The sequence below is a fragment of the Streptomyces sp. NPDC034103 genome, assembly GCF_055575395.1.
Genome location: NZ_JBVISS010000020.1, coordinates 1 through 111749 on the forward strand (window position 1 = coordinate 1; position 111749 = coordinate 111749).

Consider the following 111749-nt stretch of genomic DNA (forward strand, 5'->3'; position numbering starts at 1 on the left):
ACAGCCCGCTCTCCGACGCGGTCCGCTCGCCCGGTATCGGCGCCGACCTGTGGATCATGGGCCTGGCCTTCTCCGGCTTCGGCACCATCCTCGGCGCGGTCAACTTCATCACCACCATCATCTGCATGCGCGCCCCGGGCATGACCATGTTCCGCATGCCGATCTTCACCTGGAACGTGCTGCTGACCGGCGTCCTGGTGCTCCTGGCCTTCCCCGTGCTGGCCGCCGCGCTGTTCGCGCTGGAGGCGGACCGCAAGTTCGGGGCGCAGATCTTCGACGCGGCGAACGGCGGCGCGCTTCTGTGGCAGCACCTGTTCTGGTTCTTCGGCCATCCAGAGGTGTACATCATCGCCCTGCCGTTCTTCGGCATCATCTCCGAGGTCATCCCGGTCTTCTCCCGCAAGCCGATGTTCGGCTACATGGGCCTGATCGGCGCGACCATCGCGATCGCGGGTCTGTCCGTGACGGTGTGGGCGCACCACATGTACGTCACCGGCGGTGTACTGCTCCCCTTCTTCTCGTTCATGACGTTCCTCATCGCCGTCCCGACGGGTGTGAAGTTCTTCAACTGGATCGGCACGATGTGGAAGGGCTCGCTGTCCTTCGAGACACCGATGCTCTGGGCCACCGGCTTCCTCGTCACGTTCGTGTTCGGCGGTCTGACCGGCGTGATGCTCGCCTCGCCGCCACTCGACTTCCCGACCTCGGACACCTACTTCGTGGTCGCCCACTTCCACTACGTCATCTTCGGCACCGTCGTCTTCGCGATGTTCTCCGGCTTCCACTTCTGGTGGCCCAAGTTCACCGGCCGGATGCTCGACGAGCGCCTCGGCAAGATCACCTTCTGGACGCTGTTCATCGGCTTCCACGGCACCTTCCTGGTGCAGCACTGGCTCGGCGTGAACGGTATGCAGCGCCGGATCCCGGACTATCTCGCGGTGGAGGGCCTGACGCCGCTCAACACCCTGTCCAGCGTCTTCTCGTTCGTGCTCGGCGCCTCGATGCTGCCCTTCTTCTACAACGTCTGGCGCACGGCGAAGTACGGCAGGAAGGTCGAGACGGACGATCCCTGGGGCTACGGCCGCTCGCTGGAGTGGGCGACCTCGTGCCCGCCGCCGCGGCACAACTTCGTGGCGCTGCCGCGGATCCGCAGCGAGTCCCCGGCGTTCGACCTGCACCACCCCGCCACGCAGGAGCGGGAGTTGACGGCGCTGTGAGTGAGTTCCTCAACGACGTCGAGGGCCATCTGCTGCTCGCCGCCACCCGGGAGGAGGGACGCACGGCCGCCGAGCGTTTCACCGCGCCGCTGTCCTGGCTCACCGACACCCAACGCGCCGAGGTGGAGCGCCGGTTCGAGACGGAGTACCTCGCGCTGGCCCGCGCCTCCTGGCAGGGCACGGCGCTGCGTGCCGGCCGGCTGCGCGACGAGTACGAGTCGGCGTACCGGGAGCTGCGCCGCCGTCTGCTGGCCGGTTGGCTGCTGGGCTGCGCGGGGCTCGCCGCGGTCCTGGCGCTGTGCCTCGTGCCGCCGCACCTGCGGCCCTGACCGGAAGCGAGGTTGAGGAGCGGGGAGCACCTGCCCGAGTGGGCGCGGTGCGGGCGAGGCCGTGCCGGAGGCGACCTCGCCCGCGCGGGTGGGCTAGTTCAGGGTCCACTTCTGGTTGTTCTGCCCGTTGCACGACCACAGCACCATCTTCGTGCCGTTCGCCGTGCCCGCGCCGTTGGCGTCCAGGCAGATGCCGGCGTTGACGTTGGTGAGGGTGCCGTCGCCGTTGACGTTCCACTTCTGGTTGCTCTGGCCGTTGCAGTCCCAGATCACGACCTTGGTGCCGTTGGCGGTGCCGCGGTCGTAGGCGTCCAGGCACTTGTTGCCGTACACCACGAGTTCCTTGCGGGAGGTGTACGTCCACTGCTGGTTCTGGCCGCCGTTGCAGTCCCACAGCTCGGCCTGGGTGCCGTTGGTGAGGGTGTGGTCGAAGACGTCGAGGCAGCGGCCGGACTGGGCGCCGGTGACCAGGGCGGCGTTGGCGCCGGGCAGCGGGCGGACGGTGATGTCGGCGAGCGTCGGCGCGCCGGTGAAGGTCAGGGTGTTGGAGGAGCCCTTCGACAGGGCGACCTGGACGGAGACCGTGCCCTGGGAGGAGCCGGTGGGCGGGAAGGAGACCGCCGTCGTGCCCTGGCCGTTGACCTTGAGGGTCGCGGTGCGGGCGGTCGCGGTGGTGTTGGTGTAGGCGATGTCGACGGTCTTCACCCCGGTGCTGCCGGCGGCCACGCCGGAGAAGCTCGACGTGCCGGTGTAGGTGCTGCTCGCGGCCTCCGTGCCGCCCTTGACGGTGAGCATCACCGAGCCGCCCGCCGGGACGGAGGTGGTGTAACTCGTGCCGTACGAGCCGATGTTCTGCCGTGTCCACAGGTCACGGACGGTGGCGTTCGCGTTGGTCAGGCCGAGGTCGGACCAGCGGACGGTGATGTTCTGGGCGGTGGAGGTGCGGTTGAGCAGGACGACCGCGCGGTTGCCGGCGCCCGACAGGACCTTGCCGTACACCTGGAGTCCGGTGGTGTCCTCGGCGACCTTGACGCCCTGGAGGCCGCGCGGATCCTGGTCGACGGCGATGACCTCGGGGTTCTTGAGGATGTTCGCGGTCTCGGTGGTCATGGTGGCGAGGTTGTTGCCGGCGAGGAGCGGGGCGCCGGAGACGGCCCAGAGGTTCATGTGGGTGCGGTTCTGGGCGGCGGTGAGGCCGTCCATGCCGACCATCAGCATGTCGGGGTCGTTGTAGTAACCGGTGTGCTGCGAGGTGGGGTGCAGGTTGGTGTCGTAGTTGGTCAGCAGGCTGCTCATGGAGGGCTTGTCGCCCCAGTAGATGATGTCGGTGTTGGTCCGCCACATCGCGGCCTGCCCCGGGGCCCAGTTCCAGGGGTTCTGCTTGCCCCAGTTGCAGATCGACAGGGTGAGCGGACGGCCCGTGGTGGCCGTGGCCTTCGCGGCCGCGTCGCTGATCGCCTGGTAGGTGCTCTTCGCGTCGAGCCCCTCGACGTCGCCGCCGCACCAGTCGACCTTCACGAAGTCGAAGCCCCACCGGGAGAACTGGAGCATGTCCTGCTCGTAGTGCCCCTCGCTGCCGGAGCCGGGCGCGGCGGGGCGGCCCGTGGGGAAGTAGTAGCCGCAGCCGTCGTTGCCGGCGTCCGTGTAGATACCCGCCTTGAGTCCCTTGCTGTGGATGTAGTCGGCGATGGCGCTCATGCCGCCGGGCCACTCGGACTCGTCGACCGTGATGTTGCCGGCGGCGTCACGGGTGCCCTGCCACCAGCCCTCGTCGATGTTGATGTGGTTGTAGCCGGCCGCCGGCAGGCCGGCCGCCACGAACGCGTCGACCTGCTGCTTGATGACGTCGTGGTCGATGACGGCGGCGAAACTGTTCCAGGAGGCCCACCCCATCGGGGCGGTGGGCACCGGTATCTGACGGCTCGTCGCCGCCTGTGCCGTGGTCGGCTGGGCGAACAGCAGGGCCGCGGTGGCGGTCAGGGCGAGGACCAGGGCGCGGACGACGGCCGCTCTGGCACGTCGGACGTCTCTCGGTGGGGGGTACACGCGGCTCCTTCGTGGGGGGACAAGGGGGAACACCTGACAGCGGTGTCGGTATCTCGACACGAGAATTCGATATATCGAACACAGATCGAAGCTTCGAACGTGTCGCGCGCCGAAAGTAGAACCGCCCGAGGGGGAAGTCAACGGATGCGACAGACGTGAAGTAGCCGGATCCGCCCGGTCATTCTCCCCGCGCGGACCCGCCCCGCCATACTGGCGGGCGTGCGCGTAGCGATCATGACGGCGGGATCCCGGGGCGACGTCGCCCCCTTCACCGGTCTGGGGCACGGCCTTCTGCGGGCCGGGCACGAGGTCACCCTGGTCACGCACGGCTCCTTCGCACCGCTGGTGGCGGGGTCCGGGCTCGGCTTCCACCCCCTGCCGGTGGACCCCAGGGCCGAACTCGAGTCCCCGCGCGGTCAGGCCCTGCACCGCAGCACGACCGGCGCCGGAAAGCTGGTGCGGGTGGTCGGCATGGCGCGGACCCTGGCCCGCGAGATGGCGGACGACGTTCTGGCCGCCGCCCGCGCGAGCGACGTCCTGCTGCTGTCCGCCTCGCTGGCACCCCTCGGGCACACGGTCGCCGAGGGCCTGTCCCTGCCGAGCATGGGCGTCTACCTTCAACCCCTCGCCGGCACCAGGGAGTTCTGGCCACCCATGATGGGCGGCGGCTCCTGGGGCGCGGCCGGCAACCGGATCGCGGGGCACGGGGTGGGCCTCGCCGTCGAGCAGGTCTTCTCAGCGACCGTCCCGGCGCTGCGTCGGCGCCTGGGCCTGCCGCGGCTGGGGACCGGCGCCGCGTTCCGGGCCCGGGAGCGGCAGGGCTGGCCGGTGCACCACGGCTTCAGCCCGCACGTGGTGGCCCGGCCGCGCGACTGGCGGGCGGGCCTGGAGGTCACGGGCTACTGGTGGCCGTACGACGTGAAGCGCGAACTCCCGCCCGAGCTGCGCGCGTTCCTCGACGCCGGCCCGCCGCCGGTCTTCGTCGGTCTGGGCAGCGCGACCGTGCCGCACCCCGAACGGCTCAGTGCCGCCCTGGTGCGCGCCCTGCGCCGGGCCGGACTGCGCGGGGTGATCCAGCGGGGCTGGGGCGGGCTCGCGGCGGACGGCGACGACATGCTGACCATCGACGAGGTCGCGCACTCGGCGCTCTTCCCGCACATGGCCGCGGTCGTCCACCACGCGGGCGCCGGCACGACCGCGGCCGGACTGCGGGCGGGGGTGCCGGCCGTACCGGTGCCGGTGCAGTTCGACGCGGGCTTCTGGTCGGCCCGCCTGGTCGCCCTGGGCGTGGCACCGACCGTGGTCCCGCTGCGGCGGCTGAGCTCCGACGCGCTCGCCTCGGCGCTGGCGCGGGCCACCCGTGATCCGGGCTACCGGGAGCGCGCGCGGACCCTGGGCACCCGCATCCGCGCGGAGGACGGCGTCGCACCGGTGGTGGCCGCGGTGAACCGCCTGGCAGGCTGACGGACTCCGCTACGTGCGGCCACTCGTCGCCGCCACCGGCCCCGGCCGCCGCTCTCCGCACGGGGAGGACGCGCGACGCGAAGGGGCAGGGCCGACCGCCACGTACGGCCACTCATCGCCCCCATCCGGCCGGGCACCGCTCCCCGCACCGGTGGGCGCGAAGGGACACGGCCGACCGCTACGCACGGCCACTCATCGCGGCCATCGCCCCCGCACCGGAAAGACGCGCGGCGCGAAGGGACAGGCCTGCCGGAGCCCGGGGCGCCGTCTGGCCGCCGACCGCCGGTCCGGAAGCTGCGCTCCGCTCACCTGGGGGCCGGGCTCCATCCTGTCGGCTGGAGGATCCCCAGCAGCTGTCGGACCAGTTCCTCCACGACCTCGTCCAGCGTCGCGTCCACCCACCCCGCGCTCCAGTCGTGCAGCAGCCCGTTGACGGCGCCGATGAACGCCGCCGCCGGGAGCCGGTAGTCCCGGGGCGCCGCCTCCCCGCGCGCCACGGCCGCGTTCGCCTCGGCGCACAGCAGGTCGATCCAGCCGGCCCGGCGGGCGAGGCGCTGCTCCTCCATGCGGGGGCTGACGCCGATGATCTCGACGAAGGTGATGCGGATACGGCGCGGATCGGCGGTGACGTTGGCGGAGTACGCCCGGAAGATCGCGGCGGCGCGCTCGGCCAGTGGCAGGGCGTCCGCGTCGGCCACCGCCGCCAGGACCGCCTCCTCGGCCCAGCCGTTGACCTGGAGGTGGAGGGCGGCGAGGACGTCCTCGAGCGTGCGGAACTCCTCGTAGAACTGGCGGGTCGACAGCCCGGCGGCCTCGCTGAGCGCGGCGACCGTCGTGTTCCGGTAGCCGGGGGTGTCGCCGAACAGCTGAAGCGCCGCCTCCAGGAAACGCCGGCGCCGCAGCGCCTGGCGCTCCTCGGCGGTCTTGCCGCCGTAGCGGCCGGTCGGCGCCTTGAGCCTGCCCGCCACGGTCACCTCCGTTGATCGTCCAGTGGCTCGCCAGGTTGATCGTCCACTGGCTCGCCAATTTTGTCGTGCACGACGTCTTGTGGAGAAGGGTGCCCCTTCCTTACTTTGCAGTAAGTTGACTCTGAAAGTACCTGTGTTCAGTTTCATCCGCTCCGACTTGGCATGTCCTACTCATGAACCCCACTCAGAGGAGAGAGCCGTCATGCCTGTTCTCAGGCCCCGACATCTGGGCGCCCTGGCCGCCGCGGTCGCCCTGGCCGTCACCGCCCCGGCCACCACCGCCTCCGCCGCGGACGCCGCCGCCCTGCGCGAGGTGCTGTTCGTCGGCAACAACTGGGACGGCACCGCCGACGTCCTCAGGTCCACCGGCGATCTCGCGAAGATCGGCCGGATCAACGTCATCCCCGACAAGGACGCGCGGATGGCGGAGATCAACGCCGATCCGATCAGGTGGATCTACTTCATGGCGATCCGCAACGGTGTCGGCGAGGGCCACGACCAGTTCGTCGACGACATGTACACCACGCCGGACGGCGCGTCGGTCGTCGTCTCCCGGCCGAGCTTCGCCGACGTGGTGTCGATCAACCTGGCCACCGGGGCCCTCAACTGGCGTTTCCCCGTATCGGGTTACCGCTCCGACCACATGGCGGTCTCCCCCGACGGCACCCGGGTGGCGGTGTCCGCCTCGACCTCGAACACCGTGCACGTGCTGGACATCAACACCGGAAAGCAACTCGGCAAGTTCTCCACCGGCGACAAGCCGCACGAGAACATCTTCACCAAGGACGGCAAGTACATCTACAACATGGCGATCGGCGACGTGAACACCGCCACCGACGCCCCGTGGCTGGACTGGACGAAGGGTGACCGGCGCATCACGGTCGTCGACGCCACCACCTACCAGCAGGTCAAGGTCATCGACATGCGCCCGAAGCTGGACGCGATCGGTCTGACCGACCACTCCGACGCGGTCCGCCCGGCCGTGTTCTCCCCGGACGAGTCGAAGCTGTACTTCCAGGTGTCGTTCTTCAACGGCTTCTTCGAGTACGACCTCGCCACCGACAAGATCACCCGGACGAAGACCCTGCCGAAGAACCCGGCGACCAACGACGACCGCACCACGTACGTCAACGACTCACGCCATCACGGCATCTCGATGAGCCCCGACGGCTCCAAGCTCTGTGTCGCCGGGACCATGGACGACTACGCGACCGTCGTCAACCGCACCACCCTCCAGGAGGGCCCGCTGGTCACCGCCTCCAAGCCCTACTGGGCCACGGTCAGCGGCGACGGCAAGCTCTGCGTGGTCTCCGAGAGTGGTACCGACCAGGTCACGGCGATCAACTTCGCCACCGGCCAGAAGACGGTGTCCGTCCCCGTCGGCGACCACCCGCAGCGGGTCCGCCTCGGCCATGTCGCGGCGAACTGGACGAGCCCCGCCTCCTGAGGCTCCAGCCCGCCGACCGTTCCACGGCCTTGACCGCCTCGCCCGCCCCGTCCTCGGTGGCCAGGAGCCGCGCGGCGGCCATGGCGGCACGGCTGCAGGACTGCTGCCGTACGACACGGCCGAGCGCACCGGCGAGCGCCTCGGCCGTCAGCGACCGGAACGGGATCGGGTCCGCGGCGGCTCCGAGCGCGGCCGGCCGCCCCGCCCAGAACGGCTGGTCCGCCGTCACCGGCACCGGCACCACGGGCACCCCGGCGCGCGGTCCGGCCGCCGAGGTGCCCGCGCCGGCGTGGTGGACCTGCAGACCGGCGCGGCCGGACTCGCGGCCGACGGCGACGACGTCCTGACCGTCGGGGAGGATCCCGCGCGGGCCGGCCCACCGCAGCGCTGCCAGGGCGATGCCGCCGAGCCGCTCCCCCTGCCCGGCGGCCATGCTGCCGAACCCGACGAACACCGGCCGCGGTCCGGCCGCGAGGAAGTCCTCCAGTTCCGAGGCCAGCGGCCGAGAGCCGCCGCAACCGGGCGATCTCCTCGCCCAACTGCGACCTGCCGCACGGAGTAGCTCATTCACCTGCTCTTTCATCAGGGTCCCGCTCACCCCTGACGTAAGGAGAGGGTCAAGCGAACTTCGACGCCATCCAGGCCGCCAGCTCGGACCTGGCCGCGTTCAGCACGGTGGCCGAGGGCGCGGTGGCCCCGTTGGTGACCAGCGCGTAGTGCAGGGCGCCGCTGTCGGAGTCGGTGAGCAGCAGGCGGCGGCTGCCGGTGCCGCCGGGCTCGGCGGCCGTGCCGATCGGGGTGGACGAGGTGTACGCCGGCGGGGCGTAGGCCGTGCCGAGGTCGGAGACCACGGTGGTGGAGGCGTTCGGAAAGGAGGCCGGGAGGTGCAGTTCGGTGGGTGCCGAGCCGCTGCCCGAGCGCCAGACCAGCAGGGAGTACTGGCCGGAGCCGACCAGCGAGGACACGTTCGGCAGGCTGCTGGGGACCGGGTTCCAGGTCAGGGTCGTGGAGCCGTCGCGGGAGCGGTCCTCGTAGGTGAAGGCGCGGGTGCTGCCCGAGGTGGCGCTCGGGTAGATCCGGTCCAGGAGCCGGGCGTCCTGGCGCAGCACCGCCGTACCGGAGTCGTCGAGCCGCACGGCGGACAGGTCCTCGTCGTTCCAGGCGTCGCCGCTGGTGAGCACCTTGTCCGGGTTGCCGTTCATCAACTCGTGATGGCGGCCGTGGTAGATGTCCCACTGCCACTGGGAACCGGACAGGACCGGTCCTGAAGTGGCGGGTGCGGCCCACCAGTTGGCGCCCTTCACCCGGGAGTCCAGGGCCTGGTACATCGCTTTGAGGACGGTGGGGGCCTTGCCTGCGGTGTTGCCGTTGAGCGGGTGGCCGAACTCGCTGACGACGGCCGTGGTGCCGAGCGCCGAGGCCCGGTCGCGGACCGTGCCGAAGTCGGTCACGTACTGGCCGTCGGAGGCGTTGCCCCACATGAGGATGCCGGAGATGGCCTTCTGGTCGTAGAAGTGGGTGTTGAAGACGTATCGGGAGCCGATCGTGCCCGCGTCGAGGAGGCCGCCCTCCTCCTTGCTGACGTTGCCGTTCCAGAAGAGGTTGGGCTCGACGAGGGCGGGCTTGTCCTGCCAGCCCGCCGTGTCCATCCGGGCACGGAACTTCACGTAGAAGGGCCACAGGAGGTCGCGTTCCCACGTGCGGCTGTTCTGGCCGGAGTCGTAACTGCCCGCGTACGGCTCGTTGTAGGGGTCGAAGCCGAGGACGCCCGCGAACTGCTCCGCGGTGAGGTGCTGCCTGATGTAGGTCATGGTCTGCTGGGCCATGCCCAGGAAGGAGTCCTGGAGGCCGTGGGCGTTGTGCCAGAAGTCGTACTGGGCGGCCTTCACCGCGCCGTTCTGGGTGATGTTCTGGCCCCACAGGAAGCAGATCCCGCAGGACTCGTCGGGGTAGTTCCCGAGGTCCACGGCCCATTTGGGCGCGCCGTCGCCCGTGTACCAGCTGTCGGGGTCGAAGAGGTGGCGGGAGTAGAGGTCCTGGTGGAAGTCGGGGTAGACACGGATGCCCGCGTCCAGGAATGCGCCCATCTGCGCGGTGGCGGCGGACAGGTAGGCCGTGTCCAGCTGACCGCGCACCGGCTCCGCGTACGCCCAGGAGAGCAGGAAGCGGACGGAGTTGCCGCCGCCGAGGGCTCTCATTGCGGCGGCGGACTTCTTCGCGTCGGCCACGGAGGCGAAGGGCAGTCCGTGGTTCTCGTCCAGCTTGGTCTCGCCGGAGACGTTGTAGCCGCGCAGCACGACCTCGCGGCCCTGCCCGTCGACGAAGCGGCCGTTCGACACGGTCAGCGCCGTGCCGTCGAACCAGAGGGAGTGGGGGACTGCGGCGGTGGCGGGCTTGGCACCCGCCACCGTCAGGGATCCGAGAAGGACAACCAGAACAACCAGCAGACGAGCCCGGATATTCGGCATGTCCACTACAGTCAAGCGCTTTCCGGACATCGTCAACACTGGTGACTCATGAGTAAGTCTCAGGTTTTTTCACACGTTGTTTCTCAGCCGACTCAGGAGCCCACTCTGCGCGTCACGTTCAGCAGGTACTCCTTGCGGTTCAGCGGGTTGTGATCGGTGCGCGGCCGGCACGGCACCTCGCCGCGCAGGACCGGCGCGTAGTGGTCGAACCCGCTCTCCCACTCCCCCTCGCCACGCGTGAGCCCGGGCAGCCGCTGCTCCAGGGCGTGCACCCGGGCCGCCGGCACCGCGCCCTCCAGAACGCAGACGGCACCGCGCGTCTCGGTGGTCCGCGGCACCGCCCCCAGCGCCGCCAGCACCGGGAGCAGCGCGCCCAGCGTGTCCGCCGGGGCCTCGACCCGGAACCGGTGCATGGGCTCGTACACCTGGGTGCCCGCCCTGCGCAGCGCGTCGGTCAGCACCAGCGGGGTCAGTCCGCGGAAGTCCGCTCCCGTGCTGGACATGCTCTTGTCGAAGCCCTGATGGGAGTGGCTCTGACGGGGCCAGTAGCCGCAGTGGGTCATGGTGACCGTGCAGTCGGTGACCTGCCAGCCGTTCAGGCCTTGCCCGAGGGTCTCGCGGACGGTGTCCTCGACGGCCTTGAAGAAGGCGTACGGCATCGCCCCGAGCTCCACCTCCAGCCGGAAGGCGACGCCGGATCCGGCCGGAGCCGGGTCCACGCGCAGGCCGACCGTCGCGAGGAAGAGGTTGGCGTCCTTCTTGATGAACTCCGCGGCCGCCCCGGACCCGGCCGGTCGCTCGACGCACAGCGGCGTCGTCTCGCGGAACCCGACGGCGAGCCCGAACTCGTCCGCGAGAGTGGCTTGAATGACCTCCTTCTGGACCTCCCCGTACAGCGACACGGAGGTCTCCTGGCGCACCTCGTCGTGGCGCAGGCCGATCAGCGGGTCCTGTTCGGCGAGCCGGGTGAGCGCGAGGTGCAGCGCCCGCCGGTCCGTGTCCGGCCCGGGGACCACGACGGTCTCCAGGGTCGGCGGGGCGAAGAAGCGGTCGTGGGCCTTGCGGGGCTCACCGATCGCGTCCCCGATCCTGACCTCACCGAGCCCCCAGAGCCTCGCGATCCGTCCGGCCGGGACGGCGTCCTGGCGGATGTCCGTGCCGTGGTCGAAGACGCTGACCGCGGTGACCCGGCCCGCTTCCCGGGCGTCGCCGAAACGGGCGTCGCCGACACCGGCCTCCCCGGCACGGGTGTCGCCCATACGGGTGTCGCCGGCACGGGTGTCGCCGGTACGGGCGCCCCCGAAGGGAACCCGGTCGCGGGTGCGCAGCGTTCCGGAGAACATGCGCACGTAGGCGATCTTCTCCCCCGCCGGTCCCCGCTCCACCTTGAACACGGTCGCGGAGAGCGGCCCCTCGGGGTCGCCGTCGGCGCGCGGCAGCAGCTCCTTGATCCCGTCGATCAGTTCGGGCACACCGGCCCCGGTGACGGCGGAGCCGAAGAACACGGGGTGGACGAGGGCCTGACGGGTCTGGGCGACCAGCGCCGCGCGCGTACGCCTCGGCGCGAGCGTGCCGTCGACAAAGGCGGCGAGCAGGTCGTCGTCATGGTCGGCGAGCACATCGACGGGCACGGGCCCCGGCACGAAGGCGGCGTCACGCGTGCCGAGTTCGACGGCTCGCCCCATCGGGACGAGTGCGGGCGTCAGCCGCTCGGCGAGGGCGCGCAGGACACCCTCGTCCTGAGCCCCGCGCCGGTCGATCTTGTTGACGAAGATCAGCGTGGGGATGCGCAGCCGCTGAAGGGTCCGCATCAGGACCCGGGTCTGTGCCTGGACCCCCTCCACGGCCGAGACGACCAGCACCGCGCCGTCGAGCACGCCGAGGACGCGCTCCACCTCGGCGATGAAGTCCGGGTGGCCGGGGGTGTCGATGAGGTTGACGGTGACGTCGTCGACCGCGAAGGAGACGACGGCCGACTTGATGGTGATACCGCGCTGTCGCTCCAGCGCGAGCGTGTCGGTCCGGGTGCTGCCGGCGTCGACGCTGCCGATCTCGTCGATGACTCCGACCGAGTGCAGCAGCCGCTCGGTCAGGCTGGTCTTACCGGCGTCGACATGGGCGAGGATCCCGAGGTTGAGCAAGTGCACGAAGCGTCATGTCCTTTGAGGAGGGGGTGATGTCTTCTCGGTTGGACATGCATGCGAGTCGCACTGCTGCTCTCCTTCACGGATTGCCGATCGGTCCCCAGCAGTGCAGCAGATCCGCCCCCGGGCCGCCAACGGATTTACGCCCGGCGAGCCGCGTCCCGGCCCTTGTCGGCCGGCTGATCTCCCCCACCGCTCGACCTGGTCCGCGCGGCAGGACCGCCGGTCGCCGGGCGGGCAACCGCCGGCCGCGCGAGGGCGCGCTCCACCTCGGCGATGGTCCGCGTCAGGACCCGGGTCCGCGCCTGGACTCCCTCCACGGCCGAGACGAGCAGGACCCGGCGTGCTCGACGGATGGGTCGCCGCCCTCGCGCCGGCGCCGGCGTCAACCCCGGCGGTGGTCCGCGATCACCTGTTCCAGGTGGCCGAGGGCCCGGGTGACGCGGGCCGGGTCCTGCTGGAAGTACGGGTCGTCGGGCACCGGGAGGGACCCCGCGACGGCCCAGCCACGCGCGCGTGCCCAGGTGGCGTCGTCGGCGGCGACGGCTGCACGGAAGGCGTCCCGGGCCCGGGGAGGCAGGAAGGTGAAGGCGGGCACCAGGTCGACCGCGGGGTCGGCGACGGCCAGCGTCCCGAAGTCGATCACGGCGCTCAGTCGGCCGTTCCTGCTCAGCAGGTTGCCCGGGGCGAGGTCGCCGTGGATCCACACCGGCGGCTTCTCCCAGGCGGGCGCCGCGAGGGCCGCGTCCCACACCTCCGTCACCGCGTCGACGTCGACGAGTCCCGTCGCGCGCAACGCCTCCAGCTTGGGCCGCACCCGTGCCTCGGCGGCCAGTGAGTCGCGCGGATCGCCCAGGGGCACGCCGCGGAAGGCGTTGCTCTGCTCGGGGCCGGGTCCGCCGGTCGGGTCGATGTCCTGGAGCGCGGTGACGAACCCCGCGAGGTCGAGGGCGGCCCGGACCGGGTCGGCCAGGCCCTCGGTGGTGGCGGTCTCGCCGTCCAGCCAGCGGTACACCGACCACGGGTAGGGGTAGCCCTCGCCGGGCGCGCCGATCTCCAGGGGCTCGGACACGGCGAGTGGCAGCCGCGGGGCGAGGTACGGCAGCCAGCGGTGCTCGCGCGCGACCTGCCCCGCCCAGTGCGCGTACCGGGGCAGCCGCACGGACAGGTCCTCGCCGAGCCGGAAGGTGGCGTTGTCCATGCCGGACTGCTGAACCGGCGCCAGGGGGAGGTGGGCCCATCGCGGGAACTGGGCGGTGAGCAGGCGGCGTACGAGCGTGGTGTCGATCAGCACGCCGTCCATCTCAGCGGGCGACACCAAGGGGCGTCCAACGAATTGGACGGAACCCTGCACGCCATGACCGTCCGGCCCCGCCCCTGGTTCTCGCATTCCGCGGAGAAAGATCGAGGAATGGGGAACTCCATGTCGGCTCACAGGAGTTCCTCACGCAGTCCGACTATCGGCAGGAGTTCGTCAACGTTCACCTGATCGGTACGCGATCGCGGCGGTGGCCGAAGCGAGAAGCGTGATGCCGGCGGGTTAGCATCTGGCCACAAGCACCGCACCATGACAGAAACGACAAGCGACCCAAGGGGGACCGAGCCTCATGCCGGTCAAGGTCAGCGTCGTCGTCCCCGTGTACAACCCCGGGGTGTACATCGAGGACTGCATCGCATCTCTGCAGAGGCAGTCGCTGCCTCCGGACGAGTACGAAGTGATCTTCGTCGACGACGGTTCCACCGACGGAACACCAGCCCGGCTCGATGAGCTCGCTGCCGAGGATTCCCGCGTCCGAGTCTTCCACCAGGAGAACTCCGGATGGTCGGGCAAGCCTCGCAATGTGGGGATCGCCGAGGCCCGGGGCGAGTTCGTCATGTTCGTCGACAACGACGACTACCTCGGCGACGAAGCCCTGGAGCGGATGTACGACTACGGCGTCGCCAACGGCGCCGACGTGATCGTGGGCAAGATGGCCGGCAAGGGGCGTCCCGTCCCCGTCGAGCTGTTCCGCCGCAACCACCCGCACGCGTCCGTCGAGAACGCGCCGCTCATCGACAGCCTCACCCCGCACAAGATGTTCCGCCGGGCCTTCCTCGACGACATCGGACTGCGGTTCCCGGAGGGCCGTCGGCGCCTGGAGGACCATGTCTTCATCGCCGAGGCGTATCTGCGCGCGGGCAACGTCTCCGTGCTCAGCGACTACGTCTGCTACTACCATGTGCGCCGCGACGACGCCTCCAACGCCGGCTTCCAGCAGTTCGACCCGGCGGGGTACTTCAAGAACCTGCGCGAGGCCCTCGACGTCGTCGAGACCTACACCAAGCCGGGCGAGCTCAGGGACCGTCTCTTCCGCCGCTGGCTGCGCAACGAGATGGTCGAGCGGCTGCGCGGAAAGCGGATGCTGGCGCTGCCCGAGGACTACCGCCGCGCCCTGTTCGCGGAGATCCACGCCACCGTCGTCGAGCGCTTCGGCCCCGGTGTCGCGGCCGGGCTCCCGCCGACCCAGCGGCTCGTGGCCGCGCTGATCGCCGCGGACCGCTACGACGACGCCGTGGCCTTCGCCGAGTGGGAGGCCGGCATCGGCCTGCGGGCCGTCCCCGAGGGCGTCGAGTGGCAGGACGGCACCCTGCGGGTGACGCTGCGCACCGAGTTCACCTCAGGCGGCGAGCCGATGCTCTTCCCCGCCCAGGGCGCCCCGGCCACCGACCGTCCGCCGCTGGACGTCGCCGAGGCCATCGCCTGGGTGTCCGCCGACTGCGTCGCCCGCTTCGACACGACCACCGGCGACCTGCTGCTGCGCGAACGCGCCAGCGCCGCCCAGCACTTCCAGCCCGTCAAGGTCACCCGCGAGACGGTGCCCGAGGGCGAGCGCGTCCGCCTGGTGCTGCGGGTCACGGCCACCGTCGACCCGGCCACCGCGGCCGACGGCGTGGCGCCGGCCGGCGGGCTGTGGGACGCCTTCGTCCGGGTCCGGCTCGGCGGATGGACCAAGGAGTGCCGGCTGGGCCCGGCCCCGGTCGAAAACCGTCCCGTGCCGCAGGCGGCCCTCGCGGGCGGCCGTACGGTCCTGCCGTACTGGACCAACCCGCACGGCAACCTCGCCCTCGCCGTGGACCGCGCGCCCCAGCGGCTCGGCCTGGACCGCGTCACGCCCGGTACCGTCACCGTCTCCGGTGACCGGATCGAAGCGGCGGTACCGCTGCACGTGCCCGGGGAGACCAAGGTCGTGCTGCGGCTCGGTTCCGCGCGGATCGTGGACGTGCCCGGCACCCTCTCCCCCGCCGCGGACCGGACAGGGGCGGTGCTGGAGGCCGAGCTGCCGGTCGCCGAACTGCGGGGCACCACCTGGCGGGTCGCGCTGAACCCCGTCCCGGAGGCGCCCGAACCGCGTCACCTCGCGCTGCCCTTCGCCCTGCGTGTCACGGGCGGAACGGTCCGTGCGGTGCGCGCGCCGAGGCCCGGCGGCCTGGAGCGGCTGGCCCGCAAGGTGCGCCGCAAGCTCGGCAGGGTGCTGCGCGGTGCGGCATCCCGGATCAAGAACGGCAGGAGGTAGCGGGTGCGACCGCTGGGTATAGAGGGCGCCTGGGTGCTGGAGCCCAAGGTGTTCCCGGACGAGCGGGGCAGTTTCCACGAGTGGTACCGCGGCGAGGAGTTCCGCGAGGCCACCGGGTACGACCTGTCGCTGGCGCAGGCGAACTGCTCGGTCTCCAAGCGGGGCGTGCTGCGCGGGGTGCACTTCGCCGACGTGCCGCCCAGCCAGGCCAAGTACGTCACCTGTGTGCGCGGTGCCGTCCTTGACGTGGTGGTCGACATCCGCGTCGGCTCGCCCACGTACGGCAGCTGGGAGGCGGTGCGGCTCGACGACGACACGCGGCACGCCGTCTTCCTCGCGGAGGGGCTCGGGCACGCGTTCATGGCGCTGACCGACGACGCCACCGTGGTGTACCTGTGCTCGACGGGCTACGCGCCGGGCCGGGAGCACGGCGTGCACCCGCTGGACCCGCAGCTGGGCATCGCCTGGCCGGAGGGGATCGCGCCGGTGCTGTCGGAGAAGGACGCGCAGGCGCCCTCCCTGGCCGAGGCGGAGCGGGCTGGGCTGCTCCCGTCGTACGCGGAGTGCTCCGCCTACTACGAGCGGCTGCGCAGCGGGACGCCCGGAGACTGACAGCGTCCGAGCACACAGCAGGGGGCCCTGCCCTTCGGTCGTCCGAAGGGCAGGGCCCCCTGCTGTCGTGCCGCGATCACGACCGGCGTACTACGACGACGTCTTGGTCGCCTTGGCCTCGGTGCCGTAGCGGGCCTTGAGCGCCTGGCGCTTGTTGCTGCCCTCGGCGTTGACGCCCTTCTCGATGATCACGAGATTGTGGAAGAAGTGGATGCCCACGATGTTGCGGTCGGTGTACGTGGGCTTGTAGTCCTCGTCCACGAACTCCTCGTAGTTCAGCCCGTCCGTGAGCCGCTTGAGCAGGCCCATGCTGGTGTCCGGGGAGTCGAGGTCCTCGCTGCCCATCCACTCCGGCCAGTAGGAGCTCTGGGTGTCCTCGACCACGTAGATGCCGCCGTCGCTGAGCAGCGGGAACAGGGTCTTGAACGTGGTGATGACATGGGGGCTGCGGTGGCTGCCGTCGTCGATGATGACGTCGAGCTTGCCGATCTTCCCGGCGATGGAGAGCAGCGAGTCGGGGTCGGACTGGTCGCCGATGTAGGTGGTGATCCGGTCCTCGTCGACGAAGGACTTGTCCTGGATGTCGACCCCGTGGATCTGCGCGTTGGGGAAGAACGCCTTCCACATCCGCAGCGACGCCCCGCCCTGACCGGCCCGGGCGTAGCCGCCGATGCCGATCTCCAGCAGGTTGAACTCCTTGTTCTTCAGGTGCTGGAGGTAGCGCTGGTAGTGCTTGGCGTACTTGTGGGCGCCCCACTTGTCGGTCTTGTAGTGCGCGGCCAGCTTGCACAGGTCGTCGGAGATCGCGGCGACACCCGTGGGGGCCTGCGGCCTGGGCTTCGGCTGGGGGCCGACCGTCCGCTGCTTGACCTTGCGCAGGGTCTCCCAGCCGCGCTCACCGACGACGGGTTTGACGGCCTTCTTCACGGCCGACTTGATCGACATGCTCCCAAATCTCCCTCTGTGATGGTCACGCCAGGGACGGGAAGGCCGCGGTCAGCGCCTCCCGCCAGTCTCGGATGGGGGCGAGGCCCGCCTGCTCCCAGCGCGTGTGGCCCAGCGCGCTGTAGGCGGGGCGGGGGGCGGGCCGGGGGAAGGCCGCGCTGTCCACCGGCCGCACCCGGTCGGGGTCGGCGCCGAGGTGGCGGAACACCTCGCGGGCCAGTGCGTACCAGGTGGTCTCGCCGGAGCTGGTGGCGTGGAAGACCCCGCTGACGTCCCGGCCGAGCCGGGGGCCGAGGTCGGCGATGCGGGTCGCCACGTCGGCGCTCCAGGTGGGCTGGCCGCGCTGGTCGTCGACGACGTCGAGCGTGTCGCGGGTGCCCTCCAGCGCGATCATGGTGCTGACGAAATTGCGGCCGTGGGCGCCGTAGAGCCAGGCGGTACGCAGGACCGCGCCGGTGTCGGGCAGTTCCTCCAGCACGGCCTGCTCACCGGCCAGCTTGGTACGGCCGTAGGCGGTGCGGGGGGCCGGGGGGTGGTCCTCGGCGTACGGGGTGTCGCGGGCGTCGCCGGAGAAGACGTAGTCGGTGGAGACGTGGACCAGCCTCGCCCCCTGGGCCGCACACGCGCGCGCGAGGTTGCGCGGTCCGTCGCCGTTGATACGCAGGGCCTGCTTCTCGTCGCTCTCGGCGTCGTCGACGGCCGTGTACGCCGCGCAGTTGACCACGAGGTCGGGACGGTGACCGGCGAGGGCGGCGTCGACGGCGTCGGGGTCGGTGATGTCCAGCGCGGCGCGGTCCAGGGCGATCACCTGCTCGCCGCGGCGGGTCAGCTCCTCGACCGTGTCCCGGCCGAGCATGCCGCCGGCTCCGGTGACCAGCCACCTCATGCGCGCTCCTGAGCGACGCGTCGCTTCAGCGGCTCCCACCAGGAACGGTTCTCCCGGTACCAGGCGACGGTCTCGGCGAGACCGGTCGCGAAGTCGTGGCGCGGTTGGTAGCCGAGCTCGGTGTGGATCTTGGTCCAGTCGACGGAGTAGCGCAGGTCGTGGCCCTTGCGGTCCTCGACGTACTCGACCATGTCCCAGTCGGCGCCGCTCGCTTCGAGGAGCAGCCCGGTCAGTTCCTTGTTGCTGAGCTCGGTGCCGCCGCCGATGTTGTACACCTCGCCGGCCCGGCCCCCGGTGCGCACCAGGTCGACGCCCTGGCAGTGGTCGTCGACGTGCAGCCAGTCGCGGACGTTGCGCCCGTCGCCGTAGAGGGGGACCTTCAGGCCGTCGAGCAGGTTGGTGATGAAGAGCGGGATGACCTTCTCGGGGAACTGGTGGTGCCCGTAGTTGTTGGAGCAGCGGGTGACGCGGACGTCCAGGCCGTGGGTGCGGTGGTAGGCCAGGGCGAGCAGGTCGGAGGAGGCCTTGGAGGCGGAGTACGGCGAGTTGGGCTGGAGCGGGTGGCTCTCGGGCCAGGAGCCGTGCTCGATGGAGCCGTAGACCTCGTCGGTGGAGACGTGGACGAACGGGCCCGTGCCGTGTCGGAGAGCGGCGTCCAGCAGGGTCTGGGTGCCGACCACGTTGGTCATCACGAAGTCGGTCGCTCCCGCGATGGAGCGGTCCACATGGGACTCGGCGGCGAAGTGCACGACCTGGTCGGCGTCGGCCATGAGCTTGTCGACCAGCTCGGCGTCGCGGATGTCGCCCTGCACGAACTCCAGCCGGGGATGGTCGAGTTCGAGGTTGTCCAGGGTGCCCGCGTAGGTGAGTTTGTCCAGCACGGTGATCCGGGGCGCGTCAGGGCCCTGCTCGGCGAGGAGTCTGCGCACGTACTGGGAGCCGATGAAGCCGGCGGCGCCGGTGACGAGGAGATTCATGAGTGGATCTGCACCTTGCTGTGGTCTCCGAGCACGAGGCGGTGGGCACTGGGCGCGCCGGTCGAAGGGGTCACTTCGACGTGGCGCCCGATGAGGGAGGACTCTATACGCCTCACGCCCTGGATCGAGGAGTCCCTGAGCACGATCGAGAACTCCAACTCGCTGTCCTCGATCCGGCAGTTCTCCGCGAGAGAGGTGAAGGGGCCCACGTAGGAGTCGCTGACGACGGTCCCGGCACCGATGATCACCGGGCCGACGATCCGGGAGCGCGTGATCCGCGCGCCCTCCTCGACGACCACCCGGCCGACCAGTTCGGAGACGTCGTCGACCGTGCCGTCCATGCGGTGCTCGACGGTCTCCAGGACCGTGCGGTTGACCTCCAGCATGTCGACGACGTTGCCGGTGTCCTTCCAGTACCCCTGGATGACGGTGGAACGGACGTCGGCGCGGACGTCGATGAGCTGCTGGATGGCGTGGGTGATCTCCAACTCGCCGCGCCAGGAGGGCTCGATGGCGCGCACGGCCTCATGGATCGCGGGGGTGAACAGATACACGCCGACCAGGGCGAGGTCGCTCTTGGGGGACTCGGGCTTCTCCTCGAGCCCGATCACCTGGCCCGCGGCGTTGAGTTCGGCGACACCGAAGGAGCGCGGGTCGGGCACGTGGGTGAGCAGGATCTGGGCGTCGGGCCGGTTGCCGCGGAACTCCTCGACGAGCGCGGAGATGCCGCCGACGATGAAGTTGTCGCCGAGGTACATCACGAAGTCGTCGTCGCCGAGGAAGTCACGTGCGATGAGCACCGCGTGGGCCAGTCCGAGCGGCCGCTCCTGCGGGATGTAGGTGACCTCCAGACCGAACTTCGAGCCGTCGCCGACGGCTTCCTCGATCTCGGCGGCGGTGTCACCGACGACCACCCCGACTTCGGTGATCCCGGCGGCCGCGATGGACTCCAGGCCGTAGAACAGGACGGGTTTGTTGGCCACGGGAACGAGTTGCTTGGCCGATGTGTGGGTGATCGGTCGCAATCGCGTACCGGCGCCACCAGACAGGACAAGAGCCTTCATTTGGTTCACCTTAGTCTGGTCCGCCGGTAACGGATCGTTCGCGATATGGCTTGCATCGTACGAAAGCCCGTGGTGACACGGGGTCTATTCGATCAACTCGCGATGTGTTCGGTCAGTTCCCGGTGCACCCGTACGAGTGGTCAGTCCTCACCCCGTACGATGTTGCCCTCCGTGGACGGGCGGACGGCGGCCGAGCCGTCGGTCTCCGCGACGGCCGGGACGCAGGTCCGCATGCCGGCCCGCTCACGCAGCCGGCGGGCCCGGGCCCAGCCTGTCTCGGGTCGGCGGACGACGGACTGGTCAAGAGAGTGGGCGGTCACGGCGGCTCATCTTCCTTCTGCAGCGCGGCGGGAGTGCTCGACGCCTCCGGGTACCCCGTCGGCGTCGTTCGGCACTCACCCCTCCAGCGAGATCTCGCTCCAGACCTGCTTGCCGCCGCTGACCGGGACCGTCCCCCAGGTGTCCGACATCGCCTCGACCAGGAGGATGCCGCGCCCGCCGGTCGCCTCCCAGCCGATGCTGGTCGCCTTCGCCGGGGTGCGCGGCGAGGAGTCGGCGACTGCGATCCGCAGCCGGTGGTTGAGCAGGGTGAGGTCGAGACGGACCCGGCCGTCGGTGTGCACCAGGGCGTTGGTGACGAGTTCGGAGACGATGAGCAGCGCGGCGTCCACGGTATCGGCCGGCGCGCCCCACGTGCGCAGGGTGCGCCGGGTGAAGCGCCGGGCGTGGCCCACGGCCTGGGGGACCCGCCACACCGTCCAGCTCTCGCGCTGCGGGCGGGAGGCCATCCCGTCGTAGCGGACCAGCAGCAGGGCGACGTCGTCGCTGCGGCGGGCGTTGCCGAGCAGGGCGTCGGCGACGAGTCCGAGGTGCGCGGGGTCGGAGACGGACAGCTCGTGGGCGAAGCGGTCCATGCCCTCGTCGATGTCGGCGTCGACGGACTCCACCAGGCCGTCCGTGGTCAGGGCGATGATCGTGCCGGGCCGCAGCCGCAGCGGCGTCATGGGGAAGTCGGCCTGCGTGACCACGCCGAGCGGCGGACCGCCGTCGGCCTCGGCGATCTCGGCACGGCCGTCCGGGTGACGCAGCACGGGCGGCAGGTGCCCGGCACGCACACACCAGGCGGTGCCCTCCTCCATGTCGACGTCGACGTAGGCGCAGGTGGCGAAGAGGTCGCTCTCCATGTCCATGAGGAGCCGGTTGGCATGTGAGACGACCACGTCCGGCGGGTGCCCCTCCACGGCGTAGGCGCGCAGGGCGGTGCGCATCTGGCCCATCAGGGTGGCGGCGGCCGCGCTGTGGCCCTGGACATCGCCGATGACGAGGGCCACGTGGTTGTCGGGCAGCGGGATCACGTCGTACCAGTCGCCGCCCAGCTCCAGCCCGGCGGTGCTCGGCAGGTAGCGGGCGACGGCGACCCCGCCGGGCAGCTTGGGCAGCCGGCGCGGAAGCAGCTGGCGCTGGAGCATGCCGACGAGTTCGTGCTCGGCGTCGAAGGCGTGGGCGCGCATCAGGGCCTGGCCCGCGAGACCGGCGGAGGCCGTGAGCAGGGCACGCTCGTCGGGGCCGAAGTCGTGCGGGGTGTCCCAGCCGATGAGACAGGCGCCCGCCATCCGGCCCGCGCCTGGCAGCGGCAGCACGGCGAGGCCGCCCGGGCCGACCTCGGCGAGGGCGGGTTCCAGGGCGGTGCCGGCGGGCCAGATCTGGGCGCGTCCCTCGCTCAGCGCGGCGGCCAGGGTGGGCATCGCGCGCACCGGCGCGTCCGGCCACTCGGTGCGCCACTCCAGGCGCCACAGCTCGGGCCAGGACTCCGGTTCCGGCGGGTCGAGGACGGTGACGACGAGCCGGTCGCCCTCCAGCTCGGCGAGCGCGATGCGGTCGGCCTGGAGCGGCTTGCGCAGGGCGGCGACGACGGCCTGGCTGACGTCGCGGACGGTGCCGGCGGTGGCGAGGGCCGCGGCCAGCCGCTGGACGCGGGCCACGTCGGTGACGTCGGAGCGCAGCGTGGAGGCGTCGGCGACGGTGCCCACCAGGCGGGCGGGCTGTCCCTCGGCGCCCGGCAGAATGCGACCGCGCAGTCTGAGCCACTTGGGTGGTCCGGTGGGCTGAAGGACCCGGAACTCCAGCTCGCGGTCGCCGATGGACATGTGGTCGGCCTCGACGACCGACATCAGGGCGGGCAGGTCCTCGGGCACGGTCCGCGCCAGCAGGGTCTCGACGCGGCCGTCGAAGTCGCCCGGGGCCATACGGAACAGCTCCAGGATGTCGTCGCCGACCTCGACGCGTCCGGTGTCCATGGCGAGACTGAAGGCGTTGGCCCTCAGCTCCTCGCCCTCGGCGGCCCGGGCCGGGACGGACCAGGAGACGGCGTCGGCGAGGCGTTCGAGGCAGGCGCGGTCATCGGCGTCGAAGCCGTCCGGACGCTCGCTCACGGCGACCAGACAGCCCTCGCCGCCGTCCCCGCGGACGGGCAGGGCCGCCAGACAGAAGTCCCCCGGCGCCACGCGCCGCGACCCGGCGGACCCGGCGAGCTCCTCGGGGCCGAGCCAGGCGGCCTTGCCGGTGCGGTGGACGTCCGCGACCGGGGTGCCGCCGGCGAGGGGATAGCCGTCGCGCAGGCCGTACAGGGTGCGCGGGACCCCGACCGACTCCGTCAGGCACAGCAGCTCGCGGTCCCGGCTGGGCCGGTAGACGGCGGCGAAGGAGGCGTGGGCGAAGACGAGCACCTGTTCCAGGAGGCGGCGCAGCCGTTCGGGCGAGCCGGGATCGGCCGTCACCGCTCCGAGGGCAACCTCGGCACGCGGCGGTCCCGTTCCGCGCCCCGCAACGCCCTCACTGACCACGTCCGCCATTACAGCGCTTATCAGACACCTGCGCAGCCCCTGGGACCGTTCCGTGGGGTGGCCACGGCGGCCGCACTCGAAACCCATCGAACAAGCGTCCGCGCGGGGAGAGAGCCAGGCGGTGACGCGTGCCGAGGTGGATGGCGGGGTTCGCCCGGTGCCGGCACACGAACGGTCCGGCCCTCCCGCCGGAGGGCCGGACCGTGTCCGTGCGGCGCTGGTGGCGCGTGGGTCAGTGGGTCTCGGTCAGACCGCCGGAGCCGTCCTCGACGCCCGCGCCGGCGTCCTCGCCGCCGACGTCCTGGCCACCGGCTTCCTCGCCGCCGACCTCCTGGCCGCCGACTTCCTCGCCGCCGACTTCCTCGCCGCCGACCTCCTGGCCGCCGACCTCCTGGCCGCCGACCTCCTCACCGGCACCGGCCTCCTCGCCCGCGCCGGCCTCGTCACCGGCGCCCGCGCCGGCCTCGTCACCCGCGCCGGCCTCCTCGCCGCCGCCCGCCGCGTCGCCCGCGCCGAGTGTCGCGCCGACCGCTTCCAGCGCGGTGGTGACGGGCTGGAAGAAGGTCTCACCCCCGACCGTGCAGTCGCCGCTGCCGCCGGAGGTCAGGCCGATGGCCAGACCGTCCTGGGTGAACAGCGAGCCGCCGCTGTCGCCGGGCTCGGCGCAGACGTTGGTCTGGATGAGCCCGGTGACAGTGCCCTCCGGGTAGTTCACGGTGGCGTCGAGTCCGAGGACCTGGCCGTCGGCGAGCCCGGTGGTGCTGCCCATCCGGAACACCTGGAGCCCGACCTCGGCGTCGGCCGCCTGGGAGATCTGCACGGTCTGGTCGCCGACGTCGACCTCGCTCGGCGCGACGGTCGCCGGGTCGTCGTACTTCACGAGCGCGAAGTCCCCGGCACCGGGGAACGTGGCCTGGTCGACGGTGGCGATCGGCTGGCCCCCCTCCGCGTCCGACCACTGCTCCGCCGCGACCCCGCAGTGACCGGCGGTCAGGAAGGCGGGGGTGCCGTCGCCCGAGGTGACGTTGAAGCCGGCCGAGCAGCGCGCGCCGCCGGCGAAGATGGCGTCGCCGCCGGAGAGGAACGTCTTGAAGGTGCCGGCCGACTTCTTGATGGTCGCCATGCCGGAACCGAGCGTCTGCACGGTCGACTCCAGCTGGTCCCACTTGCCACCGGTGACCGTGCTGTCGGCGGTCACCAGGATCTTGTTGGTCCTGGGGTCCACGGCCCACGCGGTGCCGGGAATCGTCGCCTCGGTCTTGAGCGTCTGCGCGCCGGCCGCGAGCTCGTCGAGGCTGTTGTCGACCTCGCGTATCTTCGCGCCGGCCTTCTTCGCCTGGACGATCACGTTGTTGTTGTCGCCCGATACGACGTTGACGACGAGCTGCTTCTGGTTCGCGTCGTAGTACGAGCCCGCGAACGCCTCACCGAGCAGGTCCTCGAGCTGCGAGGCGAGATCCGAGGCGTCGGACGCCTTCAGTGTCTTCGGGGCGGCGGCCTGGCCGGAGGCGCCGTCCTGGGAGGCGTTCGCGTGGGGCAGGAGAATCGCGGCCGCTCCCAGCGCCACCACGCCGCCCGCTGCGATCGCGGCCTTGCGCTTCGGAATTCGCTTGTGACTCAAACTTCTCGACCTCCTGGAGGACGGGGTCAGCGCCGCCGGTCGTCGGCGGCTCGTCGGGGCGCCTGGATGGCAGTGGGTACGCAGGAGGTACGTGGGGCGTTCAATTCCGTTTGCAGGCAATCTCTTTGCACGGCCGTGAATCGGTCAGGTCCGCGTCCGGCGGGCCGGGAGCGGGAACAATCCCCCATATGACGATGACAACCGCCGAAGCCGACAAGATCCTCGCCGACAACTTCGCCCCCTGGGTCCTCGATCTCGGCCTGTCGGTCGAGGACCTGGGCGAGCATCGCGCCACCCTGCGTCTGCCCTGGTCGGACCGGCTGTCGCGGGAGGGCGGGGCGCTGTCGGGGCAGGCGTTGATGGCCGCCGCCGACACCGCCACCGTGATCGCGGTGTCGGCGGCGCGGGGCGCCTACGGGCCGATGACGACCGTGCAGCAGTCGACGTCCTTCCAGCGCGCGGTGTCCGGTTCCGATGTCCTGATCGAGGCGGTCGTCACCAAGTTGGGCCGGCGCATGGCGTTCGCGGACATCACGATGACCGACGCCCAGTCGGGCGACCTCGCGGCCCGCGCGAGCACGGTCTACGCACTCCTGGGCTGACACGCTCCGTACGCGGTCCACGACGGTCGGTCTCGAACTCTCCGCCGAATCCTGGCTTCAGGGAATCTGCACATCCCATACGCAACGAAGTCACGGCGAACGGGCCTTCTGCACAGGCCTGCGCAACTCGCGTACGCCATTGGGGCGGGAGTGTCGGATTCGCCGTCCGGGGCGCGCGGGAGAGTGCGCACGGATGACGTGGCGCGTGTGAAGAACTCGCCACCCAGACGTGCGCACTCCTGCACGGTTCGGCACGGGTGGGGCGCAAGTTGCCTGGTGGGACGGGTGGTTGATTGGAAGGGCGCGGTCGGCGCGTGCTTTGATCCATCGCACCGCAGGCCGCACAGGACTTTCGGAAACGGGCGTCCGGCGCCTGCGGTCGCGGCCGTCCCCCAGGGGGCACCGTTCCCCCCTTGCGAATATCCATATGAAGGGAAGTTCCATCATGAACTCCACCCCCCAGGTTGAGACCGTCGAGATCTCCGACGCCGAGCTCGACAACGTCTCCGGTGGCCTCCAGCTGAACGCCCTGGGCACCGTCACCGGCCTGGTGGACGGCGTTGCCCCGGCCTCCGGCCTGGTCAACACGGTCGTCGGCACGGTCGAGGGTGTCACCGGCCTGAACACGGCCCCGGTCACCAACCTGGTCGCCGGTCTCTGATCGCACCTCGTGCCCTTGGGTCCCGGAGCCGCTCCCCGGCTCCGGGACTCTCGGACGTCGTCACACAGCCGGCTCGGGTGAGCCGGTCCCCTGTCGTTTTCAGGTGAGGGAAAGTTCCGTGCAGTTCCGCCAACAGGCCCTCGCCAAGCTGCAGTCGCCCGAAGACCTCGACCTTCCGGTGCGTTTCGCCCGCCCCCAGGGCTGGCTCGCCCTCTCCGTGACGGTGGTCGTCATCGCCGCCGCGTCCGTGTGGGCGGTGACCGGCTCGGTCGCCTCCACCGTGAGCGCGCCCGCGATCCTCACCCACGGGCAGGGCAGTTACCTCCTCCAGAGCCCCGTCGCCGGGCAGGTCACCGCGGTCCTCGCCGAGGAGGGCGAGCGGCTGCCGGCCGACTCCCCCGTGCTGAAGGTCCGTACCGCCAAGGGCGACACCGTCGTCCGCTCGGTCGCCGCGGGCCGGGTGACCGCGCTGGCCGCGACCATCGGGCAGATCATCCAGACCGGGGCGAACGTCGCCGCCGTGGAGAAGGTCGCCCACGCCAAGGACCCCCTGTACGCCACCGTGTACGTCCCCGCCGAGAACGCGGCCTCCATACCCGCGCACGCCGCCGTGGACATCACCGTCTCCTCGGTGCCCACCCAGGAGTTCGGCGTGCTGCGCGGACGGGTGAAGTCGGTGGACCGCTCGGCCCAGTCGGCGCAGTCGATCGCCGCGTTCCTCGGGGACTCCCAGCTCGGCGAGCAGTTCACCGAGGACGGTAGGCCGGTCGCCGTCACCGTGCGGCTCGAGCGGTCCTCCGGCACGAAGAGCGGCTACCGGTGGTCCTCCAAGGACGGGCCGCCCTTCGCCCTCACCTCCATGACTCTTGCCAAGGGTTCGATCCGGCTGGCCGACCAGCGCCCCGTCGATTGGCTGCTGCCGTGAGCACCGCACAGGACACCCGCGGCAGACGCCGCGCCGCCCCGCCCAAGCGCCCGGTCCCCAAGGGGCGGGCGAAGACCGTCCGCACGCCCACCGTCCTTCAGATGGAGGCCGTGGAGTGCGGTGCCGCCTCGCTCGCGATGGTGCTGGGCCACTTCGGCAAGCACGTCCCGCTGGAGGAGCTGCGCATCGCCTGCGGCGTCTCCCGGGACGGCTCGCGGGCGAGCAACCTGCTGAAGGCGGCGCGCAGTTACGGGCTGACCGCCAAGGGCATGCAGATGGACACGGCCGCCCTCGCCGAGGTGCGGACGCCGGCCGTGCTGTTCTGGGAGTTCAACCACTACGTCGTCTACGACGGCATGGGCCGCCGCTTCGGCCGCCGCGGGGTCCACATCAACGACCCCGGCAAGGGCCGCCGGTTCGTGCCGATGGAGGACTTCGACTCCAGCTTCACCGGCGTGGTGCTGATCATGGAGCCGGGGGACGGCTTCACCAGGGGCGGGCGCAAACCGGGCGTGCTCGGCGCGATGCCGGCCCGGCTGCGCGGTACCGCGGGCACGCTGCCCGCCGCGGTGCTGGCGAGCCTGCTCCTCGTCCTGGTCGGCGCGGCGGTGCCCGCGCTCAGCCGTACCTATATCGACATGTTCCTGATCGGCGGGCAGACCTCCCTGCTCGGCGTGCTGTTCGCGTCGATGGGCGCCTGCGTCCTGCTGACCCTGGTGCTGACCTGGCTCCAGCAGGCGAACCTGCTGCGCGGCCGCGTCATCTCCTCCACCCTCTCCAGCGCCCGCTTCCTGCGCCATCTGCTGCGGCTGCCGGTGACGTTCTTCTCCCAGCGCAGCCCCGCGGACCTGGTCCAGCGCCTCCAGTCGAACGACGCGGTGGCCGAGACGCTGGCCCGCGACCTCGCCGCGGCGGGTGTCGACGCGGTGGTCGTGGTCCTCTACGCGGTGCTGCTCTACACCTACGACCCGCAGCTCACGTTCGTCGGCATCGGTGTCGCCCTGCTCAACATCGTCGCCATGCGGGTCGTCATCCGGCTGCGCGCCACGCGTACCGCCAAGCTGCGCGCCGACAGTGCCCGGCTCACCAACACCGCCTACACGGGCCTTCAGTTGATCGAGACGATGAAGGCGACCGGCGGCGAGGACGGTTACTTCCGCAAGTGGGCGGGCCAGCACGCCACCACCCTTGAGGAGCAGCAGCGGCTCGGGGTGCCGAGCGCCTGGCTGGGGGTGGTCGCGCCGACGCTGGCCTCCCTCAACAGCGCGCTGATCCTGTGGATCGGCGGCATGCGCGCGGTGGAAGGCGGCATCTCGGTCGGCCTGCTGGTCGCCTTCCAGGCGCTGGTCACCCGCTTCACCGCTCCGATCACCCGCCTCAACGGCGTCGCCGGCCGCATCCAGGACTTCGCCGCGGACGTGGCCCGGCTGAAGGACGTGGAGAACTTCCGGGCCGACCCGCTCTACGACCGCCCCGGCGCCGGCGACTCCACCCGCCGACTGCACGGCCATGTCGAGCTCCAGAACATCACCTTCGGCTACAACCCCCTCGACAAGCCCCTGTTGACCGGCTTCGACCTCACCGTCGGCCCCGGGCAGCAGGTCGCCCTGGTCGGCGGCTCGGGCAGCGGCAAGTCCACCGTCTCCCGGCTGATCTCGGGCCTGTACGCGCCCTGGGAGGGGGTCATCCGGATCGACGGACAGCGTCTGGAGGACATCCCGCGCGGCGCGCTCGCCTCGTCGGTCTCCTTCGTCGACCAGGACGTCTTCCTCTTCGAGGGCTCGGTGCGCGACAACGTGGCGTTGTGGGACCCCTCCGTCCCGGACGACGCGGTCGAGGACGCGCTCAGGGACGCGGCCCTCTACGACGTCGTGATGCGCCGCCCGGGCGGCATCCGCAGCCGGGTCGAGCAGGACGGCCGGAACTTCTCCGGCGGCCAGCGTCAACGGCTGGAGATCGCGCGGGCGTTGGTGCGCCGGCCCAGCATCCTCGTCCTCGACGAGGTGACCAGTGCGCTGGACGCGGAGACCGAGCTGACGGTGATGGACAACCTGCGCCGGCGCGGCTGTGCCTGTGTGGTGATCGCGCACCGGCTGAGCACCGTGCGCGACAGTGACGAGATCGTCGTGCTCCAGCACGGCACGATCGTGGAACGCGGGCGGCACGAGGAGTTGGTGGCGCACGGCGGTGCGTACGCGGCTCTGGTCAGGGAGCGTTGAGATGACGACCGCACACGAGGGGGACGTCGTCCTCGGCGCCCTCGGGACCCTGGGCACCGTCGTCGACTGCTCCGGCGTCACCCGCCTGGACCTCGAAGGACCGCAGGTGCTGTGGCTGGTGGCCGCCGGCGCGGTGGACCTGTTCGCGGTCGACGCCGAACAGCAGGGCCACTGGCACCACTTGGGCCGCCTGGAGGCGGGCTCCCTGATCCTCGGCCCCGTCCCCGGACCCCAGCACACCCTGGTCGCCCGCCCGCTCAGGGACTGCGTCGTCCACCGCATCGGGCTGCGCGAGCTGTACCAGCCGGCCCCCACCCAGACCTGGTCCTACGACGCGTACGGCAACCCCCAGTACGTCCCGCCGACGACCAGCCCGCTGGAGTACGCCCTCGCCCTCGGTGTCGGCCGCAGCCTGTCCATCCTCTTCCAGGCGCCGATGGCCACCGAGGGGGCCGCCGCCGTGACCGACGACGACGTGTTCTGGATGCAGGTGCCGCCGGGCAGCGTGCAGTACGGCTCGCTGTACGGCGCCGAGGCCGCCGCCGACCTGCTGATGGACCCGGCGGTCTGGCAGTCCATGGTCGACCAGCAGTACCGGCTGCTGACCACGCTGGACCGCTGGATCGAGCAGCTGGAACGCAACCACGAGACACGTACCGCCGAGGGCATCAAGGCCGGCGAGGCGGTCCGCGCCCAGGCCGACCGGACGCTGCTGGCGTCGATCGGCACGTCCTCGGGCAAGCGCGCGACGGCCGCCGACGCGGACGCCTCGTACGCGGCGTGCAAGCTGGTCGCCCAGGCGGCCGGGATCAGGCTCGCCGACCCGGCGCAGAGCGGCACCGGCAGCGACCGGCTGGACCCCGTCGAGCAGATCGCGCTCGCCTCCCGCGTCCGGGCCCGGGCCGTGCGGCTGGACGGTGCCTGGTGGCGCGACGACGTCGGTCCGCTGGTGGGCCATCGGGCCCTGTCCGGTACACCGGTGGCGCTGCTGTGGCGGCGCGGCGGCTATGTGGCGGTGCATCCGGCGACGGGCCGTGAGACCCCGATCGAGAAGGCGAACGCGGAGGAGTTCGAGCCGCGAGCCGTCATGTTCTACCGGCCGCTGCCCGAGCGTCCGCTCGGTCCGCTCGGGCTGCTGCGGTTCAGCATGCGGGGCATGAGCGGGGATATGACGAACCTGCTGCTGAGCGGGCTGGTGACCGTCGCGATCGGCGCGATCGTGCCGATCGCGACCGGCAAGGTGCTTGGCGAGTTCGTGCCGAAGGCGCAGACGGACCTGATCGTGCAGGTCTGTCTCGCGGTGATGGTCAGCAGCCTCGTGGCGGCGGCCTTCATGCTGCTGCAGAACCTGACCATCCTGCGCCTGGAGGGCCGCATCGAGGCCACGCTCCAACCGGCGGTGTGGGACCGCTTGTTGAGGCTGCCGACGAAGTTCTTCACGGAGCGGTCGACCGGCGAGCTGGCGAGCGCGGCGATGGGCATCAGCTCGATCCGCCGGCTGCTGGCGGGCGTCGGACCGGTCGTCGCCCAGTCGGTGACCGTGGGCGCGATGAACCTGGGGCTGCTGTTCTGGTACAGCGTGCCGATGGCGCTCGCGGCGATCGGCATGCTCGTGGTCATCGCGGGGATGTTCCTGGGGCTCGGCCTGTGGCAGGTGCGCTGGCAGCGGCGTCTGGTGGTGCTCGGCAACAAGCTCAACAACCAGGCGTTCCAGACCCTGCGCGGACTGCCGAAGCTCAGGGTCGCGGCGGCCGAGAACTACGCGTACGCGGCCTGGGCGGGGCAGTTCGCGCGCAGCCGTGAACTCCAGCAGAAGGTGGGGCGGATCAAGAACCTCACCACCGTGATGGGCGCCGTCTACCTGCCGATCTGCACGCTGCTGATGTTCATGCTGCTGGCGGGCCCGGCGCGCGGGTCGATGTCGGCGGCGGAATTCCTCACCTTCAACACCTCGGTGACGATGGTGCTGACCGCCGTGGCCCAGTTGACCGGTTCCTTCGTCTCGGCGGTGGGTGCGCTGCCGCTCTTCGAGGAGATCAAGCCGGTCCTGGACGCCGCTCCCGAGGTGCGCACCGCCAACACCCGCCCCGGCCCGCTGTCCGGTGCCATCGAGGCGCGCAGGCTCTCCTTCCGGTACGCCGACGACGGTCCCCTCGTCCTGGACGACGTGTCCTTCGAGGTGCGGCCGGGTGAGTTCGTGGCGATCGTCGGTCCGAGCGGCTGCGGCAAGTCGACCCTGCTCAGGCTGCTGATCGGCTTCGACCCGCCGGTCTCGGGCAGTGTGCTGTACGACGGTCAGGACCTCGCGGCGCTCGACCAGTCGGCGGTGCGCCGGCAGTGCGGGGTGGTGCTCCAGCACGCGCAGCCGTTCAACGGCTCGATCATGGACGTCATCTGCGGCACCGAGCCGTTCACGCCGGAGGAGGTGATGGCGGCGGCGCAGATGGCGGGGCTCGCCGAGGACATCCAGCGGATGCCGATGGGCCTGCACACGATCGTCTCGGGCAGTGGCGCGGTCTCCGGTGGTCAGCGGCAGCGGCTCATGATCGCGCAGGCGTTGATCCGCCGCCCCCGGATCCTGTTCTTCGACGAGGCGACCAGCGCCCTCGACAACGAGACCCAGCGCCGGGTGATCGAGTCCACCAAGGCCCTCAACGCCACCCGGATCGTCATCGCGCACCGCCTGTCGACGGTGCTGGACGCCGACCGCGTGATCGTCATGGAGGACGGCAGGATCGCCCAGCAGGGCCCGCCCGCGCAGTTGCTCGCGGACACCGGCGGGCGGCTGCACGAGCTGGTGCGGCGCCAGCTGGCCTGATCGGTCCGGGCCGCTGCACGAGCTGGTGCGGCGGCAGCTGGCCTGATCGGTCCGGGCCGCCGACCGTGCCGCTCGTCACACTCGACCCCCCTCCCCCAACGAAACGTTGCCGTTTCGCTGGAAGTCGCCTAGCCTCGATGTGTACGAAACCGTTTCGTTTACGGTTTGGCAAAATCCGGACGACTTCCCTGGAGTGGTTCTTCCATGGCTCAGAAGACCCTTGTCGAGAGCGCCGGCCCCGGCGCGGTCGAGGCGCCGCCCGAGGCCTCCTCCCACAAGAAGTGGTGGATCCTCGCGGTCATCGCCCTGGCCCAGCTGATGGTGGTCCTGGACGCCACCATCGTGAACATCGCCCTTCCCTCGGCCCAGGCCGACCTCGGGTTCTCCGACGGCAACCGGCAGTGGATCGTCACCGCGTACGCGCTGGCCTTCGCCTCCCTCCTGCTGCTCGGCGGCCGGATCGCCGACCTCTTCGGCCGCAAGCCGGCCTTCCTGATCGGCGTCGTCGGCTTCGCCGCGGTCTCCGCGCTCGGCGGTGCGGCCACCAACTTCGAGATGCTGGTCACCGCCCGCGCCCTCCAGGGCGCCTTCGGAGCCCTCCTCGCGCCCGCCGCGCTCTCACTGCTCAACACGACCTTCACCGACGCCCAGGAGCGCGCCAAGGCCTTCAGCGTCTACGGCGCCATCGCCGGCGCCGGCGGTGCGGTCGGTCTACTGCTCGGTGGCGTCCTCACCGACGCCCTCGACTGGCGCTGGACGCTCTACGTCAACGTCGTCATCGCCGTGGTCGCCTTCGCCGGCGGCTGGGTGCTGCTGAACAACCACCGCGACGCCGCCGACTCCAAGCTGGACGTCCCCGGCACGATCCTGGTCGCCGCCGGTCTGTTCTCCCTGGTCTACGGCTTCTCCAACGCCGAGACGCACGACTGGGGCGCCCCGGAGACCTGGGGCTTCCTGATCGCCGGCGGTGTGCTGCTGGCCGCGTTCACCTGGTGGCAGACCAAGGCCGCGCACCCGCTGCTGCCGCTGCGCATCCTGGGCGACCGCAACCGGGCGGCCTCGTTCGTGGCGGTGCTGATCTCCGGCGCGGGCATGTTCGGCGTGTTCCTCTTCCTCACCTACTACCTCCAGCTGAACCTGGGCTTCAGCCCGACCAGGACCGGTGCCGCCTTCCTGCCGATGGTCGCCGCCCTGATGGTGATGGCACAGCTCGGCACCACCGTCCTGGTGCCGCGGCTCGGCCCGAAGGCCGTCGTCCCGTTCGGCTTCGCGATCTCCGTGGCCGGCATGGCCTGGCTGACCGGGATCGGCGTCGACTCCGACTACCTGACCGCGGTGCTGCCGCCGCTGATCATCATCGGTGCCGGTCTCGGCATGGTGATGCCGGCGGCCATGCAGCTGGCCACCGGCGGGGTCGCGGCCGAGGACGCGGGCGTCGCCTCCGCCACGGTCAACGCCATGCAGCAGGTGGGCGGCTCGATCGGCACGGCGCTGCTGAACACGCTGGCCGCCAGCGCCGCGACGGACTACCTGGCCGGCAAGGACGCGACCGACAAGCTGGTCCAGGCGCGGGCCACCATCGAGAGCTACACCACCGCCTTCTGGTGGTCGGCGGGCTTCTTCGCCGCCGGCGCCCTGATCGCCTTCCTGCTCTACCGGCGCGGGGTGCCGGAGCAGGACGCGGACGCCGCACCCGTCGTCCACATGTGACCGCACGACCCGAAGGGGCCACCGTCATCAGGGAGACGGCGGCCCCTTCGCGCTGCCACGGCGCCCGCACGCGCACCGGCGGCGGGCTTCGCAGCAAGGACTTCTCCACACCGGCCCCGGCCGCCGGTGTCACGAAGAGCCCCTGCTCGCCGGCCGCCTCGGCGCGGAGTACGCGCGCCACCGGCGTGCCGTGCCTGGCCGGTTCCCGCACGCGACGCCCTGGTGTGGTGAGGGAGGGCCCTCCAGCGGGTACCCCCGTGGGATGCGAATCAGCGTGGTGGATGTGGGGTCGAACACGGTCCGGTTGGTGGTGGCGGACTTGGAGGGCGGGGTGCCGTTGCCGGTGCACACCGCGAAATGGCGCCTCAGGCTGTCCGAAAAGGTCACGCCGGGCGGTCCCTTGCCCGACGAGTCCGTCGAACGGCTCGTCGAGGCGGTGACCGAGGCGGACAGAACCGCGGCGAGATGGGGCGCCACGGCGCCGCTGGCCTTCGCGACGACCGTGGTGCGCAACGCGCCCAACCGACATGAGGTGCTGCGCGCGGTGCGCACGCGGACCGGGGTGGAGTTGTGCACGCTGCCGGGCGAGGTGGAGGCCGAGCTCACCTTTCTCGCAGCGCGCCGCTGGATGGGCTGGCGCTCGGGGCCGCTGGCCCTGCTCGACATCGGTGGAGGCTCGCTCGAAGTGGCCTTCGGGCGGGGCCGGTTGCCGGACTTCGTGGCCTCGCTGCCGCTCGGTGCGGGACGGCTGACCCATGAGTTCTTCGACGGCCAGGACCCGCCGTCACCGGAGTCGGTGCGGGAGCTGCGCCGCCGGGTACGCCACCAACTGCGGGACGTCGCGGCCCGGATCCGCTGGGAGGGACCGCGCACGGCGGTGGTGACCTCCCGCACCTTCCAGCAGCTGGGACGGCTGTGCGGGGCCCCGCCGGGGCGGCACGGGCCGTTCATGGAGCGCCAGTTGCACAGACGCGACCTGCGGGAGGCGATCCTCCGGCTCTCCGAACTCCCCACCGCCCAGCGCTCCCTGCTGCCCGGCATCTCCGCGCCGCGCGCCGCCCAGAGCCTGGCCGGGGCGGTGGTAGGGCACACCGCGCTGAAGCTGACCGGCATCAAGACGGTCACCCTCTGCCCCTGGGCGATCCGCGAGGGGGTACTGCTCCGGCACATCGAGGACGGCCCTTCCTGGTGGGCGGAGATCAGCCGCCAGGCCGAGGAGCCCCCCGCCCAGGAGCCGGTACCGCTGCGCGTCGCGACCGCACGCGGCTGAACCGACGGCGGACGGCCCTGCGGCACGCGGGACAGGACGGCCCAGCGGGGAAGCCGGGGAGGAAAACCGGCCCGGCGGGGCACCCGAGAGGGCACGCGCAACCCGCGCCTGTGAGCGGGGCAGCCGAAAAGCCACGGCTCGGCAGGGCGCGCGGGAAGCGCCGCCCCGGGGACACCCGGGAAGGCACGGCCGGGTAGGGCACCGGAAGGACCGCGGCCCCGCCGGGCACCGGAAGAACGCTGCCCAGCGGGGCGGCCGAGAAAGGAGACACCGCCATGACCGAGTCCGATGAGGGCAAGCACACCGAGACCGCTGCGGAGGAGGTCCGCCGGGAGGCCGAGGAGGCGGCGCGGCGCACCCCGGACTCCGAGAAGCAGCACCGGGGCGAGGCCGCCGACGCCCTCACCCCCAACGCCGACGCCCAGGAGGAGTCCGCGGGCGACTGACGGCACGACGTGCGCGGCGGGCCCGGCGGCACCCCCGACCGGGCCCGCGCCACGCCCTACGGCCGACGGACCGGGGGCACCCGGCCCCACGGCCCGTTCGCCGGAACCGGCCGGCCTCCGTACGCGGTCGACGCGCAGGCTTGCAGGCGCCCGCCCCGAGCCTGTCACCGGGCCCCCGCCCACCTCGCACGCCACGTCCGCCCCGAGCCCACCCCGCACGCCGGGCCCACCAAGGCCAGGACGCCCCACCCCATACCCACCGCCGGGCCGCGGACCCCGCAAGCCGGCCCCGCCCCGCGCGTCACCCCGCACCGCCGATCCCACCAGGGCGGATGACCCCATTCCACCCGGGTACCCGGGGCGCATGGCAAAGGATCACGAAGGACCACGCATGCCGCCCGCCCGGGGCCCGGTCTCCGCGGCCGTGGTGGAGTATCTGCTGGGCTCCGGCCCGCTGCCGGGCGACGACGAGATCGCGCGTGCGAACGTCTACGGCGACGATCTCCAGCTGGCCCTCTACCTCTGCTACGAGCTGCACTACCGCGGCCTCGCGGGCGTCGCTCCGGACGCCGAGTGGGACCCGGACCTGCTGCGCACCCGGGCCGCGCTGGAACACCGCTTCCTGACGGCGCTGCGCGCGGACACCACCGTGCACGACAGCGTGGACGCCGCCCTCGGGGACCTCCTGGTCGAGCCCGTCGACGGCACCGGCGTCAGCCACTACCTGCGCGACGAGGGCGAGCTGTGGCAGCTGCGCGAGTACGCCGCCCAGCGCTCGCTGTACCACCTCAAGGAGGCCGACCCGCACGCCTGGGTGCTGCCCCGGCTGTGGGGGCGGGCCAAGGCGGCCATGGCGGCGGTGGAGTTCGACGAGTACGGCGGCGGCCGCCCCGACCGGGTGCACGCCCAGTTGTTCGCGGACCTGATGACCGACCTGCGCCTGGACACGACGTACGGGCACTATCTGGACGCCGCCTGCGCGGAGGTCCTGGCGACGGTGAACCTCATGTCGCTCTTCGGGCTGCACCGGTCCCTGCGCGGCGCCCTGGTCGGGCACTTCGCGGCGGTGGAGGTCACGTCCTCGCCCGGTTCCCGGCGGATGGCCGAGGCCATGCGCCGCACGGGCGCCGGACCGGCCGCCGAGCACTTCTACGACGAGCACGTCGAGGCCGACGCCGTGCACGAGCAGGTGGTGCGCCACGACGTGATCGGCGGTCTGCTCGCCGAGGAGCCCCACCTGGCGGCCGACGTGACCTTCGGCATCGACGCCACCGAATACGTCGAGGACCGTTTCGCGGCCCGCCTGCTGACGGACTGGCGCTCGGGCCGGTCCTCACTGCGGACACCGCTCGACGCGGAGACTTCCCTTGTCCCATGAATGCCGGGGTACTCCGGGTACACGACCTTGGTACCGCGGAGAACTGAGAGCAACGAGGAGTTGGTGGTGACCCGTGCCGAACCCGTCCGCTGAATCGCCCTGCCGCGTCAGGATGGAACGCCGCGGCCCCCTGCTGGTCGACGGCCCGGTCGAGGTCGAGCTGGAGGACGGCACCACCGTCCGCTCCGACCGCTTCAAGGTGGCCCTGTGCACCTGCCGCCGCAGCCGCCGCTACCCGTGGTGCGACACCAGCCACCGCGACCGGGCCTAGCACATCCGAAGGCCGGCCGGGCGGCCCCACTCCGCCCGGCCGGCCCCCGTACGAGATCGCGGGGACTCCCGCGTCAGGGCCCGCGCTCCCCAGCCACGAGCCGCTGTCCGTGCACGGTGCCCGGCGATCCCGGTCCTAGAAGGCGAAGAGGCTGACCCCGTGGGTGCTCTTCACGCACTCGTTGGCGAAGGTCCGCTCGTAGGAGACCCGCTTGCCCTGCCAGACACCGTCGACGGTGACGACCACCGGGTCGTACTCCTTGGTGCACATCACGTCGTCCGGGACCTCGAGCGCGTCGAAGTCCCCGCCGACGCCGCGCAGTTCGGCGCACGCGGCGGCCGGCGCGGGATGGGTGCCGGACGGCCTCGGGGCGCAGGACAGCGTGACGGCACGGGCCGGGGTGGCAAGGGCCGCGTCCTCGCCGTGGCCCACCGTGAGGACCAGGGCCGAGGGGGCGTAGAGCGAGGCGGGGGCGGCGAGGGCGGTCCCGGTGAGGGGGCCGCAGACGGCGGTGGCCGTCAGAGTGAGACTCGCTGCCCAGCGCGCGGTGTTCCGCATTGTGTGCATCCTTCCGCTGATTCGGGGGTGGTGCCGGCCCGACGCGATCGGTGTCGAACCAGCGAGCCGGAGTCTGCCGACTCCGCGAGCGAATCTCACATCGACCCCCTGTGTTTCAGTAACCTTGTGTGTTGAATCAGTGGCGCGAAGTCACGTGAATCGAACATGCCAGCGCCGGAACCATGCGGTTCTTGATCGCCGCAACCGACCGAATGGCCGGTTCACACCCCTTCGGCAATAGGCCTGAAACATTCCGGTTGAGCGTGCGCGCGCCCGGTCCAGCAGCACACCGACGACTGGCTCACCGAGCCGCGCGAGTCCCTCGAACACGTCCAGCGGGTGCGGGCACAGGGCCCCGGCGCGGCAGCGGGGGACACCCCCACGGGCACCGACTGAGGGAACCGAGGCCGACCCCGGTGTTCTGATCGGTGCTTACTCGCCAGTATCGTCACAGCGCAACGCGTTCTCAGCGACGAGAGGCGGGACGTACGGATGGCGAAGCACTGGGCCGACTTCCAGTACGAGATCTATCTGAACGGCATGTCGGGCGCCGTCCCCCGGCTGCCCACCGACCTCACCCGGCTGGAGGAGCTCACCGAGCAGCGGCTCGGCCCCGGCCCGGTCGGGTACGTGGCGGGCAGCGCCGGTGACGGCAGCACCGCCCGCGCCAACCGGGCGGCTCTCCAGCGGCGCCGGATCGTGCCGCGGATGCTGCGGGACGTGCGCGAACGGGACCTCTCGGTCGACGTGCTGGGCTGTGCCCTGCCCGCCCCGCTGGCGCTGGCTCCGGTCGGGGTGCTGTCGATCATGCACCCGGGTGCCGAGCCGGCCGCCGCCCGGGCCGCCGCCGCTCAGGGCGTGCCGTACGTCCTGTCCTCGGCGTCCAGCACACCGATGGAGCAGGTCGCCCAGGCGATGGGGGACGCCGAGCGCTGGTTCCAGCTGTACTGGCCGCGGGACCCCGAGGTGGCGCTGAGCTTCCTCCGCCGGGCGAAGGCGGCCGGGTTCACCGCGCTCGTCGTCACCCTGGACACCCCGCTGCTGGCCTGGCGGCCGCGCGACCTCGATCAGGCGTACCTCCCGTTCCTGCACGGGGTGGGCACCGCCAACTACTTCTCCGACCCGGCGTTCCAGGCGGGCCTGGCCAAGCCGGTGGCGGAGGATCCCGACGCCGCCGTGATGCACTTCGTGGGCATGTTCGCGGACCCCGGCAAGACCTGGCCGGACCTGGCGTTCCTGCGGGAGAACTGGGACGGGCCGATCGTCCTCAAGGGCGTCCTGCACCCGGACGACGCCCGGGCGGCCGCCGACGCCGGGATGGACGGTGTGGTGGTCTCCAACCACGGTGGCCGGCAGGTCGCGGGGTCGGTGGCGGCGGCCGACGCGCTGCCGCGGGTCGTCGAGGCGGTGGGCGACCGGCTGACGGTCCTGTTCGACAGCGGGATCCGCACCGGCGACGACGTCTTCAAGGCCCTCGCGCTCGGCGCCCGGGCGGTGCTGGTCGGACGGCCGTACGTGTACGGGCTGGGTCTGGACGGTCAGTCCGGCGTCGAGCACGTGATCCGCTGTCTGCTCGCCGAACTCGACCTCACCCTCGCCCTGTCCGGGCACTCCTCCCCCGCCACCGTCGGACCCGCCGACCTGATCGAGGACCCCGCATGACGAAGAACGTGCTCGCCGTCGTCGCGCCGCACGTGGGCGGTCGGGCCGGTGGCGCGGGGCTCGCCAGGCTGCTCCCGGGCGAGGCGCGCGTCACCGTCGTGGAGGCGGTCGACGAGGACCCGGCGGCGCTGCGTGCCGCGCATGTGATCATCACCGCGCTCGCCCCGGTCACGGCCGAACACATCGCCGCGGCCGAGGGGTTGGAGCTGGTGCAGTGCGCGAGCCACGGCTTCGACTACGTCGACGTGGCTGCCGTACGGGCCCGGGGCGCGAGGGTGTGCACCATCGGTTCCAGCGGCGCCGAGGCACAGAACGTCGCCGAGCAGACCTTCGCCCTCATGCTGGCGCTCGCCAAGCGGCTGGTCCCGGCGCACACCGCCCTCGTCGAGGCCGACTGGGCGCTGCCCCGGCTCCAGCGCTCGCTGACCGAGCTGTCCGGCAAGACGCTCGGCATCGTCGGGCTCGGGCAGATCGGGCGCCAAGTGGCCCGTCGTGCGGTGGCGTTCGACATGGACATCGTCTACGCCGGACGGCGCCGACTGCCTGAGGAGACCGAGGCGGGGCTGGGCGGCGCCCGGCATGTGCCGCTCGACGAACTGCTGCGCACCTCCGACTACGTCTCCCTGCACGCGCCCTTGACCGCGGAGACCCGGCATCTCCTCGACGCCGGCCGGCTCGCGCTCCTGAAGCCGACCGCATTCGTGATCAACACCGCGCGGGGCGCCCTGATCGACCAGGACGCCCTCGCCGACGCCCTGGAGAAGGGCGCCCTGGCCGGTGCGGGCCTCGACGTCTTCGACCCCGAACCCCCCACCCCGGCCCTGCGGTTGCTGCGCGCCCCGAACGTGGTGCTGTCGCCGCACGTCGGGGGCGTCACCCGGGAGACGCTGGTGCGGATCGCCCTGGCCGCGGTCCAGAACGTGACCGCGCACCTGGCGGGCGAACCGCCCCGCGACGTCGTCGGCTAGGCGGGCCCCCCGACCGCCCGGGCCGAGGGGGCGCCGGCCCCCGGGACCGAGAGCGCGCCGGCGCTGGGCACCACGGAGTCGGTCACCCAGCGCTGTCCGTCGGAACCGTCACGCACCTTGACGACGATGTCGGCGTCCGCCGCCCCGGTGGTGGAGGTCAGGGCGAGCTGGTCGTCCCAGCGGGTCAGCAACTCGCCCGGCACGGTGATGTCGTAGCGCACGTCGGCGGCGCGCCTGCTCTTCTCGTCGACGCAGGTGCCGAGGATGACCACGCCCGCGTCCACGTGCGAGTCGAGGCAGAGGTCGGGGTCGGCGGCGCTGCGCAGGCGCCCGTCGGCCTCGTACGTCCACTTCTGGCTCGCCGCGTCCGAGCAGGTCTCCAGCTCGGTGGCGGCGCCCTTCTTCACCTCGCCGCGGACGTCGAGGCAGAGGTCCGCGGCGACGTTGCGCAGCCTGGACTGGCGGGGCACGGTGGGCAGTTGGGCGGTGCCGGGCGGTGAGCTGGACACGCCGCCGGACGCCGATTCGCCGCCCCCGGAGGCGCTGGTGGAGGCGGCCGGTTCGGTGCCGTCGTCGTCCGACCAGACGTTCGCCGCCAGCACACTGGCGATCAGCCCGACCGACGCCAGCCCCACCCCGGTCAGCAACACCCGTGAGGACCGCGGCCCGTCCGGTGGGCGCCGGCCGGGGCTGGGGATACGGGACAGCAGGCTCCGGCGTCCGCCGCCGTGCCGGGCGCCGCCGCGCCCGCGCGGACCGGGCTCGGTGCGGCCGGGCCGGGAGTCGAGGTAGCGGCCGGCGCCCCAGCCGAGCACCGACTCCGCGAGCAGCACCCCGAGGCCACCCTCGAAATGGCCCAGTTGCTCGGCGGCGTAACGGCAGTAGCGGCACCCCGTCAGATGCTGCTGCACATCGGGCAACAGGGCTCCACCCCGGCGTATCGGGACGTCGAGGAGGCGGTTGTAGAAGCGGCAGTCCTTGGTGGGCGCGAGTTCTCGATGGGCGTGTACGCAACCCTCGCGGAATTTGTCCCGCGCCTGTTCGAGAGCGGCCGACGCGGTGGCGATGTCCATGCCCAGCAGACCCGCGGGGGCGGCAATGGACTCGGCCTCGACCTCGGTGTGCCACAGCAGACAGCGGGCGAGTCCGGGCATCGCCTGGAATGAGCGCTCGGCGAGTTTCCGGTTTTCCGGCGTCATGGACTTCGCCGCACGCATACCGCGACCGCCGGCCGGTTTCCCGAGATCCGGCAGCACGGCGGATATTCGGTCCTCGGCGGACCACTCGCGGACGATGTCGCGGGCCCGCACCAGCAGCCTGGGGCGCAGGGCGGTGGCCGGCTCGCCGAGCGCGAGCCGGTCAAGGACCTGGTGGAAGGCGGCGGCGGTCACCATGGAGGCGACGTCCGTGCGGGCCGCGAGGCAGATGACGGCGTACTCGTGGACCGGCTGCCAGTGCCGCGCCATCAACAGCGCGGCCGACTGGGCCGCCTCGCCGTCCGGGCGCCCCCTGAGCAGGGAGGCGAGGTCGTCGTCGGATTCCCCCGGAACCCCGCCGGGCGGCGGGTAAGGGGGGCGAGGGGGGTGGGGGGTGGGCACTGAGCGGTTTCCTTCCCACGCGCAGGTGGTTCTCAAAGTTCTGCTCGCCGAAAAAGGCCGGGGATTGGTGCGTACCTTTATGGCGAGGCGCGGGGAGCGAGAATTCACCCATGACTCTTTCGTCCGGGTTCCCCACCGGACGAAAGAAGACCCGGCCATTACCCCCCGCACGGGCAGTTCACCCTTGCACAACCGAGTCATGACCAACAAGGCGCCAGGGCAACATCCGTTTCATCGAGAGATAGTCAGAAACAGTCGCCACCCAGGTCGCCTGCGGTCGCCTGCCACGGGGGTCGACATTTCAGGCGCCCCGTGTGAAACCCGCGCACGAGCCGGGGCGACGCGCACGCTGCCGGTACGCACTGCCTCGTAGTGCACTGGTACCGGCCCCTCGGAGGCCAGGCGCGGGGACGGCGGCTCTCCCGCGCCGAACGGCCGCCGACCCTGATCCTCCCGCCCTCGGTCGGCGGTCCCGAGGGCGGGGGCGGGTCGGCCCGGCCGGGGCGCGAGGCCTGCCCCGTGCGTCGAGAGGCCCCTGCCGGCCCCTATATCTGCCAGGAGCGCAGCCGGTCGGCCGCGCTGTAGACGTCGGCCTTGCCGGAGATCAGATCACGGGCGAGGTCGACGAGGGCGCCGTAGGGCGGGTCGATGCCCGCGCCGCTGACGAACATGTACGCCACGGCCGTCGCGCACGCGAAACGGGCGTTGGCCGCGGGCAGCGGCTTGAGCAGCGCCAGGGTGTGCAGCAGGGCGGCGGCCCGCCAGGCCGGGTCCGAGTCGACCCCCAGGCGCGGCGGGTCCACCCGATGGCGCGCGACGGCCGCCACCAGGGCGGAGAAGTCGTTGATCGTGGGCTGCTCGGGCAGGACCTCTTCGTGACGCTGGAGCAGCCAGGGCACGTCGATGTGGACGACGGGAGCCATCGGTCAGGCGACCCGCCCCGCGCCCTTGCCGGCCGGTTCGTCCTCGGGGAAGGCCGCGGCGAACTCGTCGGCGTGGGACGCGAAGAACCGGCGGAAGGCCTCCGCGCCCTCCTTGAGCGCGCGATGGCGCGCGATGTCGGCCGCGGCCGCGTCCCGGACGAGGGCCTTCATCGACGTCCCGCGCTCCTTGGCGATCTGCCGCAGGTCCTCCAGCTCACGGTCACTGAACTCCACGTTGAGGGCTGGCATGCCTTCACGGTACCTCCGAGGTACTTTCGCGTAAATACCACCTGCTCAGAGTGCCTGCTCAGAGGTACCGCCAGGCTCCGGCCCGTAGCCCGGCTCCCACTGCCGACGCCCTTCACGCCCGGCTCCGGTCGCCCGCGACTGCGCGACCCCCGGCCCCGCCTCACCAGGCGGGGCCGGGGGTCGCGCAAGTTGTTCAGGCGTCTGCCGGGGCGCCAGGGACCCTCCGGCCTAGCTCTGGTCCGCCACGAAGGAGGCCATCCGGGTCAGGGCGGAGTTCCAGTTGATGGTGTGCTCGTTGGTCGACCAGGACTGGATGTCGTCGATATAGCAGAACTGACCGACGCAGCCCTGGAGTTTGCTCTGCGCGAAGGGGTCCTGGATGCTCGAGTTCGGGCCGCCGGCCAGGGTCCCCCGCGGCGGGTTCGGCTGGCTCGGGTCGAGCTGGTGGGCGTACCAACGGGCGTGCTGGTTGTGCGAGTTGACCTCGCCGTAGCCCGTCACGTACGACATGTTCAGCGCGTTGCGGCCGAAGAGGTAGTCCATGGACTGCACGGCGCCGTCACGGTACTTGGTGCCGCCCGTGATGTCGTACCCGGTCGCGATGACGACCGCGTTGTGCAGGATCTGGTGGTTGGAACCCCAGTCGTAGAGGTTGTCGGCGGGGGCGTACGGCATGCCGTAGGGATGGGCCTTCAGCGTGGCCAGGTAGCGGTCGGCGCCCTTGACGACCGACTGGCGCACCTTGTCCCGGCCGGGCAGCTTGCTGGGCACGGTGGCCAGGTCCAGGCGGGCCGCCGCGGCGGTCCGGGCCCAGTCGTAGCCGGTGGGTCCGAAGATGTCGGCGGTGTGCACGGGTGAGGCGAGGACGCGGTCGGCGTAGCCCTTCTCCCCCGTCGTGAGGTACAGCTCGGCCGCCGCCCAGTAGAACTCGTCGGTCACGTCGCTGTCGGCGTAGGCTCCGCCGCCGGTGCCGTCGTTGGGGTCGGCGTAGATGTCCGGGTGGGCGAGTGCGGCGGTGAAGGCCTTGCGGGCGGCGGCGAGGGACTTGGCCGCGAACGCCTTGTCGTAGGGCCGGTACAGACGGGCCGCCTGCGCGGCCGTGGCCGCCAGGTTCAGGGTGGCCGCGGTGTTCGCCGGGTGCAGTTCCCGCTTCTGCGGGTCGTCGCTCGGCATCAGGGGCAGGCCCGTCCACGCCTCGTCGTGGACCTTGTGATGGGCCATCCCGGCGAGCGGCTGCCCGTTCGGCACCTGCATCTTCAGCAGGAACTCCAGCTCCCAGCGGGCCTCGTCGAGTATGTCCGGCACGCGGTTGCCGCTCTCCGGGATCGCGAGGGTGCCGTCGCCGAGCTTGGCGGGCTCACCGGTGCGGGCGTGCAGCGAGCGTTCGTACGTGCTCAGCAGCTCCCAGGTCGAGATGCCACCGTTGACGACGTACTTGCCGTGGTCGCCGGCGTCGTACCAGCCGCCGGTGACGTCGAGGGTGTAGTCGCAGACGCCGGGCTGGCAGGGCACGTTCCCGTCGCCCTGGTTGGGCGCGACGTCGACGTGGCCGGCGGCGCGGCCGTAGCCCGGGCGCAGGTCGTCGCGGATCGCGATGCCGCTGCGCTGGGTGTAGTAGTACTTCGCCGTGTCCGTACGCAGCCGCTCGTAGGCGCCGGCGCCGATGTCGAAGGGGCGGCTGGTCTCGCCGTCGGCGACCAGGGTGAGGTTCTTGCCCGGCTTCTTGTAGGCGCTGAAGTCGATGGAGTGGACGTTCTGCGCGGAGGACGCGTCGGTGCCGCGCGGTGTGGTGGAACCCTTGGCGACCACGGCGCCCGAGGCGTTCTTCAGCTGCCAGGGCAGCTTCGTGGGCGCGTCCGTCACGAGCGTCGCGTTCTTCGGCCCCGAGGGCAGATAGGCGACCTGGTTGACGCGCACCCGGGGCCCGGTGTCCGGCTCGTACACCTCCGGCGGCACCCCGCCGAGCAGTGAGGCGTCGTCCACGCAGAACCGCCAGGCCTCGGCGCTGCCGCCGAGTTGGAAGCCGACCTGTGCCTGGGTGGCGTCGACGGGTGAGGTGAAGGTGTACGCGTAGGAGTCACCCGAGACACTGACCTGCGGGCTCACCTCGAAGTAGGTGTCGTACGGCGCCACTTGCAGCCCCACGATCGCGCGGACGACATGCCCGGCGGGCGAACCGTGTGCCGTGAAGCTGAACTTGTACGACTCCCCCTTGACCAGGGTGACGTCGTTCTGGCCGATGGCGGCGTCCCAGCGGTTGGCCGTGCCCCCCGGCACGTCCGCGCACAGCTGCCCGTCGGACAGGCCCGCGGTGACGTTGCTGCTCGCCCACCACGGCTCGGTGGTGGTGTCGAAGGTGCCGTTCTTGAGCTGTTCAACCTCCTCGGCGGCGGCCGGGGGCATGGGAGAGGCGACGAGCGCCGCTCCCAGCAGGGCCGTCAGGGACAACAGGGCGGTTCTGCGTTTTTTCACGTCCGGGCTCCTCGCTGAGCTGTAGGAGACGCACACAATGGGAGCGCTCCCAAAAGACGGTCGACGGCCATGCTTGCTGCGGGCATGACACCGCGTCAACGGTCCGGACGTAACGCTCCACCAGTTGCGCCGTTTGGGTCGTCCTTCGGATGCGGCGCCGTCGTGGTCGGTCGCGCCCACGCGACGGAGCCGCACATCGAGACACCCCCGCGCCCCTGTCGGCGTGGGCGTACCGGCTTTCCGGACCGTGACGTGACTCAGGTCGCGGGTATCTCCAGCCCGCTGATGCGGATCGCCCCCTGCACCTCTCCCGGGTGGCTGGTGGTCAGGTTCAGCAGGGTGGGAGACCTCCACGCGGTCCAGCGTCCGGGGGCGCCCGAGGTCCACGCAGACCCAGTCCTCGGCGCGGGCCGCGCGGAACGGCGGCAGCAGGGCCGTGGCCGCCTTGCTGAAGGCGTTGGACCAGCCGACTGAACGTGAACACACAGATTCTGACGCCGCACCACACGGGACCGTCAAGGGCGCGTGCGCACGCCGCCGCCCCGCCGGTCACGACGGCCGGATGTCCCCTCTTGACCGTGCCCGCGGGATACGTGGGGGTTCCCGTCCGCGCGCGAGCCTGACGGACTAGGCTTGGAACGCAAGTGACGCGCCTGTTCACTGTGAGTGTCCGTGATGGAGTGGCGACGATGAGCCCGGACTACCCGTTCGACGATGCCGCGACGGCACGGGCTGTCATCGACGACCTCGGCACGGTCCGCGAGTGGAACGCCGGCGCGGAGCGCCTGCTCGGCCACCCAGCTGCGGCGGTGGTGGGGAGGCCGGCCACGGATCTGCTGGTCAGCGAGGATCCGGAGGCGGCCTTCAGGCCCCGCGGCCCCCGCTGGGACGGCACCGTCACCCTCCGCCACCGCGACGGCTGCACCGTCCGCGTGTGGCTGCTCGCCCACCATCGGCGCTCGCAGGACGGCGCCCCCGGTCACTGGCTCGTCGTCACCCCCCTGGAGGGCGGCGGCCCCCGCCCCGCGGACGACCCGCTCGCCGCGGCCCTCGTCCAGTCCCCCTGTGCCGTCGCGGTCTACGACGAGCGGCTGCGGCTGAACCGGGTCAACGACGCCATGGCCGAGGTCATCGGACTGCCCGAGGAGCGCATGCGGGGCCTTCGGTTGTCGGAGATCGGCGGCAAGGCGCAGAGCGCGGAGCTGGAGGGCCATCTGCTGCGGGTGCTCGCCTCGGGCCGGGCCGAGGACGTCCAGACGTACATGCGCACCGGCGGCGAGAACCGGGCGCACGCGTGGCTCGCCCGGCTGGCCCCGGTCACCGACAGCGCGGGGCGGGTGCGGGGGGTGTGCCTGGCGGCGCACGACTTCACCGAGAACTACCTGGCCCGCGAGCGGCTTCAGCTGGTCAACGAGGCGAGCGTGCGCATCGGCACCACCCTCGACGTCACCCGGACGGCCCAGGAACTCGCGGACGTCTGCGTCCCCGCGCTGGCCGACTTCGTCAGCGTCGACCTGCTGGACCCGCAGGAGAACGGCGACCCGCCGCCCGCGCTCACCGCGCCGGTCGGACTGCGCCGCGCCGCCCACCAGTCGGTCAACCCCGGCAGCCCCGAGGCCGTCGTCAAACCCGGGCAGCTGGCGACCTATCCGGCCACCTCACCGCAGGCCGACTCGCTGGTCGCGGGCCGCACCATCGTCGCCACCCTGGCCTCGGGCGAGCTGGACCAGTGGCTGTCCTGGGACCAGGCGCGCAGCGAGCGCGTCCAGGAGTACGGCATCCACGCGACGATGTCGGTGCCGATCCGGGCCCGCGGGCTGACCCTCGGGGTCGCGGTGCTGACCCGGTTCCGGCGCCCCGACCCGTTCACGGCGGACGACGTGCTGCTGGCCGAGGAGGTGACGACCCGCGCCGCCGTCTGCATCGACAACGCCCGCCGCTTCTCCCGGGAGCGGGAGACCGCGCTCGCCCTCCAGCGCAGCCTGCTCCCCCGCACGCTGCCCCGCACCGCCGCCGCGGACGCGGCCTCGCGCTATCTGCCCGCCGCGCGGGCCGGGGTGGGCGGCGACTGGTTCGACGTGATCCCGCTGTCCGGGATGCGCGTCGCGATGGTCGTCGGGGACGTCGTCGGGCACGGCATCCAGGCCTCGGCCACCATGGGCCGGCTGCGCACCGCCGTGCGCACCCTCGCCGACATCGACCTCGCCCCCGATGAACTCCTCACCCATCTCGACGACCTCGTGGTCCGCCTGTCCGCCGAGTCCGGCGGCGAGGGCAGCCCCGGCGAGGTCGGCGCCACCTGCCTGTACGCGGTGTACGACCCGGTGTCGCGGCGCTGCACACTGGCCCGGGCCGGGCATCCCGCGCCGGTGATGATCGCCCCGGGCGGCGTTCCCGAGCTGGTCGACCTGCCCTCCGGTCCCCCGCTGGGCGTGGGCGGGCTGCCCTTCGAGTCCACCGAGCTGGCGCTGCGCGAGGGCACGGTGCTGGCGCTCTTCACCGACGGCCTGATCGAGTCCCGGGACCGGGACGCGGACGCCGGTCACGCGCTGCTGCGCGAGGCCCTGTCGGCGCACTCCGAGTCCCTGGAGGAAGTCTGCGACCGGGTCCTGCACACCCTGCTCCCGGCGGGCGGCTGCGCCGACGACGTGGCCCTGCTGCTGGCCCGTACCCGGGGACTGCCCGCCACCCAGGTCGCGACCTGGCACATCCCCGCCGATCCCGCGCTCGTCGGCCCGATCCGCAAGCAGGTCCTCGACCAGCTCGGCACCTGGGAGCTGCTGGAGGCGTCGTTCACGGCGGAGCTGGTGGTGAGCGAGCTCGTCACCAACGCCATCCGGTACGGCGCCCACCCCATCCGGCTCCGGCTGATCCATGACGCGACCACGCTGATCTGCGAGGTCTCCGACACCAGCCACACGGCCCCGCATCTGCGCCGCGCCAAGACCTGGGACGAGGGCGGCCGCGGACTGCTCCTGGTCGCCCAGCTCACCCAGCGGTGGGGCAGCCGGCACACCACCGAGGGCAAGACGATCTGGGCCGAGATCGGCCTGCTCGAGGACGAGGACTGAGCGCACGCCTCTCAGCCAGGACGGCGGCCCCTCGGACATCCCCCGCGTGCTGAGCCCGGTCCGGGCCGGCGGCTGACCGACGCGAACTTTTCCCGCCGCGCCCGCATCACACCCGCATGGCGGGGCACCCCGCGTCGTACGAGGAGGGGGACAGTCATGGCGAACCATCACCGGTCGGCCCTGCTCGTGAGCGCGGCCGCACTGCTGGGCCTGTTGACCGGCTGCGGCGACAGCGGCGACCCCGCGTCCGCGCCGCGGACCCTGCCCGGCACGGCCGCGCCGACCACCGGTGACACCACGACGCCGACGCACTCGGCGGAGCCGACCGCCACGGCCGAGACGGACACCCCCGCCACCCCCGCCGCCCCTGCCTCCAGCGCACCCGCCTCCGCCCGCTGCCACACCTTTGAGCTGGAGGCCACGCTCGGCCGCAACGACCCAGGGGCGGGCCAGAAGAACTTCCCCGTGATCGTGACGAACACCTCGTCCCGTACCTGCACCCTGCACGGCTACCCGGGTGCCGCGTTCGTCGACGCCTCCGGCCACCGGCTCGGACCGGACCCGCGGCGCACCCCCGGCACGGCGACCACCGTGACGCTGGCGCCCGGGCAGAACGCCTGGTCGGGAATCACGTTCGCCAACCCGCAGGTCAGCGGGGCCCGCACCGCCAACCCGGAGGCACTGCTGGTGACCCCGCCGGACGAGCGCGACCCGCTGAAGGTGGCGTGGTCGGCCGGGGAGGTACCGGTGTCCGGCAACGAGTCGACGGTCTCCCTCACGCTGTTCCGCCGGGGGCCGGGCGCCTGACCCCGCACACAGACTTCTTACCTTGTCCTGTTTTCATGTCGGGGCACCGCACGACCCCGCTCCGAAGGAACCCCGCTGAACACCCCGCTCGCCGAAACGCTGTCCATCGTCCTGCTCGTCGCCGTCCTCGGCTGGGCCGTCGTCCGCCCCAAGGGCCTGCCGGAGGCGGTGCTCGCGGTCCCGGCGGCGGGTCTCGTGATCGCGACGGGGGTGATCTCCCCCGATCACGCGTGGGCGGAGGTCGAGCGGCTGGCGCCGGTCGTCGGCTTCCTCGCCGCGGTCCTGGTGCTCGCGCACTTCTGCGACGTCGAGGGGCTGTTCCGGGCCTGCGGGGCGTGGATGGCGCGCCGCTCCGCGGGGCGCCCCACCCGGCTGCTGACCGCCGTGTTCGTGCTGGCCTCCGCGATCACGGCGGTGCTCAGCCTCGACGCGACGGTGGTGCTGCTGACCCCGGTGGTGCTGGCCACCGCGGCCCGCAGCGGCGTCCGGGCCAAGCCACATCTGTACGCCTGCGCGCATCTGTCGAACACGGCGTCGCTGCTGCTGCCGGTGTCCAACCTCACCAACCTGCTGGCGTTCGAGGCGAGCGGGCTGAGCTTCACCCGGTTCGCGGCCCTGATGGCGCTGCCGTGGCTGGTGGCGATCGGCGCCGAGTACCTGCTGTTCCGGCGCTTCTTCGCGGACGACCTGAAGGCCGCCGTGACCACGACCGAGGCCGCCGAGACCCCTGAGCTGCCGGTATTCGCCCTCGTCACCGTGGGCTGCACGCTGGCCGGGTTCGTAGTCGCGTCCGCGGTCGGTGTCGAGCCCGCCTGGGTGGCCCTCGTGGGGGCGCTGGTGCTGGCGGGGCGCGCGCTGCTCCGCCGCCGGGCGACCCCGCTGACGGTGGTGCGGTCCGCCGCCCCGGGGTTCCTGGCCTTCGTGCTCGCGCTCGGCGTCGTCGTGCGCGCGGTCGTCGACAACGGGCTCGCCGACGCGCTGCGGCACGTGCTCCCGGACGGCTCGGGGCTGCTGGCGCTGCTCGGTGTCGCCGTGCTGGCGGCCGTCCTCGCCAACCTGATCAACAACCTCCCCGCGGTGCTGGTGCTGCTGCCGCTGACCGCCGCGGCCGGTCCGGGCGCCGTGCTCGCGGTGCTGATCGGGGTGAACATCGGCCCGAACCTGACGTACGCCGGATCACTGGCCACCCTGCTGTGGCGGCGGATCGTGCAGCGGCACGGGCACGATGTCGGGCTCGGCGAGTTCACCCGGCTCGGGCTGCTCGCCGTACCCGCCGCACTCGTCCCGGCCACCCTGGCGCTGTGGGCGTCGCTGCACCTCGTCGGGGCCTGATCAGGGCGGCCGAGTGGTCAGCGCGGGCCGCCGTACCCCCCGTATCCGTTGCCGTACGGGCCGCCGCCGTAGCAGTTGTACGAGTACGGGTACGGGTAGCAGGGGGGCGCGCCGGTGGGATACGGGCTCGTGGGGGTCGGCGAGGCGGTCGTCGGGCTCGGGGTCGGCGTCGGGGTCGGCGACGCCTTCTTCGTGGGGGTGGGCGTGGGTGAGGGGGTGGTGATGGGTGCCTTCTTGGCGGTGCTGGTCCGCGCCTCCCACTTCACCGCCTCCATCTGGAGGTCGGTCCTGGAGGTGTCGAACACCCAGCGCTGGACGGCGGTGTCGGTGCGGCTCTTGAGGACCAGGGCGCCGGTGCCGTCGGTGGCCGCGGGGGTGAGGGCCAGGTCCTGGTTCCAGCGCGGCACCAGGCTGCCCTGGAGTGTGAAGTCGTAGCGGATGTGCTTGGCGTCGGCTGCGGAACCGCCGTCGCACGGGGACAACCGCACCGAGTAGCCCAGGCGGGAGTCCAGGCACAGGCCGGGGTCCGCGACGCTGCGCAGGGCCCCGTCGGTCTCGTAGGTCCACTGCTGGTCGGGCTTCGAGGAGCACTTGGTGACCTCGGCCTCCGCGTCCTTGACGGTCTTCGCGCCGTCGAGGCCGACGCAGAGCCCGGAGTCGACGTTGTGCAGCCGGCCGCGCAGCGTGCCCTGGGCCTCCTCGCCGGAGCCGACCCAGGAGGAGCCGGACGTGGACCGGCCCGCCGAGGAGCCGGGCGTCTCGGAGGCGCTGGCGCCGCCGGCGTCGGCGGTATCGTCCCCGCCGTCGTGGACCGACCACATGACCAGCGGGAGGATGACCAGACCGCTGAGGGTGAGGACCGCCGCGGCGAGGTTGCGGCGCCGGGCGGCAGCCCGGCGGGCGGCCTTGCGGTCCGTGCGCGAGGGACGGGCCCGGCGGGCGGCCGGGGCCCCGTCGAAGAAGGCCTCGCCCGGGACGGCGGCGGCCGTCGGGGGCGCGGGCGTCTCCTCGGCGGGCTCCTCCCTGGGAGCGCTGCGGAATTCCGCGTAGGCGCGGCCGCCCCAGCCCAGGACGGCCTCGGCGAGGGCGACGCCCAGGGCGCCGCCGAACTGGCGCAGTTGGTCGGCGGTGTCCCGGCAGTGCTTGCAGCGGTCCAGGTGGGCCCGCAGGTCGGGGTCGACGTCGACGCCGCCGCGGCGGTAGGTGACGTCCAGCATCCTGGCGTAGGAGCGGCACTCCTGTTCCGGGGCGAGTTCGCGGTGGACGTGCAGGCACTCCTCGCGCAACCGCTCGCGGGCCCGGCGCAGTTCGACGCCGGCGTCCTCCTCGTCCAGTCCCAGCAGGGCGGCGGGTGAGCTCAGCGGTTCGGCCTCGACCTCGCTGTGCCAGAGCAGGCAGCGGGCGGACTGGGGCAGTCGCTGGAAGGCGCCGGACAGCAGGCGCCGCTCCGCGCTCGGCAGCAGACGGGCCGCGGCCCGGTCACCGTCGCCGGTTCCGAAGCGCAGTTCGGGGTGGAGCTGTTCCTGTCTGCGGTCGTTGTCCCATTCCGCGGCTATTCGGCGCACGGTGACGAGCAGTTGGGGGCGCCAGGCGGCGGTCGGCCCGTTCTGGCGCAGCGTTTCGCCGAAGAGCCGGGTGAAAGCCGCGGTCGTGAGCATTCCGGCGGAGCGTGTTCCGTCCGTGCACAGCCGGGCATAGGTGAAGGCCGCTTCCCAGTGCCGGTCGAGGAGTTCGCCGACGGGATGGAGGGCGGGCGTGGCTCCGGTCCACTTCTTCAGCTCGGCGCTGAGTTGTTCGTCCGTGGCATCGGCATTCACGGCTGCATTCCTCTCGGGGGCATACGAAGCAAGTCCATACCAAGGGGTATGCGGTCCCGACGACGACGGCTCTTGTGAAGCGTGGGGGACGTACGGGAGCGGTCAGAGGCGCACGGGGACCCAATTGTCTGCGCGCCGACAAGGCGTAACCTTTGCACAGGTCAGCGCAATGTAACAAGAGATCATTCAGTTGCGCGGATTGTGTGAGGAGCGGTCCGTATTGACGTCTCGTCAATACCTGGATCCAGTCCAGGACACGTTATCGGCAAGGTTATTGGGAACGAGTTTCACCAGGCTTCGGCCCCAACCATTGAACGGCCGCCCTACCCTGCGCACGGCCGGTCTACACCTGTCACGTCCCAACCATTGGGCCGCCGACCCGGTACGCGCCGGGCGTCATACCGAATCGCTCCCGGAAGACGCGGTGGAAATGGTAGGGGCTCACGAAACCCGATGCCGCCGCGACGCGTCCCACGGACAGATCGGTGCCTTCGAGGAGTCGCGCGGCGTGCCGCAGCCGTGCTTCGCGCAGGGCCCGCATCGGGGAGCGGCCGGTCTGGCGGGTGAACAGATGGGCCAGCCTGGAGGGCGAGAGAGAGACGTGCGCGGCGAGCGAGTCGACGGTGTGCGGGGCACCCGGGTCGGCCTCTAGGAGTTCCTGGACCCGGCGCACGCGGTCATCGAGCCCGGGCCGGGGTGCCGGTCGCCGCGCGACGGCGGTCGTCAGCAACACCACCTCCTCCAGCGCGCACAGGGCGAGTTCGCGGGCGGCGCTGTCGTGCGCCACCGCGATCCGGTCGTCCGGGCCGGTCCAGGGGCCCGCCGCACCCGGCGTGCGCGCGTCGGCGAGCATCCGGTCGAACGCGTCGTGGACCCGGTGGTGCGCGGTGGCCGGCCCCGCGGGGACGACGTACAGACCGTCGCCGGTGTCGTACGGGTGCAGCCAGGGCAGCCATGACGGCCGGGCCTGGCAGTGCGCCCACCGGAACCGCCAGTGCCGCGCGCCCGGTGGCACGCCGTAGCCGTGGGGGACTCCCGGCGCGAGCACGACCAGGTCCCCCGCCACGGCCCGGGTGGCGCTCGCACCCTGCCGCAGCCGCCCCTGGCCCGCCGTGGTCCAGGTGAACAGCCAACTGGCCGCGCCCTGCGGCCGGTTGACGTCGTATCCCGGCACCTCGTCGAAACGGCCGACCACCACCAGGCCGGGAGGCGGCCCGGGGTCGCCGGGCGCGGCAGGCTCAGGCAGTCGGTCAGCGGTCACGGACATCCTCCTGAGGGGCGGGACTGCCTAGCGTGACAGGCCGACGACACCGGACCGAGGAGTGGACGCATGACCGTCACAGACAGCACACCCACCCTGACCGAGGCCGGGCTGCGGCGGTTCCGGGAGGACGGGTTCACGATCGTGCGGGGCTTGTTCGGACCCGACGAGATAGACCGGCTGTGCGCCGAGTTCGCGGCGCTGCACGCGGCGGGGGCGGTGCCGGGGCACTTCGAGCCGCGGGGCGGGACCGATCCGCTCGGCGTGTACCCGCGCGTGATGCAGCCGCACGAGATCAACCCGCTCGCCCGGGAGGTCCTGCTCGACACCCGGCTGCGCGAGGTGCTGGAGGAGCTGCTGGAGGAGGAGGTGCTGGCCGCGCAGAGCATGTTCTACTTCAAGCCGCCCGGCGCCCGGGGGCAGGCGCTGCACCAGGACAACTTCTATCTGCGGGTCGAGCCGGGGACGTGCGTGGCGGCATGGGTGGCCTGCGACGAGATCGACCGGGAGAACGGGGGCCTGGAGGTCGTGCCGGGCACGCACCGGATGGAGCTGTTCTGCCCCGAGGAGGCCGACGAGGGGGTGTCGTTCGCCCGGGAGTACGTGCCGCCGCCGACGGGGCTGGCCGCGGTGCCCGTGGACATGGCGCCCGGGGACGTCCTGTTCTTCAACGGCAGCCTGGTGCACGGGTCGCAGCCGAACCGGAGCGGGGCGCGGTTCCGGCGGTCGTTCATCGGGCACTACGTGGGGCGGTCGGCCGAGCGGATCGGGGCGTACTACCGGACGGTGTCCATGCGCGGGGAGCGTGTGGCGCTCGCCGAGAGCGAGGGAGCCGGTCCGTGCGGCACGGAGTTCGCGCCGCACGGACCGCACTGAGCGTCAGTGTCCCGCGATCGGGTGGGCCGTGTACGGCTGCTCCAGCTCCTCGATCTCCTTGTCGCTGAGCCGCAGTTCCACCGCGGCCACCGCGTCCTCGATGTGGTGCGGCTTGGCGGCGCCCACGATCGGCGCCGCCACGGTGTCCCGCTGGAGCAGCCAGGCGAGAGCCACCTGAGCGCGCGGCACGCCCCTCTCCTCGGCGATCCGGGTGACCGCCTCGACGATGACGCGGTCGCCCTTGAGGTACAGCCGGCCGCCGAAGTCGTCCTGGGCGCTGCGGCCGGTGACCGTGCCCCAGTCGCGGGTCAGCCGGCCCCGCGCGAGCGGGCTCCAGGGCAGCGTCGCGACGCCCTGGTCCGCGCACAGCGGCAGCATCTCGCGCTCCTCCTCGCGGTAGAGGAGGTTGTAGTGGTTCTGCATCGAGACGAACGTGGTCCAGCCGTGCCGCTCCGCCGTGTACTGCATCTTGGAGAACTGCCAGGCGTACATCGAACTCGCCCCGAGATAACGGACCTTGCCCGCCTTGACCAGGTCGTGCAGGGCCTCCATGGTCTCCTCGACCGGGGTGTGCGGGTCGAAGCGGTGGATCTGGTAGAGGTCGACGTAGTCGGTGCCCAGGCGGCTCAGGCTGTGGTCGATCTCCGCCATGATCGCCTTGCGGGACAGTCCGGCGGCGTTCGGCCCGGACCGCATCCGGCCGTTCACCTTGGTCGCCAGGACGATCTCGTCGCGGTGGGCGAAGTCCCGCAGCGCCTTGCCGACGATCTCCTCGCTGGTGCCGTCGGAGTACACGTTCGCCGTGTCGAAGAAGTTGATCCCGGCGTCCAGCGCCTGCCGGATCAGCGGCCGCGACGCCTCCTCGTCCAGGGTCCACTCGTGCACCCCGCGGTCGGGCAGCCCGTAGGTCATGCACCCCAGACAGATCCGCGACACGTCCAGGCCGGTCGAACCGAGCTTCACGTACTGCATCGTTGCTGCTCCCGCCTTCCGGATGGTTACCAGGGGGAGCGTACGACCCCGCCCCGCGCACCGGCCGCGGCTGCCACCCCCGCCCCACGCGCCCGCTCCGGCTCAGCCCAGCAGCTCCCACGCCCGCTCCCACCCGAACTCCTCCCCCGCCTCCCCCGTGTACGCGGGGCCGAAGCGGACGCCCATCCCGCGCAGGCGTATCAGGCTGTCCTGGTAGGCGGGGTGGGCGGCGAGCGCGTCGGCCACGCAGGGCAGGGCGGCGACGGGCACACCGAGGCCGGGCGCCTCGCACAGGGTGGCGACGGCGAGAGTGTCGGCGAGTCCGGCAGCCCACTTGTTGACGGTGTTGAAGGTGACGGGGGCGGCCACCACCGCGTCCGGCGACGGGAAGGGCCGCGGGTCGGCGGGGGTGCGCCAGGCGGAGCGGATCGGGCGTCCGCACCGGGCCTCGACGTCGGCGGTGTCGAAGAAGCCGTTCATCGCGACGGGGGTGGCGATGACCCCGACCTCCCAGCCCCGCTTCCGGGCGGCGGTGACGAGTTCGCCGACGCCCGCGGCGACCCCGGCGGCGCAGACGACGACGTAGAGGAAGGGCTTGTCGGCCTGTTCGGTCATCCGGTGACCCTACTGAAGGGGGAGGGCGGCTCCGCGCTCGGCCTCGGGGCGGGGGCCGTGGATGCGGCGTTCCCTCCCCTCGATGGGTACGTCGTTGATGCTGGCCTCGCGCCGGGTCATCAGGCCGTGCTCGTCGAACTCCCAGAGCTCGTTGCCGTAACTGCGCCACCACCGGCCGTCGGTGTCCTGGCACTCGTACTGGAAGCGGACGGCGATGCGGTTGCCGTCGAAGGCCCACAGGTCCTTGCGCAGGGCGTACTCGCGTTCGCGCGCCCATTTCGCGGTGAGGAACTCGACGATCTCCCCGCGGCCGGTGACGAAGGTGTCGCGGTTGCGCCAGACCGAGTCCTCGGAGTAGGCGAGCGCCACCTTGTGCGGGTCGCGGGTGTTCCAGGCGTCCTCGGCGGCCTGCACCTTCCGGGCCGCGCTCTCGCGGGTGAACGGCGGCAGGGGCGGACGGTCGGTCACGGCAACCTCCAGGACCACAAAGGGAGAACGTGCGTTCTCCAGCTGGCTGCTACGGTAGGAGAACGCACGTTCTCGCGTCAAGGAGTGACCCGCATGGACAGCGCCACCGCCCGGGAGCGGGCCCTGGACGCCGCCGAGGAGCTGTTCTACGGCCGCGGCGTCCAGTCCGTGGGCATGGACGACATTCGCGGCGCGTCCGGGGTGTCGCTCAAGCGGCTCTACCAACTCTTCCCCGCGAAGGAGCAGTTGGTGGAGGCCTACCTGGAACGGCGTGACGTCCGCTGGCGGGGGCGGCTCGCGGAGCATGTGGGGCGGAGCACGGATCCCGTACAGCGGCTGCTCGCCGTCTTCGACTGGCTGGAGGGGTGGTTCGCCGAGGATGGCTTCCGTGGCTGCGCGTGGATCAATTCCTACGGCGAGCTGGGCGCGACCTCGGACCGGGTCACCGCTCAAGTCCGGTCGCACAAGCGGGCGTTCAGGGACTACCTCGACGGCCTCGTGGCTGCCGCGGGGCTACCGGACACGCTGACCGGTCAGCTGTTCCTGCTGGCCGAGGGCGCCATGGTCACGGCGGGCATCACCGGCGCCACCCGCCCCGCGGCGGAGGCACGGGAGGCGGCGAGGGCGCTGGTGGCCGCCTCCCGGCCGTGACGGGGCGCGAACCCTGAATGCCGTGGCACCCTCCGGCCGCGGCGCGGCGCGTCCCGCGTGCGTCCGTACCGGAGCCGGCCAGGGGCTCCAGGGATCAGCCGGAGACCGCGATGGCGCCGACGGGGCAGGCCCGGGCCGCCTCGCGGACCATCGGGGCGTCGGCGCCGCCCTCCCGGCCGGGCAGCAGCTCGCTGAACCCGTCGTCGTCCTGGGTGAACACGCCCGGAGCGACCAGCGCGCACTGGCCCGCGCCGATGCAGGCGTCCTTGTCGATGTCGATGCCGATGTCCATGAGCGGGGCCTCTTACCAGGTCACGGGGAGTTCCAGCATCCCCTGGATGGTGTCGCCGGGTTTGAAGGGGATCTCGTCCGCGGGGGCGGCGAGGCGCAGGGTGGGCAGCCGGTCCAGGAGGGCGCGCAGGGCGATCTCCATCTCGGCGCGTGCCAGGTTCTGGCCGAGGCACTGGTGGATGCCGAAGCCGAATCCCACGTGGTGGCGGGCGGACCGGTGCCAGTCGAGGGTGTCCGGGTCGGCATAGACGCGCTCGTCGCGGTTGATGACCGAGGTCGAGAAGACCACCCCGTCGCCGACCCGGATCGTCGTCCCCTCCAGCTCGATGTCCTCGACCGCCATGCGCAGCAGCCCGTCCGCGATCGACAGCAGCCGCATCAACTCCTCGACCGCGGCGGGCAACAGAGTCGGGTCTGCGCGCAACTCGGCCAGACGTTCCGGGTGTTGGAGGAGGGTGTAGGTGCCGAGGGAGATCATGTTCGCGGTGGTCTCGTGACCGGCGACCAGCAGGATGGTCGCCAGGGCGGTCAACTCCTCGCGGTCCACCGCGCCTTCGTGGACGAGGTCGTCCAGCACGCCGTCGCCGGGCTCCCGGTCCCGCTGCTTGCGCTCGATCAGCTCTCCGAAGTAGGCGTCGAGCCGGTCCCGCGCGTCCAGGGTGTCGGCGGCCCTCGGTCCGCGCAGCAGCCGGCGCGACTGTCCCTCGAAGAAGTCGTGATCGGCGTACGGGACACCGAGCAGCGCGCAGATGACCATCGAGGGCACGGGCAGCGCGAAGGCGTTCACCAGCTCCGCCGGCGGCCCCTGTTCGATCATCGCGTCGAGCCGTTCGTCCACGATCCGCTGGATCCTCGGTCGCATGCCGGCGGCCCGTTTGAGGGTGAAGCCGGGAATCATCCGGCGGCGCTGGGCGTGGTGCTCGGGGTCGTCGTAGCCGAGCAGCGCCACCTTCCGGCCCTTCGCCGCAGCGAAGCGTTCGGTGGGCGCCGGGAAGTCGGGGTGGGTACGGTCGCTGGACAGCCGCCGGTCGGCGAGCAGGGCGCGGGCGAGCGCGTGGCCCGTCACCAACCAGGCCGGCCGACCGTCGTAGAGCCGGATCCGGGTCAGCGGACGGGCGGCACGCAGGGGTGCGTAGGCGGTGGGCGGATGGTAGGGGCAGGTCCGGTCCTGGGGGAACGCGACGGGTTCCGTTGCCGTCATGGAAGACCTCGCAGACGAAGGGTGCCTCGTACGTGCCCTCATTGGATGCCCCGGGCATCTAGTTATGGGACGCAGAGTTCGGCCAGATCCCCCGAACGCGCGATCTGGCCGAAGATCGACGGCACGACGCGAGGTCCGGTCGGTCCGGCGGCCCGGGGGTTCGGGCGGGGGCTGCCGCCCCCGGATTCGGTTGCCGGCGTAATTCGGTTGTCGCTCTCGACCTGCCGCCCGCAGAATCCGGTCATGCCTACCTTCGTCTCGCCCCTGCCGCTGACCGTCGCCGTCCGTCCGGCGCTGTTCCAGCAGCAGTCCGGCCGACCGTGGGGACCGACGCCTCCCACCTCGTGACCGCCGCGCTCGTCGCGGGGCTGCTCGCCGGATACGGCATCGCCGTACCCGTCGGGGCGGTCGCGACCTACCTCGTCTCCCTGACCGCCCGCACGTCCCTGCGGACCGGTGTCTGCGCCGCTCTGGGCGTCGCCACCGCCGACGGGCTCTACGCCCTGGCGGCCACGCTCGGGGGCTCCGCCCTCGCCGCCGCGCTGCGCCCCGTGCTCGGACCCCTGCGCTGGGCCTCCGCCGTGGTGCTGCTCGCGCTAGCGGCACGCGGCGCGGTCACGGCCGTACGCGGGTACCGTGCCCGCCGGTTCGCCGCACGCGCCGACCCGCCGCCGCCGAGCCCCGCCCGGGCCTATCTGGCGCTGCTCGGGATCACCCTGCTCAACCCGACCACCGTGATCTACTTCGCGGCCCTGGTCCTCGGCACCCGTGCCACCGACCCGGTCCGGCCACTGGAGCAGGGCGTGTTCGTCGGGGCGGCCTTCCTCGCCTCCGCGAGTTGGCAGGTGCTGCTGGCCGGAGGCGGCGCGCTGCTCGGCCGCGTGCTGACCGGCCGACGCGGGCGCCTGGTGACGGCCCTGCTGTCCAGCGCCGTGATCACGGCCCTGGCGGTACGCATGATGTGGCCGGGGTGATCAGGGCCGGCCCGTACGCGACGACGTGGCCGGGGCGAGCGGGCTCTGCCGTACGGATGACTTGTGAGCGGCGTCGCGGCCCTTGCCGTACGGATACGGATGACGTGTGGTCGGCGCCACGGCCCCCTGGCTGTACGGGCGACGTGTCGCCGGTGTCGCGGCCCCGGCCGTTCGGATCACGGCGTGAAGGCGCGGGCGACGGCGAGGGTGTCCTCGTACACGTGGTGGCGGACGATTCTGCCGTCCTCGACGGTCAGATGCAGGGCGAACCTGGCGCGATAGGGACGCCCCGTCGCCCGCGCGGTCTGCCGGATCTCGCCGAGGACCACCGCGTCGGCGCCGTCGACGAGGACGCGCTCGATCTGGGTGGCCGCCTGCCCGGGAACGTGATGGGCGGCCAGTTCGCGGTAGTGGTCGGCGGCGTCGGCCCGGGTCGCGCGGTGCCGGATCCAGGGGGTGGCGGGGTTGTCGTGCTCGTCCGACGGCCAGTTCAGCCTCCAGTCGGCCCGGTCGGCGTAGAGCTCGGCGATCCGCTCCGGGTCGCCCTCGCCGATGCGGCGGAGCAGTTCCTCGGTCACGGCACGGGTGGTCGCGGCGGCGGCTGTGGTGGTCATCGGTGGGTCCTCTCCCTCGGCCGGAGACCACTGTGCCCCGGCGCGGCCGACCAGGGCGATTACCTCCGAGGTCATCGCCCGTCCGAATCCGGGCCGCGGAATGGATGAATCCTGAACGTCCCGGTGTTGTAGGACGGTGTCAGCAAGCCGTACGACGACGATGGGACGGATGTCATGCCACTTGAGGGCGAGTACGAGCCGAGTCCGACGGAGTGGGTGCGCGAGCAGGTGGAGCTGTACGAGAGCTCCGGCGGCACCGAGGGGACCACTCTGCTGGACACGGGGATGCCCGTCATCCTCCTGACCACCCAGGGTGCCAGGAGCGGCAAGCTCCGCAAGACGCCGCTGATGCGGGTCGAGCACGACGGCCGGTATGCCGCTGTCGCCTCGCTGGGCGGGGCGCCCAAGCACCCGGTCTGGTACCACAACGTCAAGGCCGATCCCCGCGTGGAGCTCCAGGACGGGCCCGACAAGTGGGACATGACCGCCCGTGAGGTCACCGGCGAGGAGAAGGCCGCCTGGTGGGAGCGTGCGGTGGCGGCCTATCCGGCCTACGCGGAGTACCAGGAGAAGACCGACCGGGAGATCCCCGTCTTCGTGCTCGAACCGGTCGACCAGCACTGATACGGCATCGCGTCCCCGGCCCGGAGAAAATTCTCCGGCCGGGGACGCATGAAGCCCTGTGTGCCGGGCACCTGACGCTCAGGCCCCGCCGCGTTCCCCCGTCGCGGCGGGGCTTTCCGCTGCCTCCCCGGCGGGCCGGTCGGTGATGTCCAGGAAGATCTGGTCGGCCTCGGGGAAGGTGCCGGCGACGGACCGCTTGATCCGCACGGCGACCTCCTCGACCCGTTCGCTGTCGAGGCCCGGCACCAGATCGACCCGGGCCGCCACCAGGAATGACTTCAACCCCGTCTGCATCGTGAACAGCGCCTCCACGCTGTCGATCTCGGGCTGCGCCGCCAGCAGGGCCCGGATCCGCCCGCTGGTCTCGGGGTCGGCGGCCGCGCCGATCAGCTGGTCGCGTGCCTCGCGGCCCAGCCGGTAGGCGACGAGGACCAGCAGCACCCCGATCGCCAGGGACGCGGACGCCTCCCACACGACCCGCCCGGTGACCATGTGCAGGGCCATGCCGGCCATGGCGAGGGTCACGCCGAGCACCGCCGTGCCGTCCTCGGCGATCACCGTGCGCAGCGCCGGGTCGCGCAGACCGTCACCGGTGCCGCCCTGCCGGCGCATCTGGTAGAGCGCCCGCACCAGTGACGCGCCCTCGGCGACGAGGGCGACGCCGAGCACGACCAGGCCCGCGACATAGCCGCTGAGCTCCTCCTCCGCGCCGCCCCTGAGGGCCTCCAGGCCCTGGAAGAAGGAGAAGCAGCCGCCCATGACGAAGATCCCGACGGCGGCGAGCAGCGACCAGAAGTAGCGCTCCTTGCCGTAGCCGAAGGGATGGCGTCCGTCGGCGGGGCGCCTGCTGCGGCGCAGCGCGGCCAGGAGGAAGACCTCGTTGAGACTGTCCGCGACGGAGTGGGCCGCCTCCGACAGCAGCGCCGGTGAGTGGGCGACGAGCCCCCCTACCGCCTTGGCGACCGCGATCACCAGATTGGCCGCCAGAGCCACCAGCACGGTGATGCGTGTCCGTCGATCCGCCGTGTTCTCGTTGTCTGTCCCGCTCACCTCCGCCGACTGCCCCGGCCAGGAAGGCTCACACGCCGAAATCTGGGAACGCGGTGTGCAGGGCACTCAAGGACAGGAGGCAGCATGGAGGGCAACCGCGCGTACGGGAACAAGGCGTTCCAGCGGTCCAAGGCCCATTTCTCCGACCGCGTCACCGCGGACGGCCGCGACGGCTGGCCGGTCGAGGCCGGCCGCTACCGGCTGGTCGTCAGCCGGGCCTGCCCGTGGGCGAGCCGCGCCCTGGTGTCCCGGCGGCTGCTCGGGCTGGAGGACGCCCTGTCGCTGGCCGTCGCCGACCCGATCCAGGACGACCGCAGCTGGCGCTTCACCCTCGACCAGGACGGCCGCGACCCGGTCCTCGGCATCCGCTACCTCAGCGAGGCCTACGAACGGCGTGAACCCGGTCACCCGGGCGGGGTGAGCGTGCCCGCGATCGTGGACGTGCCCAGCGGTGAGCTGGTCACCAACGACTACCAGCAGATCACCCTGGACCTCGCCACCGAGTGGACGGCCCTGCACCGGGACGGCGCACCGGACCTGTATCCCGAGCCGCTGCGCGACGAGATCGACTCGGTGATGGCGGACGTCTACGAGGACGTCAACAACGGGGTGTACCGGGCGGGTTTCGCCACCGAGCAGAAGGAGTACGAGGAGGCGTGCGCGGGTGTCTTCCGGCGCCTGGAGCTGCTGACGCCCAGGCTGGCCCGGCAGCGCTATCTGGTCGGCGAGACGATCACCGAGGCGGACATCCGGCTGTTCACCACCCTGGTCCGCTTCGACGCCGTCTACCACGGCCACTTCAAGTGCAACCGCTGGAAACTGACGGAGAACCAGGTGCTGTGGGGGTACGTCCGCGACCTCTATCAGACGCCCGGCTTCGGTGACACGGTCGACTTCGACCACATCAAACGCCACTACTACCAGGTGCACTCCGGCATCAACCCGACCGGCATCGTGCCGCTCGGACCGGACCTGGCGGGCTGGCTGAGCGCGCACCACCGCGAGGAGCTGGGCGGTCGGCCGTTCGGCGACGGGACACCTCCGGGGCCGCCGCCCGCCGACGAACGCGTCCCCGCACAGGGATCGCGGTAAGCAACGAAGGAGAGAGATACATGGCCAAGAAGAAGAAGCTCAAGCTTCCCCTCGCCTACAAGCCCGTCGGGTTCCTGCTGGGCTGGTCCAGCGGCTGGCTGGCGGGGCTCGCGTTCCAGAAGACGTGGAAGATGGTCCGGCACGAGGACGACGCGCCCGACGCGCTGGACCGGGATCGCGGCTGGGCGGAGATCCTGATCGCCGCGGCCGTGCAGGGGGCCATCTTCGCGGCCGTGCGCAGCGCCGTGGACCGTACGGGCGCGAAGGCCATCGAACGCTCCACCGGGGTCTGGCCGACCGACGACAGCAGCGGCGGCCGGGACTGACCGGAACGCCCGTCCCCGCGACGGGACAGCGAGCGGGCCGGCGGAAGGGATTCCGCCGGCCCGCTCCTGCGTGTCTCAGCCCTGTTTGGGCGCCGTCGACGAGGCGCAGCGCACGGTGAAGGAGTGGCCGGCCGGGTCGGCGTACCCGCGCTCCTCGAACGGGCCCGAGACGTCCTTCGTCTCCAGCGGGCGGCCACCGAGTCCGATGACCTTGCGCTCCACCTCGTCCAGGTCCTCCACGAGAAAGTCGAGGTGGGCCTGGAGGGAGTTCTCGGGGCGTGGCCAGCTCGGCGGCGTGGCGTTCATGTCCCGGCGGAACGCCAGCCGGGTTCCCTCGGCGCCGAGGATCTCCACGCGGTTGGCGCTCGCGTCGGTCTGCTCGCCGTCCAGCAACTCCACGTAGAACGCGGCGAGCTTCTCCGGCTCGGCGCAGTCGAGCACCACGAAGCCCGCTTTCACCAGTGCCATGTCTCCTCCGAACGGTCCGGGGCGCGGGACGCTTCTGCGGCCGCCACCCTGTACCTTGCGGATATCCCGAACTGCCCGCTTCAGTCGGCAACCAACCACTCGCCGTCGCGCATCAGTTCGCGCCCGGTGAGTTCGTTGGCCTCCCGCCAGGCCTGCACCCGGGTCGGCCGGACCCGGAAGTACAGGTAGGGCGTGGCGAGTTCACGCGGCTCGAAGCCGGTGGCGGCGGCGAAGCGGTCGGCCTCCTCCGCACCCAGTTCGGCGGGCGTGTACGTCTCGACGGTGCCGTCGATCATCACGACGTCCCGGGTGGGCCCGAGCCCGAGGCGGGTGCGGCCGGTCGCCTTCAGGTTCCGGCCGGTCGGACTGCCGGCCGGGGTGGACAGCAGCAGGGTCGAGCCGTCCCAGAGGAAGGACAGGGGGACGAGGAACGGCACTCCCCCGTCGGCGTCCGCGGTGGCCACCCACACGTCCTCGTCGTGCTCCAGACGCTTCAAGGTGTCCTGCTTGCGCTGCTCGGCGGAGCGGGCGGGTGGCTGGGTCATCGGTGAACGGCCTCCTGGCGGGGCGGTGTCGGCGGACGTGATCATTGTGGCCTCGGATCGGCGGGGAGGCCATGGAACTCGGCGAGCCGGGTCGCCGCGGCGGCCCACCCGACACGCTGGACGCGATCGAGACGGCTCGGAGCGTCAACGGGCCGAGCGGCATCCGGCCGCACCTGGCGCACCTTCAGGTGGTGCACCCCGGTGACGTGATGGGGCGGGTGAGCGCGGGGGCGCCGGCGGTGTGCGCGGCGACGGAACAAGCCGCAGCACAGGTGTGGACACGGGCGTTGCCGGCCAGGGACGACGCGGCCCGCGCCCTCGGGATGAGGGCGCGGGCCGGCGTCAGCTGGTGAGCACGACGAGTTGGCGGGTGGCCCGCGTCATCGCGACGTAGTGGTCGACCGCGCCCTCGATGCCCTCGCCGAACTTCTCGGGGTCCACCAGGACGACCAGGTCGAACTCCAGGCCCTTCGACAGCTCCGGGGTGAGCGAGCGCACGCGTGAACCGTCTCGGAACGCGGGGTCCCCGATCACGCAGGCGGTGCCGTCGGTGTTCTCGGCGAGCCAGGTGTCGAGGACCGACTCCAGCTCGGCGACCGATCCGTGGCGTACCGGGACACCGCCGCTGCGGATGGAGGTCGGCACGTTGGCGTCCGGGAGCACGGCCCGGATGACCGGCTCGGCCTCCGCCATGATCTCCTCCGGCGTCCGGTAGTTGATGCTCAGGGAGGTCAGCTCGATCCGGTCGAACCCGACCCGCTCCAGCCGCTCCCGCCACGACTCGGTGAACCCGTGCCGGGCCTGGGCGCGGTCCCCGACGATGGTGAAACTCCGCGACGGGCAGCGCAGCAGCAGCATCTGCCACTCGGCGTCGGTCAGTTCCTGGGCCTCGTCGACGACGACGTGCGCGAACGGGCCGGCCAGCAGGTCCGGGTCGGCGGTGACCAGTTCGGACTCGTCGACCAGGCTGACCTTGGCGTCCTCGCCCCGCAACATCGTCACCAGGCCTTCGCCGTCGTCCCCGTCGGCGCCCGAGTTGGAGACGGCCTGGATCAGTGTGTCGACGACCCGCGTCATCTGCTCCCGCTGGGCGGCGAGGGCGGCCTTGTGCCGGACCTGGCGCCGGGCCGTCTCCGGGTCCCCGAGCCGCTGCCGGGCCGCGTCCAGGAACGGCAGGTCGGACACCGTCCAGGCCTGGGCCTCCGCCCGCTGGAGCGCGCGCACCTCGTCGGGGGTGAGCCAGGGAGCGCACATCCGCAGGTAGGCGGGAACCGTCCACAGGTCTCCGACGAGGTCGGTCGCTTCGAGCAGCGGCCAGGCGCGGTCGAATGCGGTGCGCAGCTCCCTGTTCTGCCGCAGCGACTTGCGGAGCAGGTCGGGCGACACGTCGCCCTCGTGCTTGTCCATCAGGATGGTGAGCAGTTCCTCCCAGACCTGGTCGCGCGCCTCGTTGTGCGCGGTGCCGGGTTCCGCCGCGTCGAACGCCACCGCCCACTCGTCGGCGCTCAGCGGGATGTCGGACCAGTGGGTCGTGACCGTCATCCCCTTGGCGGGCGGCTCCTCGTAGAACCTGACGGCCTTCTCGATCGCCCCCACCAGCCGCGCGGACGACTTCAGCCGGGCCACCTCCGGATCGGCCTCGATCCCGGCGGTGGCCCCTTCGGCGACGAGGTCCCGCACGATGCAGGTCTGCACGCCCTCCTCGCCGAGGCTGGGCAGGACGTCGGAGACGTACGACAGATAGGGCCGGTGCGGGCCGACGAAGAGCACGCCGCCGCGTCGGTGACCGAGGCGGGGGTCGGAGTGCAGGAGGTAGGCGGAGCGGTGCAGGGCGACGACGGTCTTGCCGGTGCCCGGGCCGCCGTCGACGACGAGGGCGCCGCGTGATCCGGCGCGGATGATGGCGTCCTGGTCGGCCTGGATGGTGCCGAGGACGTCCCGCATCCGGGCTGAGCGGTTGGTGCCCAGGCTGGCGATGAAGGCGGACTGGTCGTCGAGTGCGGCGCGGTGTTCGAGGCCGTCGGCGGTGAACACCTCGTCCCAGTAGTCGCTGATGCGGCCGCCGGTCCAGCGGTAGCGGCGGCGGCTGGCGAGCCCCATGGGGTTGCCGTGGGTGGCGCCGAAGAACGGCTCGGCGGCGGGGGAGCGCCAGTCGACCAGCAGTCGGCGGCCCGAGCTGTCGGTGAGACCGAGCCGTCCGATGTAGAGGGGCTCGGAGCCGTCGGCGCCGACCATGTGGCCGAGACACAGGTCGAGACCGAAGCGGCGCAGGGTGCGCAGACGCGCGGTCAGCCGGTGGATCTCGGTGTCGCGGTCCATCGCGTGCCGGCCCATGCCGCCGGGTGCCCTGCGGGCGGCGTCGAGCTGCTCGGACACCTCTGCGATCGACTGCTCCAGACACTCCGCGAGTGCCTGGAAGTGCCGCTCGTCGTCGGCGATCAACGCCGGGTCGGCCTTGGCGGAGAGGCGCTCGGGGAGGTCGAAGGCGCTGGTGGGCAGGGTGTTCAAGTAATCAGCTCCGCTGTGAGGTGGGGTGCGGCCATGAGGGACACGGCAGGGGTGCGGGGGTCGGGCTCGCGGATCACGCGTGGGTCACACGGACACCGGCGGCCCGTCCCGGTCGATGATGTCAAGCAACAGCTCACCGGCCCGCGTCACGCCGCCGGTGCGGACGGTGTCGGCGAGGGCGCGGGCGCGGGAACCGCGAGTCCCGCGAGCGGCCGCACGTCCCCGCGTGACCCGTACGTCGACAACAACACACGCACCTCGTGGCTCCCCGTTCTGCCTGGTTCCTGGCCTAGGCCGGAGATTGTGCGCCACGGCGGGGGCCTTGCCGCAAGCCCCCCGGTGCGCTATACATTGAACATGGCAAGGGAGTGAGTACTCCGCTTGCCCTTTCTTTTGCCCTTTTCTGTTTTCGCCGCTTCAGAGCGTCTGCCGCAGCGTCACCGTCTGCGGTGTGAAGCCGCTCCGTTCGTAGAAGCGGATCGCGTCGGTGTTGGCCGTGTAGGCCGTCACCTCGACCTCCTGGGCGCCCTCCCGGCGGGCCCAGGCGAGGAACTCCCCCACCAGTGCCGCCCCGGCCCGGGCTCGTCGGTGCTCGGGACGGACGTACATGCTGATCAGGGTGGCCGACTTGACCAGTCGCCGCTCCGTGGGCCCGGTCACCGACCCCGTCAGGTGTCCCACCACCCGCGTCCCCTGATCCACGACGAGGACCACGCGCGTCGGGTCCTCGAGCGCGGCCGTGAACGCCGCCTCTCCGTGCTCGCGTGGCCAGTCGACGTTGAGGGTCGCGTCCCGGGTGCCGCCGTCCTCGGCGAAGAGGCCCGCGCTGGAGGCGACGAGTCCCGGTATGTCCTCGATGCGGGCCCGCCGCACGATCACATCCTGATCAGTCATGCCAGAAGGCTAACGCCGACCGCCGACATCATGGACACCTGTCCAGTTATAGTGGACGCCTGTCCAGAAAGAGAGAACCGAGGGAGAACATGGAAACGGTCGCGAACGTGCTGGTGGGCCTGGTGGCGGCGCTGCACGCCTACATCCTGGTGATGGAGATGTTCCTGTGGCAGAAGAAGCCGGGGATGTCCTTCCACGGCTTCGACCGGGAGATGGCCCGGGCCACCGCGGCGATGGCGGCCAACCAGGGCCTCTACAACGGCTTCCTCGCCGCCGGCCTGGTCTGGGGTCTGATCGCCGCCGACCCGACGGGCTTCCGCGTCCAGGTGTTCTTCCTGTCGTGCGTGATCGTCGCGGGCGTGTACGGCGCGGTCACCGCCAACGTCCGCATCCTCGCCGCTCAGGCCCTCCCCGGTGCGCTCGCCCTGGGCGCGGTCCTGCTGGCCCGGTGACCCGCGCCGCGCCGGAGGACCCTCGTGCGGCGCGCACCCGTGCGCGGCTGCGCGAGGCCCTGCTCGCGGAGTGCTCAGAACGCCCGCTGGCGGAGGTCGGCGTGGCCGCGCTGGTACGGCGGGCGGGAGTCGGACGGGCCACGTTCTACGTCCACTACGACGGCCTGGAGGCGCTCGCGGTCGACGCCTGCGCGGACGTCGTACGCGAGGCCGTGGAGGCGCTGCACGCCTGGCGCGGGCGGCCCGACCCGGTGCACGCGCCGCCCGCCCTGCCGGAGTTCTTCGCCTCGCTCTCTCCCCACGCGGCGCTGTACCGGGCCCTGCTGAGCCCGGGCGGCGGAGGCCCGCTGGGTCGGGTCCTGCACCGGGACCTGCGGGCCTACAGCCTGCGGGAGCGCGAACTGGCGGGTGCCGCAGACGCCCCCCTGGTCGCCTCGGCGGTCGCCGCCACGTTCGCCGGTGTGCTGGCCGACTGGCTGCACGGACTGCTGGACGGCGGTCCCGATGACATCGCCGACCAGGTCTGGCAGTTGCTGGTCGCCCTGCACGCCAGCCGCTGACGACTCAGGCGCACCCCCAGCCCTCCTTGACCCGCGGCCAGGCCTCCACACCGTCGGACGTGCGCACGTACGCCGTCTCCTTGTCGGCCGTGAGCCACAACTGCCGGTCCCCCAGCCGGTATCCGGTGTCCTCGGCATCGGCGGGCAGGGTGACGTCACCGTCGTAGGGGACCTTGAGCATCTCGTCGCCGAGCACTCCCTTCGGGTCACGGGCGTAGTGCCTGCTGTCCCTGCCCTCGCCCGTGCTCAGGAAGTGCGCCTCCTGCCAGTCGCAGTGGGCGGGGCCGACCGAGCTGCTGACGATGCTGACGGGCACCCGCCTGCCGCCGCGGTCGGTCCAGACCTCGTACTCCCTGGCGTCGGTGAAGCTCGCCGGGAACTCGGCCGGGTCGCAGGAGGCGCTGGTCTCCGGGCCCCAACCCGGCCGGTTCTCGCGGTCCTTGGCGACGATCACGGCCACCTTGGTCCGGCCGTCGACATCGAGGGAGAACAGGACACGGCCGTCCTCCGTCCGCTCCACGCGGTAGCCGGCGTGCGGCACCTCAGGCTGCTCGATCTCGAAGTACGCCTCCAGCCCCTCCTCCGGTGTCTCGCCCCCGTCGCCCTCGCTCCACGGCTCACCGCCGCCGGCCGCGTAGATCTCCCAGTCGCACTCCAGGGCCCGGGCCGCGGCGCCGGTGTCGATGAGTTCGGACCGGTCGTCCTTCTCCTCGTCCCAGGCCTTGCCGGGGATGTACAGCGGCCCGCGGTAGGGCGTCGGCGGTGCCGTGCCCTCGACGACCACGTCCTCCCCGGTCCCGGTGCCGCAGCCCACGGCCGCCACCGCCATCAGCGCCGACAGCGCCACCGCCCAGCCTCCGCGCATCCCCACCCCAGCCTCACCGACCACCGTCACGCACCTCCGACGCGCGGGGTGAGGGAAACGTTCGGTTCGGCGCGGGACGGGCCGGAGGTCCGTCGGCAGACGGATCGGAGACGACCGGTTCGGCGCGCGGTCTCCTGGGAGATCCGCCGGATGGCCCGCGCGGGGCAGCGGCCGGCTCAGCGCGCGGCCGCCTGGAAGGTTCGTCGGTAGGCCTGCGGGGACACGCCGATCGCCGCGTGCAGGTGCTGGCGCAGGGAGGCGCCGGTGGCGAAGCCGACCTCGCCGGCGATCTGGTCCACCGAGAGGTCGCTGGACTCCAGCAGATGGCGGGCGCGGGCCACGCGCTGCTGGATCAGCCAGCGGCCGGGGCTGAGGCCCACCTCGTCGTGGAAGCGGCGGGCGAAGGTGCGCAGGCTCATCCGGGCGTGGGCGGCGAGGTCGGTCAGCGCGAGGGGCTCCGCGAGGCGCTCCAGGGCCCAGGCGCGGGTGGCGGCGGTGCTCGCCGCGCCGCTCTGCGGGACCGGCTGCTCGATGTACTGCGCCTGGCCGCCGTCCCGGAAGGGCGGCACGACGCAGCGCCGGGCCACCGCGTTGGCCAGCTCGCTGCCATGGTCGGTGCGGACGACGTGCAGGCACACGTCCACGCCGGACGCCGCGCCGGCGGAGGTGAGGATGCGGCCGTCGTGGACGAACAGGACGTCCGGGTCCAGGTCGACATGGGGATACAGGCGCCGGAACGCATCGGTCACCTGCCAGTGCGTGGTGGCCCTGCGGCCGTCCAGCAGGCCCGCCGCGGCGAGGACGAAGGCGGCGGTGCAGATCGACACGATGCGGGCGTCCGGGCGGATCAGCGCGAGAGCCGCGGCGAGCTCGGCCGGCAGCTCGGCGGGGATGTGCGCCGTAGCCATGGAGGCGACCACCACGGTGTCGGCCGTGGCCAGGATCTCCGGTCCGTACTGGACCCCGATCGTGAAGTCCGCGTTGCTGCGCACCGGTTGGCCGTCGACGCTGCACGTCAGGACCTCGTAGTGCCCGTCGGCGGCGCCGAAGATCCGGCTGGGGATGCCCAGCTCGAAGGGGTAGACGCCCTCCAGTGCCAGGACCACGACTCGTTCGACCCGCCGTTGCGCATGCATGGCACGATCCTATCGAAGGTTGGCAATCATGCCATTTCCCGGGAGCGTGGCGACCGGCACGCTGGATCACCATGAGCACTGTGAACACGATGCGAGTCATCAGCCAGAACGTCCTCGGCGGCCCCGAGGTCCTGAAGGAGACCGAGGCGGAGCGGCCCGAGCCGCGCGTCAACGAGGTCCTGGTCCGGGTACGGGCGGCCGGGGTCAACCCCACCGACTGGAAGCACCGCGCCACCGGCGGCTTCCTGGGCGAGCCGCCCTTCGTCCTCGGCTGGGACGTCTCCGGCGTGGTCGAGGCCGTGGGCATCGGCGTCGCCCGGTTCCAGCCCGGGGACGAGGTCTTCGGCATGCTGTCCTACCCGTACGGCCACGGCTCGCACGCCGAGTACGTGACGGCCCCGGCGCGCACCTTCGCGCACAAGCCGGCCTCGATCGACCACACCGAGGCGGGCGCGCTGCCGCTGGTCTCGCTGACCGCCTGGCAGGCGCTGGTGGAGTACGCCGACGTGCAGCCGGGGCAGCGGGTGCTGATCCACGCGGCGGCCGGCGGGGTCGGGCATGTGGCGGTGCAGATCGCCAAGGCGCGGGGCGCGTATGTGATCGGCACGGCGAGCGCGGGCAAGCACGAGTTCCTGCGCGGGCTCGGCGTGGACGAGGCGATCGACTACCGGGAGACGGACTTCACCGAGGCCGTCAAGGACGTCGACGTCGTCCTGGACACCCTCGGCGACGACACGTCCGTGCGCTCGCTGCGGGTGCTGCGGCCGGGCGGGATCGTGGTGTCGATCCTGCCGGTGGGGTCCCCGGAGTTCTTCGAGGAGGCCGAACGGCTCGGTGTCCGGGCGCTGCGCATGCTGGTGGACGCCTCCCACAGCGGGATGAAGGCGATCGCGGAGCTGGTGGAGGCGGGGAAGCTGCGCCCCGCGATCGCCGGCACCTTCCCCCTGGCCGATGCCGCCGACGCCCATGCGCTCGGCGACACCGGCCGGACCACCGGGAAGCTGGTCCTGCTGATGGACTGACCCAGGAGGTCAGAAGGTGAGCACGGGCTTGATCGCCTTGCCCGCGCCCATGTCCCGCACCGCCTGGTCGATGTCCGCGAACGGATAGGCGCTGACCAGGCGGTGCAGCGGCAGTCGGCCCGCCTTCACCAGGTCGACCAGGGCGGGGATGAAGGACTGGGTCTCGGCATCGCCGAGGGTGAGCCCGACGATCCGCTTGCCGCCGAGCAGCCCGTTGACGTCGAGGGAGACCTCGGTGCCGAACGGCGGGGCGCCGACGACGACCAGCGTGCCGCGGGCGCCGAGCGCGTCGACGCCCTGACGCAGCACGCCGACGTTGCCGGTGGTCTCCACGACGCCGTCCGCACCACGGCCGCCGGTGATCTCGGCGAGGGCCTCACCGAGGTCGCGCTCGCCGGCGTTGACGGTGTGGGTGGCACCCAACTCCGTTGCCAGCGAAAGGCGTTCACCGACGCGGTCGACGGCGACGATGGTGGTGGCCGGGGTGAGGGCGGCGGCCATCACCGCGGACAGGCCGACCGCTCCGGCGCCGAGGACGACGACCGTGCCACCGGTGCGTGGCCTCAGCACGTTCCACACGGCGCCGACACCGGTCTGCACACCGCAGCCGAGCGGGGCGAGGGACGTGAGCGGCACCTCGGGGTCGACCTTGACCAGGCTGCGCTCGTCGACCAGCGCCTTCTCGGCGAAGGAGGACTGGCCGAAGAAGTGGCCGCCCAGTTCCTCGCCGTCCCGGCTGATGGTGCTGCTGCCGTCGGCCCGGCGGCCGCCGATGAGGTTCAGCGGCAGCCAGGTGGCGCAGTACGCCGGGTGCCCGCCATTGCAGTTGCCGCACTCGCCGCAGGACGTGAAGGACAGCACGACGTGGTCGCCCGGCGCGACGCCGGTGACGGCCGAGCCGACCGCCTCGACGACACCGGCGCCTTCGTGGCCGAGGACACCGGGCAGCGGGAAGGGCAGTCCGCCGCTCGCCACACCGAGGTCCGTGTGGCACAGGCCGGCGGCCACCATCCGGACGAGGGCCTCGTGGGGGCCGGGTTCGTCGAGCTGGACGTCGGCGAGGGTGAACGGCGCCCCGCCGGACTCGACGACGGCGGCGCGGGTGGGGATGGACATCGCGGGAACTTCCTTTGCTCTCAGGCGCGTTCGGCCGAGCCGGGGTGGGATGCGGTCAGTCGAGCGAGACGACGACGGACTTGGTCCTGGTGTAGGAGGCGAGGGCCTCGGGACCGTACTCGCGGCCGAACCCGGAGTCCTTGACACCGCCGAAGGGCACCGCGGGGTCGAGCATCGCCCAGTCGTTGACCCAGACGATGCCCGCCTGGAGCTTGTCGGCGATGCGGTGGGCGCGGGCCAGGTTGCTCGTCTGGACGCCCGAAGCCAGGCCGTACGGCGTGGAGTTGGCGAGCCGGACCGCCTCCTCCTCGGAGTCGAAGGGCTGCACCGTCAGGACCGGGCCGAAGATCTCCTCCTGGATGACCCGGGAGTCGTTCGGCAGGTCGGCGATGACGGTGGGCTTGTAGTAGTAACCGCCGTCCAGATCGAGCCGTTCGCCGCCGCAGACGATACGGCCGCCCTCCTTGCGGGCCAGTTCGACGTACTCCTCGACCTTCTTCAGGTGCTTCTCCCCCGCCATCGGTCCGATGACGGTCTCCGGCCGTCGCGGGTCGCCGAGCGGCACGCCAGGCACGGCCTGTTGCAGGATGCCCAGCAGGGTGGCGTGGACCGAGCGGGCCACCAGCAGGCGCGGCCCGCCCATGCAGAACTGGCCGGAGTTGAAGACGAAGGCCTTGATGATCGCCCCGACGGCCTTCTCCAGGTCGGCGTCCTCGAAGACGATGTGGGCCGCGTTGCCTCCGAGTTCCATGGTGACCGGCTTGAGGGCCTCGCCGGCGACGCTCGCGGCGTGCCGGCCGACCGCGGTGGAGCCGGTGAAGGCGATCTTGTCGACGCCGGTGTGCCGCAGCAGCGCCTCGCCCGCGACCGGGCCCGCGCCGGTGACGACGTTGACCACGCCCTCGGGGACGCCTGCCCGCTGGAACAGCCCGGCCATGTACAGCGCGCTGAGCGGGGTCTCGTCGGCGGGCTTGTGCACGACCGTGTTGCCCGCGGCGAGCGCCGGGGCGATCTTCGAGCCGGCGAGGATCAGCGGGAAGTTGAAGGGCGTGATCGCGGCGACCACGCCGAGCGGCTCGCGCCGGGTGTAGGCGAGGGCGTTCAGGGGGGTGTCGCGGTTCGCGCCGTGCAGGCAGTGGGCGAGGGCGGCGAAGTGCTCGTAGTCGTTGGCCGCGTTCGTCACGTCCACGGCGTGCGCCAGGGTGATCGGCTTGCCGACGTCGAGGCTCTCCAGCCAGGCGATTTCCTCGGCGTTCTCGCGGATCAGCTCGGCGACGCGGTGCAGGACCCGGCCGCGCTCCCGGCCGCTCAGCGCGGACCAGGAGCCGTCGTCGAAGGCGCCCCGCGCCGCCCTCACGGCCGCGTCCACGTCGGCGGCGCCGGCCTCCGCGACCGTGGTCACGACCGCGCCCCGGGACGGGTCGACCACCTCGGTGCGCGCCCCGTCGGCGGCCTCGCGCCACTGGCCCCCGATGAACAGCCGTCCGGGTTCGATCTCGAAGGGGGTCATCGCCACTCCTCAGCTCCATCGCCAAGATTTCAACAAACAGGATTCCTGTTGGTCCGAAGTGTCATTACAGACAGGATTCCTGTCAATGCTCTAGGCTGAACTCATGCTCGACACCCAGGCGACCAAAGCGCCCCCGTCACTCCTCTACATGGTCAAACAAGTGGAGCTCGTCGTCCGTTCCCACCTGGACGAGCTGGTCAGACCGTCCGGGATCACGGCGTTGCAGTACACGGCCCTGACGGTCCTGGAGCGGCACGACGGACTCTCGGCGGCCCAGCTGGCCCGCGACTCCTTCGTCACCGCCCAGTCCATCGCCGACCTCGTACGGTCACTGGAGAACCGCGGCCTGGTGCGCCGGGAGCGCAATCCGCGCAATCGCCGCGAGCTGCTGATCCTGTTGACCGACGCCGGCCGGGAGCTGCTCGCGCAGTGCGCGGGGCCGGTTCGCGAGCTGGAGGAACGGATGGTCCGGGACCTCACGGCCCACCAGACGGAGCAGTTCCGCCAGGCGCTGTCCCGGGCCTGGCACGCCCTGTCCTGAGACCTGCCCCGACATCCGTCCCGACACGGGCCCTTAATTCAGAGACATATGTCAATCGAACATGCTCAACTTCACTCCAACGAGGGTAACTTGCAGAGCGAGGAACGTTTTTGCGCTCACTGGGGTCCCGAGGAAACGGCCGCGCTCGTAATCTCGCTGCACGACGTCACCCCAGCCCCCGGTGACCTGCGAAGCCGCCGTCTGCTGAGCTGGTTGGAGGCGATGTCGTCGTGCAGCAGAAACCTGCCCCGCCCAGTCGACATCTGCGAATACACCAGGACCGGGGTCACACGGTGCTGGAGTTCCGCGGCGAGATCGACATCGCCGCGGCGCTGGAGATCGTCCCGTACCTGGACCGGGTGACCGGCCAGCACGGCTCCCGTGTCGTGATCGACCTGCGGCAGGTCGAGTTCTTCGACTGCTCCGGTCTGCGTCTGCTGTACCGCGCCCGCCGCCGCGTGCTCGACCGCGACGGACAGTTACACCTGGTCTGCGTCGACCCCCTGGCCCTGCGCATCATGCGGGTCACCGGTCTGACCCGGCTGCTGCCCGCGCACGCGACGCTGGACGCGGTCCTGGGGCAGTCCGAGGCCACGTCCGGCTCGCTGTGACACACGGACGGCCCCCTGCTCGTCGATGCGGGCTGCCCCCTGCCTATTCGTTCGGCGGCGCGTCGAACAGGGCGCTGACGGACTCACCGTTGTGAATGCGCCGCACTGCCTCGGCGAGCGCCGGGGCGATGGACAGGATCCGCAGCTTGTCGGTGCGCTCCTCCTCGGGCACCGGCACGGTGTTGGTGCAGACGATCTCCAGGACGTCGGGCTGCTCCCCGATCCGCTTGAGCGCGCCGGCCGCGAACAGTCCGTGCGTACAGGCGACCCGGATCGAGCGCGGCCTCAGCTCCCGCAGCCGGTCCAGGAGTTCGAGGACGGTGCTGCCCTTGGCGATCTCGTCGTCCAGCACGATGACATCGCGGTCGGTGACCTCGCCGATGACATCGCTGATGCTGACCCGGTCGTCGGCGAACCGCTGCTTGGCACCGGCGGCCACCTGCGCTCCGATGAGCCGGGCGAACGCGGCGGCCTCCTTGGCGTTGCCGAGGTCCGGGGAGACGACGGTGGTCCGGGACAGGTCGTACTGCTGGAAGTGCGCGGCGAGTTCACGCAGCGCGTGCAGATGGTCGACGGGCACCGAGAAGAAGCCGTGCACCTGCGGCGAGTGCAGCGTCATGGCGAGGACCCGGCTCGCGCCGGCCGCCACCATCAGGTCGGCGACGAGCCGTCCGCCCAGCGAGATGCGCGGGGCGTCCTTCTTGTCGGAGCGGGCGTAGGAGTAGTGCGGCATGACGACGGTGATCCGCTGGGCGGAGGCCCCGCGGGCCGCGTCGCACATCAGCAGCAGCTCCACGAGGTGCTCCTGGACCGGCTTGACCAGCGGCTGGACGAGGAAGACGTCCCGCTCCCGGCAGTTCGCCTGAAGCTGCACCTCCAGACAGTCGTTGGCGAACCGGCTGAGCCTGGTCGGGCTGAGGGGCACGCCGAGATGCGCGCAGACCTCCGCCGCCAGCTCAGGGTGGGCACTGCCACTGAACACGGCGATGTCTCGCACGATCCGCTCCTTGGATGATCATCTCGGGTTGCGGCCTCATGCTACTGACCGCGAACCCGGTCGCGGCCCCCCGCCGGGCAGCCACCGCCCTGTCGGCGCGGTCCCGGCACCGGGTCCGGCGGGAGCGGAGTCCGGATGATCACCGCGAGTCACCGACCCGGCGCGGTCGAGGGGCCAGCGTCGAGCGGGAGACCGCGCGCACGTGCTCGTGCCGTGCGGACGTCGTGAACCGTGGTCCGGGTAGGGCGTGTTGTCACCAGGACACCGGCAGGTGCAGGGGGCTGCGGGTCATCTGTCCCACCCGCCATTCGATCGTCTCCGGCGTGAACTCGGCCCGCAGCCCGGGGAGGCGGACGGCGAGCTGGTGCAGGGCGAGTTCGAGCTCCAGTCGGGCGAGCCAGGCGCCGAGGCAGTGGTGGGGCCCGGCGCCGAAGGTGATGCTCGGCGCGGGAAGGGGCGCGGACAGGTCGGGCGGGCCCGGCGGGAAGACGTCGGGGTCGCGGCCCGCCGCGTTGGTCTGGAGGGCGACCACGCTGCCCGCGGGGATCAGCACGCCGCCGACCTCGACGTCCTCGACCGCGCGCCGGATCAGACCGGGCAGCACCCTGCCCTCGCTGAGCGGGACGGTGCGCAGCAGCTGTTCGGCCGCGACCGCCGCGGAGTCCTCGTCGCGGGCAAGCAGCGGCCAGTCGTCCCGGCCGTCGGTGAGGAGGTAGACGACGGCGTTGCCGAGCGCGGTCATGGTGGTCTCGTGTCCGGCCACCACCAGCCCGCAGACCAGGGTGATCAACCGCCGTTCGTCGATGCCCAGTTCGTCGCCGGCCGCGACCAGTCCGCTCACCAGGTCCTCGCCCGGATGCTTGCGCCGCTCGGCCACCAGCTCGGCGGCGAACGCGCCGAACTCCGTCATCGCCGCGACCACCTGGTCCGCCGCGTGCGCGCCGCCGGACAGGGCGTGGTCCGCCCAGTGCCGGATCCGCTCGCGGTCCACGTGGTCGAGCCCCATCAGCCGGCAGATCACCGACACAGGCAGGGGCCGGGTGAACCCCTCGACGATGTCGGCCGGTCGCGGGCGTGCGGCGAAGTCGTCCAGGAGCGCGGCGACCACCGAACCGACCCAGGGCCGCCAGCGGGCGACGGCCCGTGGGGTGAACGCCCGCTGCACGGTGCCGCGGAGCAGCTGGTGCGCGGGGCCGTCCTGGTTGATCAGACCGTTGGGGTCGTCCAGCAGGTTCGGTACGACGAGCAGCGGCGGGGCGTTCGGCGCGTGCAGCGAACTCCGGTCGAACCGGGGGTCCATGAGCACCTGCCGCACCTCGGCGTACCGGGTCACGAGCCACACCGGGGTGCCGGTCGCGAGGGTGCCGAGCCGGGGCGGGCCGTGCTCGGGGAGGCTGATGCGGTGCATGGGGCGAAGGGGCCGGGATGTGCTGTCTGGACTCATCCGGTTCTCCAGAAGCGCCGGTTCTCTGAGGCAGTCCACGCTAGTGCGCCGTCCGTGCCCCCGTCAGCGGTGGCAATCGGCCAATGCTCCGGTCTGACCGGGGCTTTGGTGGGAATGCGAACGGAAGGAAGGAGGGCCGTCGCATGACGACTCCCATCAGGCGCGTGTCCAAGCGCATGCCCGGCTGGGCGAAATTGGTGAGCGCCGTCGTACTGGTGCTCGTCGTGTTCTTCGCCGGCATCCGGCTGAGCCTGCTCCCGGGCCTCAAGGACCTGTTCGGCACCGAGACCCACGACCGCTCGGGTCCCGCACTCCTGCAGTCCATCCAGGACCTCAGCCGCTACGACGCCGCTTCCGGCAATTTCCAGGTCGTGGTGGACCTGGAGAAGGACGCCGAGTACCTGCCCGACGCGATCCGCGGCACCCGCACCCTGTACGTCGGGGCCGGCACCGTCGACGCGTATGTCGACCTCGGCAAGGTCGGCGAGGACGACGTGACGGTCAACGAGGACCGTACGACCGCCACGCTGCACCTGCCGCACGCGCGGCTCGGCAAGCCCGCCCTGGACGCCGAACGCTCCTACGCGGTGTCCAAGCAGCGCGGTCTGCTCGACCGGCTGGGCGACCTGTTCTCCGACAACCCCAACGGCGAACAGGCCGTGCAGAAGCTCGCGGTGCAGCACATCGGCGACGCGGCCAAGGACAGCGGGCTGACCAAGCGTGCCGAGGCCAACACCACCGACATGCTCGAAGGCCTGCTGCACTCCCTGGGCTTCAAGGAGGTGAGCGTCACGTTCGGGACCTGACCTGAGTGTGCCCCCGGCCCGCCGGGGGCGCGGCCGCATTCTCGGCCGGTTCGCGGGTAACCGGCGTACGACTCAAGGAAGTTAACGACTGGAGGACCGCATGGACCGTGCAGCCCTACGTCCACGTGCGGCGTTTCGCCTGCGCACCACCAAGTCCGGTCCGCCCGGTTCCGACCCCCCGAAGACCGAGCCGGACACGTCCGGGGACACCAGGTCCGGGACCGCTCCGGAGAAGAAGCGCGGCCCGCTGGCCTTTCTGCGCCGGATGATCGGGATGACGGTGGCGTTCGCCTTCATGGTGGCCTTCGCCGTCGTGCTGGCCCGGCTCACCCTGGAGCCCTCGCCCGCGTCGGAGGCGCTGACCCACACCAACCTGCATCCGGGCCGCTCTCTGCGCGCCTACCTCGACCAGCCCGAACTGCGGGACGCCGTCAAGCAGGTCGGCGGCAACGTGCTGCTGGGCGTCCCCTTCGGCGTCCTGGTCCCGGTGCTGGCGCCGCGAACCCGCGGTCTGCTGCGGGTGCTCCTGCTGACGGCCGTGGTGATGCTGCTGGTGGAGTTCGCGCAAGGGGCGCTGATCACCGGACGGGCCTTCGACATCGACGACGTCATCCTCAACACCACCGGGGCACTGATCGGCTACCTCCTGATCGGGCGCCGACTGAGCCGGGCGGTGCACCGCTGAGGTCAGCGGACCGCCAACTGCACGATGGCCGCCGTACCCACCACGACGACGAGTCCCCGCAGGACCGCCGGGTGGAGACGGCGGCCTATCGCGGCTCCGGCCCGGCCGCCCACCGCGGAACCGGCCGCGAGCAGCCCGACGGCCGTCCAGTCGAAGTCGGCGACGACGAGGAAGAACAGCGCGGCGACCGTGTTCACGACGGCGACCAGGACGTTCTTGACGGCGTTCAGGCGCTGGAGGTCGTCGTCGAGGCGCAGACCCATCAGAGCCACGTAGATGATCCCCTGGGCGGCGGAGAAGTAGCCGCCGTAGACGCTGGCCAGCGTCAGGCCGACCAGGAGCGGCGGGCCGCCGTCGGCGGGCGCGGGACGGCCTGTGCGGGCCCGGCGTTCGCGCAGCCTCCGGGCGATCAGGGGCTGGAGGACGACCAGGACCAGCGCGAGGCCCACCAGGACCGGCACGATCGTCTCGAAGGCCTCGGCGGGCAACGCCAGCAGGAGCGTGGCGCCGGTCAGCGCGCCGACGACCGCGCCGGAGCCCCAGGTGAGGACCCGTCCGCGCTGGCCCGCCAGTTCCCGCCGGTAGCCGATCGCCGCGCCGACCGAGCCGGGGATCAGGCCGAGCGCGTTGGAGACCGTGGCGGTGACCGGCGGCAGTCCGACCGCGAGCAGCACCGGAAAGCTGATCAGCGTCCCCGATCCGACGGCGGCGTTGACGGCACCGGCACCCAGGCCCGCGGCCAGGACGGCGAACAGCTCTCCGAGACCTTCCATGGGGGGAGCTTAGGAACCGGACGCTTCGGCACCGGCCGAAGGGTCCCGCGCACCCCTCGGGACGGGTCTAGTGCCGGGTCCAGGTGAACTTGTCCCCGCCGACCCAGCGCACCACGTCCGGGTCGTCGAGGTCGTGGATCGTGATGCCCCACGCGGCGGCGGCCGCCAGGACGTCGGTGAGGTCTCTCGCCTCACCGACCACTTCTCCGTCGATCTCCACGATCCGGAAGGGCGGTGTCGTGGGCTGCACCCCGAGCACCATGATCCGCGGACGGGAGATGTACGGGCTCGCGCTTTCGGTCATGCAATAGAGCGTAGAGCGCATCGCACAAGAGGGACATGAGAGGGCAAACCCCTCCCCCCTCCGCCGTGCGAGCCCCGCGCGGCGGGGGAACCCTGGAGGAGGAGGTGGCGATGGACCCCGTGCAGGCACTCGACCGGATCGCTTTCCTGCTGGAGCGGTCCCTGGCACCGACGTACCGCGTGCGCGCCTTCCGTACGGCCGCCCGGGTGCTGTCGGCGCTGCCCGCGGGGGAGGTGCGCGAACGCGCGGAGGCCGGGACGCTGGAGTCGCTCAAGGGGGTCGGCCCGAAGACAGCGAACGTGGTGCTGGAGGCGCTGGCCGGAGAGGTCCCCGGCTATCTGGAGAAGCTGGAGCGGGAGGCCCCCGCGGGACCGCCCGTCGAGGGCGGGCAGCGGCTGCGGGCGCTGCTGCGCGGCGACTGCCATGTGCACTCCGACTGGTCCGACGGGGGCAGTCCGATCGAGGAGATGGGCCGCACCGCGGCGGAGCTCGGCCACGAGTGGACGGTCCTGACCGACCACTCCCCCCGGCTGACCGTGGCCCGCGGCCTGTCCCCCGAACGGCTGCGCGAGCAGCTGGACGTGGTGGCGGAGCTGAACACCACCTGGGCGCCCTTCCGGCTGCTCACCGGCATCGAGTGCGACATCCTCGACGACGGCTCGCTCGACCAGGAGGAGGAGCTCCTCGAACGGCTCGACGTCGTGGTCGTCTCCGTGCACTCCAAGCTGCGCATGGACGCCCGCTCGATGACCCGCCGCATGGTGGCCGCCGTGCGCAATCCGCACGCCGACGTCCTCGGACACTGCACCGGACGGCTGGTCACCGGCCGCGGGCGGCCCGAATCGCAGTTCGACGCCGACGAGGTGTTCGCCGCGTGCGCCGAGTCCGGCACGGCCGTGGAGATCAACAGCCGGCCCGAGCGGCTCGACCCGCCCCGCCGGCTGCTGCGCAGGGCCGTGGCGGCGGGCACGCTGTTCTCCGTCGACACCGACGCGCACGCGCCCGGCCAGCTCGACTGGCAGATCCTCGGCTGCGCCCGGGCCGAGGAGTGCGAGGTGCCCGCCGAGCGCGTGGTGACGACCTGGTCCCTGGATCAGCTGCTGGCCTGGACGAGGGAGGGGCGGGTGCCGTCCGGAGTGATCGGCTCCTGACGTGGTACATGCACTGCGACGCATCGGTGAAAGAGGAGGACGGGCCCATGGAACGCGCGGCCGTGTTCGACGTCGACGGAACCCTGGTCGACACCAACCACCTCCATGTGACGACCTGGTGGGAGGCGTTGCGCCAAGCGGGTCACCGGGTCCCGATGCACGCCGTCCACCGTGCCGTGGGGCTCAGCTCGGAGGATCTCGTCGCCCACCTGATCGGCGAGGAGCGGGCCAAGGAGGAGGCGGCGGAACTGAGCGCCGCCCACACGACCCTGTACGGCCAGTACTTCGACCGGCTGCCCGCGCTGCGGGACGCCGGACGGTTGCTGCGGCGCCTGGACGGCCAGGGCTGGACGGTGGTCCTGGCGACCTCGGCGAGCGGTGCGGAACTGTCCGCGCTGCGCCGCGCGATCGACGCGGACGACGCCATCACCGCCACCGCGAGCGCCGACGACGTGTCCGAGGGCAAGCCCGCCCCTGAACCCGTCGAGCACGCCCTGGAACTGGCGGGCGTGCCGGCCGAGCGGGCGGTGTTCGTCGGCGACACCGTGTGGGACATGAAGGCGGGCGGCCGGGCCGGGGTGCGCTGCGTGGGTGTGCTGTGCGGCGGTATCCCGCGCGCCGACCTCGAGGAGGCGGGCGCCGAGGCGATCTACGACGATCCGGCCCAGCTGCTCGCGTCCCTCGCGGACAGCCCGTTCGCGCGTCTGTCGTCCGAGCGGTGACGCAGCTCACGTCATAACGCGACAGGACGGGGAGCACGAAGAAGTGGTTCCCCGTTGAACCACACGTGGGTGCGGACGGGACAGTGTCCCCGGGCCTCACCTTTTGCCCACAGGGACGATCGTTCGGCTGAAGCCCTGTGGAGCCTTTCGCCGAGAGGCGACCGCCGTCCGCGCCCACCTCAGGACCGCCCCGACCGTGATTCCCCCGTCCGGTCGGGGCTTTCTTCTGCCCGGACCGGTGCGAAGGGCGCGCGTGCGTAGGGGCGCGCGTGCGACGGGGTGTGGGCTTGACTTCGAGAGCACTCCAATTCGTAGCGTTCCTGGACATGAGCACTGCACAGCACAAGATCGGATCGGGCTTCGACGCCCGCAGCACCGCCGACGACGTCCTCGCCGGCCTCGACCTCACCGGGAAGCTCGCCGTCGTCACCGGCGGCTACTCGGGGCTCGGCCTGGAGACCACGCGTGCACTCACCAAGGCGGGCGCCCGGGTGGTCGTACCGGCTCGCCGTGCCGCCGTCGCCCAGGAGGCCGTGGCGGACCTCGACGGCGTCGAGGTGGACGAACTGGACCTCGGCGACCTCGACAGCGTGCGCGGCTTCGCCGAGCGGTTCCTCGCCAGTGGCCGGTCGATCGACTTCATGATCGACAACGCGGGGATCATGGCCTGTCCGGAGACCCGGGTCGGGCCCGGCTGGGAAGCGCAGTTCGCCACCAACCACCTCGGGCACTTCGCGCTGGTCAACCGGCTGTGGCCGGCGATCGCCCCCGGCGGCGCCCGTGTCGTGTCGGTCTCGTCCCGCGCCCACCACTTCTCGGGGATGCGCTGGGACGACGTCCAGTGGGAGCGGGGTTACGACAAGTGGCAGGCCTACGGGCAGGCCAAGACCGCCAACGTGCTGTTCGCCGTCCACCTGGACAGGCTCGGCCGGGACGCCGGTGTGCGCGCCTTCGCCCTGCACCCCGGCGGCATCCTCACCCCGCTGCAACGGCACCTCCCCCAGGCCGAGATGCGGGAGCGCGGCTGGATCGACGAGAACGGCAACCCTGTCAACCCGCAGGGCTTCAAGACCCCGGAGCAGGGCGCGGCCACCCAGGTGTGGGCGGCGACCTCGCCCCAGCTGGACGGTCTCGGCGGCGTCTACCTGGAGGACTGCGACATCGCCGAGCCCGCTGTCGACGGCGACCAGTCCGGCGGCGTCCGTGACTGGGCGACCGACCCGGAGCAGGCGGCCCGGCTGTGGACGCTGTCGGCGGACCTGACGGGCGTCGACGCGTTCGCGGGCTGAACCGACCCGCACGGCACCCGGCGGCACGCTCCCCGGCAGCGGACCGCCCTCAGGCCACCCGGCAGTAGACACCCCTGTTCCGGCGTCCCGAGGCCTCGGCGAGCGCGGCCAGAGCGGTCACGATGCCGTGGGCGATCTCCGCGGCGACCACCTCGCCGTCCTCGGCTCGCCGCGACCCACGACCGGGCGAGGTCACGGGGCCGGGGCGCCCCGGCCCCGGCTTGGGCCTGTTGCGAGAGTGGCCTCTGCCGCGCGGCGCACAGCCGCTGCGAGAGCGCGAACACCAGGCACCCCGTGTCGTCCTCGGCGACGGCACGGGGTCCGCAGGGCGCGGGCCGCCGTCCTGTCGTCCGGTGCCGTGAAGAACTCGACGACGACGCTCACCGTCAGTCGTCGTCCTCACCGGCGGCCGCGGGGTCGAGGCCCTCGCCGACGGTGTACGTGTCCTTGACCTTCACCTCGGACACGCCTCGGCCCTCGGGGAAGGCCCGTCGCCAGTCGCCGACGACGTGCAACTCGTCGGTACCCATGGCGCGGACGACCATCAGGCCCTCCTCGTGCGCCTTGTACGCCTTCATCCAGAGGTTGGCGAAGGCCTGGGAGCGGATCAGGTGCATCCAGTCGGGGCGGTAGAGCTCCCGGTTGTAGTTCGACTCCCCCATGGTGGAGACGAACTTGGAGTACATCGCCTTCACGTACTCCAGCGTCACCTCGTCGTCCTCGGCGATCGCCCGGTCCCGGGCGTCCTTCAGCGCGACACGGAACTTCTCCAGCAGGCTCTCGGTCGCCCCCGAGGTGAACGACTCGTGGATCTGCGGCGGGTCGCACAGCCCGTACCTCGGACCCGACAGGCGCAGCAGCAGGCGCAGGGTCGGTTCGGTGACCCAGAGGGGGCCGGGTTCGTCGCGGTTGCCGATCGGGTTGGGCAGGTGGTCCTCGTGGTCCCACTCGGGCGGGGTGATCAGATGGACGCCGGCCCGGCGGCGGTCGTGGTCGAAGCCGGTGGAGTGCTCCAACTGGCCGATCGGCAGGTGGGTCTTGAGCGCCGACAGATACGCGCCGTTGATGTCGAGGGCGGTCACCTCGTGGGCGCCGGGCGGGAGTTCGGCACGGGCCCACTTGGGGCGGGCCTCCCAGATCCGGTCGGCGCCGCGGGCGGTCTGCTTGCGCAGGATGTCCGGGATCCAGGGGTGCGCCACGACGTCGTAGCGGCCGCCCTTGCGGGTCTCGTCCAGCAGCGCCATGGCGTCCGGGATCGCCCGTTTGACCAGGGCCGCGGTCGCCGCCTCCAGATCACCGTCGTGCTTCTCCAGGGCCGCGGCCACCGCGGTCCCGATCAGGTCGGTCTCCTGCGCGGCGGCGGTCTGGAGACGACGGCCGACGGGGACGACCCGGACGGGCTCGGTGGCACGCTCGGCGCGCGCCCGGACCGGAGCGCGGCGCCCGGCGGCGGCCCGCCCGGCAGGAGCCTCGGCCTCGGGCCCGGCACTGCGGCGCTCCGGGGACGCGGACCGGGCGCTCTCGGCACGGCCGGCCTCCGGCGACGTCGGCCGGGCGCTCTCGGCATGCCCGGGGTCCGGTGACGCGGGGCGGGCGTGTTCGGCATGCCCGGGATCCGGGGACGCGGGGCGGGCGTGTTCGGCGGGGTCGGGTGCCGCCGAGCCCGTCGTACCGCAGTCGGCCGGGTCGAGGTGCTGGGGGAACCCGGCGACCTGATGGTGGGCCGGCGCGCCGCACAGCACGCACGGCCGGGGTGCGGCGAGGGCCTCGACCTCGTCGGACTCACCCACGTCGGCGCCGACGGCCTCGGACTCCGCTTCCTTGGCGTCGTCGGGGTCGTCCTCGGCAGCGGTGGTGTCGAGAGCCGCCTGCGCCGCGAGCTTGGTGCGGGCCCCCTCCAGGAAGTACGCGTACTTCTCGCGCACCTCCCCGGCCGGGTCCCGTCCCGTCTCCCACCCGCCGACCGTGGACGGGCTCACGCCGAGGGCCTGGGCCACCTGGGCGCGGGAGAGACGGAGCCCCTCCCGCAGTTCACGCCGTACGTCGGCGGGCGGCAGCGGCACCTCCTGGCGGGCGGCGGCCAGCAGCGCGTCGATCGCCTCAAAGCCGGTCATCGGGTCACCGCCGCGGATCCGTGGGTACGGCGCCGGCGCGCGGGCAGCGTCTCGCACGCCCGGGTCGGTCCGGCGAGCAGGTCGAGCACGTCGATGCCGAAATGCGTGGCGAGCGCGTCGCAGTCGGCCAGGCTCCAGGCGGCGCTGCCGGACTGACGGCGGCTCACCTGCGCCTGGCTCACCCCGAGGGCGACGGCGACGTCCGCCTGTGACTCACCCGTCGCGTGCATCAACGCGGCGACCGAAGACCTCACACGTTCTCCCAAGGACAGTCCCACCCCATCCACCCTACCCGGCCTCATGCGTCAACCGTATGAACCATGCCGGGAGCGCAATCGCGGCGTCGCATGCCGTGGCCCGGGTACTCGGGGCGTTCCCGTCGAAGCGGCATGCCCGAGAGGAGCCGAAGGTGAGCAGGATTGTGGTGACGGGCGCGACCGGCAACGTGGGCACGAGTGTGGTGCGTCTGCTGTCGGAGGATCCGGAGGTCGACTCCGTGCTGGGGCTGGCGCGGCGGATCCCTGACTGGTCGCCCCGGAAGACGGAGTGGTCGGCGGTCGACCTGGCGTCCGAGCGGGCCGATCTGGCCAAGGAGTTCGCGGGTGCGGACGCGGTGGTGCATCTGGCCTGGGCGTTCCAGCCGACGCACGACCCGGCGACGACCTGGCGGACCAACGTCCTCGGTTCGATCCGGGTGTTCGAGGCGGTGGCGGCGGCCGGGGTGCCGGCGCTGGTGCACGCCTCGTCGGTCGGCGCGTACTCGCCGGGCTCGAAGGACGCGGCCGTGGACGAGTCGTGGCCGACGCACGGCTGGCCGGACGCCGCGTACTGCCGGGAGAAGGCGTATCTGGAACGGGCCCTGGACACGTTCGAGCGGGACCATCCGGAGGTGCGGGTGGTGCGGATGCGGCCGGCGTTCCTGTTCAAGCGGGAGTCGGCGAGCGAACAGCGCCGGATCTTCGGTGGCCGGTTCCTGCCGGGCCAGCTGGCCCGCCCGGAGCTGCTGCCGTTCCTGCCCGACATCCCGGGGCTGCGGGTGCAGGCGCTGCACACGGACGACGCGGCGAAGGCGTACCGGCTCGCGATCCACTCCGATCTGCGCGGTGCCTTCAACCTGGCGGCCGAACCCCCGGTCGACGCCGAACTCCTCGGTGAGATGCTGGGCGCCCGCCGGGTCCGGCTGCCCCGCGGCGCGGTCCGCTCGGCGGTCGCCGCCGCCTGGGGGCTGCATCTGCTGCCCGCCTCCCCGCATCTCTTCGACGCGGTGCTGCGGCTGCCGCTCATGGACTGCACCCGGGCCCGCACGGAGCTGCGCTGGCGGCCGGACCACACGGCCCACGAGGTGCTCGAGGAGTTCCTGAAGGGCCTCCAGCAGGGTGCGGGGGCCGACACGGAACCTCTGCGGGGGCGGAAGGTGGGCTGACAGGACGACGCCGGTGCCGTCCGAGGACGGCACCGGCGTCCGCGCCGGGACGGTCAGCCGCTGGGCTCGTCCGGCACCGGGTGCTCGGACTGGACGTTCCCCGAGCGCGGGGCGCCCTGGCGGCCGGTGCCCGCCTCGTCGGTGTCGGGGACGTCGGTGTCGGACTCGTCCTTCTCCGCGTCACCGTTGTCGGCGTCGTCCTGGTCGGCGGCGGCCTCGTCGGGAGTCGCCTCCCAGGGGTCCTCGCCCTCACCTGCCACCTGGTCCGGCATGTCCCGCGGTACGGGCTCGCCGTCAGGGCCTATGCGGTGGTGGTCGGCCATGGCGTCCTCCCTTCTCGTCGTACGGGTTTGTCGTACGGGCGACACGCGAGTACCTCTGCCCCCACCGGTGAAACCCTCAGTACGGGGCCCGCTCCTCCAGGGCCGTGCGCCAGGCCGGGTGGGGACCCGCGGGCGCGGGCTCGGGGCGGCGGCCGCCGCGGCCGAAGAAGTCGGCCAGGGGCAGGATCGCGGCGCCCACGGTGACCGCGTCGGGGCCGAGCCTGCCGAGGTCGATGGTGACCTTCTCGGCCGGGTGCCGCAGGGCGTAGGAGGCGGCGTGGCGGCGTACGGCGGGCAGGAAGCGGGTGCCGAGCTGGAGACCGGCCCAGCCGCCGATGAGGATGCGCTCGGGCTGGAAGAGGTTGATCAGGTCGGACAGCCCGGCGCCCAGGTATTCGGCGGTCTCCTCCAGCACGGACAGCGCCACCGGGTCGGGCACGCCGTCGTCGGCGGGGTAGGCGGCGGCCAGCATCGCGGTCAGCGCGGTCTCCTCGTCGGTGCCCTCGGCCGGTCGGCCGCCCGCCTCGCGCCAGCGGTCGAGGAGCGACTCGGCGCCCGCGTACGCCTCCAGACAGCCGAGCGCACCGCAGCGGCAGCGGCGGCCCCGGACCCGTACCGTCAGGTGCCCCCATTCGACCGCCCGGCCGTTCTCCACCTCGGGCGTGACCAGGCAGGCGCCGACGCCGGAGCCGAAGAGGACGACGACCGCGTTGTGCGCCCCGCGGCCACCGCCGAACCACATCTCGGCCTGACCGAGGGTCTTGGCGCCGTTGTCGATGAAGTAGCGGACGGTGTCCGGCAGCGGGGAGCTGGAGCGGAGCAGGGCCTCCAGCGGGACGGCGTCCCAGCCGATGGTCTGCCCATGGACCACGGCGCCCCGGTCCGGGGTGTGCTCGACGATGCCGGGGACGCCGATGCCGACGCCGAGAAGCTTCTCGGGAGCGGTACCGGCGGTGGCGAGCACCTCGGCGACACCGTCGCGGATGTGCTCGACGATGCCCTCGACCTCGTACCGGCGCTCGGTCAAGGGGCGTTCCGCGCGGGCGAGTTCGGTGAGGGTCAGGTCGAACAGCTCGACGCGCACCCGGGTCTCGCCGACGTCCACGCCGATCATGTGGCCGCTGCCGGGCGCCACTCTCAGCAGGGTGCGCGGCCGGCCGCCGTCGGAGTCGACGCTGCCGGCCTCCTCCAGCAGGCCGTCGGCGACCAGGTCGGCGACGACGTTGCTGACGGATCCGGAGCTGAGGCCGGTCGCCGGGCCGAGCTCGAAGCGGCTGAGAGGGCCGTCGAAGTACAGCCGTTGCAGCACGGCCGTACGGTTGGCCCGCCGCAGATCCCGCACCGTGCGCCCGTTCCGCCCCGCCATGTGGCCCCCTTCGAACCCTGTCCGACCTGCAACATACCGCTGCGGGAACACTTTCCAAAGCCCTTAATTCACGATGTGAACTATGAGAGCTCCGCGATCTCGGTCAGCGCGGCCACCAACTGCGGCGCAACCGCTTCCTGTCGCCACCGGCACTGCTCCTCGTCCATCTCGCGCGGGACGGTCTCGGTGAGCATGATCAGGTAGAGGTAGGCGCGGTAGAGCGCGTAGCGCAGCCGGGCCGGGACGTCGAAGTCCGCCCGGCCGCCCGCTTGCCGGTATCCACCCAGGAACGCCTCGTCGGTCCTGATGTCGCCGAGCAGCGCGAGGGAGACGAAGTCGGCGAGGGGGTCGCCCCAGAACATGCGCTCGCCGTCGATGAGTCCGCCGATCCGGGGCTGTCCCGCCACGCGTTCCACCAGGATGTTGCCGTTCCACAGGTCGAAGTGGACGAGGCGCGGGACGGTCACCTCCTCCAGCGCGGGGTAACCGGGCTCAAGGGCGGCGGCCACCTCGTCGACGGGGCGGGGCAGTTGGGCGCCGTAGTCGCGGGCGTCGTCCAGGACCGCGTCGAGCATCCCGGTGAACGCGGTCCGCCAGTCGGGGGCGAGCGGGCCGAGGGCACCGGAGGGGTAGCCGAACGCGGTCCCCCGCACGCGGTGCAGCCGGGCCACCTGGCGGCCCAACTCCTCACGCAGGCGGGCCTGTTCGGAGTCCGTGAACCGGCCGTCCCAGGGGTCGCCGGGGACGGCCGTCATCAGCAGGTCCGGCCCGAGGACGACGACCCGGGGCGCCGGCACGTCGGCCTCGGCGGCGCCCCGGTAGAACTCCGCCTCGGACACGAGGAGTCGGCGCTCGTGCCGCAACCCGGGGACGCTCTGAGCGGGCGGCACCTTCAGCACATGCCGGGTGCCGTCGTCGAGGACGAGTTCCTCGACCGTGTTGTAGGTGCCGCCGGTCAACGGGCGCAGGCGGGTGAGGCGTTCGGGGGGCAGGCCCGCCTCCTCCAGCATGTGCCGGGCCCTCGCCCAGGAGTCCACCACCGAACGCCCACCCCTCCCCTGCGCCGCGCTCCGGTCAGCCGGCCGCGTACACGTCCTCGACGTACCGGCCCTCCGCGATCAAGGCGTCGAGCCACTCCTCGGCGGCCTCCCCGTCGGCGTCCACCGCGTCGGCGTCCGCCGTGTGCTTCCGGTACAGGGTACGGAACGCGTCCCGCACACCCGGCGCCGTCCGCCTACCGCCGCCGCGGACGTAGGCAAATTCGCTGGCTCCTTGTCCCAGGGGCCGTCTATCCTCTGGAACCTAGAGGTACTAGTTTTTTTACCTTCGTCTTTCGGCTGTAACATGGCACCCCCAGGAGGCATTCCATGAGATCACTCACCGAGCGCGACATCCGCGAGTCCTTCGTCAACTGCTCGAAGGGCGAGGCCAAGCGGGTGGCCGTACCGCACGACCTCGACGAACGCCCGTGGGACGACCTGGACTTCTTCGGCTGGCGAGATCCCGGGGCACCCGACCGGACCTATCTGGTCAGTGAGCGCCAGGGTCGGCTCGTCGGGCTGTCGATGCGCCTGGCGTCCGCGCACCGCGGCTTCCTGCACCGCAGCATGTGCTCGCTGTGCCTGACGACGCATCCGGGAGGCGGTGTCTCGCTGATGACCGCCCGCAAGGCCGGCGCGGCGGGGCGCGAGGGCAACTCGGTCGGCTTGTACATCTGCACCGACCTGGCCTGTTCGCTCTACGTCCGTGGCAAGAAGGTCCCCAAGAGCACGCTGCGGATCGAGGAGAGTCTCACCGTGGCGGAGCAGGTCGCCCGGACCACGGGCAACCTGTCCGCCTTCCTCGACAAGCTGGACGCCTGACTCGGTCCGACGCGTGACTCGGTCCACGGCGAGCACGCGTCCCGGAGCCGGGCCGCCGCGACCCGCGCGGGCGCCCGCACCCGACCCCGGGAACGGCGGCGTCCGGGCACCCTCGGTCACACCGTGTCCGAGGCCCCCGGCCGCCACTGCGGGTCGCGGCCCAGGAAGGCGAGCAGCGCGTCGGCCCTGCCGGAGCCGGCCGGCACCTCGACCGCCGGTGCGAACACCCGGTAGGAGTCGCGGAGGTGGTCCACGAGGTGTTCCGCGACCGGCCAGATCCCCTCGGCGAGCTCCTCCGTCAGCGGCCGGTCCTGGCCCGTCGCCACGGCGATGTCCCAGGCGTGCACGGCCGCGTCCATGGCCGCCGCCCCGGCGGCGAGGTGCGGTGGGAGCGGCCCGAGCGGTGTCGGCACCTCGGTCGCGTCGGCGGGCAGGTCCCGGTACGCGCCCTCGACCATGCGCAGCACCTCCTCCAGCTCCGCCGACGGGTCCGCCGCGAGCGCGTCGGCCGGGTCGAAGGGGTCGGAGTCCGGACGGCCACCGGTGATCGCCAGGCCGTAGCCCTGCTGGTCGATGCGGGCATGATTGAGAACCTGCCGCGCGGTCCACTCGGAACACGGCGTCGACGCGCCCCACGCCGACGCCGGGACCGCCGCCACCACCTCGCGCACATAGCCGTGCGCCGCCATCAGAACCTCGAGCCCCTGGGTGTCCGCCATCACTGCTCTCCCCAACATGCCGTCGACGGGTTTGTGCTAACAATTTAGGCGGGATTGCGGACAGTTACGGTCCGCAATGCTTCAACAAGGTGCGACTGTGGAAGTGGGACAGCCTGAGGATGCGAGATGTACGTGAGTGGACGGCGTTCCTGGTGCGCTGGGTGAAACGGCGCCGGGACCCGGTGGTCGTACAGACGCTGCGGTCGGCGGCCGCGGCGACGGTCGCCTACGTCATCGCGCTCCGGCTCAGTCCCGAGGCGGCCCCGCTCACCGCGCCCCTGACCGCGCTCCTGGTCGTCCAGGTCACGCTCTACGCCACGCTCACCAACGGCATCCGCCGGGTCAACGCCGTGGTGACCGGCGTCCTCGTCGCCATCGCCTTCAGCCTGCTGGTCGGCCTGACCTGGTGGAGTCTCGGCCTGCTGATCCTGGCCTCGCTGGCGGTCGGGCGCCTGGTCAGAGTCGACGAGTACGTCCCCGAGGTGGCGATCAGCGCGATGCTGGTCCTCGGCGTCACCACCGTCGGCGACACCGCCTGGGCGCGGGTGCTGGAGACGCTGATCGGCGCGGTCGTCGGGCTCGCCTGCAACCTGCTGCTCGCGCCGCCGGTGTGGGTGGACGAGGCGGGCGAGTCGATCGAGGGGCTGGCCCGCCGGGTACGCCAGCTGATGCTGAGCATGGGCGAGGAGGCCGCGGGTCGCACGCCCGTCGAGCGCGCCACCGAGCGGCTGTACGAGGCGCGCCGTCTGGACCACGACATCGTCGAGGTGGACGGGGCCCTGAAGCAGGCCGAGGACAGTCTGCGGCTCAACCCGCGCGTGAAGGAGGGCCTGCTGCACCGGGTGGTGCTGCGGACCGGTCTGGACACGCTGGAGATCTGCACGGTCGTGCTGCGGGTGCTCGCGCGCACCCTGACCGACCTCGCCAAGGAACGCGAGTCCGAGCCGTTGTTCGCGCCGCAGGCGGGCGCCGCCGTGGAACAGCTGCTGTCGGAGATCGCCGACGCGGTGGTGAGCTTCGCGGTCCTGGTCACCACGGACGTCACGCTGAGCGCCGAGTCCGCCGAGGAACGGCTCGCCTCCCAGCTCCGGCAGGCCTCGGCCACCCGCGACAAGCTCGCCCAGCTGCTCCTGGAGGAGGTCCAGCGCGACGTCCGCCAGTGGCAGCTGCACGGCGCCGTGCTGACCGAGGTCAACCGGATCCTGGACGAGCTGGACACCGAGCACCGCTCGCGCCGCCTCCTGGAGGAGCTGGACCGCACCTCACGGGAACAGCGCGAACGCATGCCGCGGCTGACCCGCGTGCAGGAACGGCTGCGCAGGAGCCGCCGTCCCGCCCTCGCCCGTCGTCCCAGGTGACGCGGTCCCCGTCCGGTCGACGGTGACCTGCGCGGCCGTTTGCGCGAGCGGGGTGGTCCGCGTCAGGGTGGTGGCGGCCGAGGCAACCGACCACTCGAGGTGTGTGCATGGGCAGGGGCGACTGGAGCAGGCGTCGATTCGTCGGCGCCCTCGCGGGGACGGCGGCCGCGGCGGCGGGCTGCGGCGACACGCCCGGCCCCCGGGCGTCGGCACCCTCGACGACCCCGGCCGCCCGCGCCCCGCGGGCGAGCACTCCGGGCGCGTCAGCGACGCCGACCGGCCCCCGCCCCTTGTACCTCGGTACGTACACCTCCGTCGAGGGCGGCGGCTCGGGCATCGGCCTCGCGACGTACGACCCGGTGACCGGCGAGGTGAAGGGGGCGAAGACGATCGAGGGCGTCCGCGACCCCTCGTACCTCGCCCTTCATCCGAACGGCGACACGCTGTACGCGGTCAACGAGCGGGACCAGGGCGCCGTGACCGCCGTACGGCTCTCCGACCGCGAGGTGCTGGGCAGCCGCGCCACCGGCGGCGCCGCGCCCTGCCACTTGTCGGTGCATCCGGGCGGGCGGTGGCTGCTGAGCGCCAACTACGGTTCCGGCAGCGTGGCCGTGCACCCCCTCGACGCCTCGGGGGCGATCGGCGAACGCGCCGACCTCGTCACCCACTCCAGCCCCGCCCCGGGCCCCGGTCAGGACGGTCCGCACGCCCACCAGATCGTCACGAGTCCCGACGGCGGCCATGTGCTCGCCGTGGACCTGGGGACCGACACCGTCTACAGCTACCGGCTCGACGAGCGGACCGGGAAGCTGACCGAGGTCGCGCGGGCGCGGACCCGGCCGGGCGCCGGACCGCGCCATCTGACCTTCCACCCCGGGGGCCGGTACGCCTACCTGGCCGACGAGGTCGACAACACGGTCGCCGTGTGCGCCTACGACGCGCGGACCGGCCGCCTCACCGTCGGCGAGACCCGGCCCACGGGCACGGGGTCGGGCACCAGCTACCCGGCGCAGCTGCTGGTGACGTCGAACGGCGCGTTCGCCTATCTCGCCAACCGCGGCCACAACAGCCTCACCCGGTACGCGGTGGAGGCGGCCGGCGCCCGGCTCCGGCTGCTCGACACGGTGCCGGTGGACGGGGACTTCCCGCGGCAGATCGCCTTCTCGCCGGACAGGGCGCTGCTGTTCGCGGCGAACCAGCGCTCCAGCACCGTGAGCGTGTTCCACGTCGACCCGGACAGCGGCCGACTGCGGCTCGCGGGCGAGCCGTTCGCCTCACCCGTCGCCGTCTGCGCGCTGCCGCTGTAGGGCACGCGGGCAGGCCGCGGCGGCCGCCTGCCCGAGCAGGACGTGCATCCGCTCGGTGAGCTGCGCGACGTCGTCGGCCGGCCGGTGGAAGGGCAGGCGTACGTCGCCGTGGGCGCGGGTGCGCTCGATGCGCAGGGTCAGTCCGTGGCGGTCGACGGCGACCGGCTGGACCTTCACCGCTCCGTGCAGGCTGTCGGGCTCGACGAGCCGGGTGAGCCGCTCGACCGCGTCGGGGTGGCAGTCGGCGAGGTGGGTCAGCAGCCGGGCCTCGGCGGTGGCCAGCGGGTCGGGTACGGCGGCGGCGTACTCGTCGAGGTCGACGACCACGGCACCCGACGGTCGGCGCAGCACCACGCGGGTGGCCTGGAACGCCAGTTTGCCGTCCTCGGGGACGAACCAGCCGGCGAGCCAGAGCCGGGCGCGGACACGGTGGCGCACGGGGACCGGCGAGACGTCCGCGAACTCCAGTACGGCGGACGGCTCCCCGCGGGGCGCGCAGATCGCGGCCGCGAGCAGGGCGCTGTCCTCCGGCACGTCCAGCAGCACCCGGCCGTCGCCGGTCACGGTGTGCGCGCCGACGAACTCCTCGCGTCCGCCGTCCGCGGTCACCGCGCAGGACCACGCGGTGGCGAGCAGCGAGCGCGCCTGCTCCGCCGCGGCAGGCGCGGCCGCCCAGCCCTGGCCGTCAACCGTCCCAGCACCCATCCCAGATCTCCTTAGGTAAGCCTCGCCTAACCTAGCCGAGATCCGGGTGTGGGCCAACCAGCGCCCTCATCTTTTACGGGTGCTTTCCGGTGCGGGCCTTTTTCGGTGCTTTTCGATCTCGCCCGTCGCCCCTTTCCGGCGCGGCGCGCTCAGGATGCGATGACGCCCAACAGGGCCCGGGTGCACAGGTCGCGCACCTGCTCGCGCGTGTGCCCTGATCCGCGCAGCCACTCCAGGCAGACCGCGGTGGTGAAGGCCAGCCAGCCGCGCACGGCCAGCTCGACGTCGGGCCGCGCCTCGAAGGCGGCACCGAACTCCGGGTCCGCGGCCAGCGCCGCGAGGATCTGGCGTTCCTGCGCGGCGAGCGAACGCTGGTAGACCTCGCGCACGGCCTGGTCCCCCGCCGCGTCGGCCCGGTGGAAGGCCCGGAAACCGTGCGCGTGGACCTCGACGTACTCCAGGAACGTGTCCAGCCCGGCGGTCAGTTGCTCGCGCACCGGGACGCCGGGGACGGCCGCGGTCATCCGCAGCATCCGGGTGCTCTCGCGCTCGACGACCGCCGCGAAGAAGTCCCGCTTGGTCGGGAAGTAGTGGTACAGCAGCCCGCGCGAGACCCCGGCGATCTCGGCGACGCGCTCGATCCACACGTCGTCGTACGGACTCTCCGAGAACAGCCGCGCGCCGACGGCGAGGAGCTGCTCGCGGCGCTCCTCCGTGCTGAGTCGACGGCGTGCGCGTGCTTCCTGCCCGGCGGCCATGCCAGCACTTTACTTGACGCCGGTTCACCAGCGGGATCAGACTGGGACGCGCTATTGAACCCACGTACAACACGCGCAACTCGCAGGCGGAGCAAGGGAGATGGCGGCATGGCGGACACGATGCCCGCGAACGGACTGCCGAAGGGGTTCCGCAGCGCCGAGCAGGGCTGGCCCGAGCTGCACCGCATCCCGCACCCGCCGCGCCGCCTCCCCCTGCTGGGGGACGTGCTCGGGGCCAACCGGGCCACCCCGCTCCAGGACTCCCTCAGATACGCCCGCATGCTGGGGCCGATCTACCGGCGCAAGGCCTTCGACCGGGAGTTCGTGTTCGTCTGGGGCGGTCGGCTCGCGGCCGACCTCGCCGACGAGACCCGCTTCGCCAAGCACGTCGGCCTCGGCGTCGCCAACCTGCGGCCGGTCGCCGGCGACGGCCTCTTCACGGCGTACAACCACGAGCCGAACTGGCAGCTGGCGCACGACGTGCTGGCGCCGGGCTTCAGCCGGGAGGCGATGGAGGGTTACCACCCGATGATGCTGGCCGTGGCCGAGCGGCTCACGGACCACTGGGACCGCGAACTCGCCGCGGGGCACGCGGTCGACGTGCCCGGGGACATGACCAAGCTGACCCTGGAGACGATCGCGCGGACCGGGTTCGGTCACGACTTCGGTTCCTTCGAGCGGGATCGCCCGCATCCCTTCATCACGGCGATGGTGGGCACACTCACCTACGCGCAGCGGCTGAACTCGGTGCCCTGGCCGTGGTTGCTGGGCAAGGCCGCGCGGCGCAACGAGGCCGACATCGCGTGTCTCAACCGCACGGTCGACGAGCTGGTCCGGGTCCGGCGCGAAGGCGGCGGGAACGGCGGGGACGGCGACCTCCTCGACCGGATGCTGGAGACGGCCCGCCCCGGGACCGGGGAACGGCTGTCCGCGCAGAACGTCCGCCGCCAGGTCATCACCTTCCTGGTCGCCGGTCACGAGACGACCTCGGGCGCGCTCTCCTTCGCCCTGCACTACCTCGCCCGGCACCCCGACATCGCGGCACGCGCGCGTGCGGAGGTGGACCGGGTCTGGGGCGACGCGCCGGTACCGGGCTACGACCAGGTGGCCAAGCTGCGCTATGTGCGCCGGGTGCTGGACGAGTCGCTGAGGCTGTGGCCGACGGCGCCCGCCTTCGCCCGGGAGGCCACCGAGGACACGGTGCTCGCCGGGGACCACCCGATGCGGCGGGGCGCGTGGACGCTGGTCCTCACCCCGATGCTGCACCGCGACCCCGAGGTGTGGGGCGCCGACGCCGAGCGCTTCGACCCGGACCGCTTCGACCCCAAGGCGGTACGCACCCGTGCCCCGCACACCTTCAAGCCGTTCGGGACGGGCGCGCGCGCCTGCATCGGCCGGCAGTTCGCCCTGCACGAGGCCACCCTGGTCCTCGGCCTGCTGCTGCGCCGCTACGAGTTCCGGGCCGATCCGGCCTACCGGCTCCGGGTGACGGAACGGCTGACGCTGATGCCGGAGGGGCTGCGGCTGCACCTGTCGCGCCGACACGTGCCCGCGCCGCTGCCCTCGCCGGGGGCTGCCGAGGAGTCGCCGGCCTCGCCGGTGGCCTCGGAGTCGGGGTGCCCTGTGCACGGGGGTGCTGACTGAGGGGAATGTGGAGTGCGCGACGCGGGGGCGCGGTTCGCGGGGGCGCGGTTCGCGGGGGCGGCTGCCCAGGGGGCGGGCCGGCTCAGGGGCCCGTCCAGTGGCCCGGGCGGGTCAGCGCACCCGGCAGGCGGGTGCCCGCGCTGCCCCGGGCCGCGTTCAGCTGCGGCTGGGTGAGGAAGAAGGCGCCGGTCAGGTCGGCGTCGGTGAGGTCGGTGTCGCGCAGGTCGGCACCGATCAGGTCCGCGCCCCGCAGATCGGCACCGGTGAGGTCGGCGGCGATCAGACAGGCGCCGCGCAGGTTGGCGCCGCGCAGGTCGGCGCCCTTGAGGCGGGCGCCCACGAGATCGGCGCCCCGACGGTCCTTCTTCTTGCCCCGGGTGCCCGCGCGGACCAGTTCGCTGGTCCGCAGCAACAGGACGTTGACCTCCTGACGGTGCGCGGGGACGTCCAGCGCACCGAGCTCGGCCGGAGTGCGGAGCGTGAGTGCCTCCGTCCGCTCCAGCATGCGGCGCAGGTCGGCGTGGACCGGGCGGGCCGCGGGCAGGGTGAGGGCTTCGGTGAGGTACCAGAGCAGTTCGTGCAGCTGCCGGACCACCGGGAACAGGTCGAACATCTCGCGGGCCCGCTCACGGGGGCCCGTACGCCAGTCCCGGCCGCCGAAGGTGACCTGTGAGACCTTCTGCCCGGCGCCGAAGCAGTCGTAGACCGTGCAGCCGTTGTAGCCCCGCTGCCGCAGCCGGGCGTGGATGCCGCAGCTGTGGTCGTCCTGGAGGTTGACGCAGGGGGTGCCGGCCGGCTTGTCGCGCGCGAAGTCCGCCGAGGCCGCGAAGGGCAGGGCGACGCAGCACAGCCCGAAACAGCTCGCACAGTCGCCGCGCAGGCCGACGGGACCGGCTATGTGATCTTGCATGGTGTCCAGGATACGAAACCGACCTCACCGGTGAATTTTCCGGGCTGTGCGGGTCTCCACATACGGAGGAGAACGAAGTCGGCTACCACTGAGGGGCAGGCCGACGGAAAACAGGAGCAGCGCCCCGACCAGACCTGGAGAGCTTTCATGTGCAGCCACCAGCCCGCGTGCCCCAGCGCCGACAGCGCGGACCACCACGCCGCGATCATCGTGTCGTCCCACCCCGAGCAGGGCTGGCACCTGCTGTGCAACGGCACGATCGTCTTCGACGACACCGGTGAACTCCTCCCGGACGGGCGCGCGGTGAGCCCGCACCGTCCGCTCGGCCCGCTGGTCGCCGCCGCCTGACCCGTTCCGCCGGGGGGACGGCCGCGCGGAGTGGAAGTCCCGCTATCGGCCGAAGAGCTCGAAGGCGACGGCCGGTTTTCCGCCGAACCGCTCCCCCACCGCCGTGGCGTTGCCGGTGAGGAAGTCGCGGGCGTATGTCTCCGGGTCCTGGTCCGTCAACGCCTCGATGTACGTGCGGTGTTCGAGCAGTGAGCGCACCGCGCGCTCCAGACCGGCGGAGGCGTCGGCCGCGTGGGTGGGGGTCGACGAACCCGCGACGGCGACCCAGCGGACGCCGTTCCAGGGTTCCAGACCCCGCTCCCCCAGCTCCGGGAAGATCCAGCGGTTCCCGGCGTCGGCGGCCGCGTCCAGGGTCGCGCGGCCCACCGCCACGTGGTCCGGGGTGTTCCAGGCGACGCCGCCCCAGGTGTCGCGGTGGTTGAGGGTGATGACCAGCTCGGGGCGGTGGCGGCGGATCGCGGCGGCGATGTCGCGGCGCAGGTCCACGCCGTACTCGACCACGCCGTCCTCGTGGTCGAGGAACTCCACCGTCGACACCCCCACGACCGCCGCGCTGGCCCGCTGCTCCCGTTCGCGCAGCGGTCCGCACCGGGCGGGGTCGAGGGTGTCGATGCCGGCCTCGCCGCGGGTCGCGAGGACGTAGGAGACCTCGCGTCCGGCGTCGGTCCAGGCGGCGATCGCCGCCGAGCAGCCGTACTCCAGGTCGTCCGGGTGGGCCACGACGGCGAGGGCGCGCTGCCAGTCCTCGGGCATCGGCTGGAGCTGAGTGATCGTCGGATCGGTCATGCCCGCAGACTAGTGCCGCGGCACCAGCCCGCGACTGCGCCGTGGCCCCCGGATCACGCCTCGTCGCGGGTGAGGGCCAGCAGCCGGTCCAGGACGCGCGGGCCGCCCGCCCGGACGCCGTCGTGCTCGAACTCGTCGGTCACCCAGGTGCGCAGGCCGCGGACGGCCCGGGCGGTCCGCAGGGAGTGGGCGGTGTCGACGTACATGTCGTCGTGGTAGACGGCCGCGGCGACCGGTACCTCGTTGGCGGCGAGGCGGGCGCCGTCGTAGAGGGGGGTCCAGTCGGTGCGGGCGGCGAGGAGTTCGGCGGTCTCGCGCAGGGGGCGCAGCGCCGGGTCGTTCTCGAACATCCAGGGGTGGATGGACTCGCCGGTGAACTGCAGCGGTCCCTCGCCCGCGAGCGTCTTGGCGGCGTCGAACTGCGGGAACTCGGCGCGGACCCGCTCGGCCGACCAGGCGGTGGGGCGGTCGTCCTGTCCGTAGATCGCCTCGTGGACGAGGGCGTAGAGGGGGTGGCCGCCGTACGACAGGAGGTTCTGGACCTGTTCCTGGAACGCGTCGGACAGGGCCGTGCCGTGCGGGGTGCGCACGAAGGCGTCCTCCAGGAGGAAGTGCAGGCGGTGGCTGCCGTCGCCGGTGCCGAGGAGGATGCCGAGGGACTGGAACGCCTCGACGGTGAGGCGGTAGCCGTTGGGCAGGACGACCTCGTGGTTCAGGAGGTGCTCGGCGATCCGGCGGGCCCGCTGGACGTCCTGCGGGTAGCGGGCGTAGTGGGCGGCGACCTTGCGCTCGATGCGCGGGTAGGCGGCCCGGTAGACGTCGTCGGCGTGCGCGTCGAGGGAGGGCAGACCGCCGGTGATCACGGCGGCGCTGAGGCCCTCGGGGGCGGTGGAGAGGTAGGTGACCGCGCAGAAGCCGCCGAAGCTCTGGCCGAGGACGGTCCAGGGGGCGCCGCCGGTGACCGCGGGGCGGATCGCCTCGCAGTCGCGGACGATCGAGTCGCCGCGGAAGCGGGTGAGGTAGTCGGCCTGCGCGGCGGGGCCGCCGCGCAGCGGGAGGGTCTGCCGGTTGGCGGGGGTGGAGTGGCCGGTGCCGCGCTGGTCCAGGAGCAGGACGCGGTACTCCTTCAGGGCGCGGCCGAGCCAGCCGGGTGTGCCGACGAAGCGGTTCGCGCCGAAGCCGGGGCCGCCCTGGAGGTAGACCAGCCAGGGCAGGTCCTGCCGTGCCTTGTCCCCGGCGACCACCTCACGGGCGTAGAGCTCGATCGTCTCCCCCGCGGGGTCGTCGTGGTCGAGGGGCACGGTGAAGCGGCGGTCGGTGAGGACGACGCCGGGCTGGCGGTAGGTCGCGGTCAACAGGTCTCCCGGGACGGACGGACAGGGGCGGGCGCGTCCCAGTTCAGCACATGTCCGTCCGGTGTCCGATCCCCCGGGATCATGAAGACGTACTGAACCGTGGATCAGCGGGCGGACAGGCTGGAGCGGCGTACGACCAGTTCCGGCTGGAGGACGACCCGGCGGTGCTCGTGCCGGCGTGGAGCGGTCTCCGCCTCGGTCTCCTCCAGCAGCAGTTCGGCGGCGAGGGCGCCCATGGTGACAGCGGGCTGGCGGACCGAGGTGAGGGGGACGGCCGCGGCGGCGGCGAACTCGATGTCGTCGTAGCCGACGATGGCGAGGTCGTCGGGGACGTTTATCCCGGCCGCGTACATGGCCTGCAGGACGCCGAGGGCGAGGAGGTCGTTGGCGCAGAAGACGGCGGTGGGTCGGTCGGCGAGGCCGAGGAGGCGGGCGCCGGCGTCCCGGCCGGCGGCGACGTCGAGGCGCTCGGTGGGCAGTTCGCGCAGCACCTCGGGGGCGAGCCCGGCCTCGGCGAGCGCGTTGAGGGCGCCGGTGCGGCGGTCGCGGACCTGGTTGAAGCCGGGCGGGCCGCTGACGTAGGCGATGGTGCGGTGTCCGGCGTCGATCAGGTGGCGCACCGCGAGCGCGCCGCCGGCGACGTCGTCGACGGAGACCGAGCACTCCGTGGTGCCCTCGGCGACCCGGTCGACGAGGACGAAGGGGATGCCGTGACGCCGGAAGGTGTCGATGTTGCGGCCGGTCGCGTCGGCGGGGGTGAGCAGCACGCCCCGGACCCGCTGCTCGGCGAAGAGGGAGAGGTACTCGGCCTCCTCGCCGGGGCTCTGCGCGCTGTTGCAGACCATCACGCCGAGCCCGGCGTCCCGGGCGGCCCGCTCGGCGCCGCGCGCGACGTCCACGAAGAACGGGTTGCCCATGTCGAGGACGAGCAGCCCCATGATCCGGCTGCGGCCCGCGCGCAGTTGGCGCGCGGACTCGCTGCGGACGTAGCCGAGCCGGTCGATCGCGGACAGGACCCGGGCCCGGGTCTCGGTGGCGACGGAGTCCGGACGGTTGATCACGTTCGACACCGTGCCCACCGAGACTCCGGCGGCACGGGCGACGTCCTTGATACCCACCGACTGGGCCATCGGTCTGGAACCTCCAGGGGAACGAGGGGCGGCGGGCAGGTCTTCACATTACCGGCACACCGCCCCGTCACGACGCGTCAGGCGGGGAGCGCGAAGTCGACGACCCGCAGTGCGGACGGCGTCGTGCCGCTGGACTTCTCCTGGTACATGAACGACAGGACGTTGTCCTGCGCGACGCGCGTCTCGTCGATCACGACCTCGCCGAAGGCGTTGAGACCGCTGCCGTCGAAGAGGATCTTCCAGTCGGTGTGGCCGGACGCCTTGGAGGCGGCGGCGATCCGGCCGAACGGGAAGATCGCGTAGGCGTTGTCGTACTTGTCCAGGATCAGCTTGGTGCGCTGGCTGGAGCCGAGAACCACGGGGATCTCGGTCTTCTGCCAGGTGCCCGAGGAGTTCTTGCGGAGGTGGAAGGCGCGGCCGTTGGCGGTGCGGTCCGCGACGTAGTTCGTGGTGCACTGACCGAAGCGGCCGGGGACGTAACTGATGATCGCGTGCGGCAGGCCGGCGGAGTCGGTGAACTGGCTCTCCTGGTTCATCAGGGAGTGGTCCGGGTTCAGCGCGTCGACGACCAGTCCGGGGTCGGTGACGGCGACCTTGTCGGAGCCGCCGGTGGTGCCGACGACGGTGCCTGCGTTGTTGCGCCAGGTGCGGCCGCGGTCGTCGGAGTAGACGTAGCCGGTGTCGTGGTTGGTGATGCCGCCGGAGGAGCACATCACGGCGCCGTTCTGCTCACGCCAGGTGAAGAAGGAGTGCAGCCGGCCGTTGCGGTCGTAGTCGATGCCGTGCAGGTACATGTTGCGGGCCGTGGAGGAGCCGTGCTCGCTGGTGTAGGTGCCGGTGGAGCTGGACCACTCCCCGAGGTTGGTCCAGGTCGAACCGCCGTACTCCGCGAGGGCGTTGCGGCCGTTGCCGGATATCCCGACCCGGTAGCCGAGCTGGAGCTTGCCGTCCGGGGTGGAGATGAACTGCGGGTAGGTGAACTGCGAGGTCAGGGTGAGGCCGTCGAGCGTGGACTGGGGTGCGCCGAAGCGGCTCGCCGTCCAGCTCAGCCCGGCGGGGTTGTCCAGCAGGCCCGCCACCGACTTCACGTAGGTGAAGCCGTCGCTGTGGGAGTCCATGTTGAGGTGGAGGCGGCCGTCGACCTTGGAGACGCCCATGGAGATGACGTTGTGCGAGTCGCTGGCCTTGAGGGTGTGCCCGACCTTGACCGTCGACCAGGTGCCGCCGCCCAGGACGCGGCGGCCGACGACGGCGTTCTTGTCGGCGGTGTACCAGGCGGCGTACTGGTAGCCCTTGTAGGTCAACAGGCCGTTCTTCTGGAACGAGTTGTTGTTGACCAGGCCGTCGTAGGACACGAAGAAGACGGCCTGGCTGTCGAGCGTGGTGGTGCCCGTGCGGGTGACGGAGGGGCCGGGGTCGGCGGCGCGGGCGGTGCCGGAGGTGAGGGCGGGGGTCACCACGGCGCCGGCGAGGGCGGCGCCGAGCAGAGTGCGTCTCTTCATGGATGCGGCTCCTGAGAGTCCTGAGGGGGTGTCAGGCGAGGTGGAACACTTCGGTGAGCGGTTTCATGGCCTCGTCGGGGCGGGCGCCGTCCAGCGACTCGAAGAACGGCGCCATCTCCGCCTGCCAGCGGGCGTTGACCTCGGTGGCCGCCATGCCGGCCTGCGCGGCCGCGAAGTCCTCGGTCTCCAGGTAGCCGACGAGCAGGCCGTCGTCGCGCAGGAAGAGCGAGTAGTTGTGCCAGCCGGTGGCCGAGAGAGCGTCGAGCATCTCCGGCCACACCGCCGCGTGCCGTTCGCGGTACTCGGCGAGCTTGTCCTGACGGACCTTGAGCAGGAAACAGACGCGCTGCATGAAGTACCGCTCCTTCTGGGGGAGATCAGAAGTTGAACTGGTCGATGTTCTTGGCGTCGAACACGGTCGGCTTGCCGAGGTTGATCACGCCGTCCTTGCCGATGGTGTAGGTGGTGCCGCCGGCCTTGAAGGTCTCGCCTTCCTTACCGGTGATCTGGCCCGAGACCAGCGCCACGGCCGTCTGGGCGGCCAGCGCGCCGAGCTTGGCGGGGTCCCACAGCTCGAACGCCTCGACGGTGCCGTTCTTGACGTACTTGCGCATGTCGTTGGGGGTACCGAGGCCGGTCAGCTTGACCTTGCCCTTGTACTTGGAGCCCGACAGGTACTGGGCGGCCGCCTTGATGCCGACCGTGGTCGGGGAGATGATCCCCTTGAGGTTCGGGTACTCCTGGAGCAGGCCCTGGGTCTGCTGGAAGGACTGCTGGGCGTCGTCGTTGCCGTAGGCGGTCTTGACGAGCTTGATGTCCTTGTACTTGGGGTCCTTCAGCTCGTCCTTCATGAAGTCGATCCAGGTGTTCTGGTTCGTCGCGGTCTGCGCGGCGGACAGGATCGCGATCTCGCCCTTGTAGTCGATCTGTTCGGCGAGCAGCTGCACCTCGGTGCGGCCGAGGTCCTCGGCGGAGGCCTGTGAGACGAAGGCGTTGCGGCAGTCCGGCTTGGTGTCGGAGTCGTAGGTGACGACCTTGATGTCGTTCTTCATGGCCTGCTTGGTCGCGGTGCACAGGGCGCCCGGGTCCTGCGCGGAGATGGCCATCGCGTCGACCTGCTGCTGGGTGAGGGTGTTGACGTAACTCACCTGGCCCGCGGTGTCGGTGGCGTTGGACGGGCCGACCTCCTTGTAGCTGGAGCCCAGCTCCTTCAGGGCCGTCTCGCCGCCCTTGTCTGCGGAGGTGAAGTACGGGTTGTTGACCTGCTTGGGCAGGAAGCCGACGGTCAGGCCCTTCTTGGTGGCCGCGTTCGGGTCGGCCTTGCCGGCGGAGGCCGCGGAGGCGCCCTCGTTCTCGACGTCCTTCTTGGTGGTGCCGCCGCAGGCGGTGAGCGCCAGGGCGAGCGAGGTTCCGGCGGCGAGGGCCGCGCAGCTACGGCGGAGGGAGGACTTGCGCATGACGGTTTCCTTCTGACGAGGGTGAGCGGAAACGCCCTTGGGGGCGCGGGGTTGTATCAAGGTGCGGCTCCGCCGCGTGGGCGCGACCAGCCACGACGCGCCGGCAGCTGCAAGGCGGCCTACGACGTGAGCCTTTGCGCCCTGGCCACCGCGATCTGCCTGGCGACGCGCGGCCCGAGCACCGACAGCACCAGCAGGACTCCCGTGACGACGATCTGCGACTGCGCGGAGACGTCCTGGAGGCTCATCACGTTCTGGAGCGCGCCGAGCAGGAACACCCCGGCGATGGCGCCGCCGAGCGTGCCCTTGCCGCCGTCGAAGTCGATGCCGCCGAGCAACACCGCGGCGACCACCGAGAGTTCGAGGCCGGTGGCGTTGTCGTAGCGGGCGCTGGCGTAGTGCAGCGCCCAGAAGATGCCGGTGAGGGAGGCCATCAGACCGGTCACCGTGAACAGGATGAGCTTCTGCCGCTTCACGCGGACACCGGCGAACCGGGCCGCCTCCTCGCTCGCGCCGGTCGCGAAGACCGAGCGGCCGAACGGGGTGGCGTGCAGGACGATCACGGCGATCGCGAGCAGCACCAGGAAGGGCGGGAAGGCGTACGGGATGAAGCTGTCCCCGATACGCCCGGACGCGAAGTCCAGGTACTGGGTGGGGAAGTCGGTCACCGCGTTGGAGCCGAGCACGATCTGTGCGATGCCCCGGTAGGCGGCGAGGGTGCCGATGGTGACGGCGAGGGAGGGCAGCCCGAGCCGGGTGACGAGCAGACCGTTGATCAGTCCGCAGACCACTCCGAGCACCAGGCAGATCGGGATGATCGTCTCGATCGTCATGCCCTGGTTCCACAGGGCGCCCATCACGGCACCGGAGAGACCGGCGGTGGAGGCGACCGAGAGGTCGATCTCGCCCGAGACGACCAGAAGGGTCATCGGCAGGGCGATCAGAGCGATCGGAAGGGTGCCGCCGATCAGGAACGACAGGTTGAACGCGTTTCCGAAACCGTCGACCGTTCCGAAGGAGAGCAGGAGCACGACGATCAGGACGGCGCCGACGATCGTGTCCCACCGGATCGCGCGGCTGAGGGACTCAGGCATGGCGGGCGTTCCTCTTCTTCAGGGCCGAGGCCACGCGCAGCGCGACGACCCGGTCGACCGCGATGGCGAGGATGAGCAGGATGCCGTTGATGGCGAGCACCCACACGGAGCTGACGCCGAGGGCGGGCAGCACGCTGTTGATGGAGGTCAGCAGCAGGGCGCCGAGGGCCGCGCCGTAGACGCTGCCGGAACCGCCGGTGAAGACGACGCCGCCGACCACGACCGCGCTGACGACGGTGAGTTCGTAGCCGTTGCCGGTCCCGGAGTCCACGTTGCCGAACCGGGCCAGGTACATCGCGCCGGCGAGTCCGGCGAGGGCCCCGCAGAAGGTGTACGCGGCGAGGATCCGCTTGCGGACCGGGATGCCGGCGAGCCGGGCGGCCTCCGGGTTGGAGCCGAGGGCGTACAGCTCGCGGCCGCTGCCGAAGTGCTTGAGGTAGTACGCGGTGGCCACCAGCACCGCCAGCGCGATGAGCGCGAGGTACGGCACCGCCGAGATGCCGCCGGAGCCGAAGTCGATGAACCCGTCGGGCAGTCCCGCCGCGGTGATCTGGCGGGAGCCGACCCAGATGGAGTCGATGCCGCGGATGATGTAGAGCGTGCCCAGGGTGACGACGAGCGCGGGGACCTGACCGAGGCTGACGAGCAGGCCGTTCACGAGCCCGAAGCCGATGCCCATCAGCACGGCGAGGGCGATCGCCACGACCGGGTTGCCGCCGCCCTGGAGGTAGGTTCCGGCGGCGAAGGCGCTGATGCCGAGGGTCGACCCCACCGACAGGTCGACGTTGCGGGTGATGACGACGAGGGACTGGCCGGTGGCGACCAGGACCAGGATCGTCGCGTTCAGCAGGAGGTCCTTGATGCCCTGCTCGGAGAGGAACTCGCTGTTGCCGGCCTGGGTGACGGCGATCATCACCAGGAAGACGACCAGGATGGCGAGTTCGCGCATCTTGAAGACACGGTCGACCAGTCGGGTGCCGCTGGACCGTGGCACCTTGGCGACGGGGGTCTTGTCGGTGGTGGTCACCGTCATGCGGCGGCCCTCCCCGTGGCTGCGGCCATCACGGTTTCCTCGGTGGCGTCGGAGCGCGGGATCTCGGCGGTGAGGCGGCCCTCGTGCATCACCAGCACGCGGTCGGCCATGCCGAGGATCTCGGGCAGGTCGGAGGAGATCATCAGGACGGCCACACCGTCGGCGGCCAGTTCGCTCAGCAGGCGGTGCACCTCGGCCTTGGTGCCGACGTCGATGCCGCGGGTGGGCTCGTCGACGATCAGCACCTTGGGGCCGGTGGCCAGCCACTTGGCGAGGACGACCTTCTGCTGGTTGCCGCCCGACAGGGTGTTGACGGTGTCGGCGATCCGCGCGTACTTCACCTGGAGCCTGACCGCCCAGTCCAGGGACCGGCTGCGCTCGGCGCCGCGGTCCATCAGTCCCGCCTTCACGGTCGTCCGCAGTCCCGTGAGGCCGATGTTGCGCTCGATGGACATGTCCATCACCAGACCCTGGGCGCGCCGGTCCTCGGGGACCAGGGCGAGCCCCGAGGCCATCGCCACCGACGGCGCCCCGTTGGTGAGCCGCCTGCCGTCGAGCTCGACCTCGCCCGCGTCCCAGCGGTCGATGCCGAAGACCGCCCGGGCGACCTCGGTGCGCCCGGCGCCGACGAGTCCGGCGAGACCGACGATCTCACCGCGCCGGACGTCGAACGAGACGTCCGTGAAGACCCCCTCCCGGGTCAGCCGGCGCACGCTCAGGGCCACCTCGCCGGCCTCGACGTGCTGCTTGGGGTAGAGCTCTTCGAGGTCGCGGCCGACCATGCGGCGCACGAGGTCGTCCTCGGTCATGCCGTCGATCGGCTCGCTGGAGATCCAGGCGCCGTCGCGCAGGGTGGTGACCCGCCGGCAGATCTGGAAGACCTCCTCCAGCCGGTGGGAGATGAACAGCACCGCGGCGCCCTGTTCGCGCAGGGTGCGCACGACTTTGAAGAGGCGGGCGACCTCGCTGCCGGTCAGGGCGGCGGTCGGCTCGTCCATGATCAGGACGCGGGCCTCGAAGGAGAGTGCCTTGGCGATCTCGACGATCTGCTGATCCGCGATGGACAGTCCGCGTGCCGGACGGTCGGGGTCGAGTTCGACGCCGAGCCGCTGCATCAGGGCGGCGGTGGCCGCGTGGGTGGCCTTGTGGTCGATCCGGCCGAGGGCCCTGCGGGGCTGGCGGCCCATGAAGATGTTCTCGGCGATCGACAGGTCGGGGAAGAGCGTGGGCTCCTGGTAGATGACGGCGATACCGGCGTCGCGGGCGTCGCCGGGGCCGTGGAAGACGACGGGCGCGCCGTCGAGCAGCACCTGGCCCGCGTCGGGCCGGTGCACTCCCGCGAGGGTCTTGATGAGGGTCGACTTGCCCGCGCCGTTCTCGCCGGCCAGGGCGTGCACCTCGCCGGGGAACAGCTCCAGGGACACGTCCCGCAGGGCGCGCACGGCACCGAAGGACTTCGAGATGTCCTTGAGCGCCAGCACCGGGGAAGGACCCGTTTCGGACGGGTGGGTCATGAGGGGCTCCTCGACGACGCCCGGGGCCTGCCTCACGGCGTCGTGAAAGGTTTCAACTTGGTTGCCGGGACGTTAGGCACGCGGCCCATGTCACGTCAATGGGTTCGTGTCGAAAATATTTCGACGTAAGTAGGTCACGGCCGAGTCACGAGCAACAGGCTTGGCCGCAGGGGTTGACACCCCTCGAAGCGGCTCATAGCTTCCCGTCTTGAATCGTTTCACACCGAAGTGTTCTCGGAACGCGTTCTTGCCAACCTTTCAGAAGCCTTCCGACCCGACGTCACAGGAGCCCTGAAGTGACCGAGCTCGCCGCGGTGAAGGCCGCGCTCAAGACCCAGGCAGTCGAGACGCCGTCGTGGGCGTACGGGAACTCGGGAACGCGCTTCAAGGTGTTCGCGCAACAGGGCGTCCCGCGTACCCCGCAGGAGAAGCTGGACGACGCGGCCCAGGTGCACGCCTTCACCGGAGTGGCGCCGACCGTCGCCCTGCACATCCCCTGGGACAAGGTCGACGACTACGCCGCGCTGGCCAAGCACGCCGAGGACCGTGGCGTGAAGCTCGGCGCGATCAACTCCAACACCTTCCAGGACGACGACTACAAGCTCGGCAGCATCTGCCACCCCGAGGCCGCGGTGCGGCGCAAGGCGGTCGACCACCTGCTGGAGTGCGTCGACATCATGGACGCCACGGGTTCCACCGACCTGAAGCTGTGGTTCGCGGACGGTACGAACTATCCCGGGCAGGACGACATCCGCTCGCGGCAGGACCGGCTGGCCGAAGGACTGGCCGAGGTCTACGAGCGGCTCGGGGACGGCCAGCGGATGCTGCTGGAGTACAAGTTCTTCGAGCCGGCCTTCTACGCGACCGACGTCCCGGACTGGGGCACGGCGTACGCGCACTGTCTGAAGCTGGGCCCGAAGGCGCAGGTCGTGGTCGACACCGGCCACCACGCTCCCGGGACCAACATCGAGTTCATCGTCGCGACGCTGCTGCGGGAGGGGAAGCTCGGCGGGTTCGACTTCAACTCCCGGTTCTACGCGGATGACGACCTCATGGTGGGCGCGGCTGACCCGTTCCAGCTGTTCCGGATCATGTACGAGGTGGTGCGCGGGGGCGGGTTCACGCCGGACGTGGCGTTCATGCTCGATCAGTGCCACAACATCGAGGCGAAGATTCCGGCGATCATCCGTTCGGTGATGAACGTGCAGGAGGCGACGGCGAAGGCGCTGCTGGTCGACGGTGTCGCTCTGGCCGAGGCGCAGGCCTCTGGTGATGTCCTCGGTGCGAATGCCGTCGTGATGGACGCGTTCAACACGGACGTGCGGCCGCTGCTGCGTGAGGTGCGGGAGGAGATGGGGCTGGACCCCGATCCCATGGGTGCGTATCGGCGGTCTGGGTGGGCCGAGAAGATCGTTGCTGAGCGTGTTGGTGGTGAGCAGGCCGGTTGGGGCGCGTAAGCGTCTGCCGGGTTCTGTTTCGTCGCGGGTGCGGGCCGGATGTGGCTGGTCGCGCAGTTCCCCGCGCCCCTGGGTTAGTGCACTCGCCCTCTCTCCAAGAAGGACTGCAAGATCATGGCCATCCATCCCGAAGCCGCCGCTCTCCTCGCCCGGTCCCACCGGCTGGGCTCCGATCCTCGTAACACCAACTACGCCGGGGGCAACGCGTCCGCGAAGGGTGTCGACACCGATCCCGTCACCGGGGGTGAGGTGGAGTTGATGTGGGTCAAGGGGTCCGGGGGTGACCTGGGCACCCTGACCGAGAGCGGGCTGGCCGTGCTGCGGCTGGACCGGATGCGGGCGCTCGTCGACGTCTACCCCGGTGTCGAGCGCGAGGACGAGATGGTCGCCGCGTTCGACTACTGCCTGCACGGCAAGGGGGGCGCGGCGCCCTCCATCGACACCGCCATGCACGGGCTGGTCGAGGCCGCGCACGTGGACCATCTGCACCCGGACTCCGGGATCGCGCTCGCCTGCGCCGCGGACGGGGAGAAGCTGACCGCCGAGTGTTTCGGGGACACGGTCGCCTGGGTGCCGTGGCGCCGCCCGGGGTTCCAGCTGGGACTGGACATCGCCGCCATCAAGGCCGCGAACCCGCGGGCCATCGGGTGTGTGCTCGGCGGTCACGGGATCACCGCCTGGGGCGACACCGCCGAGGAGTGCGAGCGCAACTCGCTGCACATCATCCGCACCGCCGAGCGGTTCCTTCAGGAGCGCGGCAAGGCCGAGCCCTTCGGGCCCGCCCTCGAGGGGTACGGCGCCCTGCCCGAGGCCGAGCGCAGGGAACGGGCCGCCGCGCTCGCGCCGCATGTCCGCGCCCTCGCCTCCCAGGACAAGCCGCAGGTCGGCCACTTCACCGACTCCGAGGTCGTACTCGACTTCCTGGCCGCCGCCGAGCACCCCCGGCTCGCCACGCTCGGCACCTCCTGCCCCGACCACTTCCTGCGCACCAAGGTCGCGCCGCTCGTCCTGGACCTGCCGCCGGCCGCGCCGCTGGAGGAGGCCGTCGCCCGGCTGAAGGAGCTGCACGCCGCGTACCGCGAGGAGTACGCCGCCTACTACCGGCGGCACGCGCTGCCCGACTCCCCCGCGATGCGCGGCGCCGACCCGGCGATCGTGCTGATCCCGGGCGTGGGCATGTTCTCCTTCGGCAAGGACAAGCAGACCGCGCGGGTGGCCGGCGAGTTCTACGTCAACGCCATCAACGTGATGCGCGGGGCGGAGGCCGTCTCCACCTACGCGCCGATCGAGGAGTCCGAGAAGTTCCGCATCGAGTACTGGTCCCTGGAGGAGGCCAAGCTCCAGCGGATGCCGAAGCCCAAGCCGCTCGCCACGCGGGTCGCGCTGGTCACGGGTGCGGGCAGCGGGATCGGCAAGGCGATCGCGCACCGGCTCGTCGCCGAGGGCGCCTGTGTCGTGGTCGCCGACCTCAACGGCGACAACGCCGCCGCGGTCGCCGAGGAGCTCGGCGGCCCCGACAAGGCCGTCGCGGTGACCGTGGACGTCACGTCCGAGGAGCAGATCGCCGAGGCCTTCAAGGCCGCCCTGCTCGCCTTCGGCGGGGTGGACCTCGTCGTGAACAACGCGGGAATCTCCATCTCCAAGCCGCTCCTTGAGACCTCCGCCAAGGACTGGGACCTCCAGCACGACATCATGGCCCGGGGCTCCTTCCTCGTCTCGCGCGAGGCCGCCCGGGTGATGATCGCGCAGGGGCTGGGCGGCGACGTCGTCTACATCGCCTCCAAGAACGCCGTGTTCGCGGGCCCCAACAACATCGCCTACTCCGCGA

Annotated in this window: 103 protein-coding genes and 2 pseudogenes (1 of these 105 running past the window's edge); 46 read left to right on the forward strand and 59 right to left on the reverse strand. The window is 71.8% G+C overall.

Translation table 11 applies throughout. The features are described 5' to 3' along the window. A partial coding sequence (locus tag ACZ56U_RS35370) for a cytochrome c oxidase subunit I (RefSeq protein WP_469088022.1) occupies positions 1-1217 on the forward strand: 1217 nt, incomplete at its 5' end. Continuing rightward, positions 1214-1546 carry a hypothetical protein gene (locus ACZ56U_RS35375; RefSeq protein ID WP_469088023.1) on the forward strand — a complete coding sequence of 111 codons (333 nt, stop codon included), beginning with the start codon at positions 1214-1216 and terminating at the stop codon, positions 1544-1546. The genes ACZ56U_RS35370 and ACZ56U_RS35375, both read left to right, overlap by 4 nt. A 93-nt stretch (positions 1547-1639) precedes the next feature. Here ACZ56U_RS35375 and ACZ56U_RS35380 read toward each other — a convergent pair whose 3' ends face one another. Continuing rightward, positions 1640-3592 carry an RICIN domain-containing protein gene (locus tag ACZ56U_RS35380; RefSeq protein ID WP_469088024.1) on the reverse strand — a complete coding sequence of 651 codons (1953 nt, stop codon included), beginning with the start codon at positions 3590-3592 and terminating at the stop codon, positions 1640-1642. A 234-nt stretch (positions 3593-3826) separates the two neighbouring features. Between ACZ56U_RS35380 and ACZ56U_RS35385 the strand changes: the two genes are divergently transcribed. After that, positions 3827-5056: a glycosyltransferase gene (locus ACZ56U_RS35385; RefSeq protein WP_469088182.1), complete on the forward strand. Its 1230-nt coding sequence runs from the start codon at positions 3827-3829 to the stop codon at positions 5054-5056. 305 nt (positions 5057-5361) lie between these two features. Here ACZ56U_RS35385 and ACZ56U_RS35390 read toward each other — a convergent pair whose 3' ends face one another. Next, positions 5362-6024 (reverse strand): TetR/AcrR family transcriptional regulator, encoded by a 663-nt coding sequence (locus ACZ56U_RS35390; RefSeq protein WP_469088025.1) that lies wholly within the window; start codon positions 6022-6024, stop codon positions 5362-5364. A gap of 202 nt (positions 6025-6226) precedes the next feature. On the opposite strand from ACZ56U_RS35390, the gene ACZ56U_RS35395 reads away from it, so the two are divergent. Beyond that, on the forward strand, positions 6227-7471 hold the full coding sequence (locus ACZ56U_RS35395; protein WP_469088026.1) for a YncE family protein: 1245 nt from the start codon (positions 6227-6229) through the stop codon (positions 7469-7471). 16 nt (positions 7472-7487) lie between these two features. Here ACZ56U_RS35395 and ACZ56U_RS35400 read toward each other — a convergent pair. The 4 genes and pseudogenes from ACZ56U_RS35400 to ACZ56U_RS35415 form a co-directional block, all read right to left on the reverse strand. Continuing rightward, positions 7488-8030, reverse strand: a pseudogene (locus ACZ56U_RS35400) (glycosyltransferase); the annotation flags it as partial. A gap of 58 nt (positions 8031-8088) precedes the next feature. Further along, entirely contained in the window at positions 8089-9939 is a 1851-nt protein-coding gene (locus tag ACZ56U_RS35405; protein ID WP_469088027.1) for a glycoside hydrolase family 5 protein, read from the reverse strand. A 92-nt stretch (positions 9940-10031) separates the two neighbouring features. Then, positions 10032-12086 (reverse strand): GTP-binding protein, encoded by a 2055-nt coding sequence (locus ACZ56U_RS35410; RefSeq protein ID WP_469088028.1) that lies wholly within the window; start codon positions 12084-12086, stop codon positions 10032-10034. Positions 12087-12468: 382 nt separating this feature from the next. After that, positions 12469-13401: an aminoglycoside phosphotransferase family protein gene (locus ACZ56U_RS35415; RefSeq protein ID WP_469088029.1), complete on the reverse strand. Its 933-nt coding sequence runs from the start codon at positions 13399-13401 to the stop codon at positions 12469-12471. Between the two features lie 289 nt (positions 13402-13690). Between ACZ56U_RS35415 and ACZ56U_RS35420 the strand changes: the two genes are divergently transcribed. After that, positions 13691-15637 (forward strand): glycosyltransferase family 2 protein, encoded by a 1947-nt coding sequence (locus tag ACZ56U_RS35420; RefSeq protein WP_469088030.1) that lies wholly within the window; start codon positions 13691-13693, stop codon positions 15635-15637. A 3-nt stretch (positions 15638-15640) separates the two neighbouring features. Next, positions 15641-16249 (forward strand): dTDP-4-dehydrorhamnose 3,5-epimerase, encoded by a 609-nt coding sequence (gene rfbC, locus ACZ56U_RS35425; protein WP_469088031.1) that lies wholly within the window; start codon positions 15641-15643, stop codon positions 16247-16249. A 90-nt stretch (positions 16250-16339) separates the two neighbouring features. On the opposite strand, the gene ACZ56U_RS35430 is transcribed toward rfbC, so the two are convergent. From ACZ56U_RS35430 to ACZ56U_RS35460, 7 genes are all read right to left on the reverse strand, one after another. Beyond that, entirely contained in the window at positions 16340-17194 is an 855-nt protein-coding gene (locus ACZ56U_RS35430; protein WP_469088032.1) for a class I SAM-dependent methyltransferase, read from the reverse strand. Positions 17195-17219: 25 nt separating this feature from the next. Then, a complete protein-coding gene (rfbD, locus tag ACZ56U_RS35435) occupies positions 17220-18080 on the reverse strand; it encodes a dTDP-4-dehydrorhamnose reductase (protein WP_469088033.1) in 861 nt (286 codons plus the stop codon). Continuing rightward, entirely contained in the window at positions 18077-19057 is a 981-nt protein-coding gene (gene rfbB, locus ACZ56U_RS35440; protein ID WP_469088034.1) for a dTDP-glucose 4,6-dehydratase, read from the reverse strand. Before rfbB ends, rfbD begins: the two co-directional genes overlap by 4 nt. Further along, positions 19054-20121 carry a glucose-1-phosphate thymidylyltransferase gene (locus ACZ56U_RS35445; RefSeq protein WP_469088035.1) on the reverse strand — a complete coding sequence of 356 codons (1068 nt, stop codon included), beginning with the start codon at positions 20119-20121 and terminating at the stop codon, positions 19054-19056. The genes rfbB and ACZ56U_RS35445 overlap by 4 nt, the downstream gene beginning before the upstream one ends. A 140-nt stretch (positions 20122-20261) precedes the next feature. Beyond that, the gene (locus tag ACZ56U_RS35450; protein ID WP_469088036.1) at positions 20262-20441 is read right to left on the reverse strand and encodes a hypothetical protein; all 180 of its coding nucleotides are present in this window, start codon (positions 20439-20441) and stop codon (positions 20262-20264) included. Between the two features lie 75 nt (positions 20442-20516). Beyond that, complete coding sequence (locus tag ACZ56U_RS35455; RefSeq protein WP_469088037.1) at positions 20517-22973, reverse strand: SpoIIE family protein phosphatase; 2457 nt, start codon at positions 22971-22973, stop codon at positions 20517-20519. A 223-nt stretch (positions 22974-23196) separates the two neighbouring features. Beyond that, positions 23197-24585, reverse strand: a complete 1389-nt coding sequence (locus tag ACZ56U_RS35460) for a S1 family peptidase (RefSeq protein WP_469088038.1) — start codon at positions 24583-24585, stop codon at positions 23197-23199. A gap of 188 nt (positions 24586-24773) precedes the next feature. Between ACZ56U_RS35460 and ACZ56U_RS35465 the strand changes: the two genes are divergently transcribed. The 10 genes from ACZ56U_RS35465 to ACZ56U_RS35510 all read left to right on the forward strand — a co-directional run bounded on the left by ACZ56U_RS35465 (position 24774) and on the right by ACZ56U_RS35510 (position 36885). After that, positions 24774-25187: a PaaI family thioesterase gene (locus ACZ56U_RS35465; RefSeq protein WP_469088039.1), complete on the forward strand. Its 414-nt coding sequence runs from the start codon at positions 24774-24776 to the stop codon at positions 25185-25187. A gap of 445 nt (positions 25188-25632) precedes the next feature. After that, positions 25633-25848: a type A2 lantipeptide gene (locus ACZ56U_RS35470; RefSeq protein WP_469088040.1), complete on the forward strand. Its 216-nt coding sequence runs from the start codon at positions 25633-25635 to the stop codon at positions 25846-25848. A 118-nt stretch (positions 25849-25966) separates the two neighbouring features. Continuing rightward, the gene (locus ACZ56U_RS35475) at positions 25967-26773 is read left to right on the forward strand and encodes a biotin/lipoyl-containing protein (RefSeq protein ID WP_469088041.1); all 807 of its coding nucleotides are present in this window, start codon (positions 25967-25969) and stop codon (positions 26771-26773) included. Further along, on the forward strand, positions 26770-28992 hold the full coding sequence (locus tag ACZ56U_RS35480) for an NHLP family bacteriocin export ABC transporter peptidase/permease/ATPase subunit (RefSeq protein ID WP_469088042.1): 2223 nt from the start codon (positions 26770-26772) through the stop codon (positions 28990-28992). Before ACZ56U_RS35475 ends, ACZ56U_RS35480 begins: the two co-directional genes overlap by 4 nt. 1 nt (position 28993) lies before the next feature. After that, positions 28994-31810, forward strand: a complete 2817-nt coding sequence (locus ACZ56U_RS35485; protein ID WP_469088043.1) for an NHLP bacteriocin export ABC transporter permease/ATPase subunit — start codon at positions 28994-28996, stop codon at positions 31808-31810. A 204-nt stretch (positions 31811-32014) separates the two neighbouring features. Next, positions 32015-33520, forward strand: a complete 1506-nt coding sequence (locus ACZ56U_RS35490; protein WP_469088044.1) for an MFS transporter — start codon at positions 32015-32017, stop codon at positions 33518-33520. A gap of 262 nt (positions 33521-33782) precedes the next feature. Continuing rightward, the gene (locus ACZ56U_RS35495; RefSeq protein ID WP_469088045.1) at positions 33783-34790 is read left to right on the forward strand and encodes a Ppx/GppA family phosphatase; all 1008 of its coding nucleotides are present in this window, start codon (positions 33783-33785) and stop codon (positions 34788-34790) included. Positions 34791-35065: 275 nt separating this feature from the next. Beyond that, positions 35066-35236: a hypothetical protein gene (locus ACZ56U_RS35500; protein WP_469088046.1), complete on the forward strand. Its 171-nt coding sequence runs from the start codon at positions 35066-35068 to the stop codon at positions 35234-35236. Between the two features lie 364 nt (positions 35237-35600). Then, positions 35601-36614, forward strand: coding sequence for an iron-containing redox enzyme family protein (locus ACZ56U_RS35505; protein WP_469088047.1), 1014 nt, complete (start codon positions 35601-35603; stop codon positions 36612-36614). Between the two features lie 73 nt (positions 36615-36687). Then, positions 36688-36885 (forward strand): CDGSH iron-sulfur domain-containing protein, encoded by a 198-nt coding sequence (locus ACZ56U_RS35510; RefSeq protein WP_469088048.1) that lies wholly within the window; start codon positions 36688-36690, stop codon positions 36883-36885. Positions 36886-37020: 135 nt separating this feature from the next. Here the strand turns inward: ACZ56U_RS35510 and ACZ56U_RS35515 are convergent, their stop codons facing one another. After that, entirely contained in the window at positions 37021-37443 is a 423-nt protein-coding gene (locus ACZ56U_RS35515; protein ID WP_469088049.1) for a protease inhibitor, read from the reverse strand. Between the two features lie 492 nt (positions 37444-37935). Here ACZ56U_RS35515 and ACZ56U_RS35520 point away from each other — a divergent pair, with 492 nt between their 5' ends. Together ACZ56U_RS35520 and ACZ56U_RS35525 are read left to right on the forward strand one after the other, a co-directional pair. Further along, positions 37936-39105: a lactate 2-monooxygenase gene (locus ACZ56U_RS35520; RefSeq protein WP_469088050.1), complete on the forward strand. Its 1170-nt coding sequence runs from the start codon at positions 37936-37938 to the stop codon at positions 39103-39105. Next, on the forward strand, positions 39102-40073 hold the full coding sequence (locus ACZ56U_RS35525; protein WP_469088051.1) for a 2-hydroxyacid dehydrogenase: 972 nt from the start codon (positions 39102-39104) through the stop codon (positions 40071-40073). The genes ACZ56U_RS35520 and ACZ56U_RS35525 overlap by 4 nt, the downstream gene beginning before the upstream one ends. On the opposite strand, the gene ACZ56U_RS35530 is transcribed toward ACZ56U_RS35525, so the two are convergent. The 4 genes from ACZ56U_RS35530 to ACZ56U_RS35545 all read right to left on the reverse strand — a co-directional run bounded on the left by ACZ56U_RS35530 (position 40070) and on the right by ACZ56U_RS35545 (position 45315). After that, complete coding sequence (locus ACZ56U_RS35530) at positions 40070-41671, reverse strand: RICIN domain-containing protein (protein ID WP_469088052.1); 1602 nt, start codon at positions 41669-41671, stop codon at positions 40070-40072. The genes ACZ56U_RS35525 and ACZ56U_RS35530 overlap by 4 nt on opposite strands. Positions 41672-42216: 545 nt before the next feature. Beyond that, a complete protein-coding gene (locus ACZ56U_RS35535; protein ID WP_469088053.1) occupies positions 42217-42594 on the reverse strand; it encodes a toxin Doc in 378 nt (125 codons plus the stop codon). A 3-nt stretch (positions 42595-42597) separates the two neighbouring features. Further along, positions 42598-42843 (reverse strand): hypothetical protein, encoded by a 246-nt coding sequence (locus tag ACZ56U_RS35540; protein WP_391238333.1) that lies wholly within the window; start codon positions 42841-42843, stop codon positions 42598-42600. Between the two features lie 228 nt (positions 42844-43071). Beyond that, positions 43072-45315 carry a glycoside hydrolase family 9 protein gene (locus ACZ56U_RS35545; protein ID WP_469088054.1) on the reverse strand — a complete coding sequence of 748 codons (2244 nt, stop codon included), beginning with the start codon at positions 45313-45315 and terminating at the stop codon, positions 43072-43074. A gap of 689 nt (positions 45316-46004) precedes the next feature. On the opposite strand from ACZ56U_RS35545, the gene ACZ56U_RS35550 reads away from it, so the two are divergent. The 3 genes from ACZ56U_RS35550 to ACZ56U_RS35560 all read left to right on the forward strand — a co-directional run bounded on the left by ACZ56U_RS35550 (position 46005) and on the right by ACZ56U_RS35560 (position 50525). Further along, positions 46005-48386, forward strand: a complete 2382-nt coding sequence (locus tag ACZ56U_RS35550) for a SpoIIE family protein phosphatase (protein WP_469088055.1) — start codon at positions 46005-46007, stop codon at positions 48384-48386. Positions 48387-48542: 156 nt separating this feature from the next. Next, a complete protein-coding gene (locus ACZ56U_RS35555; protein WP_469088056.1) occupies positions 48543-49193 on the forward strand; it encodes a DUF4232 domain-containing protein in 651 nt (216 codons plus the stop codon). Between the two features lie 75 nt (positions 49194-49268). Continuing rightward, a complete protein-coding gene (locus tag ACZ56U_RS35560) occupies positions 49269-50525 on the forward strand; it encodes an arsenic transporter (protein WP_469088183.1) in 1257 nt (418 codons plus the stop codon). 17 nt (positions 50526-50542) lie between these two features. Here the strand turns inward: ACZ56U_RS35560 and ACZ56U_RS35565 are convergent, their stop codons facing one another. Together ACZ56U_RS35565 and ACZ56U_RS35570 are read right to left on the reverse strand one after the other, a co-directional pair. Further along, positions 50543-52342: an RICIN domain-containing protein gene (locus tag ACZ56U_RS35565; protein WP_469088057.1), complete on the reverse strand. Its 1800-nt coding sequence runs from the start codon at positions 52340-52342 to the stop codon at positions 50543-50545. Between the two features lie 352 nt (positions 52343-52694). After that, entirely contained in the window at positions 52695-53609 is a 915-nt protein-coding gene (locus ACZ56U_RS35570; RefSeq protein WP_469088058.1) for a helix-turn-helix domain-containing protein, read from the reverse strand. Positions 53610-53672: 63 nt separating this feature from the next. Here ACZ56U_RS35570 and ACZ56U_RS35575 point away from each other — a divergent pair, with 63 nt between their 5' ends. Beyond that, positions 53673-54479, forward strand: coding sequence for a phytanoyl-CoA dioxygenase family protein (locus ACZ56U_RS35575; protein ID WP_469088059.1), 807 nt, complete (start codon positions 53673-53675; stop codon positions 54477-54479). Positions 54480-54482: 3 nt separating this feature from the next. Here ACZ56U_RS35575 and ACZ56U_RS35580 read toward each other — a convergent pair whose 3' ends face one another. The 3 genes from ACZ56U_RS35580 to ACZ56U_RS35590 all read right to left on the reverse strand — a co-directional run bounded on the left by ACZ56U_RS35580 (position 54483) and on the right by ACZ56U_RS35590 (position 56534). After that, on the reverse strand, positions 54483-55451 hold the full coding sequence (locus ACZ56U_RS35580) for an aldo/keto reductase (RefSeq protein ID WP_469088060.1): 969 nt from the start codon (positions 55449-55451) through the stop codon (positions 54483-54485). Positions 55452-55553: 102 nt separating this feature from the next. Next, a complete protein-coding gene (locus tag ACZ56U_RS35585; protein WP_469088061.1) occupies positions 55554-56066 on the reverse strand; it encodes a flavoprotein in 513 nt (170 codons plus the stop codon). A gap of 9 nt (positions 56067-56075) precedes the next feature. Further along, entirely contained in the window at positions 56076-56534 is a 459-nt protein-coding gene (locus ACZ56U_RS35590; RefSeq protein ID WP_469088062.1) for a nuclear transport factor 2 family protein, read from the reverse strand. 93 nt (positions 56535-56627) lie between these two features. Between ACZ56U_RS35590 and ACZ56U_RS35595 the strand changes: the two genes are divergently transcribed. Continuing rightward, positions 56628-57185, forward strand: a complete 558-nt coding sequence (locus ACZ56U_RS35595; RefSeq protein WP_469088063.1) for a TetR/AcrR family transcriptional regulator — start codon at positions 56628-56630, stop codon at positions 57183-57185. A gap of 94 nt (positions 57186-57279) precedes the next feature. Here ACZ56U_RS35595 and ACZ56U_RS35600 read toward each other — a convergent pair whose 3' ends face one another. Continuing rightward, positions 57280-57471 carry a ferredoxin gene (locus tag ACZ56U_RS35600; protein WP_469088184.1) on the reverse strand — a complete coding sequence of 64 codons (192 nt, stop codon included), beginning with the start codon at positions 57469-57471 and terminating at the stop codon, positions 57280-57282. Positions 57472-57489: 18 nt separating this feature from the next. Beyond that, on the reverse strand, positions 57490-58677 hold the full coding sequence (locus tag ACZ56U_RS35605; RefSeq protein ID WP_469088064.1) for a cytochrome P450: 1188 nt from the start codon (positions 58675-58677) through the stop codon (positions 57490-57492). 344 nt (positions 58678-59021) lie between these two features. Here ACZ56U_RS35605 and ACZ56U_RS35610 point away from each other — a divergent pair, with 344 nt between their 5' ends. Further along, entirely contained in the window at positions 59022-59651 is a 630-nt protein-coding gene (locus tag ACZ56U_RS35610; protein ID WP_469088185.1) for a LysE/ArgO family amino acid transporter, read from the forward strand. 176 nt (positions 59652-59827) lie between these two features. On the opposite strand, the gene ACZ56U_RS35615 is transcribed toward ACZ56U_RS35610, so the two are convergent. Next, a complete protein-coding gene (locus tag ACZ56U_RS35615; protein WP_469088065.1) occupies positions 59828-60265 on the reverse strand; it encodes a nuclear transport factor 2 family protein in 438 nt (145 codons plus the stop codon). Between the two features lie 174 nt (positions 60266-60439). Here ACZ56U_RS35615 and ACZ56U_RS35620 point away from each other — a divergent pair, with 174 nt between their 5' ends. Further along, complete coding sequence (locus ACZ56U_RS35620; RefSeq protein ID WP_469088066.1) at positions 60440-60889, forward strand: nitroreductase family deazaflavin-dependent oxidoreductase; 450 nt, start codon at positions 60440-60442, stop codon at positions 60887-60889. A gap of 78 nt (positions 60890-60967) precedes the next feature. Here ACZ56U_RS35620 and ACZ56U_RS35625 read toward each other — a convergent pair whose 3' ends face one another. Next, the gene (locus tag ACZ56U_RS35625) at positions 60968-61939 is read right to left on the reverse strand and encodes a cation diffusion facilitator family transporter (protein ID WP_469088067.1); all 972 of its coding nucleotides are present in this window, start codon (positions 61937-61939) and stop codon (positions 60968-60970) included. Positions 61940-62023: 84 nt separating this feature from the next. Between ACZ56U_RS35625 and ACZ56U_RS35630 the strand changes: the two genes are divergently transcribed. Both ACZ56U_RS35630 and ACZ56U_RS35635 read left to right on the forward strand, forming a co-directional pair. Further along, entirely contained in the window at positions 62024-63031 is a 1008-nt protein-coding gene (locus tag ACZ56U_RS35630) for a glutathione S-transferase family protein (RefSeq protein ID WP_469088068.1), read from the forward strand. A 20-nt stretch (positions 63032-63051) separates the two neighbouring features. Continuing rightward, positions 63052-63357 carry a DUF4235 domain-containing protein gene (locus tag ACZ56U_RS35635; RefSeq protein ID WP_469088069.1) on the forward strand — a complete coding sequence of 102 codons (306 nt, stop codon included), beginning with the start codon at positions 63052-63054 and terminating at the stop codon, positions 63355-63357. A gap of 75 nt (positions 63358-63432) precedes the next feature. Here the strand turns inward: ACZ56U_RS35635 and ACZ56U_RS35640 are convergent, their stop codons facing one another. Together ACZ56U_RS35640 and ACZ56U_RS35645 are read right to left on the reverse strand one after the other, a co-directional pair. Then, complete coding sequence (locus ACZ56U_RS35640) at positions 63433-63825, reverse strand: VOC family protein (protein WP_469088070.1); 393 nt, start codon at positions 63823-63825, stop codon at positions 63433-63435. Positions 63826-63905: 80 nt separating this feature from the next. After that, the gene (locus ACZ56U_RS35645; RefSeq protein WP_469088071.1) at positions 63906-64370 is read right to left on the reverse strand and encodes a pyridoxamine 5'-phosphate oxidase family protein; all 465 of its coding nucleotides are present in this window, start codon (positions 64368-64370) and stop codon (positions 63906-63908) included. A gap of 71 nt (positions 64371-64441) precedes the next feature. On the opposite strand from ACZ56U_RS35645, the gene ACZ56U_RS35650 reads away from it, so the two are divergent. Then, the gene (locus ACZ56U_RS35650) at positions 64442-64723 is read left to right on the forward strand and encodes a hypothetical protein (protein WP_469088072.1); all 282 of its coding nucleotides are present in this window, start codon (positions 64442-64444) and stop codon (positions 64721-64723) included. Here the strand turns inward: ACZ56U_RS35650 and helR are convergent. Both helR and ACZ56U_RS35660 read right to left on the reverse strand, forming a co-directional pair. After that, the gene (helR, locus tag ACZ56U_RS35655; protein ID WP_469088073.1) at positions 64713-66878 is read right to left on the reverse strand and encodes an RNA polymerase recycling motor ATPase HelR; all 2166 of its coding nucleotides are present in this window, start codon (positions 66876-66878) and stop codon (positions 64713-64715) included. The genes ACZ56U_RS35650 and helR overlap by 11 nt on opposite strands. A 417-nt stretch (positions 66879-67295) precedes the next feature. Beyond that, entirely contained in the window at positions 67296-67772 is a 477-nt protein-coding gene (locus ACZ56U_RS35660; protein ID WP_469088074.1) for a GNAT family N-acetyltransferase, read from the reverse strand. Between the two features lie 89 nt (positions 67773-67861). Between ACZ56U_RS35660 and ACZ56U_RS35665 the strand changes: the two genes are divergently transcribed. Together ACZ56U_RS35665 and ACZ56U_RS35670 are read left to right on the forward strand one after the other, a co-directional pair. Continuing rightward, positions 67862-68224 (forward strand): DUF1304 domain-containing protein, encoded by a 363-nt coding sequence (locus ACZ56U_RS35665; protein ID WP_469088075.1) that lies wholly within the window; start codon positions 67862-67864, stop codon positions 68222-68224. Beyond that, positions 68221-68784: a TetR/AcrR family transcriptional regulator gene (locus ACZ56U_RS35670; RefSeq protein ID WP_469088076.1), complete on the forward strand. Its 564-nt coding sequence runs from the start codon at positions 68221-68223 to the stop codon at positions 68782-68784. Before ACZ56U_RS35665 ends, ACZ56U_RS35670 begins: the two co-directional genes overlap by 4 nt. 4 nt (positions 68785-68788) lie before the next feature. Here ACZ56U_RS35670 and ACZ56U_RS35675 read toward each other — a convergent pair whose 3' ends face one another. Together ACZ56U_RS35675 and ACZ56U_RS35680 are read right to left on the reverse strand one after the other, a co-directional pair. Continuing rightward, the gene (locus tag ACZ56U_RS35675; protein ID WP_469088186.1) at positions 68789-69649 is read right to left on the reverse strand and encodes a hypothetical protein; all 861 of its coding nucleotides are present in this window, start codon (positions 69647-69649) and stop codon (positions 68789-68791) included. Positions 69650-69825: 176 nt separating this feature from the next. Beyond that, positions 69826-70785, reverse strand: coding sequence for a GlxA family transcriptional regulator (locus tag ACZ56U_RS35680; RefSeq protein WP_469088077.1), 960 nt, complete (start codon positions 70783-70785; stop codon positions 69826-69828). A gap of 71 nt (positions 70786-70856) precedes the next feature. Between ACZ56U_RS35680 and ACZ56U_RS35685 the strand changes: the two genes are divergently transcribed. Beyond that, positions 70857-71807 (forward strand): NADP-dependent oxidoreductase, encoded by a 951-nt coding sequence (locus ACZ56U_RS35685; protein ID WP_469088078.1) that lies wholly within the window; start codon positions 70857-70859, stop codon positions 71805-71807. Positions 71808-71816: 9 nt separating this feature from the next. Here ACZ56U_RS35685 and ACZ56U_RS35690 read toward each other — a convergent pair whose 3' ends face one another. Together ACZ56U_RS35690 and ACZ56U_RS35695 are read right to left on the reverse strand one after the other, a co-directional pair. Next, complete coding sequence (locus ACZ56U_RS35690; RefSeq protein ID WP_469088079.1) at positions 71817-72923, reverse strand: NAD(P)-dependent alcohol dehydrogenase; 1107 nt, start codon at positions 72921-72923, stop codon at positions 71817-71819. Positions 72924-72978: 55 nt separating this feature from the next. Then, positions 72979-74433 (reverse strand): aldehyde dehydrogenase family protein, encoded by a 1455-nt coding sequence (locus ACZ56U_RS35695; RefSeq protein ID WP_469088080.1) that lies wholly within the window; start codon positions 74431-74433, stop codon positions 72979-72981. A 103-nt stretch (positions 74434-74536) separates the two neighbouring features. Between ACZ56U_RS35695 and ACZ56U_RS35700 the strand changes: the two genes are divergently transcribed. Both ACZ56U_RS35700 and ACZ56U_RS35705 read left to right on the forward strand, forming a co-directional pair. Then, on the forward strand, positions 74537-74974 hold the full coding sequence (locus ACZ56U_RS35700; protein ID WP_469088081.1) for a MarR family winged helix-turn-helix transcriptional regulator: 438 nt from the start codon (positions 74537-74539) through the stop codon (positions 74972-74974). A gap of 230 nt (positions 74975-75204) precedes the next feature. Next, the gene (locus ACZ56U_RS35705) at positions 75205-75585 is read left to right on the forward strand and encodes an anti-sigma factor antagonist (RefSeq protein ID WP_469088082.1); all 381 of its coding nucleotides are present in this window, start codon (positions 75205-75207) and stop codon (positions 75583-75585) included. A 43-nt stretch (positions 75586-75628) separates the two neighbouring features. Here the strand turns inward: ACZ56U_RS35705 and ACZ56U_RS35710 are convergent, their stop codons facing one another. Both ACZ56U_RS35710 and ACZ56U_RS35715 read right to left on the reverse strand, forming a co-directional pair. Beyond that, a complete protein-coding gene (locus ACZ56U_RS35710) occupies positions 75629-76582 on the reverse strand; it encodes a ribose-phosphate diphosphokinase (protein ID WP_469088083.1) in 954 nt (317 codons plus the stop codon). A 253-nt stretch (positions 76583-76835) separates the two neighbouring features. Beyond that, positions 76836-78026: a cytochrome P450 gene (locus ACZ56U_RS35715; protein WP_469088084.1), complete on the reverse strand. Its 1191-nt coding sequence runs from the start codon at positions 78024-78026 to the stop codon at positions 76836-76838. Positions 78027-78169: 143 nt separating this feature from the next. Here ACZ56U_RS35715 and ACZ56U_RS35720 point away from each other — a divergent pair, with 143 nt between their 5' ends. Continuing rightward, positions 78170-78832: a DUF4230 domain-containing protein gene (locus tag ACZ56U_RS35720; RefSeq protein WP_469088085.1), complete on the forward strand. Its 663-nt coding sequence runs from the start codon at positions 78170-78172 to the stop codon at positions 78830-78832. Positions 78833-78932: 100 nt separating this feature from the next. Further along, the gene (locus ACZ56U_RS35725) at positions 78933-79517 is read left to right on the forward strand and encodes a VanZ family protein (RefSeq protein WP_469088086.1); all 585 of its coding nucleotides are present in this window, start codon (positions 78933-78935) and stop codon (positions 79515-79517) included. A gap of 2 nt (positions 79518-79519) precedes the next feature. Here the strand turns inward: ACZ56U_RS35725 and ACZ56U_RS35730 are convergent, their stop codons facing one another. Both ACZ56U_RS35730 and ACZ56U_RS35735 read right to left on the reverse strand, forming a co-directional pair. Next, positions 79520-80290, reverse strand: a complete 771-nt coding sequence (locus ACZ56U_RS35730) for a sulfite exporter TauE/SafE family protein (protein WP_469088087.1) — start codon at positions 80288-80290, stop codon at positions 79520-79522. Positions 80291-80357: 67 nt separating this feature from the next. Beyond that, complete coding sequence (locus ACZ56U_RS35735; protein WP_469088088.1) at positions 80358-80594, reverse strand: hypothetical protein; 237 nt, start codon at positions 80592-80594, stop codon at positions 80358-80360. 110 nt (positions 80595-80704) lie between these two features. Here ACZ56U_RS35735 and ACZ56U_RS35740 point away from each other — a divergent pair, with 110 nt between their 5' ends. The 3 genes from ACZ56U_RS35740 (at position 80705) to ACZ56U_RS35750 (ending at position 83756) form a co-directional block, all read left to right on the forward strand. After that, positions 80705-81745: a PHP domain-containing protein gene (locus ACZ56U_RS35740; protein ID WP_469088089.1), complete on the forward strand. Its 1041-nt coding sequence runs from the start codon at positions 80705-80707 to the stop codon at positions 81743-81745. 47 nt (positions 81746-81792) lie between these two features. Then, positions 81793-82467: an HAD family hydrolase gene (locus ACZ56U_RS35745; protein ID WP_469088090.1), complete on the forward strand. Its 675-nt coding sequence runs from the start codon at positions 81793-81795 to the stop codon at positions 82465-82467. A 326-nt stretch (positions 82468-82793) separates the two neighbouring features. After that, entirely contained in the window at positions 82794-83756 is a 963-nt protein-coding gene (locus ACZ56U_RS35750) for an SDR family NAD(P)-dependent oxidoreductase (RefSeq protein WP_469088091.1), read from the forward strand. A 49-nt stretch (positions 83757-83805) separates the two neighbouring features. On the opposite strand, the gene ACZ56U_RS35755 is transcribed toward ACZ56U_RS35750, so the two are convergent. From ACZ56U_RS35755 to ACZ56U_RS35765, 3 genes are all read right to left on the reverse strand, one after another. Continuing rightward, positions 83806-83952 (reverse strand): hypothetical protein, encoded by a 147-nt coding sequence (locus ACZ56U_RS35755; RefSeq protein WP_469088092.1) that lies wholly within the window; start codon positions 83950-83952, stop codon positions 83806-83808. Positions 83953-84142: 190 nt separating this feature from the next. Continuing rightward, entirely contained in the window at positions 84143-85870 is a 1728-nt protein-coding gene (locus ACZ56U_RS35760; RefSeq protein WP_469088093.1) for a helix-turn-helix domain-containing protein, read from the reverse strand. Continuing rightward, positions 85867-86172: a helix-turn-helix domain-containing protein gene (locus ACZ56U_RS35765; RefSeq protein ID WP_469088094.1), complete on the reverse strand. Its 306-nt coding sequence runs from the start codon at positions 86170-86172 to the stop codon at positions 85867-85869. The genes ACZ56U_RS35760 and ACZ56U_RS35765 overlap by 4 nt, the downstream gene beginning before the upstream one ends. A gap of 107 nt (positions 86173-86279) precedes the next feature. On the opposite strand from ACZ56U_RS35765, the gene ACZ56U_RS35770 reads away from it, so the two are divergent. After that, positions 86280-87293: an SDR family oxidoreductase gene (locus ACZ56U_RS35770; protein ID WP_469088095.1), complete on the forward strand. Its 1014-nt coding sequence runs from the start codon at positions 86280-86282 to the stop codon at positions 87291-87293. A gap of 53 nt (positions 87294-87346) precedes the next feature. On the opposite strand, the gene ACZ56U_RS35775 is transcribed toward ACZ56U_RS35770, so the two are convergent. The 4 genes and pseudogenes from ACZ56U_RS35775 to ACZ56U_RS35790 all read right to left on the reverse strand — a co-directional run. Further along, positions 87347-87616, reverse strand: a complete 270-nt coding sequence (locus ACZ56U_RS35775; RefSeq protein ID WP_469088096.1) for a hypothetical protein — start codon at positions 87614-87616, stop codon at positions 87347-87349. Positions 87617-87692: 76 nt separating this feature from the next. After that, complete coding sequence (locus tag ACZ56U_RS35780; protein ID WP_469088097.1) at positions 87693-88982, reverse strand: ROK family protein; 1290 nt, start codon at positions 88980-88982, stop codon at positions 87693-87695. A gap of 80 nt (positions 88983-89062) precedes the next feature. Next, positions 89063-90022, reverse strand: coding sequence for a phosphotransferase family protein (locus ACZ56U_RS35785; protein WP_469088098.1), 960 nt, complete (start codon positions 90020-90022; stop codon positions 89063-89065). Between the two features lie 34 nt (positions 90023-90056). After that, a pseudogene (locus ACZ56U_RS35790) lies at positions 90057-90254 on the reverse strand (hypothetical protein); the annotation flags it as partial. Between the two features lie 95 nt (positions 90255-90349). Between ACZ56U_RS35790 and ACZ56U_RS35795 the strand changes: the two are divergent. After that, positions 90350-90844, forward strand: a complete 495-nt coding sequence (locus ACZ56U_RS35795) for an FBP domain-containing protein (RefSeq protein WP_469088099.1) — start codon at positions 90350-90352, stop codon at positions 90842-90844. 116 nt (positions 90845-90960) lie between these two features. On the opposite strand, the gene ACZ56U_RS35800 is transcribed toward ACZ56U_RS35795, so the two are convergent. Continuing rightward, positions 90961-91563: a TIGR03086 family metal-binding protein gene (locus tag ACZ56U_RS35800; protein WP_469088100.1), complete on the reverse strand. Its 603-nt coding sequence runs from the start codon at positions 91561-91563 to the stop codon at positions 90961-90963. Positions 91564-91682: 119 nt separating this feature from the next. On the opposite strand from ACZ56U_RS35800, the gene ACZ56U_RS35805 reads away from it, so the two are divergent. Both ACZ56U_RS35805 and ACZ56U_RS35810 read left to right on the forward strand, forming a co-directional pair. Then, positions 91683-92921 carry an FUSC family protein gene (locus ACZ56U_RS35805; protein ID WP_469088101.1) on the forward strand — a complete coding sequence of 413 codons (1239 nt, stop codon included), beginning with the start codon at positions 91683-91685 and terminating at the stop codon, positions 92919-92921. Positions 92922-93028: 107 nt separating this feature from the next. Next, on the forward strand, positions 93029-94228 hold the full coding sequence (locus ACZ56U_RS35810; RefSeq protein WP_469088102.1) for a lactonase family protein: 1200 nt from the start codon (positions 93029-93031) through the stop codon (positions 94226-94228). Here ACZ56U_RS35810 and ACZ56U_RS35815 read toward each other — a convergent pair. Together ACZ56U_RS35815 and ACZ56U_RS35820 are read right to left on the reverse strand one after the other, a co-directional pair. Continuing rightward, positions 94196-94933: a DUF2470 domain-containing protein gene (locus ACZ56U_RS35815; RefSeq protein ID WP_469088103.1), complete on the reverse strand. Its 738-nt coding sequence runs from the start codon at positions 94931-94933 to the stop codon at positions 94196-94198. The genes ACZ56U_RS35810 and ACZ56U_RS35815 overlap by 33 nt on opposite strands. A gap of 149 nt (positions 94934-95082) precedes the next feature. After that, positions 95083-95691 (reverse strand): TetR/AcrR family transcriptional regulator, encoded by a 609-nt coding sequence (locus tag ACZ56U_RS35820; RefSeq protein WP_469088104.1) that lies wholly within the window; start codon positions 95689-95691, stop codon positions 95083-95085. A 108-nt stretch (positions 95692-95799) separates the two neighbouring features. Here ACZ56U_RS35820 and ACZ56U_RS35825 point away from each other — a divergent pair, with 108 nt between their 5' ends. Then, the gene (locus ACZ56U_RS35825) at positions 95800-97335 is read left to right on the forward strand and encodes a cytochrome P450 (RefSeq protein ID WP_469088105.1); all 1536 of its coding nucleotides are present in this window, start codon (positions 95800-95802) and stop codon (positions 97333-97335) included. An 82-nt stretch (positions 97336-97417) separates the two neighbouring features. Here the strand turns inward: ACZ56U_RS35825 and ACZ56U_RS35830 are convergent, their stop codons facing one another. Then, entirely contained in the window at positions 97418-98245 is an 828-nt protein-coding gene (locus tag ACZ56U_RS35830; protein WP_469088106.1) for a pentapeptide repeat-containing protein, read from the reverse strand. 147 nt (positions 98246-98392) lie between these two features. Here ACZ56U_RS35830 and ACZ56U_RS35835 point away from each other — a divergent pair, with 147 nt between their 5' ends. Then, positions 98393-98593: a DUF5999 family protein gene (locus tag ACZ56U_RS35835; protein WP_469088107.1), complete on the forward strand. Its 201-nt coding sequence runs from the start codon at positions 98393-98395 to the stop codon at positions 98591-98593. A gap of 42 nt (positions 98594-98635) precedes the next feature. Here the strand turns inward: ACZ56U_RS35835 and ACZ56U_RS35840 are convergent, their stop codons facing one another. From ACZ56U_RS35840 to ACZ56U_RS35880, 9 genes are all read right to left on the reverse strand, one after another. Next, positions 98636-99379 (reverse strand): PIG-L deacetylase family protein, encoded by a 744-nt coding sequence (locus tag ACZ56U_RS35840; RefSeq protein WP_469088108.1) that lies wholly within the window; start codon positions 99377-99379, stop codon positions 98636-98638. A gap of 53 nt (positions 99380-99432) precedes the next feature. Further along, positions 99433-100734, reverse strand: coding sequence for an alpha/beta fold hydrolase (locus tag ACZ56U_RS35845; protein WP_469088109.1), 1302 nt, complete (start codon positions 100732-100734; stop codon positions 99433-99435). A 104-nt stretch (positions 100735-100838) separates the two neighbouring features. Continuing rightward, positions 100839-101864 (reverse strand): LacI family DNA-binding transcriptional regulator, encoded by a 1026-nt coding sequence (locus ACZ56U_RS35850; protein ID WP_469088110.1) that lies wholly within the window; start codon positions 101862-101864, stop codon positions 100839-100841. Between the two features lie 77 nt (positions 101865-101941). Then, positions 101942-103366 carry a BNR repeat-containing protein gene (locus ACZ56U_RS35855; protein WP_469088111.1) on the reverse strand — a complete coding sequence of 475 codons (1425 nt, stop codon included), beginning with the start codon at positions 103364-103366 and terminating at the stop codon, positions 101942-101944. 31 nt (positions 103367-103397) lie between these two features. After that, a complete protein-coding gene (locus tag ACZ56U_RS35860) occupies positions 103398-103718 on the reverse strand; it encodes an L-rhamnose mutarotase (RefSeq protein WP_391238495.1) in 321 nt (106 codons plus the stop codon). A 25-nt stretch (positions 103719-103743) separates the two neighbouring features. Beyond that, the gene (rhaS, locus tag ACZ56U_RS35865) at positions 103744-104823 is read right to left on the reverse strand and encodes a rhamnose ABC transporter substrate-binding protein (RefSeq protein ID WP_469088112.1); all 1080 of its coding nucleotides are present in this window, start codon (positions 104821-104823) and stop codon (positions 103744-103746) included. Between the two features lie 119 nt (positions 104824-104942). Then, complete coding sequence (locus tag ACZ56U_RS35870) at positions 104943-105917, reverse strand: ABC transporter permease (protein WP_469088113.1); 975 nt, start codon at positions 105915-105917, stop codon at positions 104943-104945. Beyond that, positions 105910-106950: an ABC transporter permease gene (locus tag ACZ56U_RS35875; protein WP_469088114.1), complete on the reverse strand. Its 1041-nt coding sequence runs from the start codon at positions 106948-106950 to the stop codon at positions 105910-105912. Before ACZ56U_RS35875 ends, ACZ56U_RS35870 begins: the two co-directional genes overlap by 8 nt. Then, complete coding sequence (locus ACZ56U_RS35880) at positions 106947-108464, reverse strand: sugar ABC transporter ATP-binding protein (RefSeq protein ID WP_469088115.1); 1518 nt, start codon at positions 108462-108464, stop codon at positions 106947-106949. The genes ACZ56U_RS35875 and ACZ56U_RS35880 overlap by 4 nt, the downstream gene beginning before the upstream one ends. 296 nt (positions 108465-108760) lie before the next feature. Here ACZ56U_RS35880 and rhaI point away from each other — a divergent pair, with 296 nt between their 5' ends. Beyond that, positions 108761-109921, forward strand: coding sequence for an L-rhamnose isomerase (gene rhaI, locus ACZ56U_RS35885; protein WP_469088116.1), 1161 nt, complete (start codon positions 108761-108763; stop codon positions 109919-109921). A gap of 114 nt (positions 109922-110035) precedes the next feature. Continuing rightward, positions 110036-111749, forward strand: the 5' portion of a protein-coding gene (locus tag ACZ56U_RS35890; RefSeq protein ID WP_469088117.1) for a bifunctional aldolase/short-chain dehydrogenase. Its footprint extends 326 nt past the window's final position; only the first 1714 of its 2040 coding nucleotides appear in the window; the start codon lies at positions 110036-110038; the stop codon falls past the right edge of the window.

Coding starts and splice junctions, on each gene's coding strand:
- ACZ56U_RS35855 (WP_469088111.1), bottom strand. CDS start 103,366: ATGAAGAGACGCACTCTGCTCGGCGCCGCCCTCGCCGGCGCCGTGGTG.
- ACZ56U_RS35680 (WP_469088077.1), bottom strand. CDS start 70,785: ATGCATGCGCAACGGCGGGTCGAACGAGTCGTGGTCCTGGCACTGGAG.
- ACZ56U_RS35815 (WP_469088103.1), bottom strand. CDS start 94,933: ATGGGTGCTGGGACGGTTGACGGCCAGGGCTGGGCGGCCGCGCCTGCC.
- ACZ56U_RS35795 (WP_469088099.1), top strand. CDS start 90,350: ATGAGATCACTCACCGAGCGCGACATCCGCGAGTCCTTCGTCAACTGC.
- ACZ56U_RS35830 (WP_469088106.1), bottom strand. CDS start 98,245: ATGCAAGATCACATAGCCGGTCCCGTCGGCCTGCGCGGCGACTGTGCG.
- ACZ56U_RS35715 (WP_469088084.1), bottom strand. CDS start 78,026: ATGAGTCCAGACAGCACATCCCGGCCCCTTCGCCCCATGCACCGCATC.
- ACZ56U_RS35485 (WP_469088043.1), top strand. CDS start 28,994: ATGACGACCGCACACGAGGGGGACGTCGTCCTCGGCGCCCTCGGGACC.
- ACZ56U_RS35470 (WP_469088040.1), top strand. CDS start 25,633: ATGAACTCCACCCCCCAGGTTGAGACCGTCGAGATCTCCGACGCCGAG.
- ACZ56U_RS35605 (WP_469088064.1), bottom strand. CDS start 58,677: ATGACGGCAACGGAACCCGTCGCGTTCCCCCAGGACCGGACCTGCCCC.
- ACZ56U_RS35550 (WP_469088055.1), top strand. CDS start 46,005: ATGAGCCCGGACTACCCGTTCGACGATGCCGCGACGGCACGGGCTGTC.
- ACZ56U_RS35490 (WP_469088044.1), top strand. CDS start 32,015: ATGGCTCAGAAGACCCTTGTCGAGAGCGCCGGCCCCGGCGCGGTCGAG.
- ACZ56U_RS35615 (WP_469088065.1), bottom strand. CDS start 60,265: ATGACCACCACAGCCGCCGCCGCGACCACCCGTGCCGTGACCGAGGAA.
- ACZ56U_RS35595 (WP_469088063.1), top strand. CDS start 56,628: ATGGACAGCGCCACCGCCCGGGAGCGGGCCCTGGACGCCGCCGAGGAG.
- ACZ56U_RS35585 (WP_469088061.1), bottom strand. CDS start 56,066: ATGACCGAACAGGCCGACAAGCCCTTCCTCTACGTCGTCGTCTGCGCC.
- ACZ56U_RS35385 (WP_469088182.1), top strand. CDS start 3,827: ATGACGGCGGGATCCCGGGGCGACGTCGCCCCCTTCACCGGTCTGGGG.
- ACZ56U_RS35840 (WP_469088108.1), bottom strand. CDS start 99,379: ATGACCGATCCGACGATCACTCAGCTCCAGCCGATGCCCGAGGACTGG.
- ACZ56U_RS35570 (WP_469088058.1), bottom strand. CDS start 53,609: ATGTCCGTGACCGCTGACCGACTGCCTGAGCCTGCCGCGCCCGGCGAC.
- ACZ56U_RS35665 (WP_469088075.1), top strand. CDS start 67,862: ATGGAAACGGTCGCGAACGTGCTGGTGGGCCTGGTGGCGGCGCTGCAC.
- ACZ56U_RS35765 (WP_469088094.1), bottom strand. CDS start 86,172: ATGAGGCCGGGTAGGGTGGATGGGGTGGGACTGTCCTTGGGAGAACGT.
- ACZ56U_RS35635 (WP_469088069.1), top strand. CDS start 63,052: ATGGCCAAGAAGAAGAAGCTCAAGCTTCCCCTCGCCTACAAGCCCGTC.
- ACZ56U_RS35505 (WP_469088047.1), top strand. CDS start 35,601: ATGGCAAAGGATCACGAAGGACCACGCATGCCGCCCGCCCGGGGCCCG.
- ACZ56U_RS35395 (WP_469088026.1), top strand. CDS start 6,227: ATGCCTGTTCTCAGGCCCCGACATCTGGGCGCCCTGGCCGCCGCGGTC.
- ACZ56U_RS35740 (WP_469088089.1), top strand. CDS start 80,705: ATGGACCCCGTGCAGGCACTCGACCGGATCGCTTTCCTGCTGGAGCGG.
- ACZ56U_RS35420 (WP_469088030.1), top strand. CDS start 13,691: ATGCCGGTCAAGGTCAGCGTCGTCGTCCCCGTGTACAACCCCGGGGTG.
- ACZ56U_RS35835 (WP_469088107.1), top strand. CDS start 98,393: ATGTGCAGCCACCAGCCCGCGTGCCCCAGCGCCGACAGCGCGGACCAC.
- rfbB (WP_469088034.1), bottom strand. CDS start 19,057: ATGAATCTCCTCGTCACCGGCGCCGCCGGCTTCATCGGCTCCCAGTAC.
- ACZ56U_RS35640 (WP_469088070.1), bottom strand. CDS start 63,825: ATGGCACTGGTGAAAGCGGGCTTCGTGGTGCTCGACTGCGCCGAGCCG.
- ACZ56U_RS35555 (WP_469088056.1), top strand. CDS start 48,543: ATGGCGAACCATCACCGGTCGGCCCTGCTCGTGAGCGCGGCCGCACTG.
- ACZ56U_RS35675 (WP_469088186.1), bottom strand. CDS start 69,649: ATGCGCGGAGGCTGGGCGGTGGCGCTGTCGGCGCTGATGGCGGTGGCG.
- ACZ56U_RS35430 (WP_469088032.1), bottom strand. CDS start 17,194: ATGTCGATCAAGTCGGCCGTGAAGAAGGCCGTCAAACCCGTCGTCGGT.
- ACZ56U_RS35575 (WP_469088059.1), top strand. CDS start 53,673: ATGACCGTCACAGACAGCACACCCACCCTGACCGAGGCCGGGCTGCGG.
- ACZ56U_RS35520 (WP_469088050.1), top strand. CDS start 37,936: ATGGCGAAGCACTGGGCCGACTTCCAGTACGAGATCTATCTGAACGGC.
- ACZ56U_RS35405 (WP_469088027.1), bottom strand. CDS start 9,939: ATGCCGAATATCCGGGCTCGTCTGCTGGTTGTTCTGGTTGTCCTTCTC.
- ACZ56U_RS35735 (WP_469088088.1), bottom strand. CDS start 80,594: ATGACCGAAAGCGCGAGCCCGTACATCTCCCGTCCGCGGATCATGGTG.
- ACZ56U_RS35525 (WP_469088051.1), top strand. CDS start 39,102: ATGACGAAGAACGTGCTCGCCGTCGTCGCGCCGCACGTGGGCGGTCGG.
- ACZ56U_RS35880 (WP_469088115.1), bottom strand. CDS start 108,464: ATGACCCACCCGTCCGAAACGGGTCCTTCCCCGGTGCTGGCGCTCAAG.
- ACZ56U_RS35825 (WP_469088105.1), top strand. CDS start 95,800: ATGGCGGACACGATGCCCGCGAACGGACTGCCGAAGGGGTTCCGCAGC.
- rhaS (WP_469088112.1), bottom strand. CDS start 104,823: ATGCGCAAGTCCTCCCTCCGCCGTAGCTGCGCGGCCCTCGCCGCCGGA.
- ACZ56U_RS35810 (WP_469088102.1), top strand. CDS start 93,029: ATGGGCAGGGGCGACTGGAGCAGGCGTCGATTCGTCGGCGCCCTCGCG.
- ACZ56U_RS35870 (WP_469088113.1), bottom strand. CDS start 105,917: ATGCCTGAGTCCCTCAGCCGCGCGATCCGGTGGGACACGATCGTCGGC.
- ACZ56U_RS35860 (WP_391238495.1), bottom strand. CDS start 103,718: ATGCAGCGCGTCTGTTTCCTGCTCAAGGTCCGTCAGGACAAGCTCGCC.
- ACZ56U_RS35800 (WP_469088100.1), bottom strand. CDS start 91,563: ATGGCGGACACCCAGGGGCTCGAGGTTCTGATGGCGGCGCACGGCTAT.
- ACZ56U_RS35495 (WP_469088045.1), top strand. CDS start 33,783: ATGCGAATCAGCGTGGTGGATGTGGGGTCGAACACGGTCCGGTTGGTG.
- ACZ56U_RS35620 (WP_469088066.1), top strand. CDS start 60,440: ATGCCACTTGAGGGCGAGTACGAGCCGAGTCCGACGGAGTGGGTGCGC.
- ACZ56U_RS35445 (WP_469088035.1), bottom strand. CDS start 20,121: ATGAAGGCTCTTGTCCTGTCTGGTGGCGCCGGTACGCGATTGCGACCG.
- ACZ56U_RS35580 (WP_469088060.1), bottom strand. CDS start 55,451: ATGCAGTACGTGAAGCTCGGTTCGACCGGCCTGGACGTGTCGCGGATC.
- ACZ56U_RS35730 (WP_469088087.1), bottom strand. CDS start 80,290: ATGGAAGGTCTCGGAGAGCTGTTCGCCGTCCTGGCCGCGGGCCTGGGT.
- ACZ56U_RS35725 (WP_469088086.1), top strand. CDS start 78,933: ATGGACCGTGCAGCCCTACGTCCACGTGCGGCGTTTCGCCTGCGCACC.
- ACZ56U_RS35540 (WP_391238333.1), bottom strand. CDS start 42,843: ATGCCAGCCCTCAACGTGGAGTTCAGTGACCGTGAGCTGGAGGACCTG.
- ACZ56U_RS35500 (WP_469088046.1), top strand. CDS start 35,066: ATGACCGAGTCCGATGAGGGCAAGCACACCGAGACCGCTGCGGAGGAG.
- ACZ56U_RS35685 (WP_469088078.1), top strand. CDS start 70,857: ATGAGCACTGTGAACACGATGCGAGTCATCAGCCAGAACGTCCTCGGC.
- ACZ56U_RS35745 (WP_469088090.1), top strand. CDS start 81,793: ATGGAACGCGCGGCCGTGTTCGACGTCGACGGAACCCTGGTCGACACC.
- ACZ56U_RS35750 (WP_469088091.1), top strand. CDS start 82,794: ATGAGCACTGCACAGCACAAGATCGGATCGGGCTTCGACGCCCGCAGC.
- ACZ56U_RS35645 (WP_469088071.1), bottom strand. CDS start 64,370: ATGACCCAGCCACCCGCCCGCTCCGCCGAGCAGCGCAAGCAGGACACC.
- ACZ56U_RS35660 (WP_469088074.1), bottom strand. CDS start 67,772: ATGACTGATCAGGATGTGATCGTGCGGCGGGCCCGCATCGAGGACATA.
- ACZ56U_RS35515 (WP_469088049.1), bottom strand. CDS start 37,443: ATGCGGAACACCGCGCGCTGGGCAGCGAGTCTCACTCTGACGGCCACC.
- ACZ56U_RS35535 (WP_469088053.1), bottom strand. CDS start 42,594: ATGGCTCCCGTCGTCCACATCGACGTGCCCTGGCTGCTCCAGCGTCAC.
- ACZ56U_RS35690 (WP_469088079.1), bottom strand. CDS start 72,923: ATGTCCATCCCCACCCGCGCCGCCGTCGTCGAGTCCGGCGGGGCGCCG.
- ACZ56U_RS35695 (WP_469088080.1), bottom strand. CDS start 74,433: ATGACCCCCTTCGAGATCGAACCCGGACGGCTGTTCATCGGGGGCCAG.
- ACZ56U_RS35775 (WP_469088096.1), bottom strand. CDS start 87,616: ATGGCCGACCACCACCGCATAGGCCCTGACGGCGAGCCCGTACCGCGG.
- ACZ56U_RS35700 (WP_469088081.1), top strand. CDS start 74,537: ATGCTCGACACCCAGGCGACCAAAGCGCCCCCGTCACTCCTCTACATG.
- ACZ56U_RS35805 (WP_469088101.1), top strand. CDS start 91,683: ATGCGAGATGTACGTGAGTGGACGGCGTTCCTGGTGCGCTGGGTGAAA.
- ACZ56U_RS35760 (WP_469088093.1), bottom strand. CDS start 85,870: ATGACCGGCTTTGAGGCGATCGACGCGCTGCTGGCCGCCGCCCGCCAG.
- ACZ56U_RS35455 (WP_469088037.1), bottom strand. CDS start 22,973: ATGGCGGACGTGGTCAGTGAGGGCGTTGCGGGGCGCGGAACGGGACCG.
- ACZ56U_RS35720 (WP_469088085.1), top strand. CDS start 78,170: ATGACGACTCCCATCAGGCGCGTGTCCAAGCGCATGCCCGGCTGGGCG.
- ACZ56U_RS35465 (WP_469088039.1), top strand. CDS start 24,774: ATGACGATGACAACCGCCGAAGCCGACAAGATCCTCGCCGACAACTTC.
- ACZ56U_RS35850 (WP_469088110.1), bottom strand. CDS start 101,864: ATGGCCCAGTCGGTGGGTATCAAGGACGTCGCCCGTGCCGCCGGAGTC.
- ACZ56U_RS35630 (WP_469088068.1), top strand. CDS start 62,024: ATGGAGGGCAACCGCGCGTACGGGAACAAGGCGTTCCAGCGGTCCAAG.
- ACZ56U_RS35650 (WP_469088072.1), top strand. CDS start 64,442: ATGGAACTCGGCGAGCCGGGTCGCCGCGGCGGCCCACCCGACACGCTG.
- ACZ56U_RS35780 (WP_469088097.1), bottom strand. CDS start 88,982: ATGGCGGGGCGGAACGGGCGCACGGTGCGGGATCTGCGGCGGGCCAAC.
- ACZ56U_RS35820 (WP_469088104.1), bottom strand. CDS start 95,691: ATGGCCGCCGGGCAGGAAGCACGCGCACGCCGTCGACTCAGCACGGAG.
- rfbD (WP_469088033.1), bottom strand. CDS start 18,080: ATGAGGTGGCTGGTCACCGGAGCCGGCGGCATGCTCGGCCGGGACACG.
- ACZ56U_RS35875 (WP_469088114.1), bottom strand. CDS start 106,950: ATGACGGTGACCACCACCGACAAGACCCCCGTCGCCAAGGTGCCACGG.